The following is a 114029-nucleotide window of genomic DNA, read 5'->3' on the forward strand; positions in this document are numbered from 1 at the left end:
TCCTTGTCGCAATCGTCATAAATGCACGATAAGGCTTTGCCCGGCGGCTGTTCTCACGAGGAATTCATGGTCACGGAAATTTCACTCTCCGACGTGCGGGGATTGATCGGCATGGAAACGGGTCTTTCGGATTGGATCACCGTCGACCAGACAATGATCGATGCCTTTGCGGGGGCGACCGACGACCATCAGTTCATTCATGTCGATCCCGAGCGCGCGGCAGCCGAAAGCCCCTTCGGCGGCACCATCGCCCATGGTTTCCTGACGCTGTCCCTGCTGTCGGCGATGAACTACAATTGCCTGCCGAAAGTGCGCGAGCAGACCATGGGCATCAACTACGGCTTCGACCGCGTCCGCTTCATGACGCCTGTCAAGAGCGGCGCCCGCGTGCGCGGCCGCTTTCTGCTCTCCGACGCCCGCTTCCGCGGCGGCGGCATGCTGATGACTACCTATGACGTGACGATCGAAATCGAAAACGAGAAGAAGCCGGCGCTGACGGCAAGATGGATCACCATCATCCAGTTCGATCCGAAGGACCGCCCGGAAGACGCGTAGGCAATCGAGGCTCTTGTTATTCCGGTGAATTGATCACCGCTTCGAGAGCATGTCCGTCCGGATCGATTACGAAGGCAGCATAATAATGCTCGCCATAGTGGGGCCTCAGACCTGGAGCGCCGTTGTCACGGCCGCCATGCGCGATTGCCGCCGCATGAAACCCGTCAACCGCTTGGCGACTTGGTGCGGCAAAGGCCAGATGAAAACCCGAACCCGGCGGACGCTGGCCATCAGGACGGTGCTTGATCGCCAGCTTGTCCCCGCCGCCCGGAAGGCCGTAGCCGATTGCCTGGTCTGTTTCTCCCGGCCTGATATCGTCCCAGACCCTGACATAACCGAGCGCGGCAAGGGCGGCATCGTAAAATGCCGCCGACCGTTCGATATCGGAAACACCGAGGGAGGCATGATGCAGCATTCGCCTATCCCCTGAACAAGCGTTTATGCAGTCGCGATCAGCCCGGTCTCAATGCCCGGCATCTTCCGCCGCCTCGGCCAAGAGCCCGAAGACGTAATCGGAAAACGATCGCCAGCACTCCACCCGGAACGTGTCTTCTTCCGTGCGGAAAAGTACGATCTCCGCCTTGCCGAAAACCGTGCGCGAGGCGGCGCCGACTGGAAAGGACGAAAGCGACAGATCCTGCGGGCAGCCGGCCGCAAGCGTCGCCTCCGCACCCGGCCCGGAGACGATGACCGCCACGTTGCGGTGGGAAACGTCGGTCGCGGAATGCAGCGCGCCGGCGCTGGAACATGCCACCATCAGATCGCCGCCCGCCTCATCGATCAACAGCCACTCGTCCGGCCCGAGCCAGAGCGCCGAGCGCGCAGCGGCGCGGCCGGACGTTTTCGGAGTGGTCGGTACAGAGAGGCCGAGAGCCAAAGAAAGTGCTTTGAGCGACCCCGCTGGCGCGCGCAGCGCCACGCGGCTTGCGGGCGGTGCGACGGTCAGGCGCACCGTGGCGGAGCCGCCGAGACGGCCGGCCAGCGCCGGCTTGCGAATTGCGACATCAGCCATGGATGCGGCCTCCTTCCTTGTCAAAGAACACCAGATCCGTCACTTCGACGGCGATCGTCCGGTCCGGCATCGGCACATAAAGCGTCTCGCCCATTCGCGCCCGGCCGCCGGCGACCAGCGCGAAGGCGATCGATCTGCCGCAACTTTCCGACCAATAGGCCGATGTGACATGGCCGAGCATCGTCATCGGCTTCGGCTCGTTCGGGCTCGCGACCACCTGCGCGCCTTCTTCGAGCACCAGCTTCGGATCCTTGGTAACGAGTCCGACGAGCTGCTTGCGCCCCTCCTTGACGAGGTCCGGCCGCTGCAGCCCGCGAATGCCGACGAAGTCCTTCTTCTTCTTCGAAACGGCCCAGGCGACGCCCGCGTCGTCAGGGGTCACGGTCCCGTCAGTATCCTGGCCGACGATGATATAGCCCTTCTCGGCGCGAAGAACGTGCATCGTCTCCGTACCGTAGACGCAGGCGCCGAGCGGTTCGGCATTGGCCCAGACCGCTTCGAGCACCGACTGGCCGTAATCGGCCGGCACGTTGATTTCGAAACCGATTTCACCGGTGAAGGACACGCGGAAGAGCCGCGCCGGTACGCCGCAGACCGTGCACTCGGCAACGCTCATATGCGGGAAGGCCTCGTTGGAAAGATCGACCCCTTCGACGAGAGGCTCGACGATCTCGCGCGCCTTCGGCCCTTGTACGGCGATGACAGCCCATTGTTCGGTCACCGAGGTCAGCCACACCTTCAGATCCGGGAATTCCGTCTGCAGGTAATCTTCCATGTGATGGAGAACACGCGGCGCTCCGCCGGTTGTCGTCGTCACATGGAAACGATCCTCCGCCAGGCGACCGACGACGCCATCGTCATAAACGAAGCCGTCCTCACGCGTCATGATGCCGTAGCGCGCCTTGCCGGGCTTCAGCGTGTCCCAGGCATTGGTGTAGATGAGATTGAGGAATTTCGCCGCATCCGGGCCAACAACCTCGATCTTGCCGAGGGTCGAGGCATCGAAGATACCTGCCGACTCGCGGGCCGTCCGGCACTCGCGCGCAACCGCCTGATGCATGTTCTCACCCGAGCGCGGATAGAACCAGGCGCGTTTCCAATTGCCGACATCCTCGAAAACAGCGCCATGGGCTTCTTCCCAGCCGTGCAGCGGCGTCTTGCGCGTCGGATCGAACAGCTTTCCGCGCGAATGGCCGATCAGCGTACCATACGTCACCGGCGTATAGGGCGCGCGGAAGGTGGTGAGACCGACACGCGGGATTTCCTTGCCAAGCATTTCCGCGGCAATCGCCAGGCCATGCATGTTGGAAAGCTTGCCCTGGTCCGAGGCCATGCCATTGGTCGTGAACCGCTTGATATGCTCGATCGAGTGCATGCCTTCGCGCACGGCAAGGCGGATATCCTTGGCGCAGACATCGTGCTGGAAATCGATGAAGGCCTTGGCGTTTGTCTTCGGCCCGGCGCCTTCGGCAGCGCCGATCATCCCGCCGGTCCAGTCATAGGGCTGCTCGGCCGAGATCGTGATTTTCCCGCCGCCGCTCTTGCCGGCGGCCTGCGCCATCAGCTCGCCGGCGGCAAGCGATTCCTCGACCGTCCGCTGCAGGTCGTCTGTGCCGTTGCAGGCGCCGACCGACAGGCAATCCTGCGCATAGGTACCGGGCAGGAAGCGCTGACTTTCCGCTTCGAAGGCCACCTTGCCGCGCGACTGCGAGAACAGATGCACGGATGGCGTCCAGCCGGCCGAAACCAGAAGCGCATCGACCGCGATCTTCCGCGGCGAACCGCCGCCGTTGCGCGTCACTGTCATCGACGAGATGCGCAGCCGTCCCGCTGTATTGATGACCGACTGGCCGGTGAGAACATCGATGCCGAGCGAACGCGCCTCTGCCAGCACCGCCGCTCCCGGCGCCTGTCTGCAATCGACAATGGCGGCCACCGTAACACCAGCTCGCTTGAGATCGAAAGCTGCCTCATAGGCCGAGTCATGCGCCGTATAGATGCCGACATTGCTTCCGACGGCGACACCGTAGTGATTGAGATACATCCGCCCCGCCGAAGCCAGCATGATGCCGGGCCGGTCGTTGTTCGGAAATACCATGTGCCGTTCGATCGCGCCGTTGGCGAGGATCACCCGCTTGGCGCGGACCTGCCACAGCCGCTCGCGCGGCAGATCGCTCGATGGTTTGGCGATATGATCGGTGACGCGTTCGGCAAGGCCGACGAAATTGTGGTTGTAGTAACCGAAGGCGGTCGTGCGGATGAGGACTTGGACATTGTCCATCGCCTTCAGCCGCGCCACGGTTTTCTGCGCCCAGGCGTAACCATCCTGTCCGTCGATCCTGACGCCGGCATCGTAGCGCAGCGCCCCGCCGGCTTCCGCCTGCTCGTCGCAGAGGATCACCTTCGCGCCGGTCTCGGCCGCGGCCAGCGCCGCCGAAAGCCCGGCAACACCGGCGCCGACCACCAGCACATCGCAATGGGCGTAGCGGCTGGCATAATGGTCCGGATCCTCTTCCGTCGGTGCGACGCCGAGGCCGGCAGCGCGGCGGATGAACGGCTCGTAGACGTGTTTCCAGGCGGAGCGCGGCCACATGAAGGTCTTGTAATAGAAGCCGGCGGCGAAGAACGGCGACATCAGGTTGTTGACCGCACCGACATCGTAGGCCAGCGAGGGCCAGCGGTTCTGCGACTGGACGATCATGCCGTCGAAGATTTCCTGCACCGTGGCGCGCACGTTCGGCTGCTTACGCGCCTTGTCGCGGGCGACGTCGATCAGCGCGTTCGGCTCTTCGGCCCCTGCCGAGAGGATGCCGCGCGCCCGGTGATATTTGAACGAACGGCCGACGAGATGAATGCCGTTGGCGATCAGCGCCGAGGCGACGGTATCGCCTTCGAGCGCCGTATAGCTCTGGCCGTCGAAGCTGAAGCGCGCGGTCTTTGCAGGCGTCAGACGCCCCTTGCCGACGATACGATTTGCGCCGCTCATTGCGCCTCTCCTTCCACGGCTTCATAGGTCTCGACTGGCCCGTGCTGTTCGGCCTCGGCACCGATCCGCGGCTTCGGCTCGCCTGCCTTATAGGTCATGATGAACTTGTCGCTCACCGTATCGCGCGCCGCGTTGAAGAAGCGGCCGCAGCCGTGAATATGCCGCCAGCGCTCGAAGATCAGCCCCTTCGGGTTGTCGCGCAGAAAGAAATACTCTTCGAATTCCTCGTCCGAAATCGAGGCGATGTCGGCCGGCCGCACGATATGCGCGTCACCCGCGCCGCGGAATTCGAGCTCGGAACGCTCTTCCTGACAATAAGGGCAATGGATCAGCAGCATGTGAGATTTCCTTCTCCTCCCCTTCTCCCCAGCAGGGAGAAGGTGCTTTCAAGGCGGATGAGGGCGTAAATAACGAAAGAAGCGGGCATCTGAGCGAACACGTTCATCATCAGTGCGCCACCGCCGCAGCCGCCGCTTCATCGATCAGCCGGCCGCTGCGGAAGCGTTCCAGCGTCAGGCCGGCATTGAACTTGTGCGCTTCATCGCGGGCGATCAGATGCGCAAAGAGATTGGCCGAGCCCGGCGTCGCCTTGAAGCCGCCGGTGCCCCAGCCGCAATTGACGTAAAGCCCGGGAACCGGCGTCTTCGACTGGATCGCCGAACGGTCCGGCGTATTGTCGACGATGCCGCCCCATTGCCGCATCATCTTGACGCGCCGGAACATCGGGAAGAGTTCGCAGATGGCGTCGAGCGTATGCGTAATGATCTGCAGCCCGCCGGTCTGGGAGTAGGAATTATACTGGTCGGTGCCGGCGCCGATGACGAGCTCGCCCTTGTCGGACTGCGAGATGTAGGCATGCACCGTGTTCGACATGACGACGCAGGGGAAAATCGGCTTCAGCGGTTCGGAGACCAGCGCCTGCAGCGGGCTCGACTGCAGCGGCACGCGCACATCCGCCATCTTCATGATTGTCGAGGTGTGGCCCGCGGCCGATACGCCGACCTTTCTGGCGCCGATGAAGCCGCGCGAGGTCTCGACCCCGGTCACCCGTCCGTCCGGACCGCGGCGGATGCCGGTCACTTCGCAGTTCTGGATGATGTGCACGCCTCGATCGGAGGCTGCGCGCGCATATCCCCAGGCCACCGCATCGTGCCGCGCCGTGCCGCCGCGCCGCTGCAGCGCCGCACCGTTGATCGGATAACGCGCGCTGGCGGAGATGTCGAGCGGCGGACAATAGGCCTTCGCCTGCTCGGGCGTCAGCCATTCATTGTCGATGCCGTAGAGCCGGTTGGCGTGGATGTGTCGCTTGAACGACTGCTGGTCGTGAATATTGTGCGAGAGCATCATCACGCCGCGCGGCGAATACATCACATTGTAGTTGAGCTCCTGTGAAAGGCCTTCCCAGAGCTTCATCGAATGCTCGTAAATGTGCATGCTCTCTTCATAGAGATAATTCGAACGGATGATGGTGGTATTGCGCCCGGTATTGCCGCCGCCGAGCCAGCCCTTCTCGATCACCGCCACATTGGTGATGCCGTGCTCCTTGGCAAGATAATAGGCGGCTCCCAAGCCATGTCCGCCAGCGCCGATGATAACGACATCGTACTCGGCGCGCGGTTCCGGCGAAGTCCACTGCTTCTCCCAACCTCTGTGGCCGCGAAGGGCCTCCCGCGCCACGGCAAAAACCGAATATTTCCGCATCCGCCTTCTTCTCCTTCGGGCAAGGGCTGTTCTCGCGCCCATACAAATCGCAAATCCAAATGCGGCACAACGGCTCTTTTGCGACGCGCGAGAGCTTCGCTTTTGACACTGAACGACATCGTGTCGAAAACTGCGCAATTTCCGATGGTGTCAAGCGCCGCTTCCCAAACCCAAACGAACATCATCCTGCAGGATCTTGCGAAGGCCCGCGCTTCCAGCTGGCGGCAGGGCTGCCCCTAACCCAAGAGGGCGAACAGACAAGAAGTTGCCGAGATGTTAATTTTTCCCCCTTGCCGGGCTTGGTGTATCATGTGCATGCGGGGGCAGCGTTTATTATTCCAGGCGCTAATTTTTGCGCTTTGCGGCGTCGGGCTGGCGGCTGCCGCCGAGCCCGTCGGCCAGGCTGTCGTCATCAAGACCGAGGTAACGGGACAAGCCGGCCCGATCGAAGTCAACACAAGCGTTCATCGCGACGAACGCATCAAGACATCGCAGTCGGGGCTCGGCCAGTTTGTATTTAGGGACGGCACCAAGCTTGCGGTCGGCTGGGGGTCCTCCGTCGTCATCGACAGATATGTTTTCGACGATTCGCAATCGGTCAGGCAACTCACCATCAAGGCCGCCAAGGGGACCTTCCGCTGGGTCAGCGGCAATTCCAAATCCTCGGCCTATCAAATCCTGACGCCGGCAGGCACGATCGGCGTGCGCGGCACCGCTTTCGATTTTTATGTCGGCCCCGACGGCACCACCGCCGTCGTCCTCTTGAACGGCGCGGCCCGCTTCTGCGGCCCCGGCGGCTGCCGGCAGCTACAGCAACGCTGCGACTGCGTCGTGGCCAAGCCGAATGGCGATATGACATCAGCCCGCCGGGTGGATCGTGACGTCCTCCAGAGCCTTGGAAACCAGCGCGCCCTGCCCTTCCTCTCCGGCAACCAGCGGCTTTCGGGTGGCCTCGGCATGCTCGGCGGATGCAACATGGCTTCGCTGTTGCCGGAAAGGAGCGATCGAAACCGGCCGCCGCCGGCAGTTGCACCCGCTCCGCAAAGGCAGGATCCGCCACAGAGACAGGCCGAACCGCAAAAGGAGCGACCGCACAGGCCCGACATGCCGCACCATGACAAGCCGCACCACGACAAGCCCCATCATGATAAGCCGGATAGGCCCGATAAGCATGAAGGCCATGGCCGGCACGACGACGACGGCAAGCCGGGAAATCACGGCCTGGATCATCGGGAGCACGACCACCACCATGATGGAGATGGAGATCGTGATGATGATCATGACAACGATCGGAACCACCACAGGGGCCGCGATTTCAATCGCGATCGCTGAGGCCAGTCAATCTGCCGCACTCTTTTCGATCCCGGCAGGCAATTCCCGGAAATGTTCGGTTCTGCCGGATATACGTTGGTAGAATTCCGCCAGACCGCCGAGCACCTGCGCAGCGCAGTGCTTTGCCGCGCCGATAAGTTTCCGGCTGTTCCGCGAATGCGATTGCAGGGCCTGTATCAGTTGCTTATGAACGATCTCGAGTGCGGCGAATTCCTGGGATTCTGCGACGCGTTCATCGCCGATGACCGCAAGGATCTGCGTCCGGCTGCTCTTTCCCTTGAGCGAGAGGGCGCCGGCCTCGATCACCGCCATTCCCTGCACTGAGCGTGCCGTGCTGTCGGAGATGAGGATATCGAAGCCTATCTCCTTGCAGGACGACTCGATGCGGGCGGCGACGTTGACCGCATCTCCGACTGCCGAATAGTTGAAGCGGGTCTTGGCGCCCATATTGCCGACACAGGCAAGACCGGTGTGGATGCCGATGCCGATGCCGACCTCTTGTCCAGGCCCGAAGCCGAACGCGTCGGCCATGTTCAGTTCGGCCAGCGTTTCGCGCATCGCAAGTGCAGCACGAACCGCCTTTGTTGCATGATCGGCTACATCGACTGGCGCATTCCAGAACGCCATGATCGAATCACCGATGAATTTGTCGAGCGTGCCTTCATTGGCAACGACATGGCGGCTCAGCGCATCGAGCAGCGTGTTCAGGAACCTGACGACATCAGCCGGCGCCAGCCGTTCGCTGATCTCGGTGAAGTTCCTGACATCGACGAACATTACCGTCAGCTCCCGGTCATCTCCACCGAGCCGCAAGGCATCGCGGTTATGCTCGATGCGATGGAGCAGTGACGGAGAAAGATAATGTCCGAAGGCGCGCCGCACCTCGCGCCTTTCCCGGTCGATCACCAGAATGCGGAACGAGGTTGCCGCAAAATGGGTGATCGATCCGCTGATGATCGGAGCCAACGGATCGAGAAGAAGCCCCGCATAAAAGAAGGAGAGCCAGGAGGCCACGAGCGCCATTGCGGTAATGAGCAGGCCGCAGACCAGTGCGACGGCGGGACTGACGAAGGTCGTCACCACGACGAGCAGGCATCCGAGCACCGCGATCGTGAGGATTTCCAGCCCGTCCGCCCAATCGGGCCGCGACAGGAAACGGCCGGAGAGAATCTGTTCGACGGCCTGCGCATGCATCGAAACGCCGGGAACATTCTCGCCGAGCGCCGTGACGCGGATGTCCTGCAGGCCTGCCGCCGAGGTGCCGACGAAGACGATGCTGCCGTCAATGGCGGCAGAGACCTCGGGAGAGGCGCCCCCGGCGGCGAGCACCTGGCGGGCGGAAATATAGCGCTCCGCCCGGTCGGGGCTGACATAGAGCCAGAATTCGCCCGCCGCCGTCAGCGGCACGACGAAATCGCCGATCTTTGCCGATGTCATCGCCCCGGCCCGATCGGGCGCGCCGGCCACTACGTAAGTCGATACACCCTGCGCGACACGCAAAGCCTCGACCGCGAGATTGGGATAGAGTTGCACGCCATCAGTCAGGAACAGCGGCACCGCCCGAACCACCGGCGAAGGATTGCCGGGATTGAGGCTGATATGGCCGAGCCCTGCCGCATTGGCTTCCAATTGCGGTCTGAGTGGTGTCGAAGCGGCAAGATAGGGCGGAGCCGAGACGGGGCTTTCCCCGGTGAAAGCAAAGCCCGCCTTGACAGGCGGCCGGTAACTGCCTTCGTTGGAAAGCCCGAAGCCGAGCACGACGGGTTTGCCGGAGATCGAGCGGGCAAAGATCTCGTCATTGTCGGGAAGCTTCTCGGCCAGGGACGGATCAACCCCCGCGACCTCGCGCACCACGTTGCGCGGCGACAGCCGATCCGGCTCTGAAAAGAGCACGTCGAAGGCAATGGCCGCCGCGCCCATTTGAGAAAGCCGGTCCACCAGCAGAGCCAACCGGTCCCGTGGCCACGGCCATTGACCGAATTCACGCAACGACGCCTCGTCGATATCGATCACACGAACCGGCATGGGCTCGAATTTTCTCGGAAGCAGGCGCTGATACTCGTCGAAAGTCACGCCACGGATCAGCTTGAAGATCCCGGGATCGCCTGCGCGCAACATCGTCAGCGCAGCCACGATCACCAGGCCGATAACGACACCGATTTGCTGCACGCGCGTCATCATCTCAACCGGTGTCCCCCTGCCAACCGACAGGCTACGCCGCTTTCCGTCCGAACGCCATTCGCCCATGCGCTTGCGGCGCTTCTTTTCGCTTTCCAGCCTCCCGCTTCCCGCCGGTCGGCGCAACGGCGTCTTCAAATTTGGCGGCGCCGTCAGTTCGGCCAGGCTTTTGCTTGGACGACACGGCTTCGATCTTGCCGGGCGCGCCGTGAAATGTTCTTGTAACGGCGCGAAGCGCGAATGCTTTCAGATGGAAGAGTGAGGGGCTCCCGTGATTTCCGAAACCGCCGTGCGTCGCAGCGGCTATTGGCTGATCGTCGTCGTGCTGGCGATGCTTGCAGGACTGCCGCTTGCCGTCTGGCTCGACATCAGCGATCTCTCCGGAAATACCCTCAGACGCCAGGCGCGCGATATGAGCTCGCTGATATCGAGCATCCGCTCCTATTATTCCGCCAATGTCGTCGGACGCGTTCTGGCCGCGCACGCCAGCGGCGCGACCGCAGGCACGGTCGTCTCCCACAACTACGCCAATATCCCAGGCGCCATCCCGCTGCCGGCAACGCTTTCGCTGGAACTCGGCGACGTCATCAAGGAGCAGCAGGCCAACATCACATACCGCTTCGTCTCCGATCTGCCGTTCAAGAGCCGCGCTTCCCACGAGCTCGACGATTTCGAGAAACGATCGCTCGCCGCGTTGCGCGCCAATCCGCAGCAGACGTTGAGCGACCTCACCCGGGTCGGTTTGACCGATACCCTGCGGTTCGTCACGCCCGTCGTCATGGGCCAGGCCTGCGTTGCCTGTCACAACAGCCACCCGGAAAGCCCGAAGACCGATTGGAAGGTCGGCGATGTGCGCGGCATTCAGGAAGTGGTCATCAAGCAACCCTATGCAAGCAACGTCTTCGCCTTCAAATATCTGCTCTGCTATTTTCTTTTTGTCGCCGTCATCGGCCTCAGCTTCATTCTGCTGCAGCGCCAGCAGGCTCGCGCGATCCATGGCGCCAATCGGGATCTCGAAGCGGCGAACGAATTCCTGGCCAGCGTTTCCCTGAAGATTTCGCGCTATCTCTCGCCGCAGATCTACAAGAGCATCTTCAGCGGACAGAAAGACGTCGTCGTCCATACCGAGCGCAAGCGCCTGACGATTTTCTTCTCCGACATCAAGGATTTCACCGCGACCACCGAGCGGCTGCAGCCGGAAGCGCTGACGGAAATGCTCAACGAATATCTGACCGAAATGTCGAACATTGCCCTCGCCCATGGCGGCACGGTGGACAAGTTCATCGGCGATGCCATGCTGGTCTTCTTCGGCGACCCGGAAACGAAGGGTCCGGAAGAAGATGCGAAAGCCTGCCTGCGCATGGCCGTCGACATGCAGCGCCGCCTCGGGGAGCTCAAGGACAGATGGCGCAGAAACGGCACCGAGGAGCCTTTCGTCGTGCGCATGGGAATTAACAGCGGTTATTGCAACGTCGGCAATTTCGGCAGCAGCGATCGCATGGACTATACGATCATCGGCGCGGAGGCGAATCTCGCGGCCAGGCTGCAGTCGATCGCCCAGGGCGGAGAAATCGTCATCAGCTACGAAACCTATGCGCTGGTGAACGAGATCGTCGACGCTCACCCTTTGCCGCCGATCACCATGAAGGGCATCCAACGCGAGGTCGTGCCCTATGCCGTCGATGGACTGACGCTCGGCGCCGACCACAAGAGCCGCGTTCTCAGTGAACATCTCTCGGGTCTCGACCTGCATCTGGATATGAGCCGGCTGGAGCCTGCCGATCGACTCCGGGTCAGGACGGCGCTCAAGGAGGCAATTGCCGCCCTGGACGATGCCCTGCCGGAAGCGGCTCGCTTGAGACAGGATGCCGGACAGATGTGATTTTTCCAGCTGCCGCCGATATCCATCTGGACTTCCCCTACTCGATCTGCTATCCCGCATCACCAATCGCAAGGCCGCGGCCGCGCGAACGTTATATTTTTGCCCCTGGCGCTGCGCTGCCTCAGGCATCAACCAAACCAAAGGAACGTGATTCTCGTGCAGGTACTTGTCCGCGATAACAATGTCGATCAGGCTCTCCGCGCTCTCAAGAAGAAGATGCAGCGCGAAGGCATTTTCCGCGAAATGAAGATGCGCGACTACTACGAGAAGCCGTCGCAGAAGCGTGCTCGCGAAAAGGCCGAGGCTGTTCGCCGCGTTCGCAAGCTGGCCCGCAAGCGCGCCCAGCGCGAAGGCCTGGTCGCACGCTAAGCGTTGCCGTCGTTTTTTCGACGTTTTCAGATGCATTGTGGCGGGGGCGATGGGTTCGCCGCCGCCTTTTTAGTTTGCCGCTGAAGATCAGCATATCCCAGTGTTGGATATGCCGCATGGGGAAAGCGAGCCCGAATGGCTGATACCACCTTCAATCCGTCCCGCGCCTGGCGCTTTCAGAAAACCGCATTCCTGCCAGCCTTGACGCTGGCGGCCATGGTCGGCCTTGCCGGCTGCGAGACGACCAACACCACGGATGCCGTAATCCGCATCGACAAGGCGCAGGGCTCGGAAGAGAACATCGCGTCGCTGACGGCTGTTATCAACGCCAATCCGAGGGATCCCGAAGGGTATAATGTCCGCGGTTCCGCCTATGGCCGCGGCGGCCAGTTCCGCCAGGCGCTGAACGATTTCAACACGGCACTGCAGATTAATCCGCGCTTCTTCCAGGCCTATGCCAACCGCGCGCTGGTCTATCGCAACATGGGCCAGCAGCAGCAGGCGATTGCCGACTACAATGCCGCCCTGCAGATCAATCCGAGCTACGACGTCGCCTATATCGGCCGCGGCAATGTCTATCGCATGGCCGGCCAGGACGATGCAGCTTTCAACGATTTCAGCAAGGCGATCCAGCTCGGCACGACCGATGGCCGCGCCTATCACAATCGTGGCCTGATCTACCAAAAGCGCAATCAGCAGGACAAGGCCATCGACGATTTCTCGAAGGCCATCTCGCTCGCGCCGAATTCGCCCGAGCCCTATAATGGCCGCGGCATTTCCTACATCGCGCTGAATGACGATGACAACGCGTTTGCCGATTTCAATCACGCGATCGATCTCAACGGCAACATCGCCGAATCCTGGGCCAACCAGGCTCTTGTCTACGAACGCCGCGGCGACAAGGCCAAGGCTGCCCGCTCCTATCGCCATGCGGTCGGGCTTGACCCCAAATACCAGCCGGCCCGCGATGGTCTGGCCCGAGTCGGCGCTCCAGCCGGCTAAGGATAGGGGCGCCCGGAACATCGGATGCCCCAGAACCTTGGCGTTGCAGGAAAGTCTCCGGCAGAACCGCTTTATCGATGACCGGCCCGGTGCGCGTGCAGCAAAGGGTGGCCGGAGTAAGGTGTCATGAAGGCGCCGCATCGCTTTGAAAAGAGGGGTGGAAAACCGCCGCCGTCTTCATGGCATGTCATACGATATTGCAACCTGCTTTTGCTCCCCGTAACATGCGGCTGCTTCGATAGCCCGCTATCGGGGTGTGCGAAAACACGTTTGAGGGCGGTTTGCGAGAGATGCGGATCTTTGCTTTCCTGACCGCAGACGAAAACTGTTGCGGACAGCGCGCACAGCGGCGCCGCGCGTCTTTCAGGACGCACAAAGGACGCGGCAATACCGGGACTGTGGCGGCGGCGCGCAATAAATGAAGATCGTCGCATTGTTTTTTCCCAAAGCTTCGATCGGCACCTATCTGGTGGCGATGGCGGTGGCGATCGCGCTGCCGATCTTCGCCTTCGTGGCGCTGCTTCTGCTGCAGCTGGAGGATAACCAGCGCTCGACGCTGAAGCGCGAGACGGCGCAGGACGCGCTTGCCCTTTCGCGCATCATCGATCGCCAGCTTCAGGACATGGCGACGACGTTGCGGCTGCTGTCGAGCTCCCCGGAGCTCGAAAACGGCGACCTCGCCTCCTTCCACGAACGTACGGAAGCGGCTCTGCGGAACAATGCGCTCTATGTCCTCGCCGTCGACCGCACCGGTCAGCAACTGCTGAACACACGCCGGCCTTTCGGCACTCCGCTCGAAAAGACGGCAAACATCGCCGCGCTCGATGCCGCGATGAAATCCGGCCGGATCGAGGCGTCCGATGTTTTTCGCGGCAGAACCAGCGGCGAGTGGGTCTACAACGTCACTTTACCAAGAGAGGGCGATCCTGTCGCCGCCCTCATCATCACCCAGGACGCCAGGGATCTCGGCCGGCTGGTGACGACCCAGGGTCTTGCCCCCGGCTGGTCGGCCGCCGTTCTCGACCAAAGCGGCCACGTGGTGGTTGCCGCCGGTCCCGCCGCCCTCAAGCCCGGCACCCCCTTCGATCCGCGCATCCTGCCGGCGCTTGGTTTTTCCCGAGGGGTCTTCGAAGATAAGTCGATCCTGCCGCACATGCTTCTCGGTTATGCACAGATTCCCGGCTGGTCTTGGAAGACGGTGGTCTGGGGGCCGGTGGCGCAGGCTTCGATTCTCAGCACCTGGCGTTTCCTCATCATCGGCGGCGTTGCGCTCGTGCTCGTCGCAGTGCTGGCCGCCTATGCCGTCGCGAGACAGGTCCGCACCACCATCCGCGAGATCGCCGACATGGCGAACCGCATGGGCCAGGGCCACATCGTCTCACCCGTTGAAACGAGCGTGATCGAGGCGAACCAGGTGGCGATCGCTCTTTCGAATGCCTCATTCGATCGCAGTCAGACCGAAGACCGGCTGCGCTTCGTCATGCATGAACTCGTCCACCGCACCAAGAACCTTCTCACGCTTGCTCAGGCCATGATGCGCCAGCTTGCCAAACAGGCCGACAGCGTCGAAACCTTTCAAGCCGCCGTCGCCGACCGCCTTGAGGGCCTGGTGCGTTCGATCGAGCTTCTGACCAGCGAGCAATGGGGAGGCGTGTCGCTCCGGCGGGTCGTTGACATCCATCTGCAGGCCTTCCCGCAATCGCGCGAACAGATCGAAATCACCGGCGATGATTTCGTCCTGAAGCCGGATGCAGTGCAGAATCTCGGCCTTGCCCTGCATGAGCTCGCCACCAATTCTGTGAAATATGGTGCGCTCTCCGTCCCGCAGGGCCGCGTCCGCTTCGACTGGCACGATGTCGGAGACGAGGACAAGCCGGATGCCCTGCTCCGCTTCACCTGGGAAGAGCGCGGCGGCCCGCCGGTCACAGAGCCCTCGCGCTCGGGTTTCGGCACGACCGTCATCAAGGCGCATGCCGCTTCCGCCTTCCGAGGCACGGTGCAGGTCGATTTCCGGCCCGAAGGCCTGTTATGGGTACTGACAGCCCAGCGCGCCACGCTGGAGCGGGAATAACCTAGGAACTATCGCCACCTCAACCCGTTTCGAACAGGTCATTCCCAAGGAGAAGGACCATGTTCAAGCAAACGATGATCGCCGCCGCGGCACTGACGGCCGCTGCCTTGGCAAGCCCGGCGAGTGCGGAAAATTATGTGACGCTTGGCCGTCTGGTCTGCGGATCGGATGGCGGTCAGGGCCTGATCGTCACCTCGCAGAAGAACCTCATCTGCACCTATACGCCGGCATCCGGCGGCGCCAAAGCCGTCTACGCCGGCAAAATCGAGAAGTTCGGCCTCGACATCGGCCAGACGGGCAAGAGCGTGATGATCTGGCAGGTCCTGGCAAAGACCGGCACCGATATGCCGCAATTCGCCCTTGCCGGCGAATATTACGGTGTCGGCGCTGATGCGAGCATCGGTGCGGGCGCCGGCGCCAAAGTGATTGCCGGCGGCACCAACAAGGCTTTCATGCTGCAGCCGCTGAATGTCCAGGCCCAGGAAGGGCTGAACCTGGCGATCGGTGTCGAGAAGATGACGCTGGCGCCGGGCGAGATATGAGAAAAGCCGCCCCAAAGGGCGGCTCATCGGCTCAATGCGCGATCGCCTTGTTGATATCCTCGGTCATTTTCTTGGCGTCGCCGAGCAGCATCATCGTGCCGTCCTTGTAGAACAGCGTATTGTCGATGCCGGCATAACCCGAACCAAGCGAGCGCTTGACGAACAGGCAGGTCTTCGCCCGATCGACGTCGAGGATCGGCATGCCGTAGATCGGCGAGGTCTTGTCGTCGCGCGCTGCCGGATTGGTGACGTCATTGGCGCCGATGACATAGGCGACGTCGGCCTGGGCAAATTCCGAATTGATGTCCTCGAGCTCGAAGACCTCGTCATAGGGAACATTGGCCTCGGCCAGCAGCACGTTCATATGGCCGGGCATGCGGCCTGCGACCGGGTGGATCGCATATTTCACCTCGACGCCGTTCTTCTTCAGATTGTCGGCGAGTTCGCGCAGCGCATGCTGGGCCTGGGCGACCGCCATGCCATAACCCGGCACGATGATGACCTTCGAGGCATTGGCCATCAGATAGGCTGCATCCTCGGCGGAGCCGAGCTTGACCGTCTTGTCTGATGTGTCCGGCCCGCCGGATGCCGTCTCGCCGCCGAAACCGCCGAGAATGACCGAGACGAAGGAGCGGTTCATGCCCTTGCACATGATGTAGGAGAGGATGGCGCCTGACGAACCGACGAGCGCGCCGGTGATGATCAGCGCCAGATTGCCGAGGGTGAAGCCGATGCCGGCCGCAGCCCAGCCGGAATAGGAGTTCAGCATGGAGACAACGACGGGCATGTCGGCGCCGCCGATCGGCACGATCAGCAGGACACCGAGCGCCAGCGACAGCGCCACGACGGCCCAGAAGTCGAAATGGCTTTCGGTAGCGGCAAGGCCGACGATGAAGAGCGCGATCAGCGCCAGCAGGGTTGCATTGATCAAATGCCGGTAGGGCAGCAGGATCGGCTTGCCGGACATGCGCCCGTCGAGCTTCAGGAAGGCGATGATCGAGCCGGTGAAGGTGAGCGCCCCTATCGCGACGCCCAGCGCCATTTCGATGCGCGCCTCGGTGTGGATCTGGCCGATCTCGCCGATGCCGAAGGAGGCGGGCGTATAGAGCGCGGAGGCGGCCACCAGCACGGCGGCAAGGCCGACCAGCGAGTGGAAGCCGGCGACCAGCTGCGGCATCGAGGTCATGGCGATGGTGCGAGCGACATAGGCGCCGACGCTGCCGCCGATGGCAAGGCCGAGGATGATCAGCACGAAGCCGCCGAAGTTCGGGGTTGCCAGCACCAGCGTCGTCAGGATGGCGATCCCCATGCCGATCATGCCGTAGAGATTGCCCTTGCGGCTGGTGGCCGGATGCGACAGGCCGCGCAGCGCCAGGATGAAGAGCACGCCGGAAACGAGGTAGAGGAAAGCTGCGATATTGGTCATCGATCCCTCACCGGTCCTTCTTGCGGTACATCGAAAGCATGCGCTGCGTGACCAGGAAGCCGCCGAAGATATTCACCGAGACCAGCACCAGGGCGACGAAACCGAAGCCAGTCGCAAGCCCGCTTGTGGAGATGCCGACCGCCAGCAGCGCGCCGACGACGATGACCGAGGAGATCGCGTTGGTCACCGCCATCAGCGGCGTATGCAGCGCCGGCGTCACCGACCAGACGACGTAATAGCCGACGAAAATCGACAAGACGAAGATCGCCAGCTGGAAGACGAAGGGATCGATCGCCCCGCCCGTTGCCGCACTTGCCGCTTCCGGGGCATGCGCGGCTGCGGTGGCGACGGCCGTCACGGCGTCGTTCAACTGCTGCAGCGCTCTGTCCATTGCTTCACTGGCCATCACATGTCTCCCTTCTTCGCGCCGCCGAAGGCGGGATGCACCACGTCGCCGGCATAGGTCAGCATCGTTGCCTTGACGAGCTCGTCGTCGAGGTTGACGACGACCGCCTTCGTTTCCTTGTTGACCATCGTCTCGAGGAAGGTGACGAGGTTCTTGGCGTAAAGCGCCGAGGCGCTGGCTGCGACCCGGCCCGGCATATTGGCGAAGCCGATCACGCTGACGCCGTCGACGTCGGCGACCTCGCCGGCAACGACGCCCTCGATATTGCCGCCGCGCTCGACCGCGAGGTCGACCGCGACCGCACCCGGCTTCATCGAGGAAAGCATGGCGCGCGAGACGAGCCGCGGCGCCGGCCGGCCGGGAATGAGAGCGGTGGTGATGACGATATCCTGCTTGGCGATGTGTTCGGCGACGAGCGCCGCCTGTTTCGCCTGATAGTCTGCCGACATTTCCTTGGCGTAACCGCCGGCCGTTTCCGCCGCCTTGAACTCCTCGTCCTCGACGGCGATGAACTTGGCGCCGAGCGAGGCAACCTGCTCCTTGGCGGCCGGGCGAACGTCGGTGGCCGAGACCGCCGCCCCGAGGCGCCGCGCCGTGGCGATCGCCTGCAGACCGGCGACGCCGGCACCCATGACGAAGACCTTGGCGGCCGGCACGGTGCCTGCCGCCGTCATCATCATCGGCATGGCGCGGTCATAGACCGCCGCCGCCTCGATGACCGCCTGATAGCCGGCGAGATTGGCCTGAGAGGAGAGCACGTCCATCGACTGGGCGCGGGTGATGCGCGGCATCAGCTCCATGGCGAAAGCCGAAAGCCCGGCACTCGCGAGCGCCGCAATCGCCTCGTCATTGCCGTAGGGGTCCATGATCGCAATGACGACGGCGCCGCTCTTGTAACCCGCGATTTCCGATGGGCTCGGGCGGCGCACCTTCAGCACCACGTCGGCGGAGGCTGCATCGGCAAAACTGCCGATTCTGGCGCCTACGGCTTCGAACTCGGCGTCCGGAATGCGCGAAGCCGTACCGGCGCCGGCTTCGACGACGACATCGAAGCCGAAACTCTTCATCTTCTTCACGGTCTCGGCGGAGGCCGCGACACGCGTCTCGCCGTCCGTGATTTCCCTTGCAACGAAAACAATATTGCCCAACTGCCCCCTCCTCCGGGTCAGCCAGACCGCCGCAGGCTCGCCTGCGCAGGCCAAGCACCTAATTCACAAGGCTTCGGAGAAGCCTCCCCTCCCCTTAGAGCGCCGTACGTCCCCCCGGACACACAAAGACGCTCCAACTCCCTGAACAGACACATCGCGTTTGCCGAAAATCGATTGCGATTTTCAGGCCGATGCGCCAGCCGCGATCAGCGGAACAGGAAGATGCCGGCGGCGAGAAGAACGATGAAGACGAAGAGGCCACCGAGAAGGCCGGCGCCGCCGAAGAAACCGGCGGTCATCGCCAGCAGGAGAACGACGAGAAGCATCGTGCCGTATTTCGTGCCGGCAATGAACATGTTGTAGGTCTGCTCATGTTCCTTGTAATCCATCGGCGCGCCGGTCTCGACCGGTCCGGTATGATGTTCGGCCATAAATATCGTCTCCCTGAAATGCTTTTGCGCTGCCTGATTCCCTCTTAAGCCGAGGGAAGTCCCTGGCTGCAGGAATTACACAATGACAGGCGAAAGCGCAATGCATGAGAATGCCGCAGCCGCGGTTCCAAACCACCTTCTTCCGCAAGGAAAAAACGTGAGGGCGCCGGCTGCGGATCTTGTCACCGCTGCATAACCTCTCCTCATTCGCAGAGCAGGAGAAATTACAGCGGCAGGTCGGTGCCGAGTTCACCTTGTGGCACGAAGCGCGCCGTCGGGATGATGGTAAGCGGCGGCAACGTATCGTGGGGAGTGCGCGAAAACATCATGCGCTGTTCGCTGGCGCTGGAGATGAAGAAAGGATAGCGCGTCAACAGCTTGCGCCCGACCTCCACTACATTCGTCGCCATCAGCGTCACATCAACGCCGTAACTCTCCGCCAGTCGGCCGGGCACAATGGTATCGGCATAGAAGACCCGCTTGTAGAAGGCGGCATGCGGGGGCCGGACGGACTGAATAACCCGGTCAGCCCGGAAATACGCTGCCGCGACGATGGCGGGTCTCAGCGTCAGATAGGGAACCCATGGCAGGTTGGCGGTGAGCTCCGGATCGGCCGCGAAACGCGCCGGGTCGATCAAGGTCAGCCCGGCGTCCAAAAGCTCATCCATCGCCTCGGGAAAGGCCTCTCCGGACCGGCTGATACGATGCTCCGGCGTCACATAGTGAAGTCTGATCGTACTGACCAGTTCGCCATAATAGTAGAGACCGAAGATATAAGCATGGCTGTCGAAATCGACATCGTCCAATAGGCCTGCCGGGGCAAGCGACAGCGCGCCATGGGCCTTGTAGGCCTTGTAGCGCAGCCGCTCCACCTCCTCCATGTCTTCGCTGCTTTCGACACGGCGATATTCGACCTGATCCAGAATTTCCAAAATTTTCGTACTGAAATCACTACGCGTGAACAGTGTGTCTGACATATTTTGATCCACTCGTTAACGGATCATTAATCATACGCCAGCGAGATTTAGGCAAGGAAATCCGATAATTCGGTTCGTTTATAAAGTATTAAGGTTAACGGCGGGGGAGTGTGACAAGGAAAATCGGCGGCTGCCGAGTGCTCAGGCGACCTTGTGGCGGCGACGTTGGACGACGCGGCGGCCGACGCCCTGTTGTAGGAGCGGGATGTTCTGGGAGGGCACCGGCTGCGAGAAAACATAGCCCTGCACCAGATCGGTGCTGCGGTGTTTGTTGAGCAATGCGAGCTGCTCTTCGGTCTCAACCCCCTCGATGACGATCTTGAGGCCGAGTTCCCTGGCGAGGTTGACCGTGCCGCGCAAGAGCTTAAGGCGACGGGTATCCTCGACGATATTACGCACGAAGGAACGATCGATCTTGACGATATCGAGCGGCAGCGTATCGAGATAGCTCAGGCTGGAGAAGCCGGTGCCGAAATCGTCGATCGCGATGGTGATGCCGCGGGCTCTGAGTTCCGCCAGGATGGCGCGCACAGCCTGCGGCTCGTCGATCAGGCAGCTTTCGGTGACTTCGAGATGCAGCCGCGCCGCGTCGAGCCCGGAATGGGCAAGCGCGTCGGCGACCACCGACAGAATGTCGGCATCGCGCAAATCCCGCGCCGAGAGGTTGACCGAGACGGCGATGTGCTCTGGCCAGGTCATGCATTCGCTGCAGGCTTTGAACAGCACGAAACGAGTGATGTCGGAGATGATGCCCATGTCCTCGGCGAGCCGAATGAAGACATCAGGCGGAATCGAGCCTTTCTCCGGATGCACCCAGCGCGCCAACGCCTCGGCGCATTCGATGCGCGAACCATCAGCCCGGAACATCGGCTGGAAGACGAGATGCAGCGCCTGCGCAGAGACCGCCTCGCGAAGGTCTGCTTTCAGCTTCTGCTGTTCGATATAGCGCCCGTCCATCTCACGCTCGAAGCCGGATATGCCGCCCTTGAAGCGCGACTTGCTCTCGAACAGCGCAAGATCCGCCTTGACGCTCCATTCGTCCATCGCAAAAGCGGAACTTTCGAGAATGGCGTAACCAGCACTGAGCGAAATGAGGAAGGTCAGCTCGTCGACCTCATAATGGCCTTGGATCGCAGCGTGCACGCGACGGATCTCGAGGTCGAGTGAGGCCAGCTCCTTCGCATGCGGGAAGAACAGGATGAACTGGTCGCCCATCAGCCGGCCGAGGATGGCGTTGCCACAGACCCGTTTGATGCGGGCGGCGATGGCGCAAAGCAGATGGTCGCCGGTGACGTGACCGCGCATGTCGTTGACGTGTTTGAACTCGTCGATATCGAGCACCATAAAGCCAAGCGGCCCGGATTTTCTCGGATGTTTGGCGAGATACTCCTGCACCAGCTGGCCGAAATATTCGCGGTTCGGCAGGCCGGTCAGCGCATCGAAGCGGACCATGTGCATGATCTTCTGCTCGGCCTTCACACGGCTGGATACGTCTTCGAAGATCAGCACCGCGCCACCGTCGGCCCTGCGGCTGGCGGAGAATTCGAGCGACAGGCCCTCGGGAAAATGAATGAGCGTACGCGACAGGTTACCTTCGGCCACCTGGGTGAGCTGGCGCAGGATGAGCTCCGGCTGTGAGGCGTCCATGAAGCTGTAGCGTGCGCCATAGCGCAGCACGGCGCCAAGATCGCGGTCTTTCAGCCGCTCCGGCGCACCGATTTTCAGCAGTTCGCAGGCCTTGCGGTTGACGACCTGGATGCGGTTTTCGGCATCGACCATGACGAGGCCATGCGGCATGTTGTTGAGCGCGGTGTCGAAACGGTCGGCGATAATGGTGATTTCCCGGCGCGCGATGACATTCTCATACAGAAACTCGCGCACGCCATTCGCCATCGCCCGCGTCGTCAGCCAGAAGGGGATGAGAAAGATCGACAGCACACCGCGATAGAAGTCCAGCGCCAGCAGGCTGCCGACGATCATCGGCAGGCAGCAGAAGGCCGTCTGGAGGTCGACCGCGAAGCGCGAGCCGTAGTTGCGCCCGACAACCGAAACCATGGTCGCCATGGTGACGGAAATGCAGGCAAGCTCCGCAAAGGAATCGTGCACGACGAAGATAGCGTAGCCGCTGGCGATGCCGAGGAGTGCGGTGGTGCAGGATCCGGCCGCGACAAGAATCCGCTCCCAACGCTCGATTCCGGCGCGCGACAGGCTCTGCTTGTCGACACGATCGAACTGCCGGAAGATGGCCATGCGAGCGCTGAAGACCAGAAGGAAGGCGACCGACAGCAGGATGTAGAGGGAGTACTGCGTCTTGGCAGCCACTGCGAGGCACGTCGCGACATGGACGATCACGCCGACAAGAAGCGTCATGCGGTTCCCGGAAAGGGAGCTCACAAACGACAAATACACATCAATAGGGACCCTGTTCGGGTTATCTGGCTTCATCCACACTTTCCCTGTGCGCGGGGATTCTAAGCCGAACCTTTTAAAAATTGATTTCAATCGAATCAAACATTTGGTCAAATTTTCTAAAACCAGCGGATGAACACCACAGCCTGCGCGAGATAATGCAGCCTGCCGGCGAGATTTGGAAAATAATTTATCCACGCTTGGGTTGTTAAAACATTGGCGAACCATACAGGCTGCGCGTTGCGACTTGGACTATGCTCCAACGCGAGGCATTTATCCTTCCAATTTCAAAAGCCGTGGTCTACACCGATGCCAAAGAGGGAACGCTGCCGAAAAATGGCAGGACAAGAACAAGGGAAACGAATGTCGACACTTCTGGCGGCAAGCCGGCTGATTGATTCGGTCAGTCGGATCATGGGCAAACTTTCCGAATATATGGTCCTGTTCTGCTGTCTCATCAGCGCCGGTAATGCCATCGTCCGCTACACCTTCAACTACAGTTCGAACGGATGGCTTGAGATACAGTGGTATCTCTTTGCCTTCGTCGTCATGCTCGGCGCCTCGCATGCGCTGCGCAACAATGAGCACGTTCGTGTCGACCTGATTTATGGCGCAGTGTCCGACAAGGCGAAGATCTGGATCGACATCGTCGGCCTCATCCTGTTCCTCATCCCCGTCTGCGTCTTCCTCACCTGGCTCTGCTGGCCCTTCTTCGCTCTTTCTTACCGGCAGGGGGAAATATCGGGCAATGCCGGCGGGCTGATCCGCTGGCCTGTCAAGCTGATCCTCGTCGCCGGCTTCGCGCTGCTTTCCCTCCAGGGCGTTTCCGAGCTGATCAAGCGGATCGCAGCGCTGACCGGTCAAATCAGCATCGACACCAAATACGAAAAGCCGCTGCAGTAGCGCTCCCGGGAGGAACGGATTTGTTTGATTTCGGCATCATTCCGCCGGCCATGTTCCTGGGCATGGTCATCTTCATGCTCTACGGCTTTCCGGTCGCCTTTTCACTCGCCGCCGTCGGCCTGTTCTTCGGCATCATCGGCATCGTCACCGGCCATTTCAGCGAAGCCTTTCTGCAAGCGCTGCCGCTGCGCTTTTTCGGCATCGTCTCCAACGACCTCTTGCTCGCCATTCCCTTCTTCACCTTCATGGGGGCGATATTAGAGCGCTGCGGCCTTGCCGAGGATCTGCTCGAAGGCACCGGCAAGCTCTTCGGCGGCATTCCCGGCGGCCTCGCCTATGCCGTCATCCTTGTCGGTGCCGTGCTCGGCGCCATCACCGGCACGGTAGCCGCCTCCGTCATCACCATGGGGGTGATCTCGCTGCCGATTATGCTGCGTTATGGCTACAGCCCGCGCCTTGCCACCGGCGTTATCGCCGCTTCCGGCACCATCACCCAGGTGATCCCACCCTCGCTCGTGCTCGTCGTTCTCGCCGACCAGTTGGGCAGATCGGTCGGCGACATGTATCTCGGCGCCATCGGCCCCTCGATCCTGCAGGTGACGATTTTCGTGCTCTTCATCCTGGTGATGTCGATCATCCAGCCGAAATCGATGCCGCCGCTGCCGAAAGAGGTGCGCGGCGACTTCAACTGGGCGCTTTTGGCGAAGGTGCTGATGGGCATGGTGCCCTCGATCGTGCTGATCTTCCTCGTGCTCGGTACGATTTTTATGGGCCTTGCGACGCCGACGGAAGCCGGCGCGCTCGGCGTCGTCGGCGCCATGGCGCTGGCAGCCATGAACCGCCGTCTCACCTGGCCGCTGATCCGCGAAGCAATGACGTCGACCACCCATATTACGTCAATGGTGGTGATGATCCTGATCGGCTCCACCTGTTTCAGTCTGGTCTTCCAGGGCATGGATGGTTCGCGCTGGATCGAGCACATGCTGTCGGGCATTCCCGGCGGCCCGGTCGGTTTCCTGATCTTCGTCAACATCTTCATCTTCGTGCTCGCCTTCTTCCTCGATTTTTTCGAGATCGCCTTCATCGTCATTCCGATGCTCGCGCCCGTCGCCTCCAGCCTTGGGATCGACCTGATCTGGTTCGGCGTCCTGATCTGCGTCAACATGCAGACCAGCTTCATGCATCCGCCTTTCGGCTTTGCGCTGTTCTACCTCCGCTCGATCGCCAGCAAGGACGTCAAGACCTCCGATATCTACATGGGCGCCCTGCCCTGGGTCGGCATGCAGATCATCCTGGTGGCGATCGTGATCTTCTGGCCGCAATCGGTTACCTACTGGCTGGACCATGGGCCCAAGGTCGATCCGAACTCGATCAAGATCGAAGTGCCGGGCTTTGGCGGCCAGCTCGGCCTGCCGCCGGTGGGCGGCGGCAACGGCTCGCCGCAGATACCGGGCCTCACCCTGCCGCCGCTGAACGGCCTGCCGGGCGCCCCGCCGGCGCCTGCCAAATAGCCGAACAAAAAAACCCCGGATCAACGATCCGGGGTTTTGCTTGCATTCGCCTACAGCGTCGATGCCGGTCGCGGAAAGCTAGAGCTTTCCGGCCCGCTGCTGGATCATCATGAAGGTATCGAAGGTGTATTCCGAAAGCTGCATCCACAGATAGGCGTCGCGCTTGAAGGCGGTCTGATCCTCGTAGATCTTCTTGAAATACTGGTTGTTGGCCGAAATTTCGCCGTAGATGCCCATTGCCGCCTGGAAGCAGGCTTCCATGATCTCCTGGCTGAACGGGCGCAACGTCGCACCCTCCGCAACGAGCTGTTTCAGCGCCGTCGGGTTCTTCATGTCGTATTTCGCCAGCATGTTGGTGTTGGCGAAGGCGCAGGCGTCGGTGAGCGCTGCCTGATAATGCTTCGGCAGGTTGCTCCACTTATCCAGATTGAAGAAGGCGTGCACCGTCGGGCCGCCTTCCCACCAGCCCGGGTAATAGTAGTATTTCGCCACCTTGTGGAAGCCGAGCTTCAGGTCGTCATAGGGACCGACGAACTCGGCCGCATCGATCGTGCCCTTTTCAAGCGCCGGGTAGATGTCGCCGCCGGCGATCTGCTGCGGGACGACGCCGACCTTCTCCATGATGCGTCCGGCAAGACCGGCAATGCGCATCTTCACGCCCTTCAGATCGTCAAGCGTATTGATTTCCTTGCGGAACCAGCCGCCCATCTGTGCGCCGGTATTGCCGGCCGGCAGGGCATACATGCCCTGCGTGGCGTAGAACTCGTTCATCAGCGTATTGCCATTGCCTTCGTAGAACCAGGCGTTGGTCAGGCGGCTGTTCAATCCAAACGGGATGGCTGTTCCGAAGGCATAGGCCGGATCCTTGCCGACGAAATAATAGGAGGTGGTGTGGGCTGCCTCGACGGTCCCTGCGGCCACCGCATCGACAGCCTGCAGGCCCGGCACGACTTCACCGGCCGCGAAAGGCTGGATGGTGAAATTACCGTCGGTCGCGGCGGCAACATGCTTGGCGATGTCTTCGGCACCGCCATAGATCGTGTCCAGGCTCTTCGGAAACGACGACGTCATACGCCATGCGATCTTCGGATTCTCTTGCGCGATCGCAGGCGCCGCCAGCGCCGTTGCGGCAACCGCGCCGGCGCCGGCGGTTCCCGCCTTTTTGAAAAACGAACGACGATCCATCAAAAAACCTCCCGTATAGATGGCACTGCGCGGCCAATCCATCCCTACCCGCAGCGAGGGCAGAGCTAAGCATGGAGGGGGCCGCGATTCAAGCTTTAGTCTATTAGCCTTTGGCATCAGGATAGCAATAGGGAGCGCGCGAGGCGTCCATCAAAATCAGCAGCTTAGCGCGAGCCCCGGAGCCGCGGTGCCGTTTGCGGCGCAATTGGTCATCGGACAAAGCCAAGCGTTGACTTCACCGCCGTTCTGGCGGCAAAAACGACGAGCAGAAGATTTTACCGGTGCAAACATGACGAAACCGATCGTTGCCATTCCTGCCGATATCCGCAGCTTCGACGGCGCGACCTGGCATGCCGTGCAGCATCAATATCTCCGTGCCGCCTTGAATGCGGCCGGCGTCATGGCCTTCATGATCCCCGCCTTCGAGGCAGGCTACGATACCGACGCGATACTCGACCGCGTCGATGGCCTGCTGGTATCCGGCTCGGCCAGCAATGTGCATCCCGCGCTTTATGGCGCCGAAGCGACTGAACGGGACGGCCCCTTCGACCCCGCGCGCGACGCCACCAGTCTGCCGCTCATTCGCCGCGCCATCGACCGTGCCATCCCGCTGCTCGCCATCTGCCGCGGCATTCAGGAACTGAATGTCGCTCTCGGCGGCTCGCTGGCAAGCGAGATCCACGAGCAGCCCGGCGTCTGGGACCATCGCCGACCGGAGGGCGTCGACCGTGACGGCATGTACGCCATCCGCCAGACCGTCCATGTCAAGGAAGGCTCCTGCATATCGGGCATTCTAGGACCGGGCGATATCCGCGTGAATTCGCTGCATCGCCAGGCAATTGCCAGAACCGCACCGCGCCTGCAGGTGGAAGCCACCGCCGAAGACGGCACGGTGGAGGCCGTTTCCGTGATCGATGCCAAGGCCTTCGCCGTCGGCGTGCAATGGCACCCGGAATATTGGGCCGAAACCGACAAGGTGTCGAACCAGCTGTTTGCCGCCTTCGGCAACGCCGTCCGCAGCTACGCTGCCGGCAAACTGGCGGCTATCATCGCGCAGGCGATCGCCTAGCGCATCGGCCGTCGTTGCCGATTTCCGGAAAGCACGAGCGCCCGTGTGCATCCTCAGGGACGCACACGGTCTCGGAGGCAGCTGAACTCAGTCTCGGTTGAGCTTTTGCGGCGTCTCCGGCACCGGCGTTAGCGCCGCCCCCCTCTCGAACCAGGCGATGAGATTGTCGGCGACGAGATCGGCCATCGCCATGCGCGTGGGCACGGAGGCCGATGCCACGTGCGGCAACAGCACCGCATTGGCCGGTTCCAGCAGGCCGGTCGGCACCGTTGGCTCTTCATAAAAAACGTCGAGACCGGCAGCGCCGAGCGCGCCCGATGCGAGGGCGGCGCTCAGCGCTTCTTCATCCACCGTCCAGCCGCGGCCGACATTGACGAGAATTCCGTTCGGACCGAGAGCGGCCAGGATATCAGCATCGATCGTCTTGTGCGTCTGCGGCGTCTTCGGAACGATGGCGATCAGCGTGTCCACCGCCTCCGCCAGTCCCTTCAACGTCGGGTGATAATCGTAGGGCGCGTCCGCATGGCGCGAACGCGTGTGATAACTGATCTTCACCTTGAACGGCTCCAGCCGCCTGGCGATCTCGAGCCCGATGCGGCCAAGGCCGTAGAGCCCGACATGACGGCCCTTGAGCGAGAAACGTGACAGCGGATAAGCCGTGCTCGGCTTCCAGTTGCCGGCACGCAGCCAGGCTTCGGCCCGCGGCAGCTCTCGGATCGTGTTCAGGAGCAGGCCGATCGCCGTATCGGCAACCTCGTCGTTCAGAACGTCTGGCGTATTGGTGACGACCATGTCCTTTTCGGCCGCACACTTCACATCCATGCCGTCATAACCGACGCCGAAACTGGCGATCACCTCGACGCCAGGCAACTGGTCCATCCAGGCGCCGGGAAAAGCGCCGGAGACGGCGACGCCGCGGATGCGGCCGGCGGTATCGCTGTCGAGCGCCAGCTTTTCCTCGCGGGCGACAGCGATGATCTCAAAACGATCCTTCAGCCTTTCGAGAACACGTTCGTGTATCTTCCCGGGAACGAGAATGGCGATGCGGGACATGGCTTTCCTCTTGGACAGGGTCTGGTTCAGGCGCGGGGCCGATGGGGACTGGTCGACTGGCGGATGCGCATTTCCGGCTTAATGAGATGCATGCCATCAGGTTCGTGGCTGCCGGCAAGACGGTCGAGAAGCGCGCGCGCGGCCAGACGGCCGACTTCGGTCTGACCGTTCCAGACGGTTGTCAGCGCCGGCGTGGCAATCGAGGCCTCCTCGAGATCGTCATAACCGGTGACGGAGATATCGCGGCCCGGCACCAGGCCGGCGCGGGCAATGCCGTTCATCAGGCCGATCGCGACGAGATCGTTCCAGCAAACGGCCGCCGTCGGCTTCTGAGGCAGCGAGAGGAAATGCACCGCCGCTTCGAAACCGCCCTGCTTCGAGCGGGGCCCGGGAATGCGCAGATTCGGATCGACTTCGATGCCCGCCTTGCGTAGCGCGTTGACATAGCCTTGATAGCGGTCGCGGCCGGTGGATGTCTGGTCCGTACCGCCGATCATGGCGATCGAGCGGTGACCGAGACCGATCAGGTGGTTGGTGGCGAGCGAGATGCCATAGCTGTCGTCACCGCGATAGGTCGGCAGCTCCAGACCGTCCATTGAGCGGGCGACGAGGATCGCCGGCATGCCGTTCTCTTCCGCCAACTGCAGATCTTCCGGCGGCGTGCCGATCGCCGGCGACATGATGACGCCGTCGCCGCCGAGCTGCAGGAGCGTCTCGATGAAGGTGCGCTGTTTCTCGACATTGTCGTAGTGATTGGAAAGGATGAAGGTGTGGCGGCTGCGGTCGAGCTCGCTTTCAATCGCCTTCAGGATCTCACCGTAGAACGGATTCATGATGTCGTGGACAACGACGCCGATGATGCCGGAGCGCGAGGTACGCAGGCTGGCGGCACGGCGATTGTAGATATAGCCGAGCGCGCGCGCCTGCTCCTTGATCTTCTCCCGCGTATTGCCGGCAACCAGCGGACTGTCGCGCAAGGCGAGCGATACGGTCGCCGTTGAAATGCCGAGCGTCTCGGCAATTGTCGAAAGCTTGATCTTCTGGGCCACGTGTCCTCCTCCAGGCAGCACGCAAGACAGTAAGACCACGCCGGAAACGGCGCAGCCCTTAAACTGTTTAATTAAAAGATTTAACCAGCGGAAGCAATTCGTCTTTCAGGAGAAATTTCAGTCTTCGTCCGGCTCTTCGATGGCGTGCGCTTCCGCCTGCAGATTGACGTCGATCGCCTTCAGCAGGCGAACCAGATTGCGGATTTCCTTTTCTGAAAATTCCTGGGTGGCCAGTCTGTCGCAGGCCGAGGCCGCCATTTCGATCGCCCGCACGCTGTCACGGCCGAGCGGAGTGAGATAGACCTTGGTGAGGCGCGCATCCTCGGCATCGGGCTTGCGCTCGAGAAAGCCCTGCGCTTCCATGCGGCCGATGGTGCGCGTCATCGTCGGCGCCTTGACGCCGAGCTTTTGCGCAAGACCGCCCGCCGTCATGCCATCGCTCTCGGCGAGCGAGAGAATGACCCCGTCCTGCCCGGCATAGAGACCGCTTTCGAACAGGTTGCGCGAGAGCACCGTGCGCATGGAACGGGCCGCCTGGGTGAGCGCCGGAGAAAGATCGACGAGCGTGTACTCCGTCTGGTCCTTCTTCTTGGACTTGCTCTTCTTGCCGTCCTTATGCTTCTTTCCCATAGCCATCCCTTTGATCTTTAAGCCCCGACGCCGCTGCGATATGACATTGCCCATGATCTCGTCATAAACAAGAGGCAACGACCGGATGATGACGCCTTCGCCCCGCTTCGACGACAGCAGCTCGGTTTGCGCCCCCGGCGCACACCGCCCGATCGCCGTGCTGCCGCTCGGTGCCCATGAGCAGCACGGCCCTCACCTGCCCTTCGAAACCGATACGCTGATTGCCGACGGCATCGCCGAAAGATTGAAAATGGCCCTGCCCGCCGGACTGTCGGTCACCTTCCTGCCCGCCGAATCGGTCGGTTACTCCATAGAGCATATGGATGTTGAAGGAACGAAGACGCTCGCCTTCGACGAAGCGGTCAACCGCTGGCTCGGCATTGCCGAAGGGCTGGCGAAGCAGGGCATCCGCAAACTCGTGATGCTGAACGCCCATGGCGGCAATTCGCCCCTCATGACCATCGTCGCAACCGAGGCGCGGGAGCGCTTTGCCATGTTGGCTGTGGCGACGAGCTGGACCCGCTTCGGCCTGCCGGATGGCGTGATTGCACCGGAGGAAAAGGCGATCGGCATCCATGGCGGCGATATCGAGACCTCGGTCATGCTGGCGCTTCACCCCGACAAGGTAGACATGGCAAAGGCTGAGGATTTTCCCTCGCGGCAGACGGAATTCGTCACCCGTTTCAAGCACCTGCGCGCCTACGGCCCGCATGCCTTCGGCTGGAAGATGTCGGATCTCAACAAACAAGGCGTGGCGGGCAATGCCGCGGCTGCGACGGCCGAAAAAGGCGAGGCGCTGATTGCCCATGCGGTGAAGGGGCTGGTGGAACTTCTGGAGGATGTCGATGCATTCGACCTCGGCGAGCTCCGTTGAAAAGCGATCATCCGCATCGGGCGGCGATGTGATCTTATAACATATAAAATCCTTTGAACTGCCGTGCCCATGCCATTATATGAGACCAACCGCTCAAGCGGCCGATCCCTAGCCGTTCGGCCGTACGCCTAATTTAGAGGTTCTCATGACCGACGCGATCTCCACCCAGAAGCCTATTCCCGTCACCGTGCTCACCGGATATCTCGGTGCCGGCAAGACGACCTTGCTCAACCGCATCCTCTCCGAAAACCACGGCAAGAAATACGCGGTCATCGTCAACGAGTTCGGCGAAATCGGCATCGACAACGACCTGATCGTCGAGTCGGATGAAGAAATCTACGAGATGAACAACGGCTGCGTCTGTTGCACGGTGCGCGGTGACCTGATCCGCGTCGTCGAAGGCCTGATGCGCCGCCCCGGGCGTTTCGACGGCATCATCGTCGAAACGACCGGTCTTGCCGATCCGGTACCGGTCGCCCAGACCTTCTTCATGGACGATGACGTTCGCGCCAAGACCGAGCTCGACGCCGTCATCGCCCTCGTCGACGCCAAGCACCTGCCGCTGCGCCTGAAGGACAGCCGCGAGGCCGAAGACCAGATCGCCTTCGCCGACGTCGTCGTCATCAACAAAAGCGACCTCGTGACCCCGGACGAACTGGATGTGATCGAAGACATCGTCCGCGCCATCAACCCGGCTGCCCGCGTCTACAAGACCAGCCGCTCCGGCGTCGATCTCGCCCGCGTGCTCGATCAGGGCGCCTTCAACCTGGAGCGCGCGCTCGAAAACGATCCGCATTTCCTGGAACACGGCCATGACGACCACGTCTGCGGCCCGGATTGCGATCATGATCACGACCACCACCACCATCATGGCCATGATCACGATCATCATGGGCACGACCATCATCATGGCGCGATGTCGGCGATCCATGATGTGACGGTGCAGTCGGTGTCGCTGCGCGGCGGCGAGATGAACCCCGAGCGCTTCTTCCCGTGGATTCAGAAAGTCACCCAGGTGCAGGGCCCGAACATTCTTCGCCTCAAGGGCATCATCGCCTTCAAAGACGATCCCCAGCGTTACGTCGTCCAGGGCGTGCACATGATCATCGAGGGTGATCACCAGCGTCCGTGGAAGGATGGCGAGAAGCATGAAAGCCGTCTCGTCTTCATCGGCCGCGATCTCGACCGCGAAAAACTCGAGGCTTCGTTCAAGGCCTGCGAGGCAGCCGCCTGATGCCGACAGTTGCGCCGCTTGATCTCGACGGCCACATTCTGGCCGTCGAATTTTTAGCTGATGTTCCCTTCTTCGCAAGCGCAAACGGCACGTTTCACCGGCTGGACGGCGGCGAGAGGGTTTCAGAAGCCCATCAGGGCATGCTCACCGCGATCCGCGATCCTTATAGCGAAAGCCTGATCTCCGGCGGCGAGGACGGCAAGGTCCTGCGCATCGCCGCCGACGGCAGCGTCAGCGAACTCGCGACCGCACCGCGCAAATGGATTTCGCAGGTCGCGGCCGGCCCGCAAGGCGCCATCGCCTATTCCTACGGCAAAAGTTCGCTCGTGCGCCTTGCCGACGGAACGACCAAGGAATTTCCGGAGGAGCGCACGGTCGAAGGCCTCGCCTTCGCGCCGAAGGGTCTGCGCATCGCGGCTGCCCGTTACAACGGCGTGTCGCTGCATTGGGTCGGCATGAGCGCCAAACCGGTCGACCTCGAATGGAAGGGCGCGCATACCGCCGTCACCTTCTCCCCCGATGGCAACTTTCTCGTCACCTCGATGCAGGAAAACGCGCTGCATGGCTGGAAGCTCGACAGCAAACCCGGCGCCGAAGCCCGGCACATGCGCATGACCGGCTACCCCTCCAAGGTGAAATCCCTCTCCTGGTCAGTCAAGGGCAAATGGCTCGCCTCCTCGGGCGCGCCGGCGGCCATCGTCTGGCCTTTCCAGGGCAAGGACGGGCCGATGGGCAAGGCGCCGCTCGAACTCGGCACCCGCGCCAACATCATGGCGACCTCGGTGAAATTCCATCCGCTGGAAGATATCCTCGCCATCGGCTTCGTTGACGGCATGATCCTCGCTGTTCGCGTTGCCGACAACAAGGAAGCGCTGCTGCGCCGCCCCGGCAAGGGCGCGATCACGGCGATGAGCTGGAGCAGGGACGGCAAGCTGCTTGCTTTCGCCTCGGAAGCCGGCGATTGCGGCGTCGTCGACATTTCGGCCTGAGGCCGCGTTGCCGCATCGGCTCCCTCCTCCTCGGCTGCGCCAGGGAGGAGATGAATGAGATCCGGCTCTGGACATTCCAGCGCAACACAGGCGCACGCGCTTTCTACGAGCGGCATGGCTTTACCGCCGAGGAAGAGACCGACGGCGCCGACAACGAGGAAAAAGAGCCTGACGTGCTCTATCATTGGCGCCGTCTTCCCAAACCGACGCTCAGCCTGAAACCGTCAGGTTAGAAGATCGGGCTTGCCAAATGCCTTGGCCGGGAGAAACATGAAAATCCACGCAGGCCTTGCCCGCGCCGTGGCTGACGGAGGAAACGTCAATGCCGAAATCGACCGGCCTCGGCTTGGCCGAGCAACAGCCGCAATCCTCGGGCGACGTATCCATCTGGTCCGTGATCCGCGCCGAGGCGAACGAGCTTGCCGTGCGCGAGCCGATATTGCGGCGGCTGCTTGCGGAGCAGGTGACGGACGCTGCCGGCAGCCGTGAGATCCTCGCCCGCGTGCTGGCCGCGCGGCTTTCGGTGCCGCAAGTTGAAACCGGCGATTTGTTCGATCTCATCCTGTCTACGCTTGAGGACGATATCATGCGGAAAGTCGAGGCAGATCTCGCCGCCGTGCGCGAGCGTGATCCCGCCTGCATGACGTTTCTGCACGCGCTTCTGAACCTCAAGGGCTTCCATCGCATCGCCCACGCACTCTGGAACGCCGGTCGCCCGGAAATCGCCACATGGCTCGCCAATCTCGCCTCGCTGGTCTTCGGCCCCGATATCCATCCGGCAGCGCGGATCGGCGCTGCCATCATGCTCGACCATGGCTCGGGCATCGTCATCGGCGAAACGGCTGTCATCGAGGACGAAGTCTCGATCCTGCAGAACGTCACGCTCGGCGGCACCGGCAAAGAGACGGGCGACCGTCATCCGAAGATCCGCCACGGCGTCATGATCGGCGCGGGCGCCAAGATCCTTGGCAATATCGAAATCGGCGCCTTCAGCAAAATCGCTGCCGGCAGCGTCGTGCTGAAGCCGGTCCCCGAACATTGCACGGTCGCCGGCGTGCCGGCCGCCGTCGTTCGTATCCACCGTGCCGACGAAATCCCGGCCGAGACGATGGATCAGAATATCTAGGGTATCCCTACAGGGTCGCGCCCATGCGCTATGCCGCTTGCTGGTTTTCCCAAAAGGCTTCGACGCGATTTCGGCCTTCGCGCTTCGAGCGATAGAGCGCCTCATCGGCCTTGTGCAAGAGCCGTTCGAAATCTCCGCCGCCTCTCCGCGTGGCGACGCCGATGCTGAGCGTCGGAAAGACGGCGAGATCCGGCCGCTGCATGGCGGCGGCGGCGAAGTCGAGACGAATGCGCTCGGCAATCGCCATCGCATCTTCCTGTGAGATGTTTTTCAGCACCGCCAGGAACTCGTCCCCGCCTTGGCGGGCGAGCAGATCGCTTGAGCGCATGACACCTTTGGAAATGCTGGCAAAAAGCCGCAGGATGTCGTCGCCGGCGGCGTGGCCGTGCCTGTCGTTCAGCTGCTTGAAATGATCGATGTCGATGATCAGCAGTGATATCGGCTGGGAAGCGAGAGCGGGTAAATGCTGGGCAAGGCCGCCCCGATTGAGCGCGCCGGTCAGCGGATCGTGATGGGCGAGTTCGGTCAGTTGATTGCGGCTGCGCTCGGCCGCCATCAGCACCATGGCCATGCTGCGCAGCATGATGAAAGCCACCGCCGATACCGCCATCCAGCTATGAACCACGCTGCCGCCGAATGGATCGGGCCCGCCGATCTCGCCGGTTGCCGCGAGCATGCTGCGCACCGCAAAGATCATGGCGGTGCAGACATAGAGGCCGACGAGCAGACCGGCTGAATAGAGTTTCTCGCGGCGGACGATGCTGATCGCCTCCCTTGCGACCGCAAGATCGCAAAGGCAGCAGATGACGGAGACGTAGAGGAGCCTTGCCGAGACCGCTGCGGGATCGCTGACGATCAGCACGACAGGCACGCTGACGAGAACCATGGCAAGCCAGAAAATGCGCTGGTCGAAAACCCGTCCCGAAAACGTGCGCACGGCAAAAAACATCAGCATATAGCCGGCGATGGTGACGACGTTGCCGCCGTCGACCGAAACCGCATAGGGAACGAGATTGCGCAGCGCGACGAGGAAGGAACCGACACCGACGAAGAGGTTGCTCAAGCCCCACCAAAGCGGCCACCTCTCGAAGCGGCCGGTCGCATAGGCTGCAAGCTGGAGAATGCCCAGCACGAAGCAGCTTACGGCAACAATGAAATAGATCGTCCTGAGATCCAGTAGCATGGCGCTTTTCCGAGGTTCTGGTGGCGAAACCTACAGCAAGCATTTTGCGGTTTGATTGGAGCCTTCGTTAAGAATTGAACGATCGGCGGTTTTCCCTGCCGCCGCTGTAGTCAAGCCGCCCGCACAGTGCCGATGATGTCGGCCAGCAGGCCAGCGCCGGATCGCTCGCCGCAGCATCTTCGTGTGCCCATGGCACTTTTCACGCGATCGTGTCTGCTGGTGAGCCGCTACCTGCGCTCATCCTCTGCTGGAAAGACAATCCGCGCCGCAATCAGGTCAGGCCCGCCTGCCTGCGTGATCAGCGGCGCGGATACCGGCGGGAAAGTTCCCTATCACCACCGGTGGGCGCGCAGCTCAAGCTGCGCGGCGAACCGGCGCGCTGGTCAGCATGCGTCCCGAGGGGACAATCATGCCGGCCGCGCCGTCGAGCCAGCCTTCGGTGAGCTCAAGCGCGAGAAAGCGCGAACGTTCGAACGGACCCGGCATGACAAGATGGCGAGCCTTTTCGGCGAAGAAGCCGAAACGCTCGTAGTAGGCGGCATCGCCGACGAGCAGGACGGCGCCATGCCCGCGGTTCTTCGCCTCGAGGATCGCCGCGCGCATCAGGGCCGAGCCGACGCCCTTGCCGCCATGACGGCAATCGACGGCCAGCGGACCAAGCAGCAGCGCGTTGATCGGCGTGCCTTCGGCGTTGACGCCGGCCTCGACGTTCCAGAGCCGCACCGTGCCGATCAGATGGCCATCGCGGTCACGCGCGACCAGCGCAAGTCCTTCGGCCGGAATACGGTTGCGGCGGATTTTCTCCGACGACTTCTTGCGGCGGTCAGTGCCCATGACGCGATCGAGCAGGTTTTCACGCGCGACGACATCCGACGGATTTTCGGCGTCGATGGTGAAAATGGAGGGCGCAAAGAATGCGCGGACAGAATCAAGAACAGCGGCCATCGTGGCCTCCCGCACTCAAAACCGTTTCAGACGGTGACTTCGGAGAATTGTGGATTTGCCGCCCCGGCTGGTTACGGGACTAGCAGAAACAAGACCTTAGATGACGTAGGCCTTCAGCGGCTCGAAGCCGTTGAAAGCAACTGCCGAGTAGGTCGTCGTATAGGCGCCGGTGCCTTCGATCAGGACCTCGTCGCCGATCGTCAGAGACAGCGGCAGCGGATAGAGGTTCTTTTCATACAGCACGTCGGCCGAGTCGCAGGTCGGGCCGGCGATCACGCAGGGCTCCATCTCGTCGCCGTCGCGCTCGGTGCGGATCGGGTAACGGATGGCCTCGTCCATGGTTTCGGCGAGACCGCCGAACTTGCCGATGTCGAGGAAGACCCAGCGGGCGTCGTCATTGTCCGACTTCTTGGAGATCAGCACGACTTCCGCCTTGATGACACCGGCATTGCCGACCATGCCGCGACCCGGCTCGATGATCGTCTGCGGGATCTGGTTGCCGAAATGCGTGCGCAGCGCCTGGTAGATCGACTTGCCGTAAGCTTCCGCGGACGGAACGTCGCGCAGATACTTGGTCGGGAAGCCGCCGCCCATGTTGACCATCTGCAGGTGAATGCCCTGCTTGGCAAGCTGGACGAAGACACGCTTGGCATCGGCGAGAGCCGAATCCCAGGCATCGACCTTGGTCATCTGCGAGCCGACATGGAAGGAGACGCCGTAGGACTGCAGGCCGAGCTGATGAGCGTAGACGAGAACGTCGACGGCCATCTGCGGAACGCAGCCGAACTTGCGCGACAGCGGCCATTCGGCGCCTTCGCCATCGGTGAGCACGCGGCAGAAGACACGGGCGCCGGGAGCTGCACGCGAGATCTTCTCGACTTCCTCGTGGCTGTCGACCGCGAAGAGGCTGACGCCGAGCGCATGCGCGCGAGCGACATCACGCTCCTTCTTGATCGTGTTGCCATAGGAGATGCCGGCAGCGGTCGCACCGGCTTCGAGCGCCATTTCGATTTCGGCAACGGATGCGCAATCGAAATTGGAGCCGAGGTTGGCGAGCAGCTTCAGCACTTCCGGAGCCGGGTTGGCCTTGACGGCGTAGTAGATGGCGCTATCCGGCATGGCGTGACGGAAGGCGTGGAAATTGTCTCTGATGACATCGAGGTCAACCACAAGGCAGGGACCGTCGGGACGTCGGGTTGCGAGAAAGTCGCGGATGCGCTGGGTGGTCATATCAGTTCCCTCTTCCAATTCCAGAGCTCCGGCATGAACCGGAGGACAAAGGGCATACGAGAACTCGCATTGGAACCAGCCGGTGGAGACCCCGGAACCATAGCAAGCGCTCGATGCGCGGATAGTGAACCAACGCCGCGGACGCGGTGTAAGTTCGGCTTTGTCTGCCATGGATTGGAGGGAGAATCCCAACCGCACTTCCGGCAATGATGGTGTGCCTCTTCAGTAACCCCCGCTGATGGAAAGCAGGGAGAGAACAAAAAGGCCCGCACCGTCGTTGCTTCAGGCGTCCTCGCATTTTCCGGTTGGCCGGAATAGCGACTGGAGGGGTTAATTCCAGGTACCTTACCGATTTCCTCACCAATTCGAGGGCTCGGCGGACACCCATGGGCACGTGCGACTTTGGGCTGACTGGGAGATAAGAATATTCGCCTTCATAATCAAGCGATTTTTTGATCCTGTGGCCAAAAAAATAATTGAACAGGACGGGCCAATTTGTTCAATGTTCGGAAACAGTTCTAGGAAAGCACCATGGATACTTTGACGCGCATACGCGCCTTCATCGATGTCGTCGAGGCTGAGGGCTTTTCCGCCGCCGCCCGGCGCACCGGCCGCTCGAAGGCGCTGCTGTCCAAATATGTGCGCGAACTGGAAGACGAGCTCGGAGCGTTGCTGCTCAACCGCACCACCCGGCAGTTCTCCATGACGGAGGCCGGCCACACCTATTATCGCAGCGCCTCCGATATTTTGAAGGAGATCGACAACCTTGCCGATCTCGTGCGCGAAAACAATGCACAGCTGAAGGGCCGTTTGCGCGTCTCCGTTCCCCGCACCTTCGTCGACGCCGACGTCGGCCAGTCGCTGATCGATTTCGCCGGCGAGAACCCGGACCTTTCGCTGGAGATCGCCGCCGATGACCGGTTCGTCGATCTGATTGAGGAAGGCTTTGACGTGGCGATCCGCATCAGCAAGCTCGAAGATTCCGGCATGATCGCCCGCAAGATCTCCGATTTCCGCGTCCATCTCTGCGCCACCCCGGACTTTCTCGAGCGCCATCCCGATCTCGAGCATCCAAGCGACATTTCCAATCTTCCTTTCATCGTCGATACCAATTCACGCACCCAGGGCAGCATCCGCTTCCACAATCCGGACAACACAACCTTCGCCGTCGCCGTCTCGGGACCGATCGAGGTCAACAGCCCGCACGCGACGCTACGCGCTGCCCTCGCCGGCATCGGCATCGCCCTCATTCCTGATTTCATCGCCCGCAAGCCGATCGAAAGCGGCGAGCTGGTGACGCTGTTTAACGATTACATTCCGACCGACCGCGGCATCTATGCCGTCTACCCGCACCGGCGCTACCTGCCGGCCAAGGTGAGGATCTTTGTCGATTACCTGCACAACTGGTTCAAAAAGCATCCGTGAGATCTGCACGGCAAGACCGGTCCGGTCGGACGATGGAGCGGTGCCGATCGGGATTCAAACGACAAGCCGGTCCCAATTCCGTCCCAATTTCTGGCAAGAACTCGGGTCGAGCGAATAAGGCAGCGAGACGCATGAACAAATCCATACCATTGATCGCCGCGCTTCTTTCGCTGGCGCCGGCCGCCGCCTTTGCGCACCCGCACATCTTCGTGGAAGCGCGGCTCGAAGTCGTGGCCGGCGCTGACGGCAGTGTCGAGGAACTGCGCAATGTCTGGCGCTTCGACGAGGTCTTTTCCTCCTCGGTCGTCATGGATTTCGACAAGAACACCGATCTGAAGCTGGAGCCGAACGAACTCGCGCAGGTCGGCAAAACGGTGAAGCAATCGCTTGCCGATTACGATTATTACATGAACCTGACGATCAACGGGAAGAGCATCACCGTCCAGCAGCCGGATATCATCCATGTCGACTATAAGAACGGCCAGCTCCTGATGTTCTTTGCGGTCAAGCCGGCTGAGAAGATGCCGCTCAAGGGCAGGCTTACCTTCGGCGTCTACGATCCGACGCTCTATACGTCGATCGATTTCCCCACAGACAACGAGCTGGCAACGGTGGGCGACGGCTTCAAGGCCTGCAAGCACCAGGTGGTAAGGCCGGATGCCGACGAGGTGATCTCGCAAAACAAGCAGTCGCTGACGGACGCCTTCTTCAATGACCCCACCGGCACCAACATGTCCAAACTCTTCGCCACACGGCTGGAGGTCACATGCTGATAAAACGCCCGTCTCTCGTCCTTTCCGCAGCACTGCTCGCGCTCCTGACGGCGGCAAGCCTCGCCCAGGCGCAATCGCCGCTCGGCATCGGCACGGCCGAACCGAGTTTTCAACCGACGGGCGGGCCTCTCGCGCCGCTTTTGCTCTACGTGAACTACGAACAGCAGGCCTTCTATCGGGCACTGACCGGTGCGTTGAAGGGAATGCGGGAGGATCCGTGGCAGCTGACATCGCTGGTCGGCCTTTCCTTCGCCTACGGCGTCTTCCATGCCGCCGGCCCCGGCCACGGCAAGGCGGTCATCTCCTCCTACATGATCGCCAACGAGGTCGAGCTGAAGCGCGGCGTGGTTATTTCCTTCATTTCGGCTTTCATCCAGGGCGTCGTCGCTGTGGCGCTGGTCGCCGGCGCCTGGCTGGTGCTGCGCGGCACCGGCATTACGCTGACGACAGCCACTCATGCCATGGAAATCATAAGCTTCGTCATGGTCATCCTCTTCGGCGGCTGGCTGCTGTTCCGCAAACTGCGTTCGATGGCAAGCCATCTGCCGCGCCGCCGGCTGGTGGCGACGTCGGCCGGTCCGGTGTCTATGATGCTGGATTGGAAGAATAACGCAGCCGAACGCCAGGCCTATGCCTTCAACGGCAAGGCGCAGGCCGTGAAGGCCGGCCACAGCTTCGTTCCCGGCATGGTCTGCGAGACCTGCGGCAATACGCACGCTCCTGATCCGGCCCTGCTCGCCGGCGACAGGTTCAGCGCTCGAGAGGCCTGGTCGGCGATCGTAGCGGTCGGCCTTCGACCCTGCTCCGGGGCTTTGCTTGTCATGACTTTCTCGCTGCTGAACGGCCTCTATCTCGGCGGCGCGCTTTCGGTCGCCGCCATGTCGCTCGGCACGGCGATCACGGTTTCGGTGCTCGCGACGCTTGCCGTCACCGCCAAAGGTGCGGCGGTCCGTCTCTCCGGACGCGGCTCGACGGCTTCGGTCTGGGTCGGCAACGCCATTGAAATCGCCGGCGCCCTGCTCGTCATCCTGATGGGCGCCGTCCTGCTCGGAGCTTCGCTGCAAGGCTAGACACCCTCAGGGCTCCGTGCCCGGACGCCCCTAGACTACTGTCTATCTCTGCGACGCTGGTAGCGCGCCCGCAGCCAGAAGACGGCAAAAAACGCCATGATCAAGCAGATGCCGACGAGGATCCCCAGCGTCGGCGAGAAATTGCCGATCCAGAGAACGATGGTCGGCATAAAATAAAGGACGAGGCCGGCGCCGAGCAGGATGATAGCGGCGGCGATCGCCTGCGAGCGGCTTTCCGGGCTCACGCGAGCCTTTCCTTTTCCAGATCGGCACGAATATCCTGCAGGCGGCGGATCTGATTGCCGGCCGCGTCGAAATTTTCGGGCGAAAGCCAGCCCTCGAAAGCATCGTTGATCAGCGGCCATTCGGCGTCGATCATCGAGAACCAGGCGGTGTCGCGGTTGCGATGCTTGGAGATCATGTGCTGACGGAACACCCCTTCGAAGCTGAAGCCGTAGCGCAGTGCCGTCGTCTTGCTCGCCTCGTTCTTATTGTCGCATTTCCATTCGTAGCGGCGATAGCCGAGGTCCTCGAAAACATGCTTAGCCATCAGGTAGTGCGCTTCGGTGGACAGCGGTGAACGGCTCATCTCGCGACCATGAGCCACGCCGCCGATTTCGACGACGCCGTTTGCCGGGTCGGCGCGCATGTAGTTCGCCATGCCGACAACCTTGCCGGTGGCGTTGTCACGAAAGATATGGGTGAGCCAGCCGGATTTGGTGTAGACGTTTTCCAGCCAGTTGGCGAAGTCCTCGATGCCCGAGAAATCATCCTGCGAAAAATAAAGAAGCAGCGGGTTGATGCCCATCCCGCCGAGCCCGTCCCACAGCGCATCGAGATGTTCCTCGCGGCGATAGGGCTCGACGGTGACGAAACGGCCTTTCAGCGTAACCGGCTTCGGCGCCGGGCAGCCCTTGAAATTTGCAAGATCGCGCATCTTCACTCCCCTATTCCGGAGCCTTCCCCGGTTAAATTGACGAAAACGTCAATTTAACCGGGGAAGGCTCCGGGAGTGGATAGGCCAGTCGCCCGATAAAGGCAACGGGCCTGGATGTCACTGTGACAAGGTCGTCTTGGCGGATGACACCGTCGCTTCGATATGGTCGACCAGCTGATCGGCGAGGCCGAGCCGCCCGGCGAGCAGATCGAGATAACCGCGCTCGGCGCGCGAATCAGGATCGATGGTCAGCCGCGAGGCAGTGTAGAGCTCGACGCGCTGTTCTTCCGTGACCGCCGCAGCCACGAGCGCGTCTATATCCGTCGGTGACGCAAGTTCGCCCTCGATGAAAGCGGCCGCCTCGCCGCTGACGTCAGTGGCCTTGATCTTGTCCATGATCAGGGCGCGTTCGGCATCGTCGATATGGCCGTCGGCCTTGGCTGCGGCGATCATCGCCCGGATCAGCACCAGCACGAATTCGTTGCTGCCGGCAGGCGATGCCGGCCCGAAACCGGATTCGACGGGCGGCGGCAGGAGCACCGGATTGTTTGCCGACGGCGCGTCCGAGGGGGCCGCGGGCGCTTGGCCCGCCTGATAGTTCTTGTAGGCCTGATAGCCAAGGCCGGCGATAGCGGCAAGACTACCGATCGCCAACGCATTGCCGGCAATACTGCGGCCGGTCTTGGTGCCGAGAAGCACGGCTGCGATCGCGCCGGTCTTCATCGGATTGTTCTTTGCCGTCTGTATGGCCTCGCCCGCCCTGTCGCGGACTGAACCGCCGAGACCCGGCACCTGCGAACCCAAGAACTGGTCGAGAAGCTTCTTTGCGTCGAACATTCCTCGTCGTCTCCCTGTTTGAGGCCGGAGGAGAACATAGGTTTGCGACGGCTGAAATACAAATATTGGGCGCGGGGTTGTGCCTGGCGCTCATACCCCGCCCATGCAACCTCAGGCCTTCAGAGCGGCGGCCTCCGCCGCAAGCTTGGTAATGCCAGCCCAGTCGCCGGCTGCGACCAGTTCCTTCGGCGCAACCCACGAACCGCCGACACAGACGACGTTCGGCAGCGAAAGATAATCCCTGGCGTTCTTCAGCGAAATGCTGCCGGTCGGGCAGAACAGCGTGCCGGCGAGCGGCGAAGAGAGAGCCTTGAGATAAGCGGCGCCACCGGCCTGCTCGGCCGGAAAGAACTTCAGCACTTGATAGCCTTCCTCACGCAGCGCCATGACTTCGCTGGCGGTCGCAGCTCCCGGAAGCAGCGGTACGTCGGAATCGGCAGCGGCATCAAGCAGCTCCTGCGTCGTGCCCGGGCTGACGATGAACTTCGAGCCGGCCTCGACGGCCGCTTCCCAATGGGCGGCATTCAGGATGGTGCCGGCGCCGACTTCGGCGCCCTCGACCTCGGCGGCGACGACGCGCACGGCCTCGAGTGCCGCCGGCGTGCGCATGGTGATCTCGATTGCTTTCAGGCCGCCTGCGACGAGGGCGCGGGCCAGCGGCACCGCCGACCTGGCATCGTCAACGATCAGGACCGGAACGACCGGCTGGAGTTTCAGGATGGAAAGGAGCTTCTCTGTTTTCTCACCCATGGTCGCACGACCTCCTTGAAACGATTGAAATTTGCATCCCGAATAACGCCCTCGCCGAACCTTGTCGAGATAAAACCCGGCTGCGTGAGAAGATGGGTATGAAATGCCTGGAAATTGGTCTACCGTGCGGCAATCGTCACAAAAGGTTCACTGATATGGCGAAAGAGATCGAGCGGAAGTTTCTCGTACGCAGCGATGGATGGCGTTCCGCCGTCGAGACCAAGTCTGTCCTCAGGCAGGGTTACCTTGCCTCGATGGACGACCGTTCCGTCCGGGTCCGCATCCTCGACAGCAGGAAAGCGAGACTGACGATCAAGATCGGTCGCAGCGCCATCACCCGCGACGAATTCGAATACGATATTCCCGTCGCCGATGCCGAAGAGCTTTTGCAGAACGCGATCGGCATCGTCATCGAGAAAACCCGCTACCGCGTTCCCCATGAGGGCTTCGTCTGGGAGGTCGACGTCTTTGCCGGCGAGCATCGCGGGCTGGTGATTGCCGAAGTGGAGATGACGGCGGAAACCGACAAACCCGTCCTGCCCACCTGGCTTGGCCGCGAAGTGACCGGCGATTTCCGCTACTCCAACCAGGCCCTTGCCACAGAATACGGGCACGACAGGCATGGCCTATCGCATTCGGCCTGACGCCGATTTCACCGAGGCATTCCGGAGCACCGCGACCGAGCAGCTGGAAGGCGCCATTACCTTTCTCGAAGAGCGGCCGGACGGTACGCACGAGGCGATCCATTCCTTCCGAAAAAACCTGAAGCGATTGCGCTCGCTCTACCGGCTCGTCGCGCGCGAGGTGCCGGATTTCCAGGAGCAGGAAAATGCAAGGCTGCGCGATACCGCGCGCTCGCTTTCGGCCATGCGCGACGCTGCCGCGCTCATCGGCACCGCGCAATATCTGCAGCATTCAGCCCGCGGGAAAGAGGAAAGCGAGGCGCTCGGCCGGATCGTCACCATTCTCGAGGGGCGCCGCGACTGGATGGCGGAGGCCGAGAGCGGCCTGCAGCAGCGGCTGATGGAAACCCCAGGCGTGCTGAAGGAGGCAATCGCGGCTTTGGATGGCATTTCCTTCGATGGCAGCCACCGCAAGAACGCCCGCATGCTGGCGAAGAGCTGGCGTCGCACCGCGCGCAAGGCCAAGGCTGCGCTTGCCAGGTGCCACGGCGATGCATCGGCCGGGGATTTCCATGACCTGCGCAAACGCACCTACGATTATCGGCTCTACCACGCTCTTTTGCGCGACATCTGGCCGGGCGCGATGAGGGCCAAGCGCGATGCGGCCAAGGAGCTCGTCGAGGATCTCGGCCACATCCATGACCTTGCCGTCCTCTGTGAGCTGGTCGAAGCCGAGCCGCAGCTCTTCACCCGCAACGACGATCTGGCGCATCTTCTTGACGCGATCATCTTCCGCCAGCAGGAAGACCGGCGGCAAGCCCTCCTCAAAGCCGAAACCGTCTTCACCGATGATCCCGACGAGGAATCGGAGCGTATCGAGCTTCTCTGGCTGACGGCTGCGAACTGAGCGATGGCAGGCGCGATCCTGAAGACGGTCGGCCGCCTGCGCGGAAGGCAATTGCGCGACCGATCGATTTTCTGTATTTCCCGCCCATGACCGACAGCCTGACACACACCGGCCCGTTCCTCGTAGCGGCGCTCTACCATTTCGTATCCGTGCCGCGCTTTGCCAGCCTGCAGGCCCCGCTGCAGGCGCTGTGCGAGGAAAACGGCGTCAAGGGAACGCTGCTTCTGGCGCATGAGGGCATCAACGGTACGATCGCGGGACCGGATGCCGGCATTCATGCCGTGCTCGCCTTCCTCAGTGCCCAGCCGGAATTTGCGCGCCTGGAGCACAAGGAAAGCCGCGCCTCGAAAATGCCCTTCCTGCGCATGAAGGTGAAGCTGAAGAAGGAAATCGTCACTATGGGCGTCGAGGACATCGATCCCAACAAGGTGGTCGGCACCTATGTCGCGCCCAAGGACTGGAATGCGCTGATCTCCGATCCCGATACGATCGTCATCGACACCCGCAACGACTATGAGACGGCAATCGGTATCTTCCGCGGCGCGCTCGACCCCAAGACCAAGACATTCCGCGAATTTCCGGATTGGGTGCGCCGGAATACGGGGCTGCACAACAAGCCGAAAGTCGCCATGTATTGCACCGGCGGCATACGCTGCGAGAAGGCCACTGCCTTCATGAAGGCCGAGGGTTTCGACGAGGTCTATCATCTGAAGGGCGGCATTCTGAAATATCTGGAGGAAGTGCCGCAGGAAGAAAGCCTTTGGGAGGGCGCCTGCTTCGTGTTCGATGAGCGTGTATCCGTCGAACACGGCCTGAAGGAAGGTGAGCACCGGCTGTGCCACGCCTGCCGCAACCCGATCACATCAGAGGAAATTGCCTCGCCGCTTTATGAGGAAGGCGTTTCCTGCAGCCACTGTTATCACACGCGGACAGAGGAAGACCGGCTGCGCTACCGTCAGCGGCAGCATCAGATCGCGCTGGCGAAAAAACGCGGCCAACGGCATATCGGCAGCTGATGAGCTCGCGCCCCCGGGGAATCTCGCCGTCAGGCCGCGCCGAGGCGGCGCCGGGTTGGCTGCTCCGCAGTACGAAGCTCGTTGAGCATTTCGGTAATTCGCTCGGCCGCCAGAGGCTTTCCGAACAAATAGCCCTGCAGACAGTCGCAGCCGAACAGGCGCATGGCGACCGCCTGCCCCTCGGTCTCTATGCCTTCCGCCGTCACCGGGATATCGAGCGAGCGGGCGAGCGCCACCGTCGCCTGCAGCATTTCGCGCTGGCGCTTGTCCTCGTTGACGCCCATGACCAGCGAGCGGTCGATCTTGATGCGGTCGAAGCCGAACTGCCTGAGATAACCGATCGAGGAGAAGCCGGAACCGAAGTCGTCGAGCGCCACCTTGACCCCCAACCCTTTCAGCCGTTCGATCGACTGGCGGGTACGCTGCGGATTCTGGATCATATAACCTTCGGTGATCTCGAGGGTGACGCGGCTGGCCTCGATCTCCGTCTGCTTCAACACGTAGCGCACATAGTCGGTGAAGGCGGGATTGCGGAACTGGCCGGGCGAGACATTGACTGAGACGTTCAGTTCCGGCCACTGCTTGGCTGTCTCGCACGCCTTGCGCAGCACGAACAGGCCGAGTGATTCGATGAGGCCGCTGGTCTCGGCGATCGGAATGAACACCTCGGGCGAAACCGGGCCGTGGCCCGGACGGTTCCAGCGCACCAGCGCCTCGACGCCGGTCAGCGCATGCGTGCCCGCATCGACCAGCGGCTGATAGGCAAGCGTCAGGTCGCCGCTTTCGATGGCGATTCTGAGATCGAGCTCCAGCGCATTGCGCTGCTGCCGGTCCGCGTCCATCGACGGATCGTAGAGCGTCATGCGCGCACGGCCCGCCTCCTTCGCCTTATACATGGCAAGGTCGGAACGGCGCACCAGTTCCTCGCGATCGATTGCACCTGCAGGCGACATGGCGATGCCGATGCTGGCGCCTACGACGACGACACGGCGACCGATCTCCAGCGGCTCGACGAGAAAATCGAGGATCTGCTCGGAAAGCTGCAGGGCGGCGGCGTTCTCGCCGTCGGAGAGAAAGGCGATCGCAAATTCATCCCCGCCGATGCGGGCGAGAACCGCGCCTTGCGGGATCAATACTTTAAGGCCGGCCGCGACCGCGCGGATCAACTGGTCGCCGGTGCCGTGTCCATAGCTGTCATTGACTTCCTTGAAACCGTCGAGGTCGAGATAGAGGAGCAGCACGTTGCGTTTGCTCTGGCGCGCTTCGAGGACAAAACGATCGACGGCGAGCCCGAGGCCGTCGCGATTGGAAAGGCCGCTCAGCCTGTCGCGCAGCGCCTCTTCGCGCGCGCTGTTTTCCTCCGCCTTCAGGCGGCGGCCGGCCAACCAGCCGATGGCCAGCAGCACCACGAAGAAAAGCCCGACGAGACCGAGTGCCTGGATGACCATCGGCCGCACCTGCGCGTAGGCGATATTGCCGGGCGAGCGCGAATTCCAGACGAGCTTGCCGATCGTTGCCCCCGTCGGATCATCGATCGAGACGAGATATTCGGCCGCGAAACTCGGCGGCGCCAGCCTCAGTCCGCCGATCACATAGGTCTGCCCGAGCCCGGCCACCCTGTCGTCATCGAGATGCCGGGCGAAAATGAGATAACGGTGCTGGCCGGCGGGTGCATCAAGCGCGCCGGATTTCTTCCGCACCAATGCCACGCCGACAGCGGCAATGCCGCGTTTGGTGGTGACGAAACCAACCGCCTGCGGAGTATCGGCCGGGCCGGCCGCCTTCACCGCGTCGAGCAATTTCCAGAGCGACGGCGAGAAGAAATCCGCGAGCGGCTCCTCCATCGGCTTGCCGTCGCGATAGGCGATGATTGGATTCTTCGCATCATCGATCACAATCGCCATGTCGAACAGCGAGCTGTTGACCGACATTTCGCCGTAGTTGCTGACCGTCCATGCCATGCCATCGGCCGCATAGACGTTGGCGGCGGCGTCGTCCCAGGCGGCGTAATCGTCGAGAGTCGCACCGAGCTGATCCTCGAAGGTCTTCAACGCGCCGATCGTCGTTTCGCGCGAGCGCTCGTCATCAAGCACATTGGCGTTCTCAGCCACGCGTTCGATAGCCGTCAACACCATGATGGTGGCGACGGCGACGATGACAGCAAAGGAGAACAGCACACCCGTGACGGTGATGTGACGGCCTATGCCCGATCCCCTGCCCTGCAATTTTTCGAGTATTTGCATTCCGGCTCCCTGACCAGCGGAGTTTGCCAGTCAAGGGTTCAGAAACGTTTAAGCAACCGCCTGTTGCAGCTTTCCGCTGGTCTATTTTTTGAGTTTGCTATGCTGAGCCGGCGTGTGATTGCCTTTCGGAAATTCAGCCGCCAGTTCGCGATACCATTTGCCGCTCTTCTTCACCGTGCGCCGCTGCGTCTCATAATCGACATGGACGAGACCGAAGCGCATGCGATAGCCTTCGGCCCATTCGAAGTTGTCCATCAGGCTCCAGGCAAAATAGCCGCGCATGGGGTAGCCGTCCTTGATGAGGTCGGCCACGACGTCGAGATGATCGCCGAGATAATCGAGGCGCATCGTATCATCGACCTCGCCCCCGACGACACCGGTATTGTCGCAGGCGCCGTTCTCGGTGATGTAGCATTCCGGCAGGTCATAGCGGCGATAGAGGTTCTCGACCAGGAGCTTCAAGCCCGGCGCATAGATTTCCCAGCCGATATCGGTCTTGACGTCACTTGCCGGCGGAGCTTTCATCGTCCAGGGGAAATCGCCTTTTCGTTCGGCATCGTCGACGACGCGCTCGGGCGTGTAGTAATTCAGGCCCCACCAGTCGAGCTTCTGGCTGATCAGCTCCAGATCGCCGTCTTCGATGACGGGCATGCGGTCACCGAGCGCCTCGACGAATTCCTTCGGATATTCGCCCTTGAAGACGGGATCGAAGAAGGCGCCGTTGTGGAACTGATGCGCCCGTTCGGCGGCTGCCAGATCGGCCGGGCTGTCAGAGCCCGGGATGATCGAGGCGGCGTTGAGCACGAGCCCGACCGGCACATTGGGAGCTTCCGAACGGATTGCCTCGACGCCGAGGCCATGGGCGAGGTTCATGTAATGCATGGCGTGAAGGGCAGCCTGCATATTGCGCTCACCCGGAGCATGGATACCGTAGAGGTGGCTCAGCCAAACGATGCACCAGGGCTCGTTGAAGGTCGCCACCCTGTCGAGACGATCGCCGAGGCGGGTCATCACCGTCTTGGCGTAACGCTGAAAGGCATAAGCGGTCGAGCGCGCCGTCCAGCCGCCGTCGCCCGCGAGCAGCAGAGGCAGGTCCCAATGGTAGAGCGTCGCGAAGGTCTTGATCCCGCGCGCCTTGCAGCCGTCAACCAGCCGATCATAGAAATCGAGGCCCGCCTCGTTCACCGGGCCCGCGCCCTCGGGAATGATGCGCGGCCAGGCAATGGAAAAACGATAGGCTTCGACACCCATATCCTTGATGAGATCGAGGTCCTGCTCCAGGCGGTTATAGTGGTCGCAGGCAACGTCGCCGTTGTCGCGATTGTAGACGCGGCCAGGCATGTTGCAGAAAGCATCCCAGATGGACGGCTTGCGGCCATCGGCCTTGCCGGCGCCTTCGATCTGAAAGGCGGCGGTGGCAACGCCGAAGGTGAAATCACCGGGAAAGCGGCTTGCAAGCGTCTTCGCATCGATCATCTGTTAATCCTGTCTCTCAGCATCTGAATTGATCGTGGGGCTCGGATTTAGCCAAGCCGGCAAGCAAAGTACAGGCCCGGCAGGAGAAAACTGCAACGTTACAGTATGGGCGGCGGAGCGGCGGCGGCGCAGGCCAGCCGCCTCGACCTGCAGCATTTTTCGCCTCCGATTGCTCTCATAACGCGAATGTCAGCAGTCGTGATTTGCTGCAGGGGCGATGATCACTACACAGCGGTGACATTCGCAAGCATGAAAGGAATCTAATGCTGTCTTCGATCTATCTGCTGCAGCCGCATCTGCTGAGCCTGCTGCGCATCGTCTCGTCGCTCGTGCTTTTCAGCTACGGAACGCAGAAGATTTTGCACTTTCCGGCAGCGGCAAGCGTGCCGCCGATGGGCTCGCTCTCCTGGATTGCCGGATTGATCGAACTCACTCTCGGCCTCCTCGTCCTGGTGGGATTCCAGACGCGCATCGCAGCCTTCGTGCTCTCGGGCCTGATGGCTTTCGCCTATTTCATCGGCCATGCCGGAAAGAGCTTTTATCCCGCGCAGAACGGCGGCGTCGCCGCGATCCTGTTCTGCTTCGTGTTTCTCTATTTGGTGGCGGCAGGCGCCGGGCCGCTCAGCGTCGACGCGCTCATGAAGCGCAACCGCGCTGCGGCCTGACACATGGCGGACAACCGAGGCGGCAAGACTGCCTCGGCATTTCTTGCGGTCCGCGCCATCTGAGGCGCCGATTGCCAAAGCTTAGAGTTTCACCCAAGCGCCGTTCTTCTTGGACGAGGCAACGCAGGCCTCGACGAAGGCCACGCCCTTCACGCCGTCGTCGACTGTCGGGTAGACCACTGCCTTGTCCACGTCCTTGCCCTTCTTGCGGGCGTTGATCGCATGCGCAGCTTCCGTATAAATCGTCGCGAACGCCTCGAGGTAACCTTCCGGATGCCCCGACGGCACGCGCGAGACACGACCGGCCGCTGCGCCGGCGCCGGCGCCGCCGCGGGTGATCAGCCGCTTCGGCTCGCCGAACGGCGTGTACCAGAGGTAGTTCGGGTCCTTCTGGGTCCATTCCAGGCCGCCCTTGGTGCCGTAAACGCGGACCATCAGGCCGTTTTCATGGCCGGGCGCCACCTGGCTGCACCAGAGCATGCCCTTGGCCGGCTTCTCCGAACCCTTCGCCTTGAAGCGCAGCATGACATGGGCATTATCATCCAGCCGGCGGCCGGGAACGAAACTGTCGAGATCGGCGGCCAGGCTGTCGAGTTCCAGCCCGGTGATGAAGGAGGCGAGATTATACGCATGCGTGCCGATATCGCCTGTGGACCCGCCGACGCCGGACTGCGCCGGATCGGTGCGCCAGGCAGCCTGTTTCTGGCCGGTCTGCTCGACCGCTTCCGTCAGCCAATCCTGCGGATATTCGGCCTGGACCACTCTGATATCGCCAAGTTCGCCGTTCGCGATCATCTCGCGCGCCTGACGAACCATCGGATAGCCGGTGTAATTATGCGTCAACACGAACAGGGCGCCGCTCTCGTCGGCCACCTTTTTCAGCTTCTTCGCATCGGCAAGGTTCGATGTCAGCGGCTTGTCGCAGATGACATGGATGCCGCGTTTCAGAAATTCCTTGGCCGCGTCGTAATGCACGTGGTTCGGGGTGACGATCGCCACTGCCTCGATGCCGTTCTTCAGCTTCGCCTCACGGATCGCCATCTCGCGGTAGCTGGAATAGGTCCGCGACGGGTCGAGGCCAAGATCGCGGCCGGACTGAACCGCCTTCTCAGGCGTCGACGACAGCGCGCCGGCAATAAGATCGTACTGATCGTCGATGCGCGCCGCAATGCGGTGCACCGCACCGATGAACGCGCCCGCGCCGCCGCCCACCATGCCAAGCCGGATGCGCGGCTCGCGGGTCTGTTCCGATGAAGCTTCGATTGCCATTGATTCCTCCTGAAATTGAACCTGGTGCGGATGCGCGCCCCTCATCCGGCTGCCGCCACCTTCTCCCCGCTCGCGGGGAGAAGGCATATGCGGCGACGTCGATGCCAACTCCGTCGCCCGGTGTGGCAAATCCCCTCTCCCCGTCAAAACGGGGAGAGGGTTAGGGTGAGGGGCAGCCTCACGGCACGCCTTTCATTTAAAGTCCGAGCATCCGCCGATTGGCCGCCTGATCGGTGCCGCTACCGGCAAAATCGTCGAAGGCCTTTTCCGTGACGCGGATGATATGCGCGGCAACGAATTCCGCCCCCTCGCGGGCGCCGTCCTCAGGATGCTTCAGCGCGCATTCCCATTCGACCACGGCCCAGCCATCGAAATTATTGGCCGTCATCTTCGAGAAGACCGCACCGAAATCGACCTGACCGTCACCGAGCGATCGGAAGCGACCGGCGCGTTCCACCCAGCCCTGATAGCCACCGTAGACGCCCTGGCGCCCGGTCGGATTGAACTCAGCATCCTTGACGTGGAACATCTTGATGCGGTCCTTGTAGATGTCGATGTTCTCGAGATAGTCGAGGCATTGCAGGATGTAATGCGAGGGATCGTAGAGCATGTTGGCGCGCGGATGGTTCTTCACCCGCTCCAGGAACATCTCGAAGGTGATGCCGTCATGCAGGTCCTCGCCCGGATGGATCTCGTAGCAGACATCGATGCCGTTCTCATCGGCATGGTTGAGGATCGGCGTCCAGCGGCGGGCAAGCTCGTCGAAGGCGGTCTCCACCAGACCGGCGGGACGCTGCGGCCAGGGATAGATGAAAGGCCAGGCAAGCGCGCCGGAGAAGGTCGCATGCGCCTTGAGGCCGAGATTTTTCGATGCGGTCAGCGCCATCTTGACCTGCTCGACCGCCCATTCCTGACGGGCTTTCGGATTGCCGCGCACCTCGGGCGCCGCAAAGCCGTCGAATGCTTCGTCATAGGCGGGGTGAACGGCAACCAGCTGACCTTGCAGATGGGTCGAAAGCTCGGTGATTTCGATGCCGTTTTCACGAGCCTTGCCGGCGAACTCGTCGCAATAATCCTTGGAGGTCGCGGCCTTCTTCAGATCGATCAGCTGGCTCGCCCAGGTCGGAACCTGAACGCCCTTGTAACCGATGTCGGCCGCCCATTTGGTGATCGCGTCCCAGGAATTGAAAGGCGCGGTATCGCCCGCGAACTGGCCAAGGAAAAGGCCCGGGCCCTTGATCGTCTTCATGTCAGATTCCTCCCTGAATATCGACCGTAAACGTTTCTGAAGAACTTGTAGCACGCATTTCGGCGGGGGCAAGGTGCCTCCTCGCACTTGCCGCCGGATTTGGCGCGAGGCCAGATGCGGTATGGCTGCGACCTAATCATGATGGGCCGTGGCGGGCAAGAGGTACGTGCAGCATTTCGCCGTCCGCCACGTGAGGCATAAAAATGCGCCCATCCTTGCGAATGGGCGCACCCTCTTGACCGGGTGATCAGAACGGAGAATCCGGGAAGTAGAAGTTCTTGGCATTCTCCTTGGTGACGAGCGTCGCGTCGAGGATGTAGTTGCCGTGAACGGGAACCTGGTCGTAGAGCGCCGCCGCCGTCAACTCCATTGCCGTACCGACCATCGCCGGCGGATAGAGAACGTCGACCGGGATCAGCTTGTCGCCATCCATGACCTTCTTGACCATGTCCTTGGAGCCGGCGCCGGCGACGACATACTGAATGTCGGTGCGCTTGGCCTGCTCGATCGCCTGAAGAACGCCGACGGCCATATCATCGTCCTGGCACCAGACGACGTCGATCTTCGGGTACTTCGTCAGATAGTCCTGCATCACCTTGAAGGCGTCGTCGCGGTTCCAGTTGCCATACTGGCGGTCGAGAACCTTGACCTTGGAGCCGGCAATACCCTTGTCGAAGCCGTCCTGGCGCTGCTGATCGATCGGGATCGGCAGACCGCGGATAACGACAACTTCGGCTTCCGGCGTCTTTTCGGCAATATATTTGCCAGCGACTTCACCGAGTGCAGGGTTGTTGCCGGCAACGTAAAGATCGCGCACGGAATTGTCGTTATTCGACGGCGCGCGGTCGACAAGCGCGACGAACTTGCCCTTGTCCTTGACCTCCTTGATGGCGTTGACGAGCGGATCCGGATCCGACGGCAGGATGACGAGTGCATCGATGCCTTGCGTATCGAGGTCCTGCACGGCGTTTGCCTGCGTCGCGGCATCCGGCGAGGTCTTGACGATGACGTTCAGGCCCGGATGTTCCGCCATCAGCTTCTTGGCGATACGCTCGGCATGGAACACGACGCCGGAGGTCCAGCCGTGATCGGCGGCCGGAATGGACACACCGATCGTGTAGTTCTTGTCCTGGGCATAGGCTGCACCGGCAAAAGCCACCCCCGCAACCGCCAGACCCAACATGAGCTTGCGCATGCTATTTCCTCCCAAAAATATCAGGGACTTGTCCAATCCGAGCCGGGTGCCCTGTCAAGCCCGGCCAATCCGAGAAGTTCTTTGCCTTAGGATTTGCGAACCAGCGACCGCTGCACCAGCATGGCGATGATGATGATTGCACCCTGGATCGCGCCGATGAGATATTCGCTGATGAAGTTCGAAAGCAGCATGATGTTGCCGACGAGTTCGAGAATGAAGGCGCCGCAGATGGTGCCCCAGACCCGGCCTGCGCCACCCTTGAGAGCCGTGCCGCCGACGACGACGGCGGTAATGGCCTGCAGCTCCCACAGGATGCCGGTCGTTGCCGAGGTGGATCCGAGACGCGGCACATAGAGCAGCACGGCAATCGCCACACAGAGGCCCTGGATGACGAAGGCAATGGTGCGCACGCGGTTGACGGCAATGCCCGAATAGCGCGCGACGTCACTGTTCGAACCGACAGCCACGACATGGCGGCCGTAACGGGTGCGGTAGAGGATGAAGGCTGCAATCGCGGTGACGACGAGGATCACCACGATCGGCACGGGAATACCAAGAATATTGCCGAAATAGGCCGGACGGTAGAGCGTCTGGATTTCACTCGAGCGCAAGGTGATCGCGCCGCCCTGCGACAGCCAGGTGGTCAGGCCGCGATAAATGCCCATTGTGCCGAGTGTGGCGATGAAAGGCTCGATCTTGCCGACGGTGGTGATGAGGCCGTTTGCGAGGCCGCAAAGAGCCCCCGCAATCACGGTAAACATCACGGCGGCCGTCAGCATCAGCACCGGATCGGCAATGACGCCCGAATTGATGAGCAGGATCATCAGGCTGGCGACGAAGGCGACCATCGAGCCGACGGAAAGGTCGAGATCTCCGGCCGAGATCACGAAGGTGGCGCCGACCGCGATAATGGCGATGAACGCGCAGCGTGTCGCGACGTTGGCAAGATTGGTGATGCCGATGAAATTCGGGTTGACCAGTGCGCCGACAATCAGGAGCAAGGCCAAGGCGGCAAACGGTGCAACCGCGCGCAGATCAACGTCACGCCAGGACCTGCGCCGGATCGCCCTGGTCTCCTCGTTAGCGCTCATATCCAAAACCAACCTCCCGTCCCAGTTCGCCTGGGCATCCTATCTAATGTGCGCGTCGGCGAAGTCTCGCTCCGCCCTCACGCAGCCACCTTCTTTTTGAGCCCGGCGGCGTAACGCATGATCTCCTGCTCGGAAATCTCGTCGCCCTCGAGCACGCCGACGATTCGTCCTTCGCGCATCACGGCCACTCTCGTGCAGAGCCCGATGACTTCGGGCATTTCCGACGAAACGACGATGATTGACCGGCCGTCCCGGGCGAGCGCCGAAATGAAATGATAGATCTGCTGCTTGGTGCCGACATCGATGCCGCGCGTCGGCTCGTCGATGATGATGATGTCAGGATCGGTCTCCATGACCTTGGCGAGCAGCAGCTTCTGCTGGTTTCCGCCCGACATGCGGCCGGCGACGATGTTGGTGTCGCGAACCCTGATGTCGAAGCGGCGCTTGGCTTTCGCCAGTGCGGCCGCCTCGCTGTTCGGGCTGAGATAGCCGTGGCGCGAATGTCTTCCGAGCGATTGCAGCGTCAGATTGGTCGCCATGCCGGAGCGCAGCAGCAGACCCTTCGACTTGCGGTCCTTGGTCATATAGGCAAGACCGCAGCGATTGGCCGCATGCACATCGCCGGAGGGGACCGCTTGCCCCTTGATGACCACCTCGCCCTCGAGGCGGGGCCGCAGTCCGGCAATCGCCTCCATCAACTCGGTACGGCCGGAGCCGATCAGGCCGGAAAAACCGATGATCTCGCCCTTGCGCACTTCGAAGCTCGCATCCCTGACATAGCCTGTTGAAACCGAGGCGATGCTGAGGACGACCTCCTCGTCGACATCGGGTTCGACTTTGGCGGGATAGAGGCTGGAAAGTTCGCGGCCGACCATCAGCTGTGCGATCGATTCCCCGTCGAGAATGGAGGTCGGCGACGTCTTGATCCACTGGCCGTCGCGGAGCACCGTCACCCGATCGGTCAGCTCCATCACCTCGTCGAGCTTGTGGGACACGAAGACGAAGCTCGTGCCTTGGTCGCGCAGCTTGCGGACCTGCTTGAACAGCATATTGGTCTCTTCCCGCGACAACACGGCGGTCGGCTCATCCATGAACACGACGCGCGCATCGCGGCTGATCGCCTTGGCGATCTCGACCATTTGCTTGTCGGCGATGGAAAGCGTGCTGATCAAAGCATTCTCATCGACATGCGAACCGAGCACGTCGAGAACCTTGCGCGTCTCGGCGCGCATATATTTGCGGTCGAGCACGCCGAGATGCGTGACTTCGCGACCGAGGAAAAGACTCTCCGTCACGGTCAGATGGTCGGCGAGGTTGAATTCCTGATGGATGATGACAATGCCGAGCGCTTCCGCGGCACCATTCGGCGGCAGCACCACAGGCTTGCCGTCGAGCAGGATTTCGCCGGAACTCGGCTGTTCGAAACCTGAAAGCACCTTGACGAGCGTCGATTTGCCGGCGCCGTTTTCGCCCATGAGCGCATGGATTTCGCCGGCGCGGAGATCGAAGTTGACGCTGAAGAGGACCTGCACGCCGCTGAAGGATTTGCATATGCGCCTGGCGGACAGCACCACGGTTGCGGTGTCGGCGATCTCCACGGTCATTATGCCCTCCCCCTAGAGCGCCGCACTCCGGCAACGCTCCGTTTTGAACTAGCGCACATTTTCCTTCTGAAAACCGCCTCAGGCTCTCAAACAGGCACGCGCATGCGGCTCCCGTCCGCTTCGAGCCTTATGTAAACCTTTACATCGGGCATGTAAAGGTTTACATCGTGGATTAACACAGATGAGTTGACGCTTGCCTTTGACCTCTCGACAAGTCTGTGTAGTGTCGCGGCGAAGACAGCCTTAAGGCAGAGCCCAGTGTCGAATTCCACGCCCGCAACAATCGAAGACGTCGCCCGGATCGCAGAGGTTTCCATCGCGACGGTTTCCCGGGCGATCCACACGCCGGAGAAGGTCGCCAACTCGACACGGCTCAAAGTCAACCAGGCGATCGCCATCACCGGCTATACGACCAATGCCATGGCGCGCAGCCTGCGGCTCGGCCGCTCCAACATGATCCTGGTGGTGGCGCCCGATATCGGCGATCCCAATTTTTCCAATATTCTCGTCGGACTGGAGAACGAGGCCCGCGCCCACGGCTACGGCGTCCTGATCGGCCACACCCAGAATGATGCCCAGCGCGGCCTGGAATATCTGAAATTCTTCAACTCCAACCAGGCGGCCGGGCTGATCCTCTTCACTGGCATCCTGCCTTTCGGTCACCAGACCATGACGGCGCGGCTGCCGCCGAGCGTCGGGGTTTTCGAACCGGTCTTCAACGGCGGCATTCCCTATGTCGGTGTCGACGATACCGAAGGCGCTCGGAAAGCGGTGGACCTGCTGCTGGCCGAAGGCCATCGCAAGATCGCCTTCATCGGCGATTCCCGCACCCGGCTCGCCTATACCAGGCGCCGCATGGGGTACGACGCTGGTCTTGACGCTGCCGGCGTTCCGCCCGACTTGCGGATCGTGCTCGAGGGCGACGGCACGATCGAAAGCGGACGGCATGCGGTCGAGCAGCTTTTCATGCGCGACACGCTTCCCACAGCCTTCATGTGCGTGAACGACCAGACGGCGATCGGCGTCATGATCGGGCTCGGCGCGCGAGGCTATGATATTCCGCGGGATTTCTCAGTAACCGGCTTCGACGACGTGCCGCAGGCGGTCTTCATATCGCCGTCGCTGACGACGATCCGCCAGCCGAGAACGGCGATCGGCAAGCAGGCGATGGCGCTGCTATTGGAACTTCTGTCCGACGGCCAGCCGGCCGAGACGGAGATCCTGCTGAGGCCGGATCTCGTGGTGCGAAACTCCGTCTCCGCACCGTCGCGCAACTGGTTGAAGCGCTGAACGGAGAATAATCCAGGAGGGTGGCGCCGGCGACCGCTGGCCGCCGGCGCGCTTTATCAGACGTAACGGTTGACGATGTTTTCGAGCAGTTCCTGCTTGCCGGATTTCGGTTGCGGGTTGACGTCCTTGCTCTCGACCCAGTTGGTGATCTCATCCAGCGAATACTCGCCGCGGAAGAGCTTCTGCGCCTCGGCCGTTTCCCAACCGGCGTAGCGGTCGGCGAGCGGCTGCGACAGAGCCTTGTCCTCGATCATCTTGGCAGCCGCCTTCAGGCCGCGGGCGCAGCAATCCATGCCGCCGATATGACCGATCAAGAGGTCTGCCGGGTCGAGTGACTGGCGGCGCAGCTTCGCGTCGAAGTTGGTGCCGCCGGTCTTGAAGCCGCCGCCTGCCAGAACGTGGTAATAGGCAAGCGCCATTTCCGGAACATTGTTCGGGAACTGGTCGGTGTCCCAGCCGGACTGGTAGTCGTTGCGGTTCATGTCGATCGAGCCGAAGATGCCGAGCGCATTGGCAAGCGCCAGCTCGTGCTCGAAGGAGTGGCCGGCAAGGATTGCATGGCCCTGCTCGATATTGACCTTCACCTCGTTTTCGAGACCGTGCTTCTTGAGGAAGCCGTAGACGGTCGCGACGTCATAATCATACTGGTGCTTGGTCGGCTCCTGCGGCTTCGGCTCGATCAGTATGGTGCCCTTGAAGCCGATCTTGTGCTTGTATTCGACGACGAGGTTGAGAAAGCGGCCGAGCTGGTCGAGCTCGCGCTTGAGATCGGTGTTGAGCAGCGTCTCGTAACCTTCGCGTCCGCCCCAGAGCACGTAGTTCTCGCCGCCGAGCTTCTGCGTGGCGTCGATGCAGGTCTTGACCGTCGCGGCTGCGAAAGCAAAGACGTCTGGATCGGGGTTGGTCGCCGCACCCGACATGTAGCGGCGGTTGGAGAACAGGTTCGCCGTACCCCAGAGCAGCTTGGTGCCGGTGGCAGCCTGCTTTTCGGCGAAATAATCGACGATCTCGTTCAGGTTCTTGGTGTTCTCGGCAAAGTTCTTGCCTTCCGGGCGCACATCGGCGTCATGGAAGCAGTAGTAGGGGGCACCGAGCAGCGAGAAGAATTCAAAAGCGACATCGGCCTTGAGCTTGGCCGCCTTCATCGTATCTTCGAACCAGGGACGCAGGAAGGTCTGGCCGCCGAAGGGATCGCCGCCCGGCCAGGTGAAGGTGTGCCAGTAGGCTACCGCAAAACGCAGATGGTCTTCCATGCGCTTGCCGAGGACGATCTCGTCCGGCTGGTAATAGCGGAAGGCCAGCGAATTGGTGCTGTCCGGGCCCTCATATTTGATCTTCTGGATATCGCCGAAAAATCCGGTGCTCATGTTGGGGTCTCCTTGGGTTCGTCGTTCAGTCTTATCGTTCGCGCCACCAGCCCCCTCATCCGACCCTTCGGGCCACCTTCTCCCGAGGGAGAAGGGGAATGAGGCGCTGCAGCGAGTCTCTTCTCCCCTCGAGGAGAAGGTGCCGGCAGGCGGATGAGGGGGCCGCCGGCTCCAGTTCTCAATGCGCCAGCGACTTGATCGCCGGATAGAGCGCGCGATAGCGCTTGTAGGCGTCCTCGTAAGCGCCCTTCAGCGCCGCGACCGGTTCGATCGAGCCTGCCGTCATCGGCGGCGTGCAGACGGCGATCGGATCCGCACCCGTCGCCGCGATCAGGCCGAGACGGGCGGCGCCGAAGGCCGCGCCAAAATCGCCGTCGGCCGGCAGGTCGACGGGAACGCCGAGCGCGGTGGCGATCGATGCCAGCCAGTAGTGCGATCGCGAACCGCCGCCGATTGCTGTCACGCGGGAGATGCCGGTGCCGGCCGAACGCAACGCTTCGAGATTGTCGCGGATGGCGAACGCCACACCCTCCAGAACGGCCTGGGTGAGAACGACGCGGCTGCTCTCATGTCCGAGGCCGATGAAGGCGCCGCGGATGACGGCGTCATTGTGCGGAGTGCGCTCGCCGGAGAGATAGGGCAGGAAGGTGACGCCGGAAGGCGCCTTCAGCGTCTCACCGAGTTCGCCTGTGAGATCGGCGGCCGATTTGCCGGTCACACCGGAATGCCAGTTGAGCGCATCGGTGGCCGAGAGGATGACGCCCATCTGATGCCAGGTGTTCGGCAGCGCATGGCAGAAGGCATGCACGGCGCTTTCCGGCTTCGGCAGATAGGAGCCGTTGGCGGCAAAAAGCACGCCCGAGGTGCCGAGCGAGACGAAGGCCGCGCCATCGCTGACCGTGCCCATGCCGCAGGCCGAGGCTGCATTATCGCCCGCGCCGCCGGCAACGACGACCGAGCCTGATATGCCCCACTGGGCCGCGAGTTCGGACCGCAGTCTGCCGGCCTGATCGGTCCCTTCGACAAGCGCCGGCATCTGCTCCCTGGAAAGGCCGGTGGCGGCAAGCAGTTCGGACGACCAGCCGCGCTTGCCGGTATCGAGCCAGGAGGTGCCTGCCGAATCCGACATTTCGGAAATATATTCGCCGGTCAGCCAGAGACGCAGATAATCCTTCGGCAGCAGCACCTTGGCGACCTTCGCGAAAATCTCAGGCTCATGCTTCCTGACCCAGGCGAGCTTGGGCGCCGTAAAGCCGGGAAACACGATATTGCCGGTCAGCGCCCGGAAACGCGGGTCGGCGTCGAGTGCGGCGGCTTCGACGTGGCTGCGTGTATCGTTCCAGAGAATGCAGGGCCGCAATACCTTGTCGCTCGCATCGATCAGCGTGGCGCCGTGCATCTGGCCGGAAAGGCCGATGCCCTTGACTGCGGCAAATTCCTTTGGATGTTTCGCCTTGAGGCCGGCGACGGCCTCCTCGGTCGCGCGCACCCAGTGAGCCGGTTCCTGTTCCGACCAGCCGGAATGCGGGCGCGAGACGTCGAGAGCACCGTTGGCCGAACCGACGATCTTCTGGTCGCCGTCGATCAGCATCGCCTTGACGCCGGAGGTTCCGAGATCGAGACCGAGATACATGTGGCATTCTCCCCTTGCCGTTACGGCAGATTGTCCTTCAGGAATATGTCGAGGCGGATACGCTCCTGCGCTTCGATGACGGCGAGCCCGTCCGCCTTGGCCTTCAGCACCCGGATGGCGCTGCGCACCTCGTGACCGGCATTCTGATTGAGGATCGCATCAATCGTGTTGTCGATGAGCGCCGCTCGGGTGTGGGCGGTCAGTTCGTGGGCAATGACCGTCAGCGTCCGGTCGACGGCCTTCTCCTTCAGCGCCCGGATAAGGCCGCGATTGCCGGCGCCGAGACTATAGACGCCGACAATGTCGGCATTCCCAAGTGCCTTCGCGACGAGCATATGGGCGATCTCCGGATCGTCGCGGCCTTCCAGAACCGGAAGGATCGCAAGATCGGGAAACTCCTCTGCCATGACTGAAGTGAACCCTTCCAGCCGCTCGCGATGGTCGCGCACCAGCATGGAGCCGGCGAGCACGGCGATCTTGCCCTTTCGCGGCCCGAGGAACCGGCCGAGCAGACGGGCCGCCGTGCGGCCTGCCGCGATATTGTCGACGCCGGCGTAGTGATGGCGCAGCGATCCGGTAAGATCGGACACCAACGTGACGATGGGAAAGCCCGCATGCACCAGCCTGTCGACGACGGCACGCACCTCAGGCGCATCAGTCGCAACCATTGCGATGCCGCAAGGCTTTTCGCGGGAAAGCCCTTCGAGCACGCCGACGAGAGCGGCCGGATCGAAGGCAGGCACCTCGATGGCGCGAATATCGGTGCGTTCGGCAGGTGAGCGGAGGATGGCTTGCCGGATTTCGGCGTTGAGCCCGTGCATGAAAGAATTGTCACTGGCCGGCAGGATGAAGACCAGCGGATAGGTGCGACCCTTGGCGAGATTGGCGGCGGCGACGTCCCTGACATAACCGAGTTCGCGGATTGCGGTCTCGACCTTCTCCCGTGTGACGTGACGCACACCAGGACGCTGATTGAGCACCCGGTCGACGGTCGCGAGACTGACGCCCGCCGCAGCGGCGATATCGTGAACAGTTGGCCTCATCGTTCCTCCTGACGAGACCATTAGCGCCAAATTTGATGTACGTAAATCAAAAAAACCAGCGGGGCGATTTGCGCATTATGTTTCCGGTCCTGCCGGCCGCTGGCATCAATTCGATGAGCGATCGCCCACCTGATGACACAGAGGCTGGAAAACCGCAACAAAAAGGCCCTCCGGAGAGGGCCTTTTCGAGGGACGGGGGCCGGAGGTCAGTGGCCGCCGTCACCTCCTCCGCCGCCTTGCGGCGCGGGTTTCTTGATCATGGTGACACCGAGGATCATCGCAACGAACAGCGCGGTCAGGATCAGGAACACATCGCTGAAGGACAGGATGACCGCCTGCTTAGTGGCGAGGCCAACCATCTGCTTGATCGCGACCGAAGTGCCGTCCATGCCGTAACTGTTGAAATTGGCGGCCATGTTGTTCATCTGGTCGATCGCCGCCGGATTGCCCCAGTCCATATTCTCCCGCAGCCGCTCGTAATGCACATCCTGCCGGCTGGTGAGCACAGTGTTGATGACCGCAAGACCGACGGCGCCGCCAAGGTTTCTGGTCAGGTTGAACAGGCCGGACGCGCCGCGGATGCGCGACGGCGGCATCGTGCCGAGCGCGATGTTGTTGATCGGCACCATGCACATCATCAGCCCGAAGCCGCGCAGGATCTGCGGGATGAAGAGCTCGTAGAAATCCCAATCCGCCGTCAGGTGGATCATGATGTATGTGCCGGCCGCGAAGCTGATGAAACCGATCACCATCATCAGGCGCAGGTCCATCTTGGTCGAGAGCCTCCCGGCGATCGGCGCGGTAAAGAACATCGCGAGCCCGGAAACGAACATCGTCTCGCCGATCATCAGCGAATCGTAGCCGCGGATACGGCCGAGATAGACGGGATAGATATAGGTAAGGCCGTAGAGGCCGATGCCCATGACGAAGGAAAACACCGAGCCGAAGGAGAAATTCCGGTTCGCAAAAGCCTTCAGGTCGACGACGGGAAACTCCATCGTGAAGGCGCGGTAGAAGAAGACGATGGCCGCGGCGCCGGAGGCGACGGCAGCCAGCGCGATGGAATTGTCGTTGAACCAATCGTTCGAGTTGCCCTCTTCGAGCACATATTCCAGCGCGCCGAGGAAGACGCCCATCGAGATCAGCCCCCACCAGTCGAACTTCTTGAAGAGCGACAGTTCCGGCTTGTCGAAGTCGATGAAGTTCCAGGTAACCAGCGTGACGATGATGCCCGGAACGATATTGACGAGGAACAGCCAGTGCCAGGAAAAGGCATGGCTGAGATAGCCGCCGACGGTCGGGCCGATGGTCGGCGCCAGCGTCGCGATCAGGCCGATAATCGGCGAGACGATGCTGCGCTTCGACGGCGGAAAGATTGTGAAGGCGGCCGCGAAAACCGACGGGATCATGCCGCCGCCGATGAAACCCTGGATGGCACGGTAGACGATCATCTGGTCGATATTCGTCGCCGTCGCCGCAAGCGCACTCGCCATGGTGAAGCCGGCGGCCGAGATCGCGAAGAGGTAGCGCGTCGAGATGATGCGCGCCAGCGTTCCCGAAAGCGGGATCATGATCACTTCAGCGATCAGATAGGCCGTCTGCACCCAGCCGATTTCGTCGGAACCGGCCGACAGGCCGGCCTGAATTTCGGCAAGCGAAGCAGAGACGATCTGAATGTCGAGGATCGACATGAACATGCCGAGCACCATCGCGAAGAAGGCGATGAGCTTCCTTGGATCCATGCGATCCGCGGCGTGGGCAGGCACCGCCGGCATCGTTCCCGCTGTTGCTGTCGCGCTCCCGGCCATCGGACCACTCCGCCTTTCCTTTTGCTGGAATTGCTCCGAAGGTTTACTTGTTCGGTGCCGTGCGGGTATCGACGTCGACGACGACGCTGAGGCCCGCGCGCAGACGCCCGCTGTCGAGCGCATCCTGCGGCAGCGCAATGCGCACCGGCACGCGCTGGATCACCTTGGTGAAGTTGCCCGTGGCATTTTCCGGCGGCAGCAGCGAAAAGACCGAACCGGAGGCCGGCGAGATCGATTCGACGGTGCCGACGATCGGATGGTCGTCATAGGCATCGACATGGACGTTGACCTTCGAGCCTGGAACGAGATGCTGGATCTGCGTTTCCTTGAAATTGGCGTCGATATAAAGCTGGCGCACCGGAACGAGCGCCATCAGGCGCTGGCCGGGCGAGACCAGATCGCCTTCCTGGACGGAACGATTGCCGACGATGCCGTCATAGGGCGCCTTGAGCACGGTGAAGGAGAGGTCGCGGGCAGCCTTGTCGCGCTGGATTTCCAACGTGCGGACGGAACCTTCCGCTTCCCTGCGTTGGGCTTCGAGGATGGCGATATTGGCCTGAGCCGCCACGATATTGGCGTCACCGCCGGCAAGATTGGCCTTGGCCTGATCGAGTGCCGTGTTGGCATCATCGAGATCCGCGGTGGTGCCGACCGACTTTGCCTGCAGGTCGCTCTGGCGCTTCTGCTTGATTTCCGCGCCACGCACCGTGGCTTCGAGGGCAGTCTTCTGAGCCTGGGCCTGCACAAGGCTCGCCTTGGCGCCTTCGATCTGCGCATCAATACGGCTCAGCGAAAGCTGCTCGGTCGCGATCTGGGCGTTTGCCTGATCGAGGGCATTCTGGTAGTCGCCGTTATCAAGGGTGGCGAGAACGTCGCCTGCCTTGACTTCCTGGTTGGCGACAACATTCACCTTCGCGACATAGCCGGTAACCTTCGGCGAGATGGTCGCGATATCGCCTTCGATATAGGCGTCGTCGGTCGACACCATGAACCGGCCGTTCATCCACCATTCGTATCCATACCAGCCGCCGCCCGCAAGCAGGGCAAGCACGACGATCGGCAGTACCGGGCTGCGGCGCTTCTTCGCCGCAGGGGGAGCAACCGGGGCCTGGGCCGGCGCCGACTGCGCGGGAGCAGCCGGCTTTTCCAGCGCTTCCGCCGTCGGAGCCTCGGCAACGACCGTGACCTTTACCTCTTCGGCTTCGGCGTTTTCGCTGACGATACGCGCGACGTTGCTCTTCTGGTTGCTCGACATGGCCACTTTACCGATCTTGGAGTAATAATCGAACTGAACGGTTCGGTTCAGTTGACATAAACCTGTTTTATCGTCATATCAAGATGTATAGAACCAATCGGTTCGATTTCTTTAAAGAAAGCACGAAACCGTGAACACGGTTAAGGAGATATGACGCTAAAGCCCGACCATGCCGCCGTCTTCAGCCCACCCGTTGGAGGAGGCCGATTTGCCGCTGGCGAAGATCCGGCAAAACGCCAGCAAATCCTCGCCGGCGCCAAACGTGTCTTCATGAAGATGGGTTTCGACGCCGCCAGTATGAACGACGTGACGCGTGAGGCCGGAGTCTCCAAGGGAACGCTCTACGTCTATTTCACCAACAAGGAAGAGCTGTTTTCGGCGATGATCGAGAACGAGCGCGCCGCTTTCATGGCGGCCGTGCGCACGGCGCTTGCCGAGCATGACGACCCCGAATCCGGCCTGTACGAATTCGGGATAAGCTTCGTCACCCACATGACCGATGAAAAGGTCATCAGCGCGATGCGCACCGTTCTCGGCGTTCGCGACCGCATGCCGGTGCTCTGTCAACGCTTCTTCAAAGGCCCGGTAAACCTGCGCACCATCATGCGCGACTTTTTGGAACAGCATATCGCCGGAGGCCGACTCGAGATCGACGACATCGATCTTGCCGCCGGCCAGTTTCTCGATCTTGCCAGCGGCAGCTTCTTCAAGCTCCGTCTGTTCGGCAGCATGGAAGAACCGCCGACTCGCGAGGAAATCGACCGCGTCATCCGCGGTGCGATCAAGGTCTTCATGGCAGCCTACGGCGTGCGCCGGCGCGAGACTGCCTAACCCCGTATCCTTGACTGCCGCTCCCCTTCGGCCAAAACTCCGCAAGGACGATCAAACCCGGCTGCCGGCTTTTCTCTAATGAAGGAGCCGCAACCAGGGGAATGATGATGAACGCCATCGCACGGGCGATCTGGTTCATAGAGAGCCATTTCGAAAGCGATATATCGCTGGAAGAGATATCAGACGCAGCCGGATTGTCGCGCTACCATCTGTCGCGCGTCTTCGGGCTCGTCACCGGCCACTCGATCAGCAGCTACATGAGAGGACGGCGCCTCAGCCGCGCCGTGCCCGCATTGGTCACCGGCTCATCCACCATTCTCGAGGTTGCGCTTTGCGCGGGCTACGGCTCGCACGAAGCTTTCACCCGTGCCTTCCGCGAGCAGTTCGGCATGACGCCGGATGCTGTGCGCAGACAGGGACACGCCCGTAACCTTGTTTTATTGGAGCCGATCCGAATGGATACCGACCACCTCAACGATCTCGAACCACCCCGTTTCGAGACTCTTCAACCAATGCTCTTTGCCGGCCTGCAGGAGACCTACCCTTATGGCGACAATGCCGCCATCCCCTCGCTTTGGCAGAAGTTCAATACCCATTTCGGGCATATTCCCGGCCAGAAAGGCAATGTCGCCTATGGCATCTGCCGGCATATCGGCGAGGAGGAGAAATTCCGCTACATAGCCGCAGCCGAAATTTCCGATGCCGGCGACCTGCCCGCGGATTTTACGACGCTCAAGCTTCCGGGACAGCGCTACGCCGTCTTCACCCATCGCGGCCATGTCTCCGGCATTTCCCTGACCATGCACCGGATTTTCGGCACATGGTGGCCAACGTCGGGCCTGGAACATGGCGAGACACCTGACATGTTCGAACGTTACGACGAGCGCTTCGATCCCTATACTGGAATGGGCGTCACTGAAATCTGGCTACCTATCAGGGAATAAAAGTCACATCGATTTCGTATATCCCCTTGCGGCGCTTGTGCGGCGGGCCGCGGACACTACATTGCGGGCGTCATCGGTGACGCAAGGGGATATAAGCTAATGCAGGAACTCATGACGCTCATTCAGGACCCGGCCGCCTGGGTGGCGCTCATCACACTGGTGGTGATGGAAGTCGTTCTCGGGATCGACAACCTGATCTTCATTTCCATTCTCACCAACAAACTGCCGCCCGAGCATCGCGAGAAAGCCCGCCGGATCGGCATCGGCCTTGCCCTCGTCATGCGCCTGGCGCTGCTCGGCACCGTCGCCTGGATCGTCCAGCTGACCGAACCGCTGTTTACGGCCTTCGGGCACGGCTTCTCCTGGAAGGATCTCATCCTTATCGCCGGCGGCCTGTTCCTCGTCTGGAAAGCCACCAAGGAAATTCACCACACGGTCGACCCGGTGGATCATCAGGAGGATTTCATCGCGAAGTCCGTCACGACGGGCTTTGCATCGGCGATCGGCCAGATCCTGCTGCTTGACCTGGTCTTCTCCGTCGACAGCATCATCACCGCCGTCGGCATGACGCCGCATCTGCCGATCATGGTGATCGCAGTCATCGCCGCCGTCACCGTAATGCTGGTTGCCGCGACCCCGCTCGCCAACTTCATCGAGAGAAATCCGACGATCGTCATGCTGGCGCTCGCCTTCCTGCTGATGATCGGCACGACGCTGATCGCCGAGGGCATGGGCTTCCACGTGCCGAAGGGCTACGTCTACGCCGCCATGGCCTTCTCGGCGCTGGTCGAGGTGCTGAACATGTTCGCACGCAACGCCCGCAAGCGGAAACGCGAAGGCGCGCATTGAGGCTGATGCGGGAGGGCGCGCCGCAACCGGCGCACCCTCTCAAACGTCGGCAAGCCGTTGCGGACGCGGTTTTTCTTGACGCGCCCGGTTGAATATGGCCTAAGGCCAGCCGAACGGACGATCGGCGAATGGTGCGGGCGAATGCCCTTTTTCGGCCGGTTTGCCGATGAAGATATCTGCATCCTTCCGGCCGAACCTTGCTTTCCCGTGAAAGCAGTCCGGCATTCATTGACGGGCACATACAATGACAAATTCCGGGACAGCTTCCGGCGTCCGCGTCCGCATCGCTCCCTCGCCGACCGGCGAGCCGCATGTCGGCACCGCTTATATCGCTCTCTTCAACTACCTCTTCGCCAAGAAGCACGGTGGCGAGTTCATCCTGCGCATCGAAGATACCGATGCGACGCGCTCGACCCCGGAATTCGAGACGAAGGTGCTGGACGCGCTGAAATGGTGCGGGCTGGAATGGAACGAAGGCCCCGATATCGGCGGCCCCTACGGCCCTTATCGCCAGTCCGACCGCAAGCCGATGTACCAGCCCTATGCACAGGAGCTGCTGGACAATGGCCATGCCTTCCGCTGTTTCTGCACGCCCGCGCGGCTGGAGCAGATGCGCGAGGCGCAGCGCGCCGCCGGCAAGCCGCCAAAATATGATGGCCAATGCCTCAACCTGACGGCAGAAGAGGTGACGTCACGCATGGCGGCGGGCGAAGCCTCGGTCATCCGCATGAAGATCCCGACAGAGGGCTCCTGCGACTTTACCGACGGCGTCTATGGCGATGTGTCCATTCCGTGGGATTCCGTCGACATGCAGGTCCTGATCAAGGCCGACGGCATGCCGACCTATCACATGGCCAACGTCATCGACGACCATCTGATGAAGATCACCCACGTGGCGCGCGGCGAGGAATGGCTGGCTTCGGTGCCGAAGCACATCCTGCTCTATCGCTATTTCGGCTGGGACCAGCCGGTCTTCATGCATCTGTCGCTGATGCGCAATGCCGACAAGTCGAAGCTGTCGAAGCGCAAGAACCCGACCTCGATCTCCTACTATTCCGCGCTCGGTTATATCCCGGAAGCTCTGATGAATTTCCTCGGCCTGTTCTTCATGCAGATCGCCGAGGGCGAAGAGCTGCTGACGATGGAAGAATTGTCGGAAAAGTTCGATCCGGAAAACCTCTCCAAAGCAGGCGCGATCTTCGACATCCAGAAGCTCGACTGGCTGAACGGCCGCTGGATCCGTGAAAAACTCTCCGAAGAGGAGTTCCAGGCGCGCGTGCTGACCTGGGCGATGGAAAACGATCGTCTGATGGCGGGTCTACGCCTGTCGCAGACGCGCATTTCCAAGCTTGGCGAGCTACCCGATCTCGCCAGCTTCCTGCTGAAATCCGATCTCGGCCTGCAGCCGTCCGACTTCGCCAAGATCAAGTCGACGCCGGAAGAGATCCTGGAGATCCTCAACACCGTCCAGCCGGATCTCGAAAAGATCCTGGAATGGAACGTCGAGACGATTGAGGCGGAACTGCGCGCGATCTCCGACCGCATGGGCAAGAAGCTGAAGGTCGTGGTGGCACCGCTCTTCGTCGCCGTCTCCGGCTCGTCGCGTTCGCTGCCGCTCTTCGATTCCATGGCGATCCTCGGCCGCTCCGTCGTGCGCCAGCGCCTGAAGCTCGCAGCACAGGCGGTCGCCGCCCTCGTCGGCTCGAAGTAAGAATAGTCAGAGGATTTCGACAGTGGCTGACAACAAGACCGAAAACACCCTCTCCTCCGACGCGACCGAGGTGCGCGCCCAGAAGCTCAAGCTGCTGCGCGAGCAGATCGGCGATGTCTATCCGGCGCATTTTCACCGGAGCCTGACGAACGCCGAGCTTGCGACGAAATACGAGGGTCTGGAGCCCGATGTCGAGACGCAGGACATCGTCACCGTCGCCGGCCGGGTCTATTCCTCGCGTAACTCGGGCATGTTCATGGATATCCATGACGCCTCCGGCAAGATCCAGATCTTCTCGCACAAGGACGTCACCGGCGAGGAAGCCCGCGCCCTGCTGCCGATGATCGATATCGGCGACATCATCGGCGTCACCGGCATCGTGCGCCGCACCAAGCGCGGCGAGCTGACGATCAACGCCCAGAAGATCGAAATGTTGACGAAGTCGCTGCTGCCGATGCCCGAGAAGTGGCACGGTCTGTCCGACATCGAGCTGCGTTACCGCAAGCGCCATCTCGACATCATGACCAATGAGGATTCGAAGCTGCGCTTCCAGCAGCGCTCGAAGATCGTCTCCGGCATCCGCCGTTTCATGGAAAATGACGGCTTCATGGAAGTCGAGACGCCGATGCTGCATTCCGTCTATGGCGGCGCCACCGCCGAGCCGTTCAAGACGCATCACAACACGCTGAAGCTCGACATGTACCTGCGCATCGCGCCGGAACTGTTCCTGAAGCGCACGCTGGTCTCTGGCCTCACCGACAAAGTCTTCGAGATCAACCGCAACTTCCGCAACGAAGGCGTCTCCACTCGGCACAATCCCGAATTCACCATGATGGAGTGTTATTGGGCCTATGCCGATTACGAGGACATGATGGACCTCGTCGAGCGGCTGTTCGAGACCCTGGCGCTCTCCATTCATGGCACGACGGAATTCGATTTCACCGACAAGCGGCTCTCCTTCAAGGGGCCGTTCAAGCGCGTGCCGATGCCCGCTGCCGTCAAGGAAGCCACCGGCATCGATTTCCTGGCGATGAAGACCGACGAAGAAGCCCGTGATGCCGCCAAGGCTGCCGGTTTCGAAGTCGAGAAGGATTGGACCTGGGGCGAATGCCTCGCCTTCATCTTCGAGGAGAAGGTCGAAGCCACACTGATCCAACCCTCTCACGTCACGCATTTCCCGAAGGACATCTCACCCTTTGCAAAGGAAGTGCCGGGCGAGCCGCGACTTGTCGAACGCTTCGAGACCTATTGCAACGCCTGGGAACTCGGCAATGCCTTCTCGGAACTCAACGATCCCGAGGAACAGCGCCGCCGCATGGTCGAGCAGCTGGAACAGGCGCATGCCCGCGGCGAAAAGGAAAAGCAGCTGGACGACGAATTCCTCGATGCGATCGACCAGGGCATGCCGCCGGCCGGTGGCCTCGGCATCGGCGTCGATCGCTTGATCATGCTTCTGACCAACGCTCCGTCGATCCGCGACGTCATCCTCTTCCCGGCCCGCCGCAGCAAGGCCGACTAACAGGAAAGACGAAGACTGATCAAAGCGGAGTGCCGGTCGGCGCTCCGCTTTTTCATGTGCCTGTTCAGTGGACCTTGGCGGCTTCCGCTGGCGGCTCTTCGGCCGGCGCCTCGGCCACCACATCGGCGGCGTTGCCCTCGGCGGCAGGCGCCGCTTCGGTTTCGGCCGCCGGCGCTGCGCCATGAGCGCCGCCCTCAGCCTTCTTGCCCGTCTCCTCGTTCTTGGTCGAGGCGACGGCGACCGGATCGACGCAATCCTCCGGATCCTTGAAGCCAGCGCTGATCATCGCGATCTCATCGGCCGGCAGTTCGATACGCTCGCCGAAGAACAACCCATTTTCGCTGGCCTTGCCGTCATAGTAGCGTGCCGTATAGGGCTTGTCGTCGAGGCCGGGAACGGTCTTGTCGGGATGCGGGATGTAGACGACGTCGGCCCCGATCGCGCGGCCGCGTATATCGGCGCGCAGCGTCGGACCGTTCTCATCGAGCACCACCACCTGGACCAGATCCGGTTTCTGCGCGGCATAGACGGCCTGGGCGACCCGCAGCGCGGTCCGGACACGCGTCATGCCATCGGTCGGTTCGGTCTTGATGTATTTCCGCACCCAAACATGGTCCTGTTTCCTGATCGTCACCAGATTGACGTCGCTGCATTCGAGCCCGTACGCCCGGTGGGAGGCACCGATCAGCCTGTCCTTGCCGACATAGACGGCCGCGCCGCCGGAAACGCCCGCCAGAAGCGCGACTCCGCCGATGATGATTGCCAATTTCCGGGAAGGCCGGAATATGCGCAGTAAGGCCTTCACGCCAACTGCTCCGCCATCTCAAACTCCAACGCAGGACAGGTGCCGAGAATGCTAGGGAAATGACGTTTCCGAAAGTTTAAGTGAACAAGCCAAGCCCGCCCCATTTTGAAAAAGACCAAAAAAGGTCCACCTTTTTCAGCCGCTTGCCACCGCGCATCCCACCATGCTCTATACGCCCATGGCCTTCACGCTCCGCCAGATCCAATATTTCGTGGCCGTCGCCGAACAAGGTTCGGTGACACGCGCCGCGCAGAACCTGTCGATCTCGCAGTCCTCGGTGACGGAAGCGCTGAAGGAGCTGGAAACCGATCTTGGCGTCGAATTGTTCGAGCGCCATCCGCGCGGCCTGACGATCACCCACAACGGACATCAGTTCCTCCGGCACGCGACCAAGATTCTCGCCTCCGTCTCCGATGCGCGAACCAGCTTCGCCGGCCAGCGGAGTGCTCTCTCCGGCACGTTGAACATCGGCGTCACCTCGCTTGTCGCCGGCTACGTTCTCTCCGATCTGCTGGCGCGATACCGGCGCGCCTGTCCGGGCATCGAGGTCAGCGCCATCGAGGACAATGGCGGCTACCTCGAACATCTCCTGGTCGGCGGCGAACTCGATGTGGCGGTGATGGTGATATCCAATCTGCGCGACCGCATGGCGCTGCAGGCGGAAATCCTCGAAACCTCGCCCTATCGCCTCTGGCTGCCGATGGGCCATCCGCTGGTGTCGGCCGACATCATCTCCGTCGCCGATATCGCCCGCGAACCGCTGATCATGCTAACGGTCGACGAGATCGAGGAGAACACCGGCAAACTGCTCTCCGCACTCGGCGCCCGCCCGCATGTCGCCTTCCGCACTCGTTCGGTGGAAGCGGTGCGCAGCCTGGTGGCGACGGGCGCCGGGGTGGCGCTGCTTCCCGATCTCGTCTACCGACCGTGGTCGCTCGAAGGCGATCGCATCGAGAGCCGCGACGTCTCCGGCTCGCTGCCGGTCGTCCAGGTCGGCATGGTCTGGCGCAAGGGCTCCAGTCTGCCGCAGGCGGCGCGCGATTTCGTCGGCATTGCCGAAACCATGCGGTCCGGCCGGCTTCGTTGATATCGGATTTTCCGATATCGCCTTTCTGATAAATGAATTTGCGAAACCGGGCTTTTCGCGTCACCTTTTCAGCCGGGAACAAATTGCCACAGAAGTGGCACCAAACCGGGAGACGGATGATGACGAATCTCTTGAAATCCTGCACGGCAGCACTCGCCTGCCTGAGCTTCGCGACGCAGGTGGTCGCCGCTGAACCGCTGAAAGCCTTGGGCAAGGGCGAAGGCGCAGTCAGCATCGTCGCCTGGGCCGGCTATATCGAACGCGGCGAAACCGACAAGAACTACGATTGGGTCACCGGCTTCGAAAAAGAGACCGGCTGCAAAGTTTCCGTCAAAACAGCCGCTACCTCCGATGAAATGGTGTCGCTGATGAATGAGGGCGGTTTCGATCTCGTCACCGCATCCGGCGACGCATCGCTCCGCCTCATCGCCGGCAAGCGCGTCCAGCCGATCAATACCGATCTGATCCCGAGCTTCAAAAATGTCGACAAGCGCCTGCAGGACGGCCCGTGGTACACGGTCGGCGGCATGCATTACGGCGTGCCCTATCTCTGGGGACCGAACGTGCTAATGTACAATACCGATGCCTTCAAGGACAAGGCGCCGACCAGTTGGAACGTCGTCTTCGAGGAGCAGACCCTGCCCGACGGCAAGTCGAACAAGGGCCGCGTCCAGGCCTATGACGGCGCGATCTATATCGCCGATGCTGCCGTGTATCTGATGGCCCATAAGCCCGATCTCGGCATCAAGGACCCGTACGAACTGACCGAGGACCAGTACAAGACCGCCCTCGACCTGCTGCGCGGCCAGCGCAAGCTCGTCTCACGCTACTGGCACGACGCGATGATCCAGATCGACGACTTCAAGAACGAAGGCGTCGTCGCCTCCGGCTCCTGGCCCTTCCAGGTCAACCTGCTCCAGGCCGACAAGCAGAAGATCGCCTCCACCTTCCCGGATGAAGGCGTCACCGGCTGGGCCGACACGACCATGCTGCACGCCGACAGCGAACATCCGAACTGCGCCTATATGTGGATGGAACATTCGCTGCAGGCCAAGGTCCAGGGCGACGCCGCCGCCTGGTTCGGCGCCGTGCCCTCCGTTCCCGCCGCCTGCAAGGGCAACGAGCTGATGGGCGATACCGGCTGCGCCACCAACGGTTTCGATCACTTCGACAAGATCAAGTTCTGGAAAACCCCGGTCGCCAAATGCGCCACGCAGAGCGAATGCGTGCCCTATCACCGCTGGGTGTCGGATTACATCGGTGTGATCGGCGGGCGGTGAGCCAATTCCGCTCGTATCCGTAAGGTCCCCTCCCCAACCCCTCCCCACAAGGGGGAGGGACTAAGAGTGGCACCGGCCGAATCCTGCCGAAACACCAAGGTATTTGCGAAAGGGTGCGGCAGATTAAGCCCCTCCCCCTTGTGGGGAGGGGTTTGGGGCGGGGTCTTTATTGGCCAGGACCAAGCCCTCTCTAAACATGTAAGGCCCGGAGTCCCCCATGACGTCAGCCGTCCGTTTCCAACAGGTATCGCGCCATTTCGGCCAGGTTCGCGCCGTCGACGGCGTCGATCTGGAGATCGCGCCGGGCGAGTTCTTCGCCATGCTCGGGCCGTCCGGTTCCGGCAAGACGACGTGCCTCAGATTGATCGCCGGCTTCGAACAGCCGACATCAGGCCACATCCAGATTTTCGGCGAGACGGCCGACGGCGTTCCGCCATACCGCCGCAACGTCAACACCGTATTCCAGGACTACGCGCTCTTCCCGCATCTCAACATCCTCGACAACGTCGCTTATGGGCTGATGGTCAAGGGCATCGGCAAGGCAGAGCGGATGAAGGCTGCGAACGATGCCCTCGAACTCGTCAAGCTGCCGGGTTATGGCGCTCGCCGACCCGGCCAATTGTCCGGCGGTCAGCGGCAGCGCGTGGCGCTCGCCCGCGCCCTCGTCAACAAGCCGAAAGTGCTGCTGCTCGATGAGCCGCTCGGTGCGCTGGACCTGAAGCTGCGCGAGCAGATGCAGGAGGAATTGAAGAGCCTGCAGCGCACGCTCGGCATCACCTTCGTCTTCGTCACCCATGATCAGGGCGAAGCGCTGTCGATGGCCGATCGCGTCGCGGTCTTCAACAATGGCAATATCGTCCAGCACGGCACGCCGCAGGATATCTATCGTTGCCCGAAAACCCGCTTCGTCGCCGATTTCGTCGGCTCGTCCAATGTGATCGCGCCTGATCTGATGGCCGCGCTCGGCGGCGAGAAACGCTGGGCGAGCCTGCGCCCCGAGGCGATCCGGCTGGCAAGCGACGGCATCGAGGCGAAGGTCGAGCATGCGAGCTTCCTCGGCGCCGCCACCCGCCTCAGCGTCGACCTCAGGGGCTGCCGGCTGCATGTCACGCTGCCGGCAGGTACGCCTGTGCCGGATGTCGGCGACGGCATCCACCTCGCCTGGCAGGCAGCCGATATCCACTACATGGACGATGCGGCATGACGGCACTCATCATCTCCGATGGCAGGACATCGATCCTTCCCGGACGCAGCGGCGTCTTCGGCCGGCTGTCGGACGCCTTCTGGCGACACCCGAAGCTGCTGCTCTTCCTGATGCTGGCTCCGCCCCTGCTCTGGCTCGGCATCATCTATATCGGCTCGCTGATCGCCCTGCTTCTGCAGAGCTTCTTCTCGATCGACGATTTCTCCGGACTGGTAAATTACGAATTCACGCTCTCGACCTACGCCCAGCTTCTGAGCCCAACAAATTTCGACATCATCACCCGCACCGTCATGATGGCCGCGCTCGTCACCATCGCTTCTGCATTGATCGCCTTCCCGATCGCCTATTACGCGGCGCGTTATGCGCAGGGCAAATGGAAGGTGCTGTTCTATCTCGGCGTCATGCTGCCGCTCTGGTCGAGCTATCTCGTCAAGATCTACGCCTGGAAGCTGATCCTCGCCAAGGAAGGCATCCTGACCTGGATCTTCGAACAGCTGCATCTCTCCTGGCTTCTCGACGGCGTCCTGAACCTGCCGGTCGTCGGCGGCAATTCGCTTTCGGTGAGCTATCTCGGCACCTTCATCGTCTTCGTCTATATCTGGCTGCCCTACATGATCCTGCCGACGCAGGCGGCCCTCGAGCGTGTGCCACGCAACCTGATCGAGGCCTCAGCGGATCTCGGCGCCACGCCGCGCCAGACGTTCCGCACCGTGCTGCTGCCCCTGGCGCTGCCGGGCATCGTCGCCGGCTCGATCTTCACCTTCTCGCTGACACTGGGCGATTACATCATCCCGCAGATCATCGGCTCTTCCAGGCTGTTCATCGGCCAGGCCGTCTATGCGCAGCAGGGAACGGCCGGCAACGTGCCGCTGGCGGCCGCCTTCTCGGTCGTGCCGATCGTCATCATGGCGCTTTATCTGTCGCTTGCCAAAAGACTGGGGGCCTTCGATGCGCTCTGACCTCAAGACATCGCCGCTGCCGCTGAAGATCGCCGCCGCAGGCGGGCTGCTCTTCCTGCACCTGCCGATCCTGCTGATCTTCGTCTATGCCTTCACGACCGAGGAGAAGAGTTATCAGTGGCCGCCGCCCGGCCTGACACTGCAATGGTTCGCCATTGCCTGGAACCGGCCTGATGTCTGGTCGGCGCTCGGCCTCTCCGTGCAGGTCGCCGTCATCGCCACCGCGATCGCGCTCGTTCTCGGCACGCTTTGCGCGGCCGCCGTCAGCCAGACGAAATTCTTCGGCCGCGAGGCGATCTCGCTGCTGGTCATCCTGCCGATCGCGCTTCCCGGCATCATCACCGGCATTGCGCTGCGCTCCGCCTTCAGCCTCTTCGACATTCCGTTCTCGGTCTGGACCATCGTGCTCGGCCACGCCACTTTCTGCGTGGTGGTCGTCTACAACAACGCCGTCGCCCGCTTCCGCCGCACCTCCGGCTCGCTGATCGAAGCCTCGATGGACCTCGGCGCCGACGGCTTCCAGACCTTCCGCCATGTCATCCTGCCGAATATCGGCACCGCCCTGCTTGCCGGCGGCATGCTCGCTTTTGCCCTGTCCTTCGACGAGGTCATCGTCACCACCTTCACCGGCGGCCAGCAATCGACGCTGCCGATCTGGATGCTCGAAGAACTCATCCGCCCGCGCCAGCGCCCCGTCACCAATGTGGTCGCCATGGTCGTGGTGCTCGTCACCTTCCTGCCGATCCTGGCAGCCTATTACCTCACCCGCGACGGCGACCAGATCGCCGGCGCCGGCAAATAACAGGGAGAACATCATGGATACGCAAATGCTGATCGGGTCCCGTTTCGAAAAAGGCACGGAGACGGAAGAGCACATCCTGAACCCGAAGACCGGCGAGACGGTGATCGACCTTCCCGAAGCCTCGCTGTCTCAGGTCGATGCCGCCGTCGATGCCGCCGAAAAAGCCTTCAAGAGCTGGTCGCAGACGACACCGGGCGAGCGTTCCGGCTACCTTCTGAAGATCGCCGACGCCATCGAGAAGGATGCCGCCGGTTTCGCCGCGCTGGAAGCGCTGAACTGCGGCAAGCCGATCAATTCAGTGCTGAACGACGAAATCCCGGCGATCGTCGATTGTTATCGCTTCTTCGCGGGCGCGGTGCGCAACTTGCACGGACCGGCCGGGGGCGAATACCTGCCCGGCCACACCTCGATGATCCGCCGTGATCCGATCGGCATCGTCGGCTCGATCGCACCGTGGAACTATCCGTTGATGATGATGGCCTGGAAGCTGGCGCCGGCAATCGCCGGCGGCAATACCGTCGTCTTCAAGCCTTCGGAGCAGACGCCACTGACGGCGCTGAAGATGGCGAAGCTGCTTTCCGACATCCTTCCCGAAGGCGTCGTCAACGTCATCCTCGGCCGCGGCGAAAGCGTCGGCAATGCGCTGATCAACCATGCCAAGGTCAACATGGTCTCGATAACAGGCGATGTCGCCACCGGCAAGAAGGTGCTGCAGGCCGCCGCCAAGACCGTCAAGCGTACTCATCTGGAACTCGGCGGCAAGGCCCCGGTCATCGTCTTCGACGACGCCGATATCGATGCCGTTGTGTCAGGCATCCGCACCTTCGGCTATTACAATGCCGGTCAGGACTGCACCGCGGCCTGCCGCATCTATGCCGACGCCAAGGTCTACGACAATTTCGTTGCCGATCTCTCTTCGGCCGTCTCAAGCATCCGTTTCAACCAGGCCGACGACACCGAAAACGAGATCGGTCCGCTGATCTCCAGGCGCCAGCGTGACCGCGTCGAAAGCTTCGTCGCCCGCGCTTCCGAGCACAAGCACATGGAGATCACCACCGGCGGCAAGGTCTCCGGCGACAAAGGCTTCTTCTTCACGCCGACCGTCATATCGGGCGCCTTGCAGGACGACGAGATCGTCCGCCGCGAGGTCTTCGGCCCGGTCGTCTCCGTCACCCGCTTCTCCGACGCTGACGATGCCATCGCTTGGGCGAACGACAGCGATTACGGCCTCGCCTCCTCGGTCTGGACCAGGGATATCGGCCGCGGCATGAAGACCGCCGCCCGCCTGCAATATGGCTGCACCTGGATCAACACGCATTTCATGCTGGTCAACGAGATGCCGCATGGCGGCCTCAAGCAGTCGGGTTACGGCAAGGACATGTCCGTCTATGCGCTGGAGGATTATACTGCCGTTCGCCATGTGATGATCAATCACGGCTGACCGGCGAAAACGTCAAGGATATGGAAGCCACGCCGACAGCAGGAACATCGTCCAATTTCGCGCGACGTGGAACAATTTCCCGGTTGCCGCGTCTTTTCAGACAAACGCAAAGGATGATGTCATGCTGAAATGGGCTCTGATATTCTTCGTTATTTCCATCATCGCCGGCTTCTTTGGCTTCTCCGGCGTCTCCGCCGCCACCGCGACCATCGCCCGCGTGCTCTTCGGTATTGCGCTGGTGATCTTCCTGATCTTCCTGGTTCTGGCGCTGATGGCCGGTCAGGCGGTCTTGTAAACGGTTTCGGACGCCGCCTGAGATCGTCGCAATGCGGACGAATGTGTCACATCATGGCCCTCAGCCAGGGATGATTGCCTGTTGTCCGCCTTTTCAACAGATTGTCGACCGATATCGAACCCGCTCCGGAAGCGGCGAGGACGAACATGCCGCCGGCAATCGCCAGGTCCTTCTCGAAATGCAAGAATTCGTTTTGGCTGGTAAAGTTCGTATGAAAGAGCAAGGCGGTCGCCAGGCAGAAGAGCGCCAGCGCCGTGGCACCCAGCCGACCGAGGAAACCCGCCGCAACGGAAATGCCGGCGCCGATTTGAAGAGCGATGGTGGCCAAAGCTATCGGCGCCGACAGCCCTAAGTTCGCGAAGGTGTCGATGGTCGACGCGAGATCTGCCGCAAGAGACGAGCCTTCGTGCAGAAAAATCAGCGCCAGCAGAAGCCTGCCCAGAAGCAGAACGAGGTCGGCTGATCGGAACCTGCTTGCGACGCTTTTCATCATACCCTCCGCTTTGCAGAGCAGGTGGACCGGTCGTGTGGCCCCTGCGTTAATTCCGTCCCGTCTCCCGGTGTTACGGGCTGGATCCTCCCGGTCGCCGGCTACGGCGCATTATAACAGGCTTGCACCGACATTGATCGCCAGCGCCAGGATCGTCGTGTTGAACAGGAACGACAGCACGGCATGCAGCAGTGTTAGCTTGCGCATGCTGGTCGAACTGACCGCGACATCCGCCGTCTGTGCGGCAACACCGATAGTGAAGGAGAAATAGAGGAAGTCCCAATATCCGGGTTCGTCGATCCCGTCGGGGAATTCCAGGCCGCCCTCATCGTCCGCCCCGCCGTAGAAATAGTGGGCATAGTGGATGGTGAAGAGCGTGTGCAGGAAGACCCAGGAAATCAGGATCGTCAGCACCGCGCCACCTGCCCGGGCGAGCGCGACGTCGGGCGTCGCCTCCTTGATCGAATGAAGCTCGAGACCGATGCCGGCGATGCTCGCAAGCGCCGCGCCGATCGAAAGAGCCAGCAAGACCGTGTCCGAAAAATCGAGGTCCTCAGCGCGTTTCCGGATGCTCTCGACCGTCGCCCGCAGCATCTTGCGCCAGCTGAGCGCGATGAAGACGCCGGCGCTGGCGTTCCATCCGAACAGCACGTTGCGGGCGCTGACGTCCCGCGAGGTCACCGCCAGGAAGACAGCCAAGCCAGCAAGGGCGGCGACGATGAAGCTTGCATGTCGGGAGGAAAGCACCGCCAGAGACGTTGTCCGTTCCTCCTCCATCTTCGCCTCCGGCCGCACAGGCCTTTGATAACAGCATGAAAAAGGCGCGGTTGCCAGTAGGCCACCGCGCCTGCGATCCTTTGCCGTAACCTATCAGGCGGCGGCGAGCTGCAATTCCTTTTGCACCATGGTGCGCAGCGTCCCCAGGTCCTTGGCGAAAGCGCGGATGCCTTCGGCGAGCTTTTCCGTCGCCATTGCGTCTTCGTTCATCATCCAGCGGAAGGTCTTTTCGTCGACGGCGATTTTTGCGGCCGGCTTGACCGTTTCAGGCGACAGCTTGCGCTCGAGCTTGCCCTGGTCGTTCGACAGCTCGTCGAGCAGGTTCGGAGCGATGGTCAGGCGGTCGCAACCGGCCAGCGCTTCGATTTCGCCGGTGTTGCGGAAGGAAGCGCCCATGACGACCGTCTTGACGTCGTTGGCTTTGTAGTAGTTGTAGATGTCGCGGACGGACAGGACGCCCGGATCTTCCTCGGCAGTGAAATCCTTGCCAGTCGACTTCTTGTACCAGTCGAGGATACGGCCGACGAACGGCGAAATCAGGAAAACCTTGGCATCGGCGCAGGCGATCGCCTGCGCCTTTGAGAAGAGCAGCGTCAGATTGCAGTCGATTCCTTCCTTCTGCAGGATTTCGGCTGCGCGAATGCCTTCCCAGGTGGAGGCCAGCTTGATGAGAATACGGTCTTTCTCGATGCCGCGTTCCTTGTAGGCGGCAATGATGCTGCGTGCCTTGTTCAGCGATGCTTCGGTATCGAAGGACAGGTCGGCATCGACTTCCGTCGAAACGCGGCCGGGAACGAGCTTAACCAGGGCAGCGCCGACGGAGATGGCAAGGCGGTCGGCAACGGCTGCAGCGGCAACATTTGCATCGCCGCCGAGCTTCTTGCCCCAGGCGATCGCCTCCTTCATGTCGTCGGCGAACATTTCGGTGCCGAGCGCTTTGAGAACGATGGATGGATTGGTCGTGCAGTCGACCGGCTTCAGGCGGGCGACAGCCTGGACATCGCCGGTATCGGCGACGACGGTGGTTATCTCGCGGAGTTGGTCAAGCTTTGATGTCATGGTTTGTAATCCTTATTGAATTCAGAACGGACCGGCGCGACTTCCGCCCGGCAAAGAGATGATTAGGGACAGATGTTTTGCATGCTGCGGGCGAATACACGCGCTTCCGTCACGGATGATTCATAAACGTGAGGGACAGTCGACGTGTTCCGACCGCGTGCAAACTGCTGCTCGGACGCAAGCAATACCGCCTGCGGCGCAAAGGCCGGTCGTGACTTTCGGCATGCCCGCACTATGTCCTCCTCGGACGGACAGGGACGACTTTGTGTCGCGAGGACTATCGCCGTTCGCGCAAGGAAAAGTCAAGGACATTTGTGCATTCCGATTGACATAAGTGTCACACCCGTCATTATCCCGGCTACAAGCGCACAGGCGCAGCCTTTCGTCCCACCAGGGATCCAGGCAAAAATCCTGCGGGAGGAGACGTGGTCAAGCTCAAACGCGGCACCCATACCGCCTATTCCGAGGCATCCTCGCTGCGGCTGAGGGCTGCATGGCTCTATTACAATGAGGGTCTGACCCAGAAAGACGTCGCCGAACAGCTCGGCATCAGCCGGACGACGGTGATCCGCCTGCTCGACGAGTCGATGAAACGCAGCGAAGTCCAGATCTGGATCAACGGTTCGATCGGCGATTGCGTCGAACTTTCGGTCAAGCTGGAGCATGCCTATGGCCTCGACGAGGCGATCGTCGTGCCTGCGCCGGTTCACTGCGATGTCGATTCGTTGGCAAAGAACGTCGGTTTGGCGCTTGGCCAGTTCCTCTCCGAAGCCATTCCCGACGACTATACGATCGGTGTCGGCTGGGGTCGCACCATGACCGCCTCGCTGGCGAGCTTCCGGCCGCCACGCCGCGCCAATTGTAAGGTCGTCTCGCTGCTCGGCGGCATCGTTGCCGTGCACCAGACGAATCCGATCGATTACACTTGGCGGCTGGCAAATCAGCTCGGCGCCGAATGCTACATGTTCCTGGCACCGCTTCTGGTCGATTCCATCGAAACCAAACGCAATCTGATCGACAAATGCGGGTTGGACACGATCTACCGTCTCGCCGAGAACCTCGATCTCGCGATCGTCAGCTGCGGTGATATCGGGCCGCACTCGACCTCGCTATCGGAAGGCTGGATCTCGAAAGCCGAGCTGCAGGAACTGATCAATGCAGGCTGCGTCTGCGACACCATGTTCAATTTCCTCGACAAGGACGGCAATTCGGTCGATCACTCGATCAACCAGCGCGTGATGTCCGTCGACCTCGATATGTTGAAAGAGGCCAAGCACATCGTGCTTTCCTCCGGCGGCGCCCACCGGGCCACCGCCATCCGCGCCACGATCAAGCGCATCGGCTGCAACACGCTGATCACCGATGAAGGTGCCGCGCAAGCATTGCTTGATCTGGCCGAACAGGCCTGAAGCGCGCCGTGATCGTTCAGAGTGGCTTGCCATGCTTCATGCCGTGCTTTTTGCACGGCATGTTTTACGCATGCGCCGATTCCCAACCGAGCATCGCGCGTTTGCGGGTGAGGCCCCAGTGGTAGCCCGTCAGCGCGCCGTTCTTGCCGAGCGCCCGGTGGCAAGGCACCACGAAGGAGATCGGATTTGCCCCGACCGCCGCGCCCACGGCGCGCTGCGCTGTCGGCCGGCCGATATCGTTGGCGATGTCGGAATAGGTGACCGCCTTGCCGAACGGTATCTTCAGCAGGCTCTGCCAGACACGCACCTGGAAGTCCGTGCCGATCAGCACGACGCGGAGCGGCTGCTCGGAAGACCATTTTCCGGGTTGGAAGATGCGGGCGGCATAGGGCATCGTCGCCTGCAGGTCTTCGATGTATTCGGCATTCGGCCAGCGGCAGGTCATGTCCTCCAGGCAAGCCCTTTCACCGCCGGAATCGCTGAAGGCAAGGCCGGCAAGACCGCGATCGGTCACCATGATCAATGCCACGCCGAAGGGACAGATGTGGAAGCCGTAGCGAATGGTGAGGCCGCCGCCTTTTGCCTTCCATTCGCCGGGTGACATCGCCTCATGGGTCACGAAAAGGTCGTGGAGGCGGCTCGGCCCGGAGAGGCCGACTTCGATCGACGTCTCGAGCAACGGCATGTCTTCCTTGCGCAGCAGCCGCTTGGCGTGGTCGAGCGTCACCGCCTGCAGGAAACCTTTCGGCGAGAGGCCAGCCCAGCGGGTGAAGGTCTTCTGCAGCTGCGTCGGCGACTGATTGAGCCGCGCGGCGATCGCCTCCAGCGACGGCTGGTCGCGATAATCCTCGGTGATGAGTTCGATGACCCGACGGACGATATCGTAATCAGGGCCGTCAGGCGTGATGTCGGTCTGCGGGTTCGCGATCATATCCATGGTCTTTCTCCTTGTAACAAGGAGATAATCAATAGGCCCGGGCTAAACCACCCGATTCTTGCGCGCTCGCCTGATACGCTCAGATACGCTGTTTGACCGTGGCGAGCGCACCCTTGAAGGCTTTGGCGAAGCTTTCGCGATCGTCAGGATTGAGAAAAGAGCCGATATCGGTTCGCCGGCCCTCGCCGAAAATATGCATGGAGAGGATGCCGATCTCCTGGTGCCTTCGGACGAGGAACCGCGCCCAGAACGGGTTGAAATGATGCTCCACCATCCGCCCCGATGGGGCAAACTTGCGCACCGATACGTCCGTGCGCGACACGGTGACCTGTTCGCGCACCCGCCCGGAGCGGTAATTCAGCCAGAAGGCGCCGTAGAGAAGCGCGAAATCCAATCCGAAGAAGAAGCCGATCGGCCAGGCGCCGGTGGCGATGAAGAACATCCCATAGAGGAAGCAGACGGCGCCGGACAGAATGAGCAGCGCCTTGAAGCCCCGGCGGCCGAGCGACCGGTGGGGAAAGAGCTCGGCGGCGAAAACAGGCTGCTCGCTAGAGCTGTTGGCGTTGCTTTCCATCATGACCGCTGAGTATAGAGTTTCCATGGCGAATCCGAAACTCAAATCCCCGCCGCAAGGCATGAATGTGATCACCCGCCGCAAAGCGGCGGCGGTCAAGACCGCCTATTCGCCGGCCGAGCGCGAGGAAATCTTCCGTCGCTTTTCGGTGCAGCGGCCCGAGCCGCGGGGCGAGCTGGAACACACCAACCCTTTCACCCTTGTCGTGGCGGTGGCTCTCTCCGCCCAGGCCACCGATGCCGGTGTCAACAAGGCGACGCGGGCGCTCTTCAAGGTGGCCGATACGCCGCAGAAAATGCTCGATCTCGGCGAGGACAAGCTTCGCGACTACATCAAGACGATCGGCCTTTACCGCAACAAGGCGAAAAATGTCATCGCGCTCTCGCAAATGCTGGTCGACGACTTCGCCGGCAAGGTGCCGGAAACGCGCGAGGAACTGGTTCGCCTGCCCGGCGTCGGCCGCAAGACTGCCAATGTCGTGCTGTCCATGGCCTTCGGCCAGGCCACCATGGCCGTCGACACCCACATCTTCCGGATCGCCAATCGCATCAGGCTTGCTCCCGGCAAGACGCCTGATGAAGTCGAAGCGCGATTGATGAAAGTAGTGCCGAAACATTACCTCTACCATGCGCATCACTGGCTGATCCTGCACGGGCGCTACACCTGCAAGGCACGCCGCCCCGAATGCGAGCGCTGCGTCATCGCCGATATTTGCAAATCGCCGGAGAAGAGCTCGGACGTGCCGGCCGCGCTCGTCGAGCTACCGCCGCAGGCGATCGGCGAGGCTGTCGAGTAGAATGGTGATCGCCTGCTCGTAACTCCGCCGTTCGGCCCCCGCCTCGATCGCCAACGCTGCACGGTCGAAGGCCGCCGACAGCAGCAGTGTCAGAGGTTCGAGCGTAGCGCCGGCTCTCGGAAACATGGCAGCCAGGCCTGCCCGCAAGCTCGTTTCCGCATTGTCGGCATCGATCGCCTGCATGGCCGGCAGCCCGAGAACGGCAGGCGCCTCGATTAGCAGCAGCCGCGTGCGGCCCTCTGCCATCATCGCATCGAAATAGGCCGAAGCGCCGGCAATCAGCGCGTCGCGCGGGGCATCGGGCGCCGGACATGCCTCGATCGCTTCGGCAACTGCGCGCGCCTCGCCTTCGACAATCGCGCGAAACAGCGCCTTCTTGTCTTCAAAATGATGATAGAGCGCTCCGCGCGTCACACCCGCCGCCGCTGCGATCTCCGGCGTCGCCGTTTCGGCATAGCCCTTCTCCACGAACAGGCGCCGTCCGGCGTCTATAAGCGCCTGTCTTGTCTGTTCCGTTCTGTCACGGTTGCTGCGGCTCATTTCCTCCGTTTACATACAAACAGACTGTATGTTAAGGAAGAAAACATACAGTCTGTTTGTATGTATGGAGAAACCCGATGAAATCAACGAGCTATTATCCTGTCATCATGACCGAAGACGTTGCTGGTTCCGCCCACTTCTATTGCGCCCATTTCGGCTTCAGGGCGTTGTTCGAGAGCGACTGGTACGTTCATTTGCAGTCGGAAGAGGAGGAGCATGTCGCTCTTGCCGTTCTCGATGGCAATCACGAAACCATCCCGGCTGCGGCTCGCGGCAAAGTGGCCGGACTGCTCCTCAATTTCGAGGTTATCGATGTCGATGCGGTCTACGCGGCTTGCCGCAGCGCAAACCTGCCGATCCTGCAGGAACTTCGCGATGAGGATTTCGGTCAGCGGCATTTCATCACCGCCGATCCGAACGGTGTGCTGATCGATGTCATCAAGCCGATTCCGCCAAGCGCCGAATTCGCGGCAATGTACGAGACATCAGCACTACCCGGCTGAGCCTCGGGCGCGAAAGCTGGCGTCCCTTGCGGAAATCAGCTTGTGCAGATGCACCATCATGCCTGCGGCGAAAAGAGGCGTCAGCAGGTTGAGCACGGGGATCGCCAGAAAGAGAGCGATGACCAGCCCGCCGAGAAAAACCGTCGGCGCATGTTTTGCCCGGAAGAGCCGTGCCTCATGGGGCGGACGGAAGCGCATGGCGGCGAATTCGAAGAATTCCCGTCCGAGCAGGTAGCCGTTCACCAGAAAGAAAGCGACCAGATTGACGCCGGGAATGAACAGCAGCAACAACGCCACAATATTGCCAAGGATCACCACCCCGAGGAATTTGATCGAACTCACCATTGCCGGGCCGAGGGGCATGGCGGCGCCCGGCGCGTCGGCGGGATAGTCACGTTTTTCGATAACGTCGGCGACATCGTCGAGGAAAAGGCCTGCGATCAACGCCGTGACCGGCGAAAGCAGCAGCGCCAGCACGAGCGCAAGGCCGATCCCGGCCAGGATTGCGAAGACCAGAGCAAACCATCCAGCCCAATCCGGCATATCGGGAAAGAAGCTGGTGAGCCAGGGAAAGAGGAAGGCCATGAAGACCCCGCGTAGCGCGAACCAGAGGCCGACGAGCACGAGAAGCGTCAGGCCGAGCACTTTCCAGAAGACCGAGCGTGTCTCCGGCGCGAACAGATTGGCGAGCGAAAGGCGTGCGGCATCAAGAATCATTTCTTCAGCGTCTCCGGTTACGCAGAAGATGTAGGAAAGGCGAATGCTACCGACAAGAGAGAATAAAATTGCAGGCTGTAATAGAAACTTGTCGCAATATTAGAACGAATATAATATTATCAGACGCAGAAATACGAGCCTGAGAAGCAGCTTCCGAAAATAGTTGCAAAGACAAAGGGGCGCGTTAGCGCATCCACGGAACGCCTCTGAGGAAATACCGGGAGGCTGATGTGGAAGACTTTGTGCACAAACTCAGGCAATACGTAAAAAGCGGCACACCGGCCGAGCGTCGCATTGCGAAATATTTCTCCGAGCACCTGAACGACCTGCCGTTTGAGACGGCAGCATCTGTCGCCGACAGGCTGGATCTCTCGCCGATGACCGTCGGGCGCTTCCTGCGCGCGCTCGGCTACCAGGGTTTAGACAGCGTCAAGGTGGAAATTCGCGAAACCGTGACGACATCGCCGGCGCAGTTGCAGAGCGCCATGAGCGAGCTGCACGCGGACGCCGCGGAGGGCAAGCCGCTTGCCGTGCTGGTTGCCGAGCAGATCCAGGCGCTGCATCACATCTATCATCTGACGGCGCAGCCGCTTTGGGCCGAAGCCGTCCGCCTGATCAGCACGGCCCGCGAAGTCTCGATCGCCACGCATGCGCGGCTCGCAAGCCTTGCCAACCATTTCTGCCAGCGGCTGACGCAAGCCCGCGATGGCGTTCGCACGCTCGATGCCACCGACAACCGTTTTGCCGAACTCTTCGCCCGGCAGGCCGTCGACGACGCTTTGCTCGTCATCATCGACTGCCGCCGTTTCGCCAAGGCACGGCTGCTTGCCAGAACCGCCCGGCGCTACGGCTACAAGGTCGTGCTGATTTCGCCGCAGCAAGCAGACTGGATGGCAGATCAGTCAAACGTCATGCTGTCCTTGCCGCCGGCACGCGCTCCCGATCTCGACAACCTTCCGCCGCTGATCGCGCTGCTCGATTGCCTGTCCGAATCCGTCATTCTCGAAGTCGGAGAGGAGGCAGCCCTCCGCCGCCGCCGCATGCTGGAATTCGCGACCGTCCTCGGCGAGACCGCGAACCACTAGATGTGAGCTTTCAGAACATCGCTTCCAGTTCGGCACGGTGCCGATGCATGGCCAGAAGACGGCGGTAGTCACGGTCGTAAAGCGCCTGTTTCGCCTTGTCGGGAAGCCGTTCATCGCCGCCCGGATACATCGCCTCGCCAGCTGCCGCCAAATCCTCGTGCAGGCCGCAGGCCACGGATGCCGCAATCGCCGTGCCGAGCAGCACCGCCTCGTTCATCTTCGGCACCACGACCTTGCAGCCGGTAGCGTCGCTATAGAGTTCCATCAGCACCGGGTTCTTCACGTGTCCGCCGGCGATATGCAGGGTATCGGGCACGTAGCCATATTCCTTCATCGTCTCCAGGATGTGGCGGATGCCGAGAGCGATCGCGACGGCAGACCGCCAATAGAGCGCGCAGAGCCCGTCGAAGGAGGTGTCGAGCGTCAGCCCGCTGATCACACCGACGGCATGCGGATCGGCAAGTGGCGAGCGATTGCCGTGAAAGTCCGGCAGCACAAAAATGCGCTCGCCGAAAGCGTCGCCCTCCTCTGTCCGTAGTTCGGCGATGCGCGCGACAATTTTCTGGTGCAGCGCCGCCGTCGGCTCACCGCCGGCCGCATGCATGCGCACGATATGGTCGAGCAGCGCACCGGTCGCAGATTGCCCGGCCTCCACCAGCCATGACTGCGGAAAGACAACCTCATAATAGGGTCCCCACATGCCGTGGCTCGGCTTGCACTCCTGCGAGAAGGCGACGATGCAGCTCGATGTCCCGGCGATCAGTGCCAGCTGGCGCTCACGTGTTACGGGATCGGCGGCATAACCGCCGAGCGCCCCGAGCGCGCCGGCATAGGCGTCGATCATTCCCGCGGAGACATGGCACTCCGTGGTCAGCCCCAGCGCCTCGGCCGCATCAGCCGTCAGCCGGCCTATACTGCCGCCGACCGGCACAGTCTCGTCCGGCAGCCCGCCGCGGGCCTGAATATCGTCGAGCCCGATCCGCTGCAGAAAATCCTGCTGCCATCCCTTTTCGAGATGGGCGAGATAGTTCCATTTTGCCGTCAGCGTGCAACGAGAACGAGCAGTCGACCCAGTTGATTTCCAGGTCATGAAATCGGCGAGATCGAAGAAATAGCCCGCCTTTTCCCACGTCGCCGGCAGCTTCTTCTTCAGCCACATCAGCTTCGGCATTTCCATTTCCGGCGACATGACTTGGCCGGAATGTTCGAGCACCCCGTGCTCCGTCGCCGTGCAGAAGTCCGCTTCCTTCAGCGCGCGATGATCGAGCCACACGATGGTGTCGAAACGCCGCTCGCCTGTTGTGGACACACTGATCTGCCGGCCTTCGACGTCGCGGACGACGAGCGAACAGGTGGCGTCGAAACCGATTGCTCCGACCGATGCGACGACGATCCCGGATTGCGCCACAGCCCTGCGCACCGCGGTGCACGCGGCCGACCAGATGTCTTCGGAATCGTGCTCGGCGTGGTATTCACGCGGCCGGTTCATGACGATCGGATGTTCGGCCTTGGCCAGCAGACGGCCGCTGGCATCGAAGACGCCGGCGCGCGCACTGCCGGTGCCGACATCCACCGCAACCACATGATCACGCATCAAATCTCGGTCCCGTCCAGCTTATGGTTGCGGACAAGGTGTATCAAATCCGGCATGGCGTCAAACACCACATCAGGCGAAAGTCGGTCGAGTTCGGCGCGGTATCCGCCGAAATTCGCATGCGATCCGCCGGTGAAGGCAAAGACGGTCATGCCCGCCGCCTTGGCGGCGGCAATGCCGGCCGGACTGTCCTCTATGACAAGGCAGGACCCCGGCTCGACATGCATCTGCCGGGCGGCATGCAGGAAGAGATCGGGCGCCGGTTTTCCGCGCTTGACCATTGTCGCGCTGAAAATGTCGGGGAGTTTATCGAGAAGTCCGGTGACAGACAGCGACAGCCGGATTCGCTCCATTTGGCTTGAAGATGCGACACAACAGGGAATGCCGAGCCCGTCTATCGTCGCTGCGATGCCGTCTATCGGCTTCAGCTCGGTGCGGAACCGCGCGTAGAGATCGGTGCGGATGCGCTCGAGGAATTCCTCGCCGGCGTGAATATTGAACTCGGTTTCGAGCGTATCGATGAGGGTTGCCAGGCTGCGGCCGAGGAAGCGCTCATAGGCCTGGTCTTCGGTGATCGAAACGCCGAGATCGCTCATCGCCCGGACGAGTACGCTGATCGAGATCGGTTCGCTGTCGACGAGCACGCCGTCGCAATCGAAAATGACCAGCCGTGGTTCAGCATCAGCCATGAAAGACCCAACCTGACTTCAATTCGGACGCATGATTGTCCCGCTTCGCCCGCAAGACGTGATTGGATGGCCAGCCGATGCCGCCACCCGCATTCCCTTACACTGCGAGCTTGCTGTCGAGATAGAGCTGCAGCGTTTCCCGCGTGCCCTTTTCCCACAAGGTTTTAAGAGCATGAGCGAAACGCTTTCGGAAAAGGTCCGATTTCGCCACCTCGCCGAAAATATCATCGAAGACGAGGAAGGCCGACGGATCGTCCTTTGCCTTCAGCGCCGCTGCGTGCAGGCGCTCGGCGCTGGCGTCGTTGAAGACGATATCCTTGCCGCTGTCGGTCTTGCCGGCGAAATAACGGCACCAGAGCGCTGAGACCAGCGCCAGGCCGATAACGTCCCTGCCCTGGCGCAGATTGTCGAGCGTCGACGGCAGGATGAATTTCGGCTGGCGGTTCGAGCCGTCCTGCGCTAGACGCGGGATGGTATCGGCGATCTTCGGATTGAGAAGCCGATGCTCGATGAGGGCAAAATAATCCGTCAGCCAGGTATTCGGCACCGGCGGCACGATTGGAATGATCTCGTCCTTCTCGAGCTTGGCCAGGAAAGCCCGGATCAGCGGATCTTCCATGGCGTCATGCACGAAATGAATGTCCATCAGCGCCGCCGGATAAGCGATCGCGGCATGCCCGCCGTTCAGGATGCGGATCTTCATATGCTCGTAAGGCGTGACATCGGGAACGAAGGTGACGCCGACCTTTTCCAGCGCCGGCCTGCCGGCCGTGAACTTGTCTTCGAGCACCCACTGCTTGAATTCTTCGCAATAAACCGGCCAGTTATCCTCGATGCCGAAATTGTCCTTGAGGAAATCGATCTCCCGCTGGCCGGTCGCCGGTGTAATGCGGTCGACCATCGCGTTGGGGAAGGCGACGTTAACCCTGATCCAGTCGGCAAAGGCGGCATCCGAAAGGGCTGCCGTGCCGATCACGGCGTTGGCGGTGACGACGCCATTATGGGGGATGTTGTCGCAGGACATCACGGTGAAGGGTCCGATGCCCTTGTCCTTGCGGGACTTCAGGCCGGCAACGATCAGACCGAAGACCGTCTTCGGAGCACCGGGATTTTGTCCGTCGGCGGCAATATCAGGATGGCCCGGATTGAACGTGCCTGAAGCGTCGATGAAATAACCGCCCTCGGTGATTGTCAGCGAGACGATGCGGATCTCGGGATCGGCAAGCCTGGCGATGATGGCGGCGGGATCGCCGACCGGCAGAATGTCGATCATCGGGGCGGTCACTCGCGCCGCCGTTTTGTTGTTGTCCTGCTCCACCACCGTTGTCAGGAAATCCTGCGCCGCAAGCTTCTCGCGCATGGCGGCATCCGATGGCAGAACGCCGGCGCCGATAATTGCCCAGTCGTGATCGGCGCCCTGGTTGAAGAGATCGTCGAGATAGATCGCCTGATGGGCGCGGTGGAAATTGCCGACGCCGAAGTGCACGATGCCGGCTTTCAGCGATGCCCTCTCATAGGAAGGGATGGCGGCAGTGCGCGCCACGTCCGAAAGCGTTGCCAGCGATAGTTTGCACGTCATGTTTCAGTCCTCTTGAAGGTCTTGCCGAGACGGCCGGGCGCTATCGCTCGGCTCGCATGCCTGCCCCCACCCGGCCGCCTGCTCAGATGGCAAGGCCGCCCTCGTTGAATTTATGAATGCGCGAACGATCCGGCGTCAGATAGACCGTATCTCCCGCCTGCGCGGCGAAATCGCCGCTACCGCGCGCCGTCACCATGCCGATCCCGTCGACATCGATATGCAGGAACGTATCGGAGCCGAGATGCTCGGCGACCACGACCCTGCCCTTCCAGTCGCCGCTCTCCATCGACAGCAGCATGTGTTCGGGGCGGATGCCGATCGTATGCGCGCCGAGCTCGGCAGCATTCTGGCCCTTGATGAAATTCATCTTCGGCGAACCGATGAAGCCGGCGACGAAAAGATTGCGCGGGCGGCTGTAGAGTTCGAGCGGCGAGCCGACCTGCTCGATATTGCCGCGGTTCAAGACGACGATCTTGTCGGCCATGGTCATGGCCTCGACCTGATCATGGGTGACGTAGATCATCGTCGTCTTCAGCTGCTGATGCAGTTCGCTGATTTCGAGACGCATGTTGACGCGCAGAGCGGCGTCAAGGTTCGACAGCGGCTCGTCGAACAGGAAGGCCGAAGGCTGGCGCACGATGGCGCGGCCGATTGCGACGCGCTGGCGCTGACCGCCGGAAAGCTGGCGCGGCTTGCGCTCCAGATAGTCGGTGAGATTGAGCACCCGCGCGGCATCCGTCACCTTGCGGTCGATTTCCGCCTTGTCGACGCCCGCCATCTTCAGCGGGAAGGCGATGTTGTTGCGCACGCTCATATGCGGATAAAGCGCATAGGACTGGAACACCATGGCAAGGCCACGCTCGGACGGCGCTTTTTCGGTGGCGTCCTTGCTGTCGATAACGATCTTGCCGCCGGACACGTCCTCGAGACCCGCAATCAGCCTGAGCAGTGTGGACTTGCCGCAGCCCGATGGACCGACGAAGACGACGAATTCGCCGTCGTTGATATCGAGATCGATCGAAGGGATGACCTTGGCTTCGCCGAAGACCTTGGAAACCTTCTGAAGGGTAATGCTGCCCATGTTTGTCTCCCTTTTTCTTATTTCACTGCGCCGAAGGTCAGGCCGCGGACGAGTTGCTTCTGGCTGAACCAGCCGAGGATCAGGATCGGCGCGATCGCCATGGTCGAGGCCGCCGAGAGCTTGGCGTAGAACAGGCCTTCCGGGCTGGAATAGGAGGCGATGAAGGCCGTCAAGGGCGCCGCCTTCGAGGCGGTGAGGTTGAGCGTCCAGAACGCCTCGTTCCAGGCCAGGATGATGTTCAGAAGCAGCGTCGAGGCAATGCCCGGCACCGCCATCGGCGTCAGCACGTAGACGATCTCCTTCATCAGCGACGCTCCGTCCATGCGGGCTGCTTCGAGGATCTCGCCGGGGATTTCCTTGAAGTAGGTGTAGAGCATCCAGACGATGATCGGCAGGTTGATCAGCGTCAGCACGATCACCAGGCCGGTGCGCGTGTCGAGCAGGCCTGAATTGCGGAACATCAGATAGATCGGGATTAGCGCGCCGACGGGCGGCATCATCTTGGTCGAGAGCATCCACATCAGCACGTCCTTGGTCCGCTTGGTGGGTGCGAAAGCCATCGCCCAGGCGGCCGGAATGGCGATGACGAGTCCGATCAGCGTCGAGCCGAAGGAAATGACCACCGAGTTCATGAAGTGGCTGAGATAGTTCGACCGGCTCTGCACCTCCGCATAGTTTTCCGTCGTCCAGTTGAAGAACAGGAACTGCGGCGGCGAGGCAATGGCGTCGGCTTCCGATTTGAAGCTGGTCAGGAACGTCCAGAGGATCGGGAAGAAGATCAGGATGCCGAGCGTCCAGGCAATCGCGGTCATGATGACCTTGCGCTGAGTTGTGACTTTTCTGGCCATCTCAAGCCTCCAGATTCTTGCCGACGAGGCGGACGAGGAAGATCGCAACGATATTGGCAAGCACGACCGCGACGATGCCGCCTGCCGAAGCGCCGCCGATATCGAACTGCAGGAGCGCCTGCGCATAGACGAGATAGGTGAGATTGGTGCTGTCGGTGCCCGGCCCGCCATTGGTGGTGACGAGGATTTCGGCGAAGACCGAAAGCAGGAAGATCGTCTGGATCAGGATCACCACGGTGATGGCGCGCGCCATGTGCGGCAGGATGATGTAGATGAATTTCGAGATCGCGCCGGCGCCGTCCATTTCAGCCGCCTCCTTCTGCTCCTCGTCCAGCGACTGCAGCGCCGTCAACAGGATGAGGGTGGCGAAGGGCAGCCATTGCCAGGCGACGATGAGGATGACGGAAACCAGCGGCGCATTCGCCAGCCAGTCGATCGGCTGCAGGCCGAGCGCCTTCGCAAGATGCGCAAACAGGCCGTTGACCGGGTTCATGAACATGTTCTTCCAGACGAGTGCAGCCACTGTCGGCATGACGAAGAACGGCGCGATGACAAGGATGCGCACGATGCCCTGGCCATACATCGGCTGGTCGAGCAGCAGCGCAAAGGCGATGCCGCCGACGACGGTGACAACAAGAACGCCGGCAACAAGCAGCAGCGTATTGATCAGCGCGGCGATGAAGGCCGGATCGGACAGGAAATATTCGTAGTTCAGCAGGCCGACAAAGCTCTCCATGCCGGGGCTGAGCAGATTGTAGTTCAGCAGCGAGAAATAGATCGTCATCGCAAGCGGAACGATCATCCACGCAAAGAGGAACAGCACGGAGGGCGCAATCATCAGGCGCGCCGCGGAGCGAGTATGTGTTGTTGCCATGGCAATCACCGATCTGATCTGAAGCAGGGAGCGGCCGCAAGGCAGCTTTAATCTGGAAAAGAGGCCGCCGATGCGGTTCGGGCAATCGGCGGCCCAGAGGGGCGGATTGTCAAGGATCCGCCCCTTCTCAGGAGGTTTATTTAATGTAGCCGGCTTTGGTCATTTCGCGGGTTGCCAGCTGCTGTGCGCTCTTCAACGCCTGATCGACCGAAATCTGGCCGGCGAGGGCTGCCGAGAACTGCTGGCCCACCGCCGTGCCGATGCCCTGGAATTCAGGAATCGCCACGAACTGGACGCCAACATAGGGGACCGGCTTGACGGTCGGCTTGGTCGGGTCAGCCGAGTTGATCGAATCGAGAGTCATTTTGGCGAAGGGAGCAGCCTTCTGATACTCCGCATTCGCATAAAGCGAGGTGCGGGTGCCGGGAGGTGCGTTCAGCCAGCCTTCCTTCTCGGCGACAAGGTTGGTGTATTCCTTGCTCGTTGCCCAGGCGACGAATTTCTCGGCGGCTTCGACCTTCTGCGAGCCTGCCGGGATAGCGAGGTTCCAGGCCCAGAGCCAGTTGCCGCGTTTGCCGAGGCCCTTGTCCGGAGCGAGCGCGAAGCCCACCTTGTCGGCGACCTGCGACTGCTTCGGATCGGAGACGAAGGAAGCGGCGACCGTTGCATCGATCCACATGCCGCACTTGCCGGTCTGGAACAGCGCCAGGTTTTCGTTGAAACCGTTGGAGGAGGCGCCCGGAGGGCCGGCTTCCTTCATCAGGTTGACGTAGAAGGTCAGCGTGTCCTTCCATTCGGGCTGGTCGAACTGCGGCTTCCACTTCTCATCGAACCAGCGCGCGCCGAAGGAGTTCGACATCGCCGTCAGGAAGGCCATGTTTTCGCCCCAACCGGCTTTGCCGCGCAGGCAGATGCCGTAGATTTCCTTGTCCTTGTTGGTGATCTTCTTCGCAGCGTCTGCGATGAAGTCCCAGGTCGGCGCATCGGGCATCTTCAGACCGGCGGCGTCGAAAAGGTCCTTGCGGTACATGACCATCGAGCTTTCGCCGTAGAACGGCGCGGCATAGAGCTTGCCGTCCATGCTGATGCCGCTGCGGATGGCCGGCAGCAGGTCGTTGACGTCATAGGCGTCGCCAAGTTTGTCGAGCGGCAGCAGCCAGCCCTGCTTCGCCCAGATCGGAACTTCATAGGTGCCGATCGTCAGAACATCGTACTGGCCGCCCTTGGTCGCGATGTCGGTCGTGACCTTCTGGCGCAGCACGTTTTCTTCGAGGGTGACCCATTCAAGGTCGATGCCGGGATTCTTCGCCTTGAAGTCATCCGTCAGCTTCTGCATCCGGATCATGTCGCCGTTGTTGACGGTCGCGATTGTCAGCGTCTCGGCCGAAGCCATGCCGGCAAACGCCAATGCTGAGCAGGCGCCCAGCAGGAAAGTTCTCAATGTCATATCTTCCTCCCAGAAGACGAGATGTGAGCATTCGCTTTGCTCATGAGCAATTACTCATCACTCCACGAAAAAAGTCAATTGGCAATCGTTGCTGCGATGCCGAAGACAGCGGCCTTCTCTTTGATTTGATTGTTATATTTTTTGCTCAGCTTTTGAGCAAAAACTCAGCCGTCTCTTCATCGGTGATCAGAGCGTTGATTTGGTGGCCGACGACGGCGGCTCTGATCGCCTTGTATTTTCGCTTGCCTTTGGCAAGCCCGATGACCATCGAAGCCTCGCGGGAGGGGATCGGCGCCGAGGCGACACGCTCGTTGATCGGGTTGTCCAGCAGTTTGCCGTCGACATCGAAGATCCAGCCGCAGATTTCACCGACGGCGCCCCCGCGCATCAGCTCCATCATCTCGTCCTTCTCGAGAAAGCCGTCGACGCAGAGCGGTCCGTCGATGCCGAGCTCGCCGATGCCGACGAAGGTGACATCGGCCTGCGCGCTCATATCAAGCGTCGAGCGCACCAGTTGCTGGCCATGCAGCAGCTCCCGCTCCTCGGCCGAGGTGACGAGCACCGGCAGCGGCATCGGATAGTGCCGCGCCTTGACCGCATCCGCCATGCTGAAGATGACGTTGTAATAGGCAGCCGATCCGTCCGGCGCGATATTGCCGGTCAGCGAGACGATCCGGTGATTGGGACATTCGATCGCCGGAAGCTGGTCGACCGCCGCCTTCAGCGTGCGGCCGGTGCCGACCGCCAGCACGATCGGTTCCGGCCGTTTCAGCCAGCGCTCGATCTCGGCCGCACCCGCCTCGGCGATGCCGACGGTGGTCGATGAGGAACCTGCATCGCTCGGCACCACCTCCACATGTTTCAGCCCGAATTTTCGCCGCAGCTGGTTGGCAAGCTCGAGGCAGGCAGCAATCGGATGGTCGAGCCGCACTTTGATCAGACGCTCGGCGACCGCAAGCGACACCAGCCGCTGCGCCGATTGCCGCGAGATGCCCATCGCGGCGGCGATTTCATCCTGCGTGCGTCCGGCGACGTAATAAAGCCAGCCGGCACGGGCTGCATCGTCGAGCCGTGCAGGGGTCTCTGATCTTTTTGCCATCTACTGCCTACCGCGCAAAATGAGCCGGCTTGCCGCCGCCGGCTTGATGTGAGTCTCTATGCGCCAGATCAAAACAAAATTCCCGAAAATGTCGAGCCTGTTGACGCCACCGCTCAGGCGAACCATTGCATGACGAAATAAATCGACGCCTTCGCGAGACCGTAAATCACGCTGCCGGCAATGACGAGCGACACGGTCGTCATGATAAAGCCGATGAGCGCGAAGAGCCCGTCACGGCCCATAATGCCGAAAGCGAACACCGAAATGGTGATTGCCGGCAGGATGTTGCCGAGCGGAACCGGCAGAACCAGCACGATCGAAAGCAGCAGACAGGCAAGGCCGGCGAAATATTCCGCCGGCGGCTCGGCGAAGATCGCAAGCCGCGGCTTCAGCATGCGCTCCGCCCAGGCGAGCCAGCGGTGGATACGGCCGACGATGGCCTCGAAATCTTCTCGCCGCATCGAACGGTTTGCGATCGCCTTCGGCAGCCAGGGTTTCAGCCCGAAGGTCAATTGCACCGCCAGAAAAACCAGCGGCGCGCCGAGCACGGCCGAGGTGCCGGGCGGGGTGGGAAAGGCGTTCGGCAGCGCGAAGATCAGCATTAGAGCACTGATCGCCCTGTCACCCATCGTCTCGAACAGATCGCCGATCGAAATCCACTCCCGGCTTCGGTCGCCTGCCAGCTGCCGCAGGACCGCTGAGAGGCGGCGGCCTTGGGGACGTGGCGGACGGGGTCTTCTGCGTCTGTTGGAATCGGCGTTTTCGATGCTCATGATACCGGTAGATGATGGAAGTGCAGGTCCGAGTTTGGCCGCGCAATATGCCAATTGAATGACTTAAGGGATAGGAAATCAATGAGAAGACCTGTCGGCGGCTATTTGCGTTCGACCATCGCTCCTTTGCGCCGCAAGCCCATGCCAGGCAGATACATCAAGGCTTGTAATTCTTGGCCAACAGTGCGAGCAGACGCTGAAGGCCAGAAAAACGGCAGGCAGGCAATGATTATTTCATTCGACATCGGCGGCTCCGCCATCAAGGGCGGCATCGCCCGCTCCGAGACAGACATCGTCCCCCTCGGCCGCCGTGCGACGCCGAAGGAGGATTTCGCCGCTTTCGTCGAGACCCTCCGCGACATCATCGCCGAAACCGGCGAACAGCCGAGCCGCATTGCTCTGTCGATCGCCGGTGTCGTCGATCCCGATACCCAGCGGCTGACCTGCGCCAACATTCCCTGCATCCACGGCCGCACGCTCGCAGCCGACCTCGGAGCCGAACTTGCTCTGCCTGTTTTAGTCGCCAATGACGCCGACTGTTTCGCCATGGCTGAAGCCGGTCTCGGCGCCGGCCGCGGCCACCGTATCGTCTTCGGCGCCATCCTCGGCACCGGCGTCGGCGGCGGTCTGGTCGCCGATGGCCGCCTCGTCAACGAGGCCGGAGGCTTTGCCGGCGAATGGGGCCATGGCCCGATCATCGCATCGATGGCCGGCAATCCGCCCGTCGCCATTCCCGCCTATGCCTGCGGCTGCGGTCAGAAGGGTTGTGTCGACACCGTCGGCGGCGCCCGCGGCCTGGAGCGCCTGCACAAGACGCTGCATGATCACGACCTTGCGAGCGAAGAGATCATCGATCAGTGGCGGCGCGGCGAGGAGAAGGCGACGCGCACCGTCGACGTCTATATCGATCTCGTCGCCTCGCCGCTCGCCCTGACGATCAACATCACCGGCGCCACCATCGTGCCGGTCGGCGGCGGGCTTTCCAATGTCGCGCCGCTGCTGGCCGAACTCGATCACGCGGTTCGCGCCCGCATCCTGCGCAAGTTCGACCGCCCGTTGGTGGTGCCGAGCGAATGCCGCATCGAACCCGGCCTGATCGGTGCGGCGCTGTTGGGGCTGAAGGCGGAAGCAATCACGTCTTAAAGCATCGGCCACATCCGTACGATCGCTGCGAACCGGTCCCAGTCTTTGCGTTCCAGGGGCGTCCAGGCGGCTTCGGCGACGGCCGAAAGGCGCGGGAAGACCAGCCGGTTAAAATAGGCGCGAGAGAGGAAGTTTTCAGTCCAGATGCAAGCCTGAACCCCACGCATCCTGTCCCGCAACGCCTCCGGCAGCTCGCCCTCGGCCTCGTAAGCATAGGTGTGTTCCGGCGGTGCATGGCCCGCCCAGCTCGCGCCGGGCTCGGCCCAGGCTTCGGCCTGCGCCATATCGAGATAATAGGCCTGGCCCGGCGTCATCACCACATCGTAACCTTGCTGCGCCAGCTCGATGCCGACAGCGGACTTTTCCCAAGCCATCAGCAACGTGCCGTCGCGGTCGACGCCGCCACCATGTGAGACCTCGTTCCAGCCGGCGAGCTTCTTGCCGCGCGCCGACAACATCGCCTTGATCCGTTTCAGGAAATAGGATTGTAGCTCGGCCGTGCCGGCAATTTTCTCCCGCTCCATCAATGCCTTGCAAAGCGGCGAGGAAAGCCAGGCGCCGCTTGCGACCTCGTCGCCGCCGATGTGAATATATTCACCGGGGAACAGCGTGATCATCTCGTCGAACACCTTGCCGAGAAATTCATAGGTGAATTCGACCGCCGGATTGAGGGCATTGTTGGGATAACCCTGGACGGCGCGATAGCTGTCCGGCGCCTCCTGCCCGTCGACGAGGCCGGGGAGTGACAACAGGGTCGCGGTGCTATGGCCGGGAACATCGATTTCCGGCACCACCTCGATATGCAGAGAGGCGGCATGCGCGACGATTCGCCTGACATCCTCCTGCGTGTAATGGCCGGAGCGCGGTTCCGCCCCGTCACCAAGCTGCGGCACGAGCACCTCGTCCGGACCACGCCGCGCGCCGAACGTCGTAAGCTGGGGATAAGCCTTGATCTCCAGCCGCCAGGCTTCGTCGTCGGTCAGGTGCCAATGGAAGATGTTGAGCTTGTTCCAGGCGAGGATATCGATCAGCCGCATGACGTCAGCCACCGGATAGAACTGCCTGGCCACATCGAGATGGCAGCCGCGCCAGTCATAACGCGGCTGGTCGGCAATCGTGCCGAAATTCGGAAATCTGAAGCTCTCGCGATCGGCACGCGCGCCGTGCATGATTTGCGCCAGACTGATCAGGCCATAGTGCCGACCCGCCGCATCCGCGCTGGAGAGCACGACCTCATGCGCGGTAAATCGTATTTCATAGGCGAGCGCAGCGATCGATGATTCGGTGACGAAACGAACAACGCGCCCGCCCTTTACGGCGCAGAGCGAAAACGGCACGTTTTCGGCCGGATAGAGCCGCTGGTAAAGCGAAAGAACCAGGGACAACGCCTTGACCGCTTCGGGTCGCGTCCTCTCGGCAGGATAAAGGACGACCGGCAGCTCTCCCGCCTTCAGCGCGAGCGCCAGCGGCCAGGGCAGCAGCGAATAGGGCTCCTCCACCCGGCCCGGCGGCAGAAGCGGCGGCGAAATACCGCCATCCCGGCCTTCGAGAAGGAGATCGCCGAAACCGACAGGAAGATGGCGCCCGTCGCCAAGTGTCAGATAGGCCGATTTGACCCCTGATGTCACATGTTTCGGTTCTCGGGTCAGCCCCTCGACGGTGAACCGCCAGTGGCCGCCCGGCGGCACGCTCAGCCCCTCTGGCGGCCGGAACTCATGCAGATGCGCGACTTGTCGCTTCAGGCTGCCGCCATCGCAGACATGTTTGTCGGCAACCCGCGTCTCCGACGTATAGGCGAGCGAGAAGCCGGAAAGCGGCTCGGCTGAAAGATTGAAGAGGGTGAAGATCAAGCGCCCGAAACTGCCTTCGACCGGACGCCAGCTTGTTTCCAGACGATAATCGGCCATGGTCGCGCCTCCTCGGTCGATGAGCGGCCGGGATCGCGGCTGCTCTCCCGACATGCTTTCACGAGCTTAGCTTTTTCGAGGCGGCAAGGGAATCGGCGCGAGTCGAGAGGAACCGGGCAGTGATGAGAACCGTGAGATTGCGACCTGTAAGGAAAACGGCGCGGCTTTCGCCGCGCCGTCCTCACTCGGCTGCCAACGCCGGCGGATGTCTGTCATCCGCCTCTTCCTGGATGGCGTCGACATCCCGGCCTGGCTCGTCCTTTGCCTTCGGCTCGCGGCCGAAGAAAAGCGCGTAGCCGGCGGGCAGAACCAGAATGGTGAGCACCGTCGCAACCAGGATGCCGCCCATCATCGCGAAAGCGAGCGGACCCCAGAAGACGCCGCGCGAGATCGGGATCAGCGCCAGGACGGCCGTCAGCGCCGTCAGCATGATCGGCCGGAAACGCCGAACGGCAGCGCCGACGATCGCCTCCTGCCGGTGCATGCCGGCCTTGATATCCTGATCGATCTGATCGACCAGGATGATCGAGTTGCGCATGATGATGCCGAGCAGCGCGATGACGCCGAGGATCGCGACGAAGCCGAAGGGCGCGCCGCTGATCAGCAAGGCGGCCGCAGCCCCGATGATGCCGAGCGGGCCGGTGGCAAGCACCAGCATCGCCTTGCCGAAATGCTGCAGCTGCACCATCAGCAGCACGATGATGACGGCAAGCATGATCGGCGCCTTGGCGGCGATCGACATCTGGCTTTCCGCCGCATCCTCGGCGCCGCCCTGGATCTCGACGTTGTAACCGGCCGGCAGACTATCGCGCAGGTCCTTCATGTCGGCGTACATCTTCATGACGACGTCGTTCGGCTGCACGCCATCGGGCAGCGTCGCGCGGACCGTGATCGTCGGCAGCCGGTCGCGCCGCCATTCGACGCCCTGTTCCATCACGGGCACGACCTTGGCGACCTGCGAGATCGGCACGAAGCCGCCGAAATCGGTCGGGACATAGACCGAGTTGACGGCCGACAGCAGCGAGCGGCTGGCATCCGGCTCGCGGGCGACGATCGAGACCGTCTCCTCGCCGTCACGGAAATCGTCGAGCGGAGCCCCGGACATGGCGGTCTGCAGCATCTGGCGCACACGCTGCGAGGTCACACCAAGCGCCCGGGCGCGGTCCTGGTCGATCACCAGCTTCATCGCCGGCACCGGCTCCAGCCAGTCGTCGTGGATGGCGCCGAGCATCGGGTTGGCCGTAAACCGCGCCTTCACCTGATCGGCGATCGCTCGCACCTCCTGGCGGTCAGGTCCCATGATGCGCATCTGCACCGGCCAGCCGGTGGGCGGACCGAGGAAGAGGCGGTCGACCTTGCCGCGGATCGAGGGGAAATCCTCCGCAAGGATCGTGCGCAGCTTGACGATCAAGCGTTCGCGCGCCGGTTCGTCCTTGGCCATGACGAGCAGCTGGGCGAAGTTCGGATTGCGCAGCTGCTGGTCGAGCGGCAGGAAGAAACGCGGTGCGCCTTCGCCGATATAGGTTGCGATGAACCGCTTGTCGGGATCATCCATCATCTTCGCTTCGAGCGCCTTTGCCTGCACCTCGACTTCCCGAATGCTGGTGCCTTCGGGCAGCCACAGATCGACCAGGATTTCCGGCCGCGAGGACTGCGGGAAGAAATTCTGCGGAATGAACTGGAACGCCCAGAGGCTGGTGACGAAGGTTCCGAGCGTCAACAGCAGTACAATCACCCGATGGCGAACCGCCCAGCCGACCGTACCGCGCAGCCGGCGGTAAAAGCTGGTGTCGAAAGCATCGTGATGCTCGCCGGCATGATGGCGCTGCTTGAGGATCATGTAGCCGAGCCACGGCGTGAAATAGACCGCGACGAACCACGAGGTGACAAGCGCGATTCCGACGACGTAGAACAGCGAACGGACATATTCGCCGGCCGTCGATGCCGCGAAACCGACGGGAATGAAGCCGGCCGTGGTGATGAGTGTGCCCGTCAGCATCGGGAAGGCGGTCGAGGAATAGGCGAAGCTTGCCGCCTCGATCTTGACCAGCCCCTCCTCCAGCTTTCGCTCCATCATTTCGACGACGATCATCGCATCGTCGACCAGCAGGCCGAGCGCGATGATCAACGCGCCGAGCGAGATGCGCTGTAGGTCGATGCCGAGTTCGTACATCAGCGCGAAGGTGGCGGCGAGCACCAGCGGGATGGCGATGGCGATGACGAGGCCCGAGCGCCAGCCGATCGACAGGAACGAGACAACAAGCACGATGATGAGAGCTTCACCGAGTGCATGCATGAATTCGCTGACCGCGTCCGTCACCACGTCGGGCTGGTTGGCGATCTGATCGACGGCAACACCGTAAGGCAGAGCCTCCTCGAAGCGCTGATAGGTCGCCTCCACGCCCTTGCCGACATCGGTGACGTTGAAGCCCTTGGCCATCACGACGCCGACCTGAACGCTGTCATGGCCGTTGAACCGGTATTTGCGCTGGTAGGGATCCTCGAGCCCGGAACTGACGGTGGCGATATCGCCGAGGCGGGTCACCTGGCCGCCGGCGCGAAGGCTGAGATCGCGGATATCGGCCACCTTCTTCATGTCGCCTTCGACCGAAATGCGCACCGAGCGCAGGCCGGTATCGACCGAGCCCGCCGGATCGACATTGTTCTGGCCCTTGATGGCATTCTGCAGGTCGAGGATGGTCAGGCCGCGCTCGGCAAGCGCCTTGGACGAAACATCGATATAGATCTTCTCAGGCTGGTCGCCGATGATGACAGCCTTCTCGACGCCCGGCGTCGTCAGCAGCATGTCGCGCGCCTGGATCGCGAATTTCTTCAGTTCCGGATAGGAATAACCCTCACCGCTGATCGAATGCAGCGTGATGAATGTATCGCCGAATTCGTCGTTGAAATAGGGACCGAGCAGGCCCTGCGGCAGTTCGCTGGAAATGTCGCCGACCTTCTTGCGCACCTGGTAGAAGGCATCCGCCACGTCCTTCGAATTGGTGTCACCCTTGACTTGCAGGGTGATGATGGCGCTGCCCGCCCGCGTATAGGACTTCACCCAGTCGATATGCGGCGTTTCCTGCAGCTTCCGCTCGATCTTGTTGACGACCTGATCTTCCATTTCCTGAATGGAAGCGCCGGGCCAGATCGCCTGCACGACCATGACGCGGAAAGTGAATTCCGGATCTTCGCGCTGGCCCATGCGCATCAGGCCGAGCACGCCGGTGATGATGATCAGCCCGAACAGGAAGCGGGCGATGCTTGGATGCCCGATCGCCCAGCGCGACAGATTAAAGGGCCGCTTTTCGGTATTGGCGTCCATGGTCATGTTTCCTTTGGAGCATGATGCCGAAAAGTGTCAGCGGTTTTCGGGAACATCATGCTCAAATTGCTTTAATTTGCGCGATCAACGCACGGTCTGGTCGGTATCGGCCGAGGCCGATTGCTGCTCGGGCATCTTCACCTTCAGGTTCTCACTCATGAACTGGGTGCCAGCCGCGACGACGAGATCGCCGCTATCGAGGCCTTCGGTCACATGCACGCCGTCGCCGGTGAAATCGGCGACCTTGATATCGCGGCCATGCACCGTCGCCGTGTCGCGGTCGACCGTCCAGACCATTTGCTTGCCGTCCTTCTCGGCCAGCGCGGTGAGCGGGATCGAGACATAGCTGTTATCGTTGTTGACATCGGCTTCGATCGTCGCGGTCATGCCGAGCAACACGCGGGGATCGTTCGGCAGGCTCACGCGAACCGCAAAGGTGCGCGACTGCTGGTCGGCGCTGCCGGAAACCTCGCGCACCTTGCCGTCGAGCACCAGCCTGTCGTCCGCCCAGAAACTGGCCTTGACGGTCTTGCCGGGCTTGAATTCGGCAATGTCGTTTTCCGGAACCGCGATCTGCACTTCCTTCTCGCCATCGACGGCAACGGTGACGACGGGGCTGCCGGAGCCGACGACCTGGCCGATATCGGCATTGATCGATGTCACGATGCCATTCTGCCCGGCCTTGAGCTCGGTATAGCTCACCTGGTTCTTCGCCTGGTCCAGCGCCGAGAGCGCTGCGTCGCGCTGCGAGATCGCTTGGTCATGGCTGAGCGCGGCCTGCTCGAGCTGCGACTTCGGGGCGACGCTCTTGTCGAACAGCTGCTCGGCGCGCTTGTTGGCGAGATCGGCGGTTTCGACGCCCCTGTCCGCCGCGGCGAGATTGGCCTCCGCCGTCTTGACCGCGAGCTGGTAGTCCGTGGCGTCGACACGGGCGAGAACGTCGCCGGGCGTCACCCGGTCACCAATATCCACGAGACGCTCGGTGATCTTGCCGGCCACCCGGAAGCCGAGGTTCATTTCCGTCCGCGCCTTGACCGACCCCGAATAATCGAGCTTGCGGGTATCGTCGGCCTTGGCGATCTCGACGACCTTTACCGGCCGGATAACTTCCTTGACCTCAGCTTTTTCCTCCGAGCAGGCGGAAAGGCCGATGCCGATGGCGCCGACAAGCGCGAGACTGGCAACGGACGGCATGCGATTGCTGAGGGTCTTGAGCGAAAACATCTTCCGCACTCCTGGAATGTTTCGGGGGATCGACGACGGCTGCCGTCGGTTATTTCTTGAGCGCCCTGATGACGTAGTCGATCAGTTCTTCGACGCTTGCGCGGTTGGTTTTCGCAAGACATTGCGCCACCATCTGCGGATGACAGAGATTGATCGTCGCCGCGCCGAAACAGCGTGAGGCGACGACCGGGTCCTGCTCGGCGAATTCGCCGGCTGCGATGCCTTCGGCGATGATTTCGGCGATGAGATCATGGACGCGATCGATATGTTTTTCGATGACATGCCAGTCGCGCTCGATCGCAACCACGATCATCTCGTGCACCTTCATCTCGTCGAGCATCGTATCCATCGTCCATTGATACTGGGTCTCGACATAGAGGCGCAGCCGCTCGCTGGCGCTGAGCGGCTGGTGGCGGATGTCATAAGCAAGCTGATAGCAGGTCGCGAGCATGCGCCCACAAAGCGCCTGATGGATTTCCACCTTGGAGGCGAAGAAACGATAGATATTGGCGGGAGACATGCCGAGATCGCGGGCGATGTCGGCCACTGTCGTCTTGCTGTAGCCGTAGTGACGGAACAGCCGCTCGGCCGCGTCGAGAATGCGCGTGACATTCTCCTGCCGCGTGACGTCGAGCGTATTTTCCGCAATGTCGTTCATGAGTTTTGGTGCCTCGAATTACGACTGACGATTTTCGAATTTCGTCAGTCGTAAAATATCAGGCGTCATTTGTCAATGCCGCCTGCATGGCACGGGCGGCTGAGCGTGATGAAATTTCGAAACGATGTGATGATGAGCGTCGGCAAAAATTGAAAAGTGCCGCGACGTGAGACGCGCGGCACTTCGTCGGCGACAGCAGAAAAATCAGGCGAGCTTGACGTCGAGCGTGATCGGAACGGCGGCGAGCGCCTTGGAAATCGGGCAGCCGGCCTTCGCCTTGTTGGCGAGTTCGGTGAAGGTTGCCTCATCGGCGCCGGGGATGCGGCCGGAAAGCGAGAGATGGATGGCGGTGACGGCGAAGCCACCCTCGACGCTTTCGAGCGTCACCTTGGCCGAGGTTTCCATATGCTCGGCAGTGAAACCGGCTTCGCCGAGAATCAGCGACAGCGCCATGGTGAAGCAGCCGGCATGGGCAGCACCGATCAGCTCTTCCGGGTTGGTGCCGGGAATGCCTTCGAAGCGGCTGGCAAAGCCGTAGGGATAGTCTGTCAGGGCGCCGCTCTGGGTCGAGATCAGGCCCTTGCCGTCCTTGAGGCCGCCGCTCCAATGAGCCGAAGCCGTGCGATTGATCTGCATGCCGTCCTCCTGTTTCGATGGTTTTGAGGAAGCGGCAGGGCGCCGCTCCATGCCTGAGGGAGATTGGATAGGCTCCCCGCGAGACAATATAACGCTCTATCCTGAGAAGACGACAGGCTCGTAAAAATCGGCGGAATAGAAAGCCTTTCAGGCGGGATGCTGCTGCACGCCGAGGCCGCCGTCGATCGTCAGGCAGGTGGCGTTCATGAACGGACATTCGTCGGAGATCATGAACACCGCCGCCATGGCGATCTCTTCCGGCGTCGCGATCCGCCCGCCGGGATGCAGCTTCATCGTCTCGGCCTTGGCTGCCTCCGGATCGGGGAAGCTGTTCCAGTAGTCGATGACCTTCTGTGTCGAGACATAACCCGGCGCCAGCGCGTTGACCCGGATATTGCGGGGCGCGTACTCCAGGCCGAGGGATTTCGTCATGCCGAGCAGCGCATGTTTCGCCAGCGGATAGGGAAAGGTGTGCGGAATGATCGTGAAAGCGTGCGTGGAGGCGATGTTGAGGATGACGCCGCCGCCGCGCTCGATAAACCCGGGCAGCACCGCCTTGCAGCAATTCCATGCTCCCTTGAGATTGATATCGAAGCAGCGGCTCCACTCCTCGTCGGTCGTGTGGAGCGGTTCGGCAAAGACGTTGACCCCGGCATTGTTGACGAGCCCATTCAATGGGCCGATCTCGTCGTTCGCCTGAGCAACCGCCTTCGTAATCGTTCCGGCATCGGTAATGTCGGCCGGCAGATAACCAAGCCGGCCGCCTGTGCTTGCGAGCTCTGCCGCTGCCTGCGCCAGCAGCGCTCCATCGCGATCGACGAGATAGACCGCAGCATTCTCCCTGAGGAAAGCCCTGGCGATCGCAAGGCCGATACCCTGCGCAGCGCCGGTGACCAGAATATTTTTGCCTTGCAGGCGATCGCTCATCTATCTCCCCTCCGGCTGAAGCGGCAGCGCCGACAGATCGATCGTCACCTTGCCGGCAAGGGCTTCACCCGGCGCAAGCGGCATGAGCCCGCCGAATTCGGGCAAGTGATGGCCGTTGGGAAGGTGGCTCATCGGCTCGAGACAGAAGAAGTCGTTCCGGTCGGTCGGCATATAGATCATGAAGCTGTCAAGCGCGCCCTCGGCTTTCAGCGCCGCCTGAATTCCTAGCTCCGGCCAGGCGATTGCCGCCCGCCTGTTCCAGCCCTCGAAGGCATTATTCATCCATTTCTGCGGCAACAGCTTGCCGGACCTGAAATCGAAATCGTCAGGCACAGGCCCAGGCATATCTGGAAGATGGTCGGGTCGCTCGTTCCAGTAGCGGTCGGCAGCAATCGTCAGCCTCGTCTTTGGGGTCCGGGCGAAGAAGGGATGTTGACCGAGCCCGAAGGGAAGAGCGGTTTCGCCGCGGTTTTCCACGGAAAGCGTCAGCACCAGGCTATCGCCGGCGAGACGGATCTCCTGCCGGGTCAGATAGGCATAGGGTGAACCCCTGTCGGCACTGCGGGAAAAGGAGAACTGCACATGCTCGACGCTGGCCTCTTCCAGCTGCCAGAAGCCGAGCCAGCCATCGCCGTGCCGATAGAGCGGATCGGAAGTATTCGGCTGGAAGGTATAGGCACGTCCGGCAAAGGACATGGTGTTGCCTTCCACACGATTGCCGAACGGCACCATCGCAAAATTCGCCATCGCCCCATCCGGCCCGCCGGCCGCGACGAGAAAGGGCGTCTCCCGATATGTTGCCGCGGTGACGGCAGCACCCCGGCGGCTGACCCCAACGGCGAGGTCGCCGTGGCTCAGTTCGATTTCGTCCCCTGCCCGCTCATGGCTCATCCGCGTCGCCCCGCAGCCGAAGATCTGAAATTGTCGAGCAGCACGGCGATCAGCAGGATCAGCCCGCGCACGACATACTGATAGAATGCCTGAATATTCAGCAGGTTCATAACGTTTTCGGCAATACCCATGATCAGCACGCCGACGATGACACCGCTCATTGCCGCCCGGCCGCCGGCGAGCGAAACGCCGCCGAGGACGCAGGCCGAAATCACCGAGAGCTCGAGCCCCGTCGCCGCATTCGGCTGGCCGGAAGTGATGCGCGAGGCAAGCAGGATGCCGGCAATGCCGCAGACGAGACCCTGCAGCGCAAAGATCCAGACGCGCATATTGACAACGTTGACGCCGGCAAGGCGCGACGCCTCGGGATTGCCGCCGATCGCCAGCGTGTTCTTACCAAAAACGGTGCGGTTGAGCACGAAGCCGAAGAAGAGGAAAAGGATCAGCATGATCCAGATCGGCGTCGGCACCGTGAGGAAGCGCGACAGCGCCAGCTGGTAGAAGCCGGGATCGTTGATGCCGACGGCGCGGCCGTCCGAAGCGATCAGCGCCAGCCCGCGGACGATCTGCATGGTCGCAAGCGTGGTGATCAGCGCGTTGATGCGGAACCGGGCGATGACGATGCCGTTGACGAAACCGACGACGGCGCCGCAGAGCAGGGCTGCCAGCAGCCCGACGGGAATGGAGCCTGTCGCGTTCGACACCATCACCGCGGCCATGCCGGAGAAAGCGACGATCGATCCGACTGAAAGATCGAAATCGCGGGAGGCCAGGCAGAACATCATTGTGCAGGCGACGATGCCGATCGTGACGACCGATTGCAGCAGCCCCAGCATGTTCCGCTCGGTCAGGAAATTCGGAACGAAGAGCGAGACGATCACGAAGGCGGCGGCGAAGATAACCACCAGCCCCTGTTCGCCCAGAAGGATTTTTTTCAACGAAGTCATCGTCCGTGTTCCCAGTCTTAAATGATGCCGGCGGCGTTCTTGTCAGGGAGTGCCGCCGTCAGGATGCTGCGCTCGTGGAAATCCGGGCGGGCGACATTGGCCGCCACTCTGCCCTGGCACATCACCATGATGCGATCGGCAATGCCCATCACCTCGGGCAGCTCGCTCGAGATCACCACGATCGCCATGCCGCCAGCCGCCAGCTCATAAAGAATTTCATAGATTTCCGACTTCGCCCCGACGTCGATGCCGCGCGTCGGTTCGTCGATCACGAGAACCTTGATGCCCTGCTCGGAGAGCCAGCGGCCAAGGATGACTTTCTGCTGATTGCCACCGGACAGATTGATGATGTCCTGCCTGCGCGACGGCGTGCGCACCCGCAGCCGGGCGATGAACTGATCGGCCATCGCCGCCTCCTTCTTCGGGTTCAATATGCCGAATGGCGAAAAATGCCGGCGCGACGAGATTGCGATATTCTCTTCGATCGATCGGCCCTGGACGATACCGTCGAACTTGCGGTCCTCCGGGCAGAGCACCATGCCGGCCCGGATCGCCGCCTTCGGATCGTTCGGCGAAACGGCAACGCCGTCGATCGTAACCTCGCCCTGATGCCTGTTGTCGGCGCCGTAAAGCAGCCGCGCCATCTCGCTGCGGCCAGCACCGATCAGGCCGAAGAAGCCGAGAATCTCACCCTGGCGGACGGAAAAACTGATGGGATTGCGCAGCCTTGGTCCCGACAGGCCCTTGACCTCAAGCCTGACGCCGCCGAGCGGGCGCTCACGCCACCCCCAGACATTGCTGATCTCGCGCCCGACCATTTCGGCAATGATCTGCTCGCGCGTCGTCTTCGCGATCTCGGCATGGTGGGCGGCAAGCCTGCCGTCGCGCAACACGGTAAGGCTGTCGCAAAGCCGAAAAATCTCGTCAAGGCGATGCGAAACGTAGAGAATGACCGTTCCCCTCGCCTTCAGCCTGTCGATGAGTGAAAACAGGATTTCGCTTTCGCGCGAGGAAAGCGAGGAGGTCGGCTCGTCGAGCGCAATGACCCGTGCGTCGAGCATGACCGCCTTGGCGATCTCGACCATCTGCCGCGCGCCGATCGAAAGCGAAGCGACTTTGGCCGATGGATCAACATCGATGCCGATCTCTTCGAGTTTCGACCGCACCGTCTCGATCAGTGTTTTGGCATTAATCACGCCGCCCTTGCCGGGAAAGCGGCCAAGCCAGAGATTCTCGGCCACCGTCAGCTCCGGAACGAGCTGCAGTTCCTGATGGATGACGATGACGCCGGCATGGAAGGCGTCACGCACCGAGGCATATTTCTGTTCTTCGTCATCGATGAGAATGCTGCCGGCATCGGCGGCCTGATCGCCTGACAATACGCGGATCAGCGTCGATTTGCCCGCGCCGTTCTCACCCATCAGGCCGTGGACAGCGCCCTTCTCGACCGTGAAGGAAACATCCGACAGCGCCTGCACGCCCGGATAGCCCTTGGAGATATGTTTGAATTCGAGAAAAGCCATCGTCACTCCACCGAAGGTCCCGGCGGCACATTCAAGCGGCCGCCGGAGATGCATCATCGCGGGCGATGATTACTCGATGCCGAGTTCCTTGCGGACCTTCTCGTAGTCGCCGCGCAGTGCCAGCGAACCGGAGGTCAGCGTCAGCTTTTCCGGCTCCTTGTTGTTGGCGATCCAGTCGTACATGTTCAGCGCCGTTTCATAGCCGTGACGCTTCGGCGAGATGATGACCGTGCCGAAGAAGCCGGTCGCAGCCGGCTTCTTGAACTCGTTGATCGCCGATTCCGCGCCGCCGATGCCGACGCCGATCACGTTGGCAGCCGGAATTCCGACCGATTCCGAAGCGCGGACGGCGCCGAGAACGGCTTCGTCGTTGAGTCCAAAAGCCACCCAGTATTTCACGTCGGCATGCTTGTTGAGGACGGTGGTCGCCGCATTGAGCGCTGCCTCGGTATCCGTTTTCGCCTGCGGCGCATCATAGATGTTCTCGGCCGGGAAGCCGGCCGACTTCAATACCGAGATTGCACCTTCGACGCGATCGACGGCGGTCGGCAGCTGATCGTAGGAGACCCGGATCACGCCGACATTCTTCATGTCCCAGCCGCGTTTCTTGATTTCGTCGACGATGGCCTGTCCGACGGTCTCGCCGATCTTGGTTGCTGAGATACCCATATGCGGCACCTCTTCCAGCGGTTTGCCGTCGGCACTGACGAGACGATCGTCGACCGTCATCAGCTTCAGCTGGTTGGCTTCGGCCTTGGCGACGATGCCGGGACCGAGTTTGACGTCGGGCGTGCAGATGATGAAACCCTGCGCGCCCTGAGCACCGAGATTGTCGATCGCCGACTGAACCTTCTCGCCGTCTTCAGCGCCGATCTTGACGACGGTGAAGCCTTTTTCCTTGGCGGCCTGGTCGGCGAATTTCCATTCGTCCTGGAACCAGGGCTCTTCCGGCTGTTTGACGATGAAACCGATCTTGACGTCTGCGGAAAATGCCGAGCCGGCTGTCAGAATGGCGAAAGTGCCAGCCAGAATAGCTGCTTTGAACAAGCGCATGTCTCTCTCCCTAACTCTGAAATCGAGCAACTGCCTCCCAGGCAGCGCCCAATGAATTAGGTTAAATCATCATACCAGTCAATTGCCAATGTATGATGATTGGAATAATAGGATAGGGACGACAGACGGATGGACCCGTCGCAAACTGGATCGAATTCGGATAATCAGGTTCGGCTGCAACCCAGGAGAGAGCGTGGAGAGGTGAAGTTGGAATCGACTGAGGAACAAGGCCGTATGGAAACCTCCGGCAGCGAACGCCGCCCGCGCGTACGCCGCAACGTGACAGCGGCAATCGCTCAGGACATCTGCGCGGACCGCTATCCCTCGGGCTCGCCGCTGCCGCGCGAGAACGACCTCTGCGAACTCTACGGCGTCAGCCGCACGGTGATCCGCGAATCATTAAAAGTGTTGGAATCCAAGGGACTCGTCCGCGGCAAGCCGCGGGTCGGGACGACCGTTTGCGATCGGGATGACTGGAACATCCTGGACGCCGAAGTGCTCGACTGGATGGGGCCTTACATCAAGGACTTCGACCTGCTGGGATGCATTCTCGAAGCCCGGCGCACCATAGAACCGGCGGCCGCCGAATATGCCGCCGAACGCGCCAGCGCCCAGGAAATCGCCGACCTCGACAAAGCCTGGCGTCAGATGCGCGACAGTGCAGGCGATCCGGAAAGCTTCACCGATGCCGACGTGATGTTTCATACGGTGCTGCTGACCGCCAGTCACAACCAAGTGTTCCGCCGTCTGTCGAGCGCCATTCACGCGGCGCTGAAATATGCGCTGCATGCCTCCAACATCGCCGTTGAAAACCGGGAGGATGCGGTGCTCGTTCACGGCGAACTGGTCGAGGCCTTGCGCATGCGCGACAAAACAGGCGCGAGGGAATGCGCCAATCGCATGCTCGACCTTGCGGTTCGCGACCTTGCCGCCGCGGAGAAGGCGATCGGCAGGACGAAATGATCAATCACGAGAGGCCATGGACGCGCTGTCCCATCGCAAATCCGAGAAGAGATTAAGAACCACGATGAAGATCACCAAACTCACCACCTATATCGTTCCGCCGCGCTGGCTGTTTGTGAAGGTCGAGACCGATGAAGGCATCGTCGGCTGGGGCGAACCGGTCGTCGAAGGCCGTGCGCTGACCGTCGAGGCCGCCGTCCACGAACTGGAAGACTACCTGATCGGCAGGGATCCCTTCCTGATCGAGGACCATTGGACGGTGATGTATCGCGGCGGTTTCTATCGCGGCGGCGCCGCCCATATGAGCGCGATCTCGGGCATCGACCAGGCGCTCTGGGACATCAAGGGCAAGGCGCTCGGCCAGCCGATCCATTCCCTGCTCGGCGGCCAGCTGCGCGACCGCATCAAGGTCTATTCCTGGATCGGCGGCGACCGTCCTTCTGACGTCGCCAACAATGCCAGAAACGTGGTTGCCCGCGGCTTCAAGGCGATCAAGCTCAACGGCTGCGAGGAAATGCAGATCGTCGACACCAACGAGAAGGTGGAAAGGGCGGTCGAGACCATCGCCGCCATCCGTGAGGCGATCGGTCCGCATATCGGCATTGGCGTCGATTTCCACGGCCGCGTGCACAAGCCGATGGCCAAGGTTCTCGCCAAGGAACTCGAGCCCTACAAGCTGATGTTCATCGAGGAACCGGTGCTTTCGGAAAACAAGGAAGCGTTGCGCGACATCGTCAATCATACCTCGACACCGATCGCGCTTGGTGAGCGGCTCTATTCACGATGGGACTTCAAGCAGGTCCTCTCCGACGGCTATGTCGACATCATCCAGCCGGATCTTTCCCATGCCGGCGGCATCACCGAATGCCGCAAGATCGCCGCCATGGCCGAAGCCTATGACGTCGCTCTGGCGCCGCATTGCCCGCTCGGCCCAATCGCGCTCGCCGCCTGCCTGCAGGTCGATGCCGTCAGCTACAATGCTTTCATCCAGGAACAGAGCCTCGGCATTCATTACAATACCGGCAATGACATCCTTGACTACGTCTCGAACAAGGAGGTGTTCCACTATGCCGATGGTTTCGTCTCGATCCCGCAGGGGCCGGGCCTCGGCATCGAGGTCGACGAGGCCTATGTCATCGAGCGCGCCAAGGAGGGCCATCGCTGGCGCAACCCGATCTGGCGGCACGCCGACGGCAGCTTTGCCGAGTGGTGAGAGAATGAAGGGTCGCGCCAGCGGCCCTTTTTCATTCGCATTGTAGGATATCAACCATCTCCTGCGTCATAATGGAAGCTCAAGAGG

Annotated in this window: 103 protein-coding genes and 1 pseudogene; 42 read left to right on the plus strand and 62 right to left on the minus strand. The window is 61.6% G+C overall.

The window, feature by feature from the left end; translation table 11 throughout:
* The first annotated feature begins 66 nt into the window (after positions 1-66).
* Complete coding sequence (locus QWJ46_RS10585; protein WP_184454964.1) at positions 67-555, plus strand: MaoC family dehydratase; 489 nt, start codon at positions 67-69, stop codon at positions 553-555.
* Between the two features lie 16 nt (positions 556-571).
* Here QWJ46_RS10585 and QWJ46_RS10590 read toward each other — a convergent pair whose 3' ends face one another.
* From QWJ46_RS10590 to QWJ46_RS10610, 5 genes are all read right to left on the minus strand, one after another.
* Positions 572-970 (minus strand): VOC family protein, encoded by a 399-nt coding sequence (locus QWJ46_RS10590; RefSeq protein ID WP_184454963.1) that lies wholly within the window; start codon positions 968-970, stop codon positions 572-574.
* Between the two features lie 48 nt (positions 971-1018).
* Entirely contained in the window at positions 1019-1567 is a 549-nt protein-coding gene (locus QWJ46_RS10595; protein ID WP_302751104.1) for a sarcosine oxidase subunit gamma, read from the minus strand.
* Positions 1560-4553 (minus strand): sarcosine oxidase subunit alpha, encoded by a 2994-nt coding sequence (locus QWJ46_RS10600; protein WP_184454961.1) that lies wholly within the window; start codon positions 4551-4553, stop codon positions 1560-1562. The genes QWJ46_RS10595 and QWJ46_RS10600 overlap by 8 nt, the downstream gene beginning before the upstream one ends.
* Positions 4550-4891, minus strand: coding sequence for a sarcosine oxidase subunit delta (locus tag QWJ46_RS10605; protein ID WP_064804970.1), 342 nt, complete (start codon positions 4889-4891; stop codon positions 4550-4552). Before QWJ46_RS10605 ends, QWJ46_RS10600 begins: the two co-directional genes overlap by 4 nt.
* 109 nt (positions 4892-5000) lie before the next feature.
* Positions 5001-6254 carry a sarcosine oxidase subunit beta family protein gene (locus QWJ46_RS10610; protein WP_011426818.1) on the minus strand — a complete coding sequence of 418 codons (1254 nt, stop codon included), beginning with the start codon at positions 6252-6254 and terminating at the stop codon, positions 5001-5003.
* Between the two features lie 315 nt (positions 6255-6569).
* Here QWJ46_RS10610 and QWJ46_RS10615 point away from each other — a divergent pair, with 315 nt between their 5' ends.
* Positions 6570-7586 carry a FecR domain-containing protein gene (locus QWJ46_RS10615; protein ID WP_302751105.1) on the plus strand — a complete coding sequence of 339 codons (1017 nt, stop codon included), beginning with the start codon at positions 6570-6572 and terminating at the stop codon, positions 7584-7586.
* A 6-nt stretch (positions 7587-7592) separates the two neighbouring features.
* On the opposite strand, the gene QWJ46_RS10620 is transcribed toward QWJ46_RS10615, so the two are convergent.
* Positions 7593-9764, minus strand: a complete 2172-nt coding sequence (locus tag QWJ46_RS10620; RefSeq protein WP_302751176.1) for a CHASE2 domain-containing protein — start codon at positions 9762-9764, stop codon at positions 7593-7595.
* Between the two features lie 331 nt (positions 9765-10095).
* Between QWJ46_RS10620 and QWJ46_RS10625 the strand changes: the two genes are divergently transcribed.
* From QWJ46_RS10625 to QWJ46_RS10645, 5 genes are all read left to right on the plus strand, one after another.
* Complete coding sequence (locus tag QWJ46_RS10625) at positions 10096-11646, plus strand: adenylate/guanylate cyclase domain-containing protein (protein ID WP_302751177.1); 1551 nt, start codon at positions 10096-10098, stop codon at positions 11644-11646.
* Positions 11647-11802: 156 nt separating this feature from the next.
* A complete protein-coding gene (gene rpsU, locus QWJ46_RS10630; protein ID WP_003585885.1) occupies positions 11803-12015 on the plus strand; it encodes a 30S ribosomal protein S21 in 213 nt (70 codons plus the stop codon).
* Positions 12016-12150: 135 nt separating this feature from the next.
* Positions 12151-13017, plus strand: coding sequence for a tetratricopeptide repeat protein (locus QWJ46_RS10635; protein WP_064804978.1), 867 nt, complete (start codon positions 12151-12153; stop codon positions 13015-13017).
* A 418-nt stretch (positions 13018-13435) separates the two neighbouring features.
* On the plus strand, positions 13436-15088 hold the full coding sequence (locus QWJ46_RS10640) for a sensor histidine kinase (RefSeq protein ID WP_302751106.1): 1653 nt from the start codon (positions 13436-13438) through the stop codon (positions 15086-15088).
* 59 nt (positions 15089-15147) lie between these two features.
* A complete protein-coding gene (locus QWJ46_RS10645) occupies positions 15148-15630 on the plus strand; it encodes a DUF992 domain-containing protein (protein ID WP_302751107.1) in 483 nt (160 codons plus the stop codon).
* Positions 15631-15661: 31 nt separating this feature from the next.
* Here QWJ46_RS10645 and QWJ46_RS10650 read toward each other — a convergent pair whose 3' ends face one another.
* From QWJ46_RS10650 to QWJ46_RS10675, 6 genes are all read right to left on the minus strand, one after another.
* Entirely contained in the window at positions 15662-17056 is a 1395-nt protein-coding gene (locus QWJ46_RS10650; protein WP_302751108.1) for an NAD(P)(+) transhydrogenase (Re/Si-specific) subunit beta, read from the minus strand.
* Positions 17057-17063: 7 nt separating this feature from the next.
* Complete coding sequence (locus QWJ46_RS10655) at positions 17064-17462, minus strand: proton-translocating transhydrogenase family protein (RefSeq protein ID WP_003582338.1); 399 nt, start codon at positions 17460-17462, stop codon at positions 17064-17066.
* Complete coding sequence (locus tag QWJ46_RS10660) at positions 17462-18610, minus strand: Re/Si-specific NAD(P)(+) transhydrogenase subunit alpha (protein ID WP_302751109.1); 1149 nt, start codon at positions 18608-18610, stop codon at positions 17462-17464. The genes QWJ46_RS10655 and QWJ46_RS10660 overlap by 1 nt, the downstream gene beginning before the upstream one ends.
* Before the next feature lie 206 nt (positions 18611-18816).
* Positions 18817-19041, minus strand: coding sequence for an aa3-type cytochrome c oxidase subunit IV (locus tag QWJ46_RS10665; RefSeq protein ID WP_011426827.1), 225 nt, complete (start codon positions 19039-19041; stop codon positions 18817-18819).
* A gap of 224 nt (positions 19042-19265) precedes the next feature.
* On the minus strand, positions 19266-20018 hold the full coding sequence (locus QWJ46_RS10670; protein ID WP_302751110.1) for a hypothetical protein: 753 nt from the start codon (positions 20016-20018) through the stop codon (positions 19266-19268).
* A 141-nt stretch (positions 20019-20159) separates the two neighbouring features.
* Entirely contained in the window at positions 20160-22463 is a 2304-nt protein-coding gene (locus tag QWJ46_RS10675) for a bifunctional diguanylate cyclase/phosphodiesterase (RefSeq protein WP_302751111.1), read from the minus strand.
* Positions 22464-22790: 327 nt separating this feature from the next.
* Here QWJ46_RS10675 and QWJ46_RS10680 point away from each other — a divergent pair, with 327 nt between their 5' ends.
* Positions 22791-23330 carry a TRAP transporter small permease subunit gene (locus QWJ46_RS10680; protein WP_302751112.1) on the plus strand — a complete coding sequence of 180 codons (540 nt, stop codon included), beginning with the start codon at positions 22791-22793 and terminating at the stop codon, positions 23328-23330.
* Positions 23331-23350: 20 nt separating this feature from the next.
* Positions 23351-24841: a TRAP transporter large permease subunit gene (locus tag QWJ46_RS10685; protein WP_184454948.1), complete on the plus strand. Its 1491-nt coding sequence runs from the start codon at positions 23351-23353 to the stop codon at positions 24839-24841.
* Positions 24842-24919: 78 nt separating this feature from the next.
* Here QWJ46_RS10685 and QWJ46_RS10690 read toward each other — a convergent pair whose 3' ends face one another.
* A complete protein-coding gene (locus QWJ46_RS10690; RefSeq protein ID WP_088396208.1) occupies positions 24920-26026 on the minus strand; it encodes a TRAP transporter substrate-binding protein in 1107 nt (368 codons plus the stop codon).
* 289 nt (positions 26027-26315) lie between these two features.
* Between QWJ46_RS10690 and QWJ46_RS10695 the strand changes: the two genes are divergently transcribed.
* Positions 26316-27095, plus strand: a complete 780-nt coding sequence (locus QWJ46_RS10695) for a gamma-glutamyl-gamma-aminobutyrate hydrolase family protein (RefSeq protein ID WP_302751113.1) — start codon at positions 26316-26318, stop codon at positions 27093-27095.
* An 87-nt stretch (positions 27096-27182) separates the two neighbouring features.
* Here QWJ46_RS10695 and QWJ46_RS10700 read toward each other — a convergent pair whose 3' ends face one another.
* From QWJ46_RS10700 to QWJ46_RS10710, 3 genes are all read right to left on the minus strand, one after another.
* A complete protein-coding gene (locus QWJ46_RS10700) occupies positions 27183-28148 on the minus strand; it encodes an NAD(P)-dependent oxidoreductase (protein WP_302751114.1) in 966 nt (321 codons plus the stop codon).
* Between the two features lie 26 nt (positions 28149-28174).
* Positions 28175-29197, minus strand: coding sequence for a LacI family DNA-binding transcriptional regulator (locus QWJ46_RS10705; RefSeq protein ID WP_184454945.1), 1023 nt, complete (start codon positions 29195-29197; stop codon positions 28175-28177).
* A gap of 117 nt (positions 29198-29314) precedes the next feature.
* Positions 29315-29827: a MarR family winged helix-turn-helix transcriptional regulator gene (locus QWJ46_RS10710; protein ID WP_302751115.1), complete on the minus strand. Its 513-nt coding sequence runs from the start codon at positions 29825-29827 to the stop codon at positions 29315-29317.
* Positions 29828-29912: 85 nt separating this feature from the next.
* Here QWJ46_RS10710 and QWJ46_RS10715 point away from each other — a divergent pair, with 85 nt between their 5' ends.
* From QWJ46_RS10715 to epsC, 5 genes and pseudogenes are all read left to right on the plus strand, one after another.
* Positions 29913-30701: a creatininase family protein gene (locus QWJ46_RS10715; protein WP_302751116.1), complete on the plus strand. Its 789-nt coding sequence runs from the start codon at positions 29913-29915 to the stop codon at positions 30699-30701.
* 145 nt (positions 30702-30846) lie between these two features.
* Positions 30847-31935, plus strand: coding sequence for a GTP-binding protein (locus QWJ46_RS10720; protein ID WP_184490955.1), 1089 nt, complete (start codon positions 30847-30849; stop codon positions 31933-31935).
* On the plus strand, positions 31935-32924 hold the full coding sequence (locus tag QWJ46_RS10725) for a WD40 repeat domain-containing protein (protein ID WP_184454942.1): 990 nt from the start codon (positions 31935-31937) through the stop codon (positions 32922-32924). Before QWJ46_RS10720 ends, QWJ46_RS10725 begins: the two co-directional genes overlap by 1 nt.
* A 14-nt stretch (positions 32925-32938) precedes the next feature.
* Positions 32939-33157: pseudogene (locus QWJ46_RS10730) on the plus strand (GNAT family N-acetyltransferase); the annotation flags it as partial.
* Positions 33158-33246: 89 nt separating this feature from the next.
* A complete protein-coding gene (gene epsC, locus QWJ46_RS10735) occupies positions 33247-34050 on the plus strand; it encodes a serine O-acetyltransferase EpsC (RefSeq protein WP_302751117.1) in 804 nt (267 codons plus the stop codon).
* Positions 34051-34078: 28 nt separating this feature from the next.
* On the opposite strand, the gene QWJ46_RS10740 is transcribed toward epsC, so the two are convergent.
* From QWJ46_RS10740 to odc2, 3 genes are all read right to left on the minus strand, one after another.
* Positions 34079-35233: a GGDEF domain-containing protein gene (locus QWJ46_RS10740; protein WP_302751118.1), complete on the minus strand. Its 1155-nt coding sequence runs from the start codon at positions 35231-35233 to the stop codon at positions 34079-34081.
* Positions 35234-35587: 354 nt separating this feature from the next.
* Positions 35588-36178 (minus strand): GNAT family N-acetyltransferase, encoded by a 591-nt coding sequence (locus QWJ46_RS10745; RefSeq protein WP_302751119.1) that lies wholly within the window; start codon positions 36176-36178, stop codon positions 35588-35590.
* 96 nt (positions 36179-36274) lie between these two features.
* A complete protein-coding gene (odc2, locus tag QWJ46_RS10750; protein WP_302751120.1) occupies positions 36275-37408 on the minus strand; it encodes an ornithine/lysine decarboxylase in 1134 nt (377 codons plus the stop codon).
* Between the two features lie 531 nt (positions 37409-37939).
* Here odc2 and QWJ46_RS10755 point away from each other — a divergent pair.
* From QWJ46_RS10755 to QWJ46_RS10765, 3 genes are all read left to right on the plus strand, one after another.
* Entirely contained in the window at positions 37940-38833 is an 894-nt protein-coding gene (locus QWJ46_RS10755; RefSeq protein WP_064805022.1) for a LysR family transcriptional regulator, read from the plus strand.
* Between the two features lie 131 nt (positions 38834-38964).
* On the plus strand, positions 38965-39606 hold the full coding sequence (locus tag QWJ46_RS10760) for a DUF1007 family protein (protein ID WP_302751121.1): 642 nt from the start codon (positions 38965-38967) through the stop codon (positions 39604-39606).
* Positions 39600-40676: a nickel/cobalt transporter gene (locus QWJ46_RS10765; RefSeq protein WP_184454937.1), complete on the plus strand. Its 1077-nt coding sequence runs from the start codon at positions 39600-39602 to the stop codon at positions 40674-40676. The genes QWJ46_RS10760 and QWJ46_RS10765 overlap by 7 nt, the downstream gene beginning before the upstream one ends.
* Before the next feature lie 35 nt (positions 40677-40711).
* Here the strand turns inward: QWJ46_RS10765 and QWJ46_RS10770 are convergent, their stop codons facing one another.
* The 4 genes from QWJ46_RS10770 to QWJ46_RS10785 form a co-directional block, all read right to left on the minus strand.
* A complete protein-coding gene (locus QWJ46_RS10770) occupies positions 40712-40921 on the minus strand; it encodes a hypothetical protein (protein WP_184454936.1) in 210 nt (69 codons plus the stop codon).
* On the minus strand, positions 40918-41613 hold the full coding sequence (locus QWJ46_RS10775; protein ID WP_302751122.1) for a GNAT family N-acetyltransferase: 696 nt from the start codon (positions 41611-41613) through the stop codon (positions 40918-40920). Before QWJ46_RS10775 ends, QWJ46_RS10770 begins: the two co-directional genes overlap by 4 nt.
* Positions 41614-41730: 117 nt before the next feature.
* Complete coding sequence (locus QWJ46_RS10780) at positions 41731-42450, minus strand: tellurite resistance TerB family protein (RefSeq protein ID WP_302751123.1); 720 nt, start codon at positions 42448-42450, stop codon at positions 41731-41733.
* Positions 42451-42561: 111 nt separating this feature from the next.
* On the minus strand, positions 42562-43200 hold the full coding sequence (locus QWJ46_RS10785) for a 2-dehydro-3-deoxy-phosphogluconate aldolase (protein ID WP_302751124.1): 639 nt from the start codon (positions 43198-43200) through the stop codon (positions 42562-42564).
* A gap of 155 nt (positions 43201-43355) precedes the next feature.
* Between QWJ46_RS10785 and QWJ46_RS10790 the strand changes: the two genes are divergently transcribed.
* The 3 genes from QWJ46_RS10790 to QWJ46_RS10800 all read left to right on the plus strand — a co-directional run bounded on the left by QWJ46_RS10790 (position 43356) and on the right by QWJ46_RS10800 (position 45746).
* Entirely contained in the window at positions 43356-43844 is a 489-nt protein-coding gene (locus QWJ46_RS10790; protein ID WP_184454933.1) for a CYTH domain-containing protein, read from the plus strand.
* On the plus strand, positions 43822-44730 hold the full coding sequence (locus tag QWJ46_RS10795) for a CHAD domain-containing protein (RefSeq protein WP_302751125.1): 909 nt from the start codon (positions 43822-43824) through the stop codon (positions 44728-44730). The genes QWJ46_RS10790 and QWJ46_RS10795 overlap by 23 nt, the downstream gene beginning before the upstream one ends.
* Before the next feature lie 86 nt (positions 44731-44816).
* The gene (locus QWJ46_RS10800) at positions 44817-45746 is read left to right on the plus strand and encodes a rhodanese-related sulfurtransferase (RefSeq protein ID WP_302751126.1); all 930 of its coding nucleotides are present in this window, start codon (positions 44817-44819) and stop codon (positions 45744-45746) included.
* A 29-nt stretch (positions 45747-45775) separates the two neighbouring features.
* On the opposite strand, the gene QWJ46_RS10805 is transcribed toward QWJ46_RS10800, so the two are convergent.
* Both QWJ46_RS10805 and QWJ46_RS10810 read right to left on the minus strand, forming a co-directional pair.
* A complete protein-coding gene (locus QWJ46_RS10805; protein WP_302751127.1) occupies positions 45776-47989 on the minus strand; it encodes an EAL domain-containing protein in 2214 nt (737 codons plus the stop codon).
* An 81-nt stretch (positions 47990-48070) separates the two neighbouring features.
* A complete protein-coding gene (locus tag QWJ46_RS10810; protein WP_302751128.1) occupies positions 48071-49465 on the minus strand; it encodes a GH1 family beta-glucosidase in 1395 nt (464 codons plus the stop codon).
* Between the two features lie 263 nt (positions 49466-49728).
* Here QWJ46_RS10810 and QWJ46_RS10815 point away from each other — a divergent pair, with 263 nt between their 5' ends.
* Positions 49729-50130, plus strand: coding sequence for a DoxX family protein (locus QWJ46_RS10815; RefSeq protein WP_302751129.1), 402 nt, complete (start codon positions 49729-49731; stop codon positions 50128-50130).
* Positions 50131-50211: 81 nt separating this feature from the next.
* On the opposite strand, the gene QWJ46_RS10820 is transcribed toward QWJ46_RS10815, so the two are convergent.
* The 5 genes from QWJ46_RS10820 to QWJ46_RS10840 form a co-directional block, all read right to left on the minus strand.
* Complete coding sequence (locus tag QWJ46_RS10820; RefSeq protein WP_302751130.1) at positions 50212-51399, minus strand: Gfo/Idh/MocA family protein; 1188 nt, start codon at positions 51397-51399, stop codon at positions 50212-50214.
* A 196-nt stretch (positions 51400-51595) separates the two neighbouring features.
* A complete protein-coding gene (locus QWJ46_RS10825; protein ID WP_088396187.1) occupies positions 51596-52648 on the minus strand; it encodes a sugar phosphate isomerase/epimerase in 1053 nt (350 codons plus the stop codon).
* A 247-nt stretch (positions 52649-52895) separates the two neighbouring features.
* Entirely contained in the window at positions 52896-53843 is a 948-nt protein-coding gene (locus QWJ46_RS10830; RefSeq protein ID WP_011426857.1) for a substrate-binding domain-containing protein, read from the minus strand.
* Between the two features lie 86 nt (positions 53844-53929).
* Positions 53930-54934: an ABC transporter permease gene (locus QWJ46_RS10835; protein WP_302751131.1), complete on the minus strand. Its 1005-nt coding sequence runs from the start codon at positions 54932-54934 to the stop codon at positions 53930-53932.
* A gap of 77 nt (positions 54935-55011) precedes the next feature.
* Entirely contained in the window at positions 55012-56538 is a 1527-nt protein-coding gene (locus QWJ46_RS10840; protein WP_302751132.1) for a sugar ABC transporter ATP-binding protein, read from the minus strand.
* Positions 56539-56796: 258 nt separating this feature from the next.
* On the opposite strand from QWJ46_RS10840, the gene QWJ46_RS10845 reads away from it, so the two are divergent.
* Entirely contained in the window at positions 56797-57828 is a 1032-nt protein-coding gene (locus tag QWJ46_RS10845; protein WP_097597195.1) for a LacI family DNA-binding transcriptional regulator, read from the plus strand.
* Between the two features lie 56 nt (positions 57829-57884).
* On the opposite strand, the gene xylA is transcribed toward QWJ46_RS10845, so the two are convergent.
* The 5 genes from xylA to QWJ46_RS10870 form a co-directional block, all read right to left on the minus strand.
* Entirely contained in the window at positions 57885-59195 is a 1311-nt protein-coding gene (xylA, locus tag QWJ46_RS10850; protein ID WP_302751133.1) for a xylose isomerase, read from the minus strand.
* A 178-nt stretch (positions 59196-59373) separates the two neighbouring features.
* A complete protein-coding gene (gene xylB / locus QWJ46_RS10855; protein ID WP_302751134.1) occupies positions 59374-60828 on the minus strand; it encodes a xylulokinase in 1455 nt (484 codons plus the stop codon).
* 20 nt (positions 60829-60848) lie between these two features.
* Entirely contained in the window at positions 60849-61871 is a 1023-nt protein-coding gene (locus QWJ46_RS10860; protein ID WP_184454922.1) for a LacI family DNA-binding transcriptional regulator, read from the minus strand.
* A 206-nt stretch (positions 61872-62077) separates the two neighbouring features.
* Positions 62078-63679, minus strand: a complete 1602-nt coding sequence (locus QWJ46_RS10865) for a DHA2 family efflux MFS transporter permease subunit (protein WP_302751135.1) — start codon at positions 63677-63679, stop codon at positions 62078-62080.
* A gap of 43 nt (positions 63680-63722) precedes the next feature.
* A complete protein-coding gene (locus tag QWJ46_RS10870) occupies positions 63723-64934 on the minus strand; it encodes an HlyD family secretion protein (protein ID WP_302751136.1) in 1212 nt (403 codons plus the stop codon).
* Positions 64935-65084: 150 nt separating this feature from the next.
* Here QWJ46_RS10870 and QWJ46_RS10875 point away from each other — a divergent pair, with 150 nt between their 5' ends.
* The 5 genes from QWJ46_RS10875 to lysS all read left to right on the plus strand — a co-directional run bounded on the left by QWJ46_RS10875 (position 65085) and on the right by lysS (position 70788).
* The gene (locus QWJ46_RS10875; protein WP_302751137.1) at positions 65085-65765 is read left to right on the plus strand and encodes a TetR/AcrR family transcriptional regulator; all 681 of its coding nucleotides are present in this window, start codon (positions 65085-65087) and stop codon (positions 65763-65765) included.
* Positions 65766-65872: 107 nt separating this feature from the next.
* Positions 65873-66709: an AraC family transcriptional regulator gene (locus QWJ46_RS10880; RefSeq protein WP_302751178.1), complete on the plus strand. Its 837-nt coding sequence runs from the start codon at positions 65873-65875 to the stop codon at positions 66707-66709.
* 99 nt (positions 66710-66808) lie between these two features.
* Positions 66809-67558, plus strand: coding sequence for a TerC family protein (locus QWJ46_RS10885; protein WP_302751138.1), 750 nt, complete (start codon positions 66809-66811; stop codon positions 67556-67558).
* Positions 67559-67802: 244 nt separating this feature from the next.
* A complete protein-coding gene (gltX, locus tag QWJ46_RS10890) occupies positions 67803-69269 on the plus strand; it encodes a glutamate--tRNA ligase (RefSeq protein ID WP_302751139.1) in 1467 nt (488 codons plus the stop codon).
* A 22-nt stretch (positions 69270-69291) separates the two neighbouring features.
* Positions 69292-70788 (plus strand): lysine--tRNA ligase, encoded by a 1497-nt coding sequence (gene lysS / locus QWJ46_RS10895; protein WP_302751140.1) that lies wholly within the window; start codon positions 69292-69294, stop codon positions 70786-70788.
* 64 nt (positions 70789-70852) lie between these two features.
* On the opposite strand, the gene QWJ46_RS10900 is transcribed toward lysS, so the two are convergent.
* Positions 70853-71593: a hypothetical protein gene (locus QWJ46_RS10900; RefSeq protein ID WP_302751141.1), complete on the minus strand. Its 741-nt coding sequence runs from the start codon at positions 71591-71593 to the stop codon at positions 70853-70855.
* 178 nt (positions 71594-71771) lie between these two features.
* On the opposite strand from QWJ46_RS10900, the gene QWJ46_RS10905 reads away from it, so the two are divergent.
* The 7 genes from QWJ46_RS10905 to QWJ46_RS10935 all read left to right on the plus strand — a co-directional run bounded on the left by QWJ46_RS10905 (position 71772) and on the right by QWJ46_RS10935 (position 78661).
* Positions 71772-72680, plus strand: coding sequence for a LysR family transcriptional regulator (locus QWJ46_RS10905; RefSeq protein WP_184455137.1), 909 nt, complete (start codon positions 71772-71774; stop codon positions 72678-72680).
* 119 nt (positions 72681-72799) lie between these two features.
* Complete coding sequence (locus QWJ46_RS10910) at positions 72800-73960, plus strand: ABC transporter substrate-binding protein (protein WP_302751179.1); 1161 nt, start codon at positions 72800-72802, stop codon at positions 73958-73960.
* A 217-nt stretch (positions 73961-74177) separates the two neighbouring features.
* Complete coding sequence (locus QWJ46_RS10915) at positions 74178-75164, plus strand: ABC transporter ATP-binding protein (RefSeq protein ID WP_184454913.1); 987 nt, start codon at positions 74178-74180, stop codon at positions 75162-75164.
* Positions 75161-76123, plus strand: coding sequence for an ABC transporter permease (locus QWJ46_RS10920; RefSeq protein WP_184454912.1), 963 nt, complete (start codon positions 75161-75163; stop codon positions 76121-76123). The genes QWJ46_RS10915 and QWJ46_RS10920 overlap by 4 nt, the downstream gene beginning before the upstream one ends.
* Entirely contained in the window at positions 76113-76925 is an 813-nt protein-coding gene (locus QWJ46_RS10925) for an ABC transporter permease (protein WP_184454911.1), read from the plus strand. The genes QWJ46_RS10920 and QWJ46_RS10925 overlap by 11 nt, the downstream gene beginning before the upstream one ends.
* 13 nt (positions 76926-76938) lie before the next feature.
* Positions 76939-78366: a gamma-aminobutyraldehyde dehydrogenase gene (locus QWJ46_RS10930; RefSeq protein ID WP_302751143.1), complete on the plus strand. Its 1428-nt coding sequence runs from the start codon at positions 76939-76941 to the stop codon at positions 78364-78366.
* Positions 78367-78487: 121 nt separating this feature from the next.
* Positions 78488-78661 carry a DUF1328 domain-containing protein gene (locus QWJ46_RS10935; protein WP_004678026.1) on the plus strand — a complete coding sequence of 58 codons (174 nt, stop codon included), beginning with the start codon at positions 78488-78490 and terminating at the stop codon, positions 78659-78661.
* Between the two features lie 46 nt (positions 78662-78707).
* Here the strand turns inward: QWJ46_RS10935 and QWJ46_RS10940 are convergent, their stop codons facing one another.
* The 3 genes from QWJ46_RS10940 to tal all read right to left on the minus strand — a co-directional run bounded on the left by QWJ46_RS10940 (position 78708) and on the right by tal (position 80987).
* Positions 78708-79154 (minus strand): DoxX family protein, encoded by a 447-nt coding sequence (locus QWJ46_RS10940; RefSeq protein WP_302751144.1) that lies wholly within the window; start codon positions 79152-79154, stop codon positions 78708-78710.
* A gap of 108 nt (positions 79155-79262) precedes the next feature.
* Positions 79263-79928 (minus strand): DUF1345 domain-containing protein, encoded by a 666-nt coding sequence (locus QWJ46_RS10945; protein ID WP_302751145.1) that lies wholly within the window; start codon positions 79926-79928, stop codon positions 79263-79265.
* Positions 79929-80021: 93 nt separating this feature from the next.
* Positions 80022-80987, minus strand: a complete 966-nt coding sequence (tal, locus tag QWJ46_RS10950) for a transaldolase (protein ID WP_302751146.1) — start codon at positions 80985-80987, stop codon at positions 80022-80024.
* A gap of 425 nt (positions 80988-81412) precedes the next feature.
* On the opposite strand from tal, the gene QWJ46_RS10955 reads away from it, so the two are divergent.
* Positions 81413-82396, plus strand: coding sequence for a sugar-binding transcriptional regulator (locus QWJ46_RS10955; RefSeq protein WP_302751147.1), 984 nt, complete (start codon positions 81413-81415; stop codon positions 82394-82396).
* Between the two features lie 64 nt (positions 82397-82460).
* Here QWJ46_RS10955 and QWJ46_RS10960 read toward each other — a convergent pair whose 3' ends face one another.
* Together QWJ46_RS10960 and QWJ46_RS10965 are read right to left on the minus strand one after the other, a co-directional pair.
* The gene (locus tag QWJ46_RS10960) at positions 82461-83333 is read right to left on the minus strand and encodes a bifunctional helix-turn-helix domain-containing protein/methylated-DNA--[protein]-cysteine S-methyltransferase (RefSeq protein ID WP_302751148.1); all 873 of its coding nucleotides are present in this window, start codon (positions 83331-83333) and stop codon (positions 82461-82463) included.
* 79 nt (positions 83334-83412) lie between these two features.
* On the minus strand, positions 83413-83910 hold the full coding sequence (locus tag QWJ46_RS10965) for a DUF2244 domain-containing protein (protein ID WP_302751180.1): 498 nt from the start codon (positions 83908-83910) through the stop codon (positions 83413-83415).
* Here QWJ46_RS10965 and nth point away from each other — a divergent pair.
* The gene (gene nth, locus QWJ46_RS10970; protein ID WP_302751149.1) at positions 83909-84703 is read left to right on the plus strand and encodes an endonuclease III; all 795 of its coding nucleotides are present in this window, start codon (positions 83909-83911) and stop codon (positions 84701-84703) included. The genes QWJ46_RS10965 and nth overlap by 2 nt on opposite strands.
* Here the strand turns inward: nth and QWJ46_RS10975 are convergent.
* Complete coding sequence (locus QWJ46_RS10975) at positions 84668-85243, minus strand: TetR/AcrR family transcriptional regulator (protein ID WP_302751150.1); 576 nt, start codon at positions 85241-85243, stop codon at positions 84668-84670. The genes nth and QWJ46_RS10975 overlap by 36 nt on opposite strands.
* Positions 85244-85320: 77 nt before the next feature.
* Between QWJ46_RS10975 and QWJ46_RS10980 the strand changes: the two genes are divergently transcribed.
* The gene (locus tag QWJ46_RS10980) at positions 85321-85746 is read left to right on the plus strand and encodes a VOC family protein (RefSeq protein WP_302751151.1); all 426 of its coding nucleotides are present in this window, start codon (positions 85321-85323) and stop codon (positions 85744-85746) included.
* Here QWJ46_RS10980 and QWJ46_RS10985 read toward each other — a convergent pair.
* Entirely contained in the window at positions 85735-86463 is a 729-nt protein-coding gene (locus tag QWJ46_RS10985; RefSeq protein ID WP_302751152.1) for a sulfate transporter family protein, read from the minus strand. The two genes, QWJ46_RS10980 and QWJ46_RS10985, sit on opposite strands and share 12 nt — an antisense overlap.
* 230 nt (positions 86464-86693) lie before the next feature.
* Between QWJ46_RS10985 and QWJ46_RS10990 the strand changes: the two genes are divergently transcribed.
* Positions 86694-87548, plus strand: coding sequence for a MurR/RpiR family transcriptional regulator (locus QWJ46_RS10990; RefSeq protein WP_011426888.1), 855 nt, complete (start codon positions 86694-86696; stop codon positions 87546-87548).
* A gap of 10 nt (positions 87549-87558) precedes the next feature.
* Here QWJ46_RS10990 and QWJ46_RS10995 read toward each other — a convergent pair whose 3' ends face one another.
* From QWJ46_RS10995 to QWJ46_RS11035, 9 genes are all read right to left on the minus strand, one after another.
* Positions 87559-89142, minus strand: a complete 1584-nt coding sequence (locus QWJ46_RS10995; RefSeq protein ID WP_302751153.1) for an FGGY-family carbohydrate kinase — start codon at positions 89140-89142, stop codon at positions 87559-87561.
* Entirely contained in the window at positions 89142-89831 is a 690-nt protein-coding gene (locus QWJ46_RS11000; protein ID WP_302751154.1) for an HAD family hydrolase, read from the minus strand. The genes QWJ46_RS10995 and QWJ46_RS11000 overlap by 1 nt, the downstream gene beginning before the upstream one ends.
* 97 nt (positions 89832-89928) lie before the next feature.
* Positions 89929-91410: a mannitol dehydrogenase family protein gene (locus tag QWJ46_RS11005; RefSeq protein WP_302751155.1), complete on the minus strand. Its 1482-nt coding sequence runs from the start codon at positions 91408-91410 to the stop codon at positions 89929-89931.
* Positions 91411-91492: 82 nt separating this feature from the next.
* On the minus strand, positions 91493-92491 hold the full coding sequence (locus QWJ46_RS11010; protein WP_302751156.1) for an ABC transporter ATP-binding protein: 999 nt from the start codon (positions 92489-92491) through the stop codon (positions 91493-91495).
* Positions 92492-92508: 17 nt separating this feature from the next.
* Positions 92509-93339, minus strand: a complete 831-nt coding sequence (locus QWJ46_RS11015; protein WP_184454897.1) for a carbohydrate ABC transporter permease — start codon at positions 93337-93339, stop codon at positions 92509-92511.
* 1 nt (position 93340) lies between these two features.
* Positions 93341-94213, minus strand: coding sequence for a carbohydrate ABC transporter permease (locus QWJ46_RS11020; RefSeq protein WP_020922334.1), 873 nt, complete (start codon positions 94211-94213; stop codon positions 93341-93343).
* Between the two features lie 136 nt (positions 94214-94349).
* Positions 94350-95660, minus strand: a complete 1311-nt coding sequence (locus QWJ46_RS11025) for a sugar ABC transporter substrate-binding protein (protein ID WP_302751157.1) — start codon at positions 95658-95660, stop codon at positions 94350-94352.
* A gap of 145 nt (positions 95661-95805) precedes the next feature.
* Complete coding sequence (locus QWJ46_RS11030) at positions 95806-96759, minus strand: sugar-binding transcriptional regulator (protein WP_184454895.1); 954 nt, start codon at positions 96757-96759, stop codon at positions 95806-95808.
* A gap of 113 nt (positions 96760-96872) precedes the next feature.
* Complete coding sequence (locus QWJ46_RS11035; protein ID WP_184455133.1) at positions 96873-97451, minus strand: exopolysaccharide biosynthesis protein; 579 nt, start codon at positions 97449-97451, stop codon at positions 96873-96875.
* A gap of 306 nt (positions 97452-97757) precedes the next feature.
* On the opposite strand from QWJ46_RS11035, the gene QWJ46_RS11040 reads away from it, so the two are divergent.
* The gene (locus tag QWJ46_RS11040) at positions 97758-98675 is read left to right on the plus strand and encodes an ROK family protein (RefSeq protein WP_302751158.1); all 918 of its coding nucleotides are present in this window, start codon (positions 97758-97760) and stop codon (positions 98673-98675) included.
* Here QWJ46_RS11040 and QWJ46_RS11045 read toward each other — a convergent pair.
* The 10 genes from QWJ46_RS11045 to QWJ46_RS11090 form a co-directional block, all read right to left on the minus strand.
* A complete protein-coding gene (locus QWJ46_RS11045; protein WP_302751159.1) occupies positions 98672-100582 on the minus strand; it encodes a beta-N-acetylhexosaminidase in 1911 nt (636 codons plus the stop codon). The genes QWJ46_RS11040 and QWJ46_RS11045 overlap by 4 nt on opposite strands.
* Before the next feature lie 181 nt (positions 100583-100763).
* Entirely contained in the window at positions 100764-103907 is a 3144-nt protein-coding gene (locus QWJ46_RS11050; RefSeq protein WP_302751160.1) for an efflux RND transporter permease subunit, read from the minus strand.
* An 84-nt stretch (positions 103908-103991) separates the two neighbouring features.
* A complete protein-coding gene (locus QWJ46_RS11055; RefSeq protein ID WP_302751161.1) occupies positions 103992-105131 on the minus strand; it encodes an efflux RND transporter periplasmic adaptor subunit in 1140 nt (379 codons plus the stop codon).
* A gap of 49 nt (positions 105132-105180) precedes the next feature.
* Positions 105181-105789 (minus strand): TetR family transcriptional regulator, encoded by a 609-nt coding sequence (locus QWJ46_RS11060; protein ID WP_302751162.1) that lies wholly within the window; start codon positions 105787-105789, stop codon positions 105181-105183.
* Positions 105790-105993: 204 nt separating this feature from the next.
* Positions 105994-106425 carry an OsmC family protein gene (locus tag QWJ46_RS11065; RefSeq protein WP_011426902.1) on the minus strand — a complete coding sequence of 144 codons (432 nt, stop codon included), beginning with the start codon at positions 106423-106425 and terminating at the stop codon, positions 105994-105996.
* Positions 106426-106572: 147 nt separating this feature from the next.
* Positions 106573-107352, minus strand: coding sequence for an SDR family oxidoreductase (locus tag QWJ46_RS11070; RefSeq protein WP_184454890.1), 780 nt, complete (start codon positions 107350-107352; stop codon positions 106573-106575).
* Positions 107353-108243 carry an aldose 1-epimerase gene (locus tag QWJ46_RS11075; protein WP_302751163.1) on the minus strand — a complete coding sequence of 297 codons (891 nt, stop codon included), beginning with the start codon at positions 108241-108243 and terminating at the stop codon, positions 107353-107355.
* Positions 108240-109190, minus strand: coding sequence for an L-arabinose ABC transporter permease AraH (gene araH / locus QWJ46_RS11080; protein ID WP_302751164.1), 951 nt, complete (start codon positions 109188-109190; stop codon positions 108240-108242). Before araH ends, QWJ46_RS11075 begins: the two co-directional genes overlap by 4 nt.
* Positions 109191-109207: 17 nt before the next feature.
* Positions 109208-110713 (minus strand): L-arabinose ABC transporter ATP-binding protein AraG, encoded by a 1506-nt coding sequence (araG, locus tag QWJ46_RS11085; RefSeq protein ID WP_184454887.1) that lies wholly within the window; start codon positions 110711-110713, stop codon positions 109208-109210.
* Between the two features lie 69 nt (positions 110714-110782).
* Complete coding sequence (locus tag QWJ46_RS11090; RefSeq protein WP_302751165.1) at positions 110783-111766, minus strand: arabinose ABC transporter substrate-binding protein; 984 nt, start codon at positions 111764-111766, stop codon at positions 110783-110785.
* 234 nt (positions 111767-112000) lie between these two features.
* Between QWJ46_RS11090 and QWJ46_RS11095 the strand changes: the two genes are divergently transcribed.
* Together QWJ46_RS11095 and dgoD are read left to right on the plus strand one after the other, a co-directional pair.
* Positions 112001-112729: a FadR/GntR family transcriptional regulator gene (locus tag QWJ46_RS11095; RefSeq protein WP_302751181.1), complete on the plus strand. Its 729-nt coding sequence runs from the start codon at positions 112001-112003 to the stop codon at positions 112727-112729.
* A gap of 64 nt (positions 112730-112793) precedes the next feature.
* Positions 112794-113942, plus strand: a complete 1149-nt coding sequence (gene dgoD / locus QWJ46_RS11100) for a galactonate dehydratase (protein WP_184454884.1) — start codon at positions 112794-112796, stop codon at positions 113940-113942.
* Positions 113943-114029: the final 87 nt, after the last annotated feature.

The sequence above is a fragment of the Rhizobium sp. CBN3 genome (assembly GCF_030518245.1).
Taxonomy (GTDB): Bacteria; Pseudomonadota; Alphaproteobacteria; order Rhizobiales; family Rhizobiaceae; genus Rhizobium; species Rhizobium aethiopicum_A.

What these genes read in the sequence shown, in the direction of transcription:
- QWJ46_RS10635 (WP_064804978.1), top strand. Translation starts at nt 12,151, where the DNA reads ATGGCTGATACCACCTTCAATCCGTCCCGCGCCTGGCGCTTTCAGAAA.
- QWJ46_RS10650 (WP_302751108.1), bottom strand. Translation starts at nt 17,056, where the DNA reads ATGACCAATATCGCAGCTTTCCTCTACCTCGTTTCCGGCGTGCTCTTC.
- QWJ46_RS10615 (WP_302751105.1), top strand. Translation starts at nt 6,570, where the DNA reads ATGCGGGGGCAGCGTTTATTATTCCAGGCGCTAATTTTTGCGCTTTGC.
- QWJ46_RS10585 (WP_184454964.1), top strand. Translation starts at nt 67, where the DNA reads ATGGTCACGGAAATTTCACTCTCCGACGTGCGGGGATTGATCGGCATG.
- QWJ46_RS10720 (WP_184490955.1), top strand. Translation starts at nt 30,847, where the DNA reads ATGACCGACGCGATCTCCACCCAGAAGCCTATTCCCGTCACCGTGCTC.
- gltX (WP_302751139.1), top strand. Translation starts at nt 67,803, where the DNA reads ATGACAAATTCCGGGACAGCTTCCGGCGTCCGCGTCCGCATCGCTCCC.
- QWJ46_RS10620 (WP_302751176.1), bottom strand. Translation starts at nt 9,764, where the DNA reads ATGACGCGCGTGCAGCAAATCGGTGTCGTTATCGGCCTGGTGATCGTG.
- QWJ46_RS10815 (WP_302751129.1), top strand. Translation starts at nt 49,729, where the DNA reads ATGCTGTCTTCGATCTATCTGCTGCAGCCGCATCTGCTGAGCCTGCTG.
- QWJ46_RS11070 (WP_184454890.1), bottom strand. Translation starts at nt 107,352, where the DNA reads ATGAGCGATCGCCTGCAAGGCAAAAATATTCTGGTCACCGGCGCTGCG.
- QWJ46_RS10710 (WP_302751115.1), bottom strand. Translation starts at nt 29,827, where the DNA reads ATGGGAAAGAAGCATAAGGACGGCAAGAAGAGCAAGTCCAAGAAGAAG.
- QWJ46_RS10790 (WP_184454933.1), top strand. Translation starts at nt 43,356, where the DNA reads ATGGCGAAAGAGATCGAGCGGAAGTTTCTCGTACGCAGCGATGGATGG.
- epsC (WP_302751117.1), top strand. Translation starts at nt 33,247, where the DNA reads ATGCCGAAATCGACCGGCCTCGGCTTGGCCGAGCAACAGCCGCAATCC.
- QWJ46_RS10625 (WP_302751177.1), top strand. Translation starts at nt 10,096, where the DNA reads ATGCTTGCAGGACTGCCGCTTGCCGTCTGGCTCGACATCAGCGATCTC.
- QWJ46_RS10765 (WP_184454937.1), top strand. Translation starts at nt 39,600, where the DNA reads ATGCTGATAAAACGCCCGTCTCTCGTCCTTTCCGCAGCACTGCTCGCG.
- dgoD (WP_184454884.1), top strand. Translation starts at nt 112,794, where the DNA reads ATGAAGATCACCAAACTCACCACCTATATCGTTCCGCCGCGCTGGCTG.
- QWJ46_RS10745 (WP_302751119.1), bottom strand. Translation starts at nt 36,178, where the DNA reads ATGGCCGCTGTTCTTGATTCTGTCCGCGCATTCTTTGCGCCCTCCATT.
- QWJ46_RS10960 (WP_302751148.1), bottom strand. Translation starts at nt 83,333, where the DNA reads ATGGATATGATCGCGAACCCGCAGACCGACATCACGCCTGACGGCCCT.
- QWJ46_RS10820 (WP_302751130.1), bottom strand. Translation starts at nt 51,399, where the DNA reads ATGGCAATCGAAGCTTCATCGGAACAGACCCGCGAGCCGCGCATCCGG.
- QWJ46_RS10590 (WP_184454963.1), bottom strand. Translation starts at nt 970, where the DNA reads ATGCTGCATCATGCCTCCCTCGGTGTTTCCGATATCGAACGGTCGGCG.
- QWJ46_RS11055 (WP_302751161.1), bottom strand. Translation starts at nt 105,131, where the DNA reads ATGTTTTCGCTCAAGACCCTCAGCAATCGCATGCCGTCCGTTGCCAGT.
- QWJ46_RS11075 (WP_302751163.1), bottom strand. Translation starts at nt 108,243, where the DNA reads ATGAGCCATGAGCGGGCAGGGGACGAAATCGAACTGAGCCACGGCGAC.
- QWJ46_RS11030 (WP_184454895.1), bottom strand. Translation starts at nt 96,759, where the DNA reads ATGGCAAAAAGATCAGAGACCCCTGCACGGCTCGACGATGCAGCCCGT.
- QWJ46_RS11060 (WP_302751162.1), bottom strand. Translation starts at nt 105,789, where the DNA reads ATGAACGACATTGCGGAAAATACGCTCGACGTCACGCGGCAGGAGAAT.
- QWJ46_RS10925 (WP_184454911.1), top strand. Translation starts at nt 76,113, where the DNA reads ATGCGCTCTGACCTCAAGACATCGCCGCTGCCGCTGAAGATCGCCGCC.
- QWJ46_RS10940 (WP_302751144.1), bottom strand. Translation starts at nt 79,154, where the DNA reads ATGATGAAAAGCGTCGCAAGCAGGTTCCGATCAGCCGACCTCGTTCTG.
- QWJ46_RS10640 (WP_302751106.1), top strand. Translation starts at nt 13,436, where the DNA reads ATGAAGATCGTCGCATTGTTTTTTCCCAAAGCTTCGATCGGCACCTAT.
- QWJ46_RS10995 (WP_302751153.1), bottom strand. Translation starts at nt 89,142, where the DNA reads ATGCGTGATCATGTGGTTGCGGTGGATGTCGGCACCGGCAGTGCGCGC.
- QWJ46_RS10610 (WP_011426818.1), bottom strand. Translation starts at nt 6,254, where the DNA reads ATGCGGAAATATTCGGTTTTTGCCGTGGCGCGGGAGGCCCTTCGCGGC.
- QWJ46_RS10880 (WP_302751178.1), top strand. Translation starts at nt 65,873, where the DNA reads ATGAACGCCATCGCACGGGCGATCTGGTTCATAGAGAGCCATTTCGAA.
- QWJ46_RS10755 (WP_064805022.1), top strand. Translation starts at nt 37,940, where the DNA reads ATGGATACTTTGACGCGCATACGCGCCTTCATCGATGTCGTCGAGGCT.
- QWJ46_RS11090 (WP_302751165.1), bottom strand. Translation starts at nt 111,766, where the DNA reads ATGCGCTTGTTCAAAGCAGCTATTCTGGCTGGCACTTTCGCCATTCTG.
- araH (WP_302751164.1), bottom strand. Translation starts at nt 109,190, where the DNA reads ATGACTTCGTTGAAAAAAATCCTTCTGGGCGAACAGGGGCTGGTGGTT.
- QWJ46_RS10985 (WP_302751152.1), bottom strand. Translation starts at nt 86,463, where the DNA reads ATGATTCTTGATGCCGCACGCCTTTCGCTCGCCAATCTGTTCGCGCCG.
- QWJ46_RS10885 (WP_302751138.1), top strand. Translation starts at nt 66,809, where the DNA reads ATGCAGGAACTCATGACGCTCATTCAGGACCCGGCCGCCTGGGTGGCG.
- odc2 (WP_302751120.1), bottom strand. Translation starts at nt 37,408, where the DNA reads ATGACCACCCAGCGCATCCGCGACTTTCTCGCAACCCGACGTCCCGAC.
- QWJ46_RS10965 (WP_302751180.1), bottom strand. Translation starts at nt 83,910, where the DNA reads ATGATGGAAAGCAACGCCAACAGCTCTAGCGAGCAGCCTGTTTTCGCC.
- QWJ46_RS11065 (WP_011426902.1), bottom strand. Translation starts at nt 106,425, where the DNA reads ATGCAGATCAATCGCACGGCTTCGGCTCATTGGAGCGGCGGCCTCAAG.
- QWJ46_RS10860 (WP_184454922.1), bottom strand. Translation starts at nt 61,871, where the DNA reads ATGAGGCCAACTGTTCACGATATCGCCGCTGCGGCGGGCGTCAGTCTC.
- QWJ46_RS10785 (WP_302751124.1), bottom strand. Translation starts at nt 43,200, where the DNA reads ATGGGTGAGAAAACAGAGAAGCTCCTTTCCATCCTGAAACTCCAGCCG.
- QWJ46_RS10835 (WP_302751131.1), bottom strand. Translation starts at nt 54,934, where the DNA reads ATGAGCGCTAACGAGGAGACCAGGGCGATCCGGCGCAGGTCCTGGCGT.
- QWJ46_RS10840 (WP_302751132.1), bottom strand. Translation starts at nt 56,538, where the DNA reads ATGACCGTGGAGATCGCCGACACCGCAACCGTGGTGCTGTCCGCCAGG.
- QWJ46_RS10825 (WP_088396187.1), bottom strand. Translation starts at nt 52,648, where the DNA reads ATGAAGACGATCAAGGGCCCGGGCCTTTTCCTTGGCCAGTTCGCGGGC.
- QWJ46_RS10600 (WP_184454961.1), bottom strand. Translation starts at nt 4,553, where the DNA reads ATGAGCGGCGCAAATCGTATCGTCGGCAAGGGGCGTCTGACGCCTGCA.
- QWJ46_RS11040 (WP_302751158.1), top strand. Translation starts at nt 97,758, where the DNA reads ATGATTATTTCATTCGACATCGGCGGCTCCGCCATCAAGGGCGGCATC.
- QWJ46_RS10800 (WP_302751126.1), top strand. Translation starts at nt 44,817, where the DNA reads ATGACCGACAGCCTGACACACACCGGCCCGTTCCTCGTAGCGGCGCTC.
- QWJ46_RS10775 (WP_302751122.1), bottom strand. Translation starts at nt 41,613, where the DNA reads ATGCGCGATCTTGCAAATTTCAAGGGCTGCCCGGCGCCGAAGCCGGTT.
- QWJ46_RS10920 (WP_184454912.1), top strand. Translation starts at nt 75,161, where the DNA reads ATGACGGCACTCATCATCTCCGATGGCAGGACATCGATCCTTCCCGGA.
- QWJ46_RS10675 (WP_302751111.1), bottom strand. Translation starts at nt 22,463, where the DNA reads ATGAAGCCAGATAACCCGAACAGGGTCCCTATTGATGTGTATTTGTCG.
- QWJ46_RS11010 (WP_302751156.1), bottom strand. Translation starts at nt 92,491, where the DNA reads ATGGGCAGCATTACCCTTCAGAAGGTTTCCAAGGTCTTCGGCGAAGCC.
- QWJ46_RS10595 (WP_302751104.1), bottom strand. Translation starts at nt 1,567, where the DNA reads ATGGCTGATGTCGCAATTCGCAAGCCGGCGCTGGCCGGCCGTCTCGGC.
- QWJ46_RS10680 (WP_302751112.1), top strand. Translation starts at nt 22,791, where the DNA reads ATGTCGACACTTCTGGCGGCAAGCCGGCTGATTGATTCGGTCAGTCGG.
- QWJ46_RS10690 (WP_088396208.1), bottom strand. Translation starts at nt 26,026, where the DNA reads ATGGATCGTCGTTCGTTTTTCAAAAAGGCGGGAACCGCCGGCGCCGGC.
- QWJ46_RS10875 (WP_302751137.1), top strand. Translation starts at nt 65,085, where the DNA reads ATGACGCTAAAGCCCGACCATGCCGCCGTCTTCAGCCCACCCGTTGGA.
- QWJ46_RS10760 (WP_302751121.1), top strand. Translation starts at nt 38,965, where the DNA reads ATGAACAAATCCATACCATTGATCGCCGCGCTTCTTTCGCTGGCGCCG.
- QWJ46_RS10905 (WP_184455137.1), top strand. Translation starts at nt 71,772, where the DNA reads ATGGCCTTCACGCTCCGCCAGATCCAATATTTCGTGGCCGTCGCCGAA.
- QWJ46_RS10810 (WP_302751128.1), bottom strand. Translation starts at nt 49,465, where the DNA reads ATGATCGATGCGAAGACGCTTGCAAGCCGCTTTCCCGGTGATTTCACC.
- xylA (WP_302751133.1), bottom strand. Translation starts at nt 59,195, where the DNA reads ATGAGCACCGGATTTTTCGGCGATATCCAGAAGATCAAATATGAGGGC.
- QWJ46_RS10830 (WP_011426857.1), bottom strand. Translation starts at nt 53,843, where the DNA reads ATGCGCAAGCTCATGTTGGGTCTGGCGGTTGCGGGGGTGGCTTTTGCC.
- QWJ46_RS11000 (WP_302751154.1), bottom strand. Translation starts at nt 89,831, where the DNA reads ATGGCTGATGCTGAACCACGGCTGGTCATTTTCGATTGCGACGGCGTG.
- QWJ46_RS11050 (WP_302751160.1), bottom strand. Translation starts at nt 103,907, where the DNA reads ATGGACGCCAATACCGAAAAGCGGCCCTTTAATCTGTCGCGCTGGGCG.
- QWJ46_RS10865 (WP_302751135.1), bottom strand. Translation starts at nt 63,679, where the DNA reads ATGGCCGGGAGCGCGACAGCAACAGCGGGAACGATGCCGGCGGTGCCT.
- QWJ46_RS10780 (WP_302751123.1), bottom strand. Translation starts at nt 42,450, where the DNA reads ATGTTCGACGCAAAGAAGCTTCTCGACCAGTTCTTGGGTTCGCAGGTG.
- QWJ46_RS11025 (WP_302751157.1), bottom strand. Translation starts at nt 95,660, where the DNA reads ATGACATTGAGAACTTTCCTGCTGGGCGCCTGCTCAGCATTGGCGTTT.
- QWJ46_RS11020 (WP_020922334.1), bottom strand. Translation starts at nt 94,213, where the DNA reads ATGGCAACAACACATACTCGCTCCGCGGCGCGCCTGATGATTGCGCCC.
- QWJ46_RS10870 (WP_302751136.1), bottom strand. Translation starts at nt 64,934, where the DNA reads ATGTCGAGCAACCAGAAGAGCAACGTCGCGCGTATCGTCAGCGAAAAC.
- QWJ46_RS10935 (WP_004678026.1), top strand. Translation starts at nt 78,488, where the DNA reads ATGCTGAAATGGGCTCTGATATTCTTCGTTATTTCCATCATCGCCGGC.
- QWJ46_RS10975 (WP_302751150.1), bottom strand. Translation starts at nt 85,243, where the DNA reads ATGAGCCGCAGCAACCGTGACAGAACGGAACAGACAAGACAGGCGCTT.
- QWJ46_RS10715 (WP_302751116.1), top strand. Translation starts at nt 29,913, where the DNA reads ATGATGACGCCTTCGCCCCGCTTCGACGACAGCAGCTCGGTTTGCGCC.
- tal (WP_302751146.1), bottom strand. Translation starts at nt 80,987, where the DNA reads ATGACATCAAAGCTTGACCAACTCCGCGAGATAACCACCGTCGTCGCC.
- nth (WP_302751149.1), top strand. Translation starts at nt 83,909, where the DNA reads ATGACCGCTGAGTATAGAGTTTCCATGGCGAATCCGAAACTCAAATCC.
- QWJ46_RS10665 (WP_011426827.1), bottom strand. Translation starts at nt 19,041, where the DNA reads ATGGCCGAACATCATACCGGACCGGTCGAGACCGGCGCGCCGATGGAT.
- QWJ46_RS11015 (WP_184454897.1), bottom strand. Translation starts at nt 93,339, where the DNA reads ATGGCCAGAAAAGTCACAACTCAGCGCAAGGTCATCATGACCGCGATT.
- QWJ46_RS10915 (WP_184454913.1), top strand. Translation starts at nt 74,178, where the DNA reads ATGACGTCAGCCGTCCGTTTCCAACAGGTATCGCGCCATTTCGGCCAG.
- QWJ46_RS10980 (WP_302751151.1), top strand. Translation starts at nt 85,321, where the DNA reads ATGAAATCAACGAGCTATTATCCTGTCATCATGACCGAAGACGTTGCT.
- QWJ46_RS10725 (WP_184454942.1), top strand. Translation starts at nt 31,935, where the DNA reads ATGCCGACAGTTGCGCCGCTTGATCTCGACGGCCACATTCTGGCCGTC.
- QWJ46_RS10910 (WP_302751179.1), top strand. Translation starts at nt 72,800, where the DNA reads ATGACGAATCTCTTGAAATCCTGCACGGCAGCACTCGCCTGCCTGAGC.
- QWJ46_RS10695 (WP_302751113.1), top strand. Translation starts at nt 26,316, where the DNA reads ATGACGAAACCGATCGTTGCCATTCCTGCCGATATCCGCAGCTTCGAC.
- QWJ46_RS10930 (WP_302751143.1), top strand. Translation starts at nt 76,939, where the DNA reads ATGGATACGCAAATGCTGATCGGGTCCCGTTTCGAAAAAGGCACGGAG.
- QWJ46_RS11005 (WP_302751155.1), bottom strand. Translation starts at nt 91,410, where the DNA reads ATGACGTGCAAACTATCGCTGGCAACGCTTTCGGACGTGGCGCGCACT.
- QWJ46_RS10945 (WP_302751145.1), bottom strand. Translation starts at nt 79,928, where the DNA reads ATGGAGGAGGAACGGACAACGTCTCTGGCGGTGCTTTCCTCCCGACAT.
- QWJ46_RS10670 (WP_302751110.1), bottom strand. Translation starts at nt 20,018, where the DNA reads ATGTCAGACACACTGTTCACGCGTAGTGATTTCAGTACGAAAATTTTG.
- QWJ46_RS10655 (WP_003582338.1), bottom strand. Translation starts at nt 17,462, where the DNA reads ATGGCCAGTGAAGCAATGGACAGAGCGCTGCAGCAGTTGAACGACGCC.
- QWJ46_RS10805 (WP_302751127.1), bottom strand. Translation starts at nt 47,989, where the DNA reads ATGCAAATACTCGAAAAATTGCAGGGCAGGGGATCGGGCATAGGCCGT.
- QWJ46_RS10700 (WP_302751114.1), bottom strand. Translation starts at nt 28,148, where the DNA reads ATGTCCCGCATCGCCATTCTCGTTCCCGGGAAGATACACGAACGTGTT.
- QWJ46_RS10795 (WP_302751125.1), top strand. Translation starts at nt 43,822, where the DNA reads ATGGCCTATCGCATTCGGCCTGACGCCGATTTCACCGAGGCATTCCGG.
- QWJ46_RS10605 (WP_064804970.1), bottom strand. Translation starts at nt 4,891, where the DNA reads ATGCTGCTGATCCATTGCCCTTATTGTCAGGAAGAGCGTTCCGAGCTC.
- xylB (WP_302751134.1), bottom strand. Translation starts at nt 60,828, where the DNA reads ATGTATCTCGGTCTCGATCTCGGAACCTCCGGCGTCAAGGCGATGCTG.
- araG (WP_184454887.1), bottom strand. Translation starts at nt 110,713, where the DNA reads ATGGCTTTTCTCGAATTCAAACATATCTCCAAGGGCTATCCGGGCGTG.
- QWJ46_RS11045 (WP_302751159.1), bottom strand. Translation starts at nt 100,582, where the DNA reads ATGGCCGATTATCGTCTGGAAACAAGCTGGCGTCCGGTCGAAGGCAGT.
- QWJ46_RS10645 (WP_302751107.1), top strand. Translation starts at nt 15,148, where the DNA reads ATGTTCAAGCAAACGATGATCGCCGCCGCGGCACTGACGGCCGCTGCC.
- QWJ46_RS10740 (WP_302751118.1), bottom strand. Translation starts at nt 35,233, where the DNA reads ATGCTACTGGATCTCAGGACGATCTATTTCATTGTTGCCGTAAGCTGC.
- QWJ46_RS11095 (WP_302751181.1), top strand. Translation starts at nt 112,001, where the DNA reads ATGGAAACCTCCGGCAGCGAACGCCGCCCGCGCGTACGCCGCAACGTG.